A 115343-nucleotide genomic window follows, 5' to 3' on the forward strand; every position below is an offset into this window, starting at 1 on the left:
ACCTTGTCCAATTGATTAAACATCGTTTCGCCGTGACGTACGAGATAGACTTCTGTTGCCAATTTGTATCCTCCTTTCAGCTAATAGCGTCTAATTACTATACCATAAATGAACAGCAAAATAAACAATCAGTTGTAAAGAATCCTTGGGCGACAAGCGTAAACTATGCTAGTTGCAATCATGTTTAAACAAAAAATTCACACTCCTGCCTGAATTTTTATAATCTGCTGACTAGCTTAAGTAGCTCGATGTGACCAGCTATCAACAATCCTGCCACGGTCTAGTCGATAGACCTCATCGGCTAGTTCACCAATGAAGCGCTCATCATAAGCCGTAACCAAGACTGTGTGCCTCTTTATCCGCAGGTCTTGCAACAACAGCTTGAGCTGGTCAAGTGAGGCGGTGTCTAATCCTTTAGTTAGCTCATCAAGCACTACTAATTCTTGTCCTTCCATAAAGGCTTGAACAATTCCCAACTTCAGGATGTTACCAAACAAAACATCCTTAACCTTTTTATCCTGATAGCGCTCAAGATTGAATTTTTTTAGTGCTATAATGAATTTCCTGGTCACCCACTACATTATCAAAGGAGGCCAAGAAGCGCAGATTTTCCAAGACCGTGCAGGCCGGATTGAAGCCCGGTGTCTCAATGGTTGCCCCCACCTTTGTGGTGCGCTGCCGGTTCAGGCCAACCGCTTCGCCCTTGAGCGCAATTGAACCCTGGTCAATCTCAACTAGGCCGGCAATTGCCCGCAAGAGCATGGTCTTGCCAGAACTGTATGGGCCCACAATTCCGATAATCTTTCCCGTGTTAATGGACAAATTAATATCGTTTAGGACAACTTCTCGCTTAATGACCTTGGTAACATTCTTAAGTTCTAAAAATTTTATTTGTACCTTCTCAATCGAGAACATCTTGTCTACTCTTCCTCATTGTTAAAATGGCAATTACCACGCTGAACAATAGAAAACAGGCCAAGAGCACCCAAATAGTGTGTCGCTGGCTGTTACTATCGACTGGCGTTAGCAGATAGGACAGGGAAAGCTCAGCCCGGCCAGAAGCCACGTTGCACAAGACAGGGCAAAAGGAACAACCATTTCGAACCCATTGGGTATGTCATAGTATGAGGCAACCAAGCCAGTTAGGCCGTACACCCCTCCAAAAATGAAGGTAATCAATATTACACAAAGCAAAAATAAGAGCGCGTGGTGGGCAAATAGACCGTCCCCCCATCCAGTGGGCTTAAGCAGTTGCACACCTGCCCCAATAGACCTCTTAGCGAGGCCATATTTAGCAAAAAAGTAAGCAGCTTCCACTAATAACGGTAAGACACCGACCGTGCCTCCCACAACAAAAGAACTGGCAGTAGTTGAAAGAAGGTACTCCCGCTGCGTTTGCTTGGCTAAGATACTATCTAAGAGGTGACTGTGTTGGTCAATTTGAAAGGTACTGCTGGCTGCTAAGCCGCACATGAGAGGCAGTACCGAGTATAATACATGAGAGTGCCCCAACCACTGCTGTTAAAGCCCGTAAGGTGCATAAAGGCGTTGTTACTGCTGCAACCAACTCTCATGGTGCCAGCCTGAATAATCACCAGCACCAAGCCAATCACTAGTGCTAGCCAAGTTTGCCAGCACAGGCTCATTCCCTGAACTTGCTTCTTAAAAAGCATTATTATCTCCTTTATAATCCTAACCTAAAAACAAAAATTAATATATGATCGAAAATTGCAATTTTAAGTTGAACACCTTACTTGATTTGATAGATGCAAGCTAATCTTCTTTCATATAATTCATCGGGTGTGTGGTAGGCTAAGATCTTGCGCGGCAGGTTATTGCACCATTCTTCAATGTCATAGATTTGGACCATATCATAATCCTTGATGTACTTGCCTTTGGGGATAAAACGCCGAATTAACCGGTTATACCGCTCCACCCCGCCTTTCTCACAAGAAGTGTACGGGTGCGCCTAGTAAACCAGTGTCTGCGATACTCCTTCTAACTGGGCCAAATCCGCAAATTCAGAACCATTGTCCGTGGTAATGATCTTGAAGACCTCGTCCCAGTGTTCCTGGTATTGGCTGCGCAAGGCTGTAAAGGCCGCTCACTAATACTGCGCCCCAGTCTGCGTTTATGCTGGCGTATCCGTTTGGCTTTAGTCTTACGGCTTAAGCATTCGGGCAAGTCAGTTGCCTTAATCCGTAATAAACCACGTTCCACATAATGATAGAGCGTCTTGGTGCAGACGGTTTCTGCCCGGATAAAGAAATTTGGCCCCGTTCAAGCTCATATTTCACGGTTGAGGGTGAACAGTTGAGACTAGCGGCAATTGATGCAGGGACTGGCCCTGCTGGCGCAAGACTTGGATAATCACGCGGTCTTGCAAAGCAAGATGCTGGCCCTGGTGGTGACTAGATATGGTAGAATTAAGCGAGTTCATTGGTAACTTCTTTCTAGAATTGATTTGGTAATTACATTCTATCAAAGAAGTCCAATGGACTTTTTTCATTTTCTAATCAGGGCAAGTGTTCATCTTCATTCTACAATTTACCTTCATTTTTAAGCTTCTATATTAAATTAATTAAACATAATTTCATAAACCACAACTTTAAAGTATAATTTTTCTATCAAGGAACATTCTGCATGCGCGTCTCTCGATGAATCTAGCTTATCAAATTTTAATTACTAGTTAATTAAATATTCAATATAGTGAACGATTTTTTATTAAATTGAACTTGCCGCTACTAGAGCCAATGTGGCAACTGGCACCAAAAAAGGAGTTCCTTTCTTAGGAACTCCTTTGTGCTTAAGTAATTATGCTTGAGCCAATTCGGCCTGTTTCAGTGCAACACGTTCTGAAATCTTGATGAATGGGATGTAGAACAAGGTACAAACCACTAAAATAACAATCTGAACAAGTACCACTTTCCAGTCGCCGGCACTGGCCAAGATACCACTCAAAATTGGTGGCGTGGTCCATGGCACTAACACGCTTAAGGGTTTAACAAAGCCAATGGCCGTTGCAAAATAGCCAATTAATGACCCAATAACCGGACTGAGCACGAACGGAATAATCATCGGAATATTAAAGACAATGGGAAAACCAAAAATAATTGGTTCATTAATCTCGAAAATTCCAGGTACGGTCGCTAACTTGACCACATCTTTGTAAGGTTGATAATGCGAAACGATTAAAACCGCAATAATTAGAGCAAGCGTTAAGCCGGTACCACCCATTTGTGAATAGACCGTTACGAAGTCAGTATTAATAATGTGGGTGGGCTGTTTGCCTGCAGCAACCGCCGCCATGTTTTCATTCATATTAACTAAGTTCAGTGGATCAAGTAAAGAACCATTGATTACCGTCTGATGAATACCGAGTGTATAAAGAAAGTTACCGGTCGAATAGATTAACAAGAAACCCGGCAACGAGGTATTAACTGATCGTAGCGGTTCTTGGATGAGCCGCGAGATCAGTGTTACTAAGTCGGTATTGAAGTAGGCAAAGATACCCGCAAAAATACCAAACAAACCCAGGGTAAGTAGTGAAGGCAATAACACCGAAAAACTTTGACCAACGGCTGGTGGCACTTGATCACCCAAATTGATCTTAAGGGCCTTAACCTTTGATAACTTCATGTAAATTTCAGTTGCCAGAAGTCCAATAATGATACCGGAAAACATCCCAGTTGTTCCTACCTGTGAGTAAAGCACCGCACCGGAGACATCAACCGCCTTTTTGGCACCAGTGGGAATGATGCTAACATTAATGGCTAGCATAATGAAGACTGCCGAAATAGCGACTGCAACCGCCGATATTTGATTATCAAAAGACTTGTTTTTAGCCAAGAAATAGGCAATCATCGGAGCAATCAGAATACTGGCAATATTCAAGGTCCCGTTGGTCAGAGCTGTGCCGAAGACCTGGAACTTTGCTAACGTTGCCCCCTTAAAAATCCAGGTAAAAATAACATTATTAAATAAAACGGCCACACCAGCCAAAATAAACATGGGCATCAAGGTTGCAAATGCATCCCGCAATGATCGTAAGTGGACCTGATTTCCTACCTTTACCGACACTTCGGTAAATTTATCCAAAAATCGCTGTAATTTTGGATGACTTTGGATACTTGTTGAATCGTTCAATTAGAACACCTCCATAAACTAACTTAAATCCTTACCGTTGGAATGAATGACCTTTTTGAGCCAGTGATAACTTTTCTTGGGTATCCGTTTCATATCGCGCAGATCATGGTTTGTCCGGTTAACGTAGACCACGCCATACCTCTTCTCCATGTCACCCTGTGAACTCATAATATCAATCAGTCCCCAACCTAGATAACCAATGACGTTGACGCCGTCCTTGTTAATCGCATCCTGCATCGCCTTGATGTGACTTCTGTGGTAGTCAATGCGATAATCATCTTCAATTTCGTGTTGACCGTCCCATTTTTCGCGGACACCGATTCCGTTTTCGATTGGGAAGACTGGGAGATGATATCGTTGATAGATCTTGTTTAGCACATCTCGAAAGCCTAACGGATCAATCTGCCAGCCCCATTCAGTCGACTTCAAAGCCGGATTAGCTGTGGCTCCCCAATCCATGTACAAGTTAGGTGCGGTATCCGCCGGAATCTTACTTGCATCAATCGTATTCGATGAATAATAACTAAAACTCAGAAAATCACTCCGCAGCTCAGCAATTTCTTTCATTTCCGCTTCCGTGTATTCAACCGGCAATTTTTGTGTTTGCACAAACTTTATTACGGCCGTGGAATACTTCCCATAACTGAAAACATCTAGCAAATCATAATTTAAGAATTCATCAATTTGGTGAGCAGCAAAAACATCCTGGGGATTAGCCGTTGCCGGATATACCTGACTGTAAGCCAACATGCCACCAATTTTGGCAGTTGTTTTAGCATGGAGGTAATTGGCAACTGCGGCATGACAATACATCACATTGTGCGCAATCTGGTAGAGCTCGGTTAGTGTTTGATCACCCTTGGTATACCCAGCAATCTTGAACGCTTCAGGAGTATGGTAAAGGTTTTGCTCATTAAAGGTGATCCAATACTTAACTCGATCCGCAAAATGATCAATTACCACCTGGCTGTATCTAATAAAAGCCGCACACACTTTTTTACTAGTAAAACCGTTGTAATCCTCCGCCAAATGCAAAGGCATATCAAAGTGATACAGACAAATCATTGGTTCAATGTTACGCTCGCGCAAGGCCGCAATGAGCTTATCGTAATAGCGTAAGCCCTCCTCATTGATCTCACCATCACCATCTTTAATAACACGCGACCAGGAAATTTGGAACCTATACATGTTCATCCCTAAATCCTGCATGTAATCGAAATCTTCTTCAAAATGATGATAATTGTCATTAGCAAAGTGCCAATCGCTAACTTGGTCTCCTGACTTACGAATATCATAGACGGACAAGGACTTACCACCCTCGTTCCAGCCACCTTCTGTTTGCATACTGGAGGTTGAATTACCCCAGAAAAATTCAGACATTATACTTCCTCTTTCTTTTTATTGTTAAAAGCGCTTTCAGTTATCATGTTATTTCATCTTGCCCTTTTAGTAAATATTTGTCATCATGTAAGTAAAGCATTTCCTATACTTATGCCAAGGAGAACCCACGATGACCACTAAACCAAAATACTTCACTGTTGCTAACCTGATTGAGCAGGATATTCTCATGCACAAATACCAGCAACAATTACCCCATATTGATGAACTGGCGGTGATTTATCATACTAGCAAAGTCACCATTGTGAGTGCGCTACGCCTGTTACAATATAAGAACATTGTTAAACCCGTACGCGGTCATGGCACCCAAATCTTAACGGCGAAAGAAAGTGAGATTTCCAAGAAAGATAATGCTAACGAGCACCTTGGTTTTACCTCACGGATCAAAAACACTAAATTTCTGACCAGCAAGGTTATTTCCTTCGATATTCGCGAACCAACCGACAAGGAACGGATCGTGCTCAAACTTAATAAAACTGACCTAGTCTACGACATCATCCGCCAAAGACTATTGCGCGACTTTCCGGTAAGACTGGAATATACAGTGATGCCGCAGAGAATTATTCCTGGAATTACAGTAAATATTTTGGACCAGTCGATTTACCACTACATTGAAAATCAGCTCCAGCTTAAAATTGGCAGGGCCAACCGCACCTTCCGGGCCGACAAGCCCGATGCTTATGACCAACTTTACCTCAAGTGTGCAAGCACCGATCCGGTACTCGAAATCGAACAAACTTGTTTTCTGCAAGACGGCACCCCCTTTGAATATTCCCAAACCCGCAACCGCTATGACCAAGCTGAATTAACTTTAAACCAGGTATAACACTGACTTTTGGGGGGCTTGACCAGGAATTGATCATCATTTAGCTTAATAAGTCACCAAATGAGCTATTGGTCTTTCTTTGCTTGGCCAATACCGTTATAATGCAGCTAGAAAGATAAGGAAGGTAAAACAATCGTGGCTAAGTTTGAAACGTTAATTTTTATTCCTGAAGGCAGCTTGCTTGACCAAAAATCTGCAGAAGCAAATGCTCTGCGGATAACACTCGAACATTTTGGTACGGGCATGGGACCGACCCAGCGATTGAAATACGCAAGCTTAGGACAACAAACTAAGCTATTAGGCATGGACGAGCGAATTGACCTGTTTCTTAAAACAATAGTCCCGCAAGACCTGACTACTGCTCGGCACTTTTTCGATGAACAGCTCCGCCAGCAAGACCGCCTAAATAAGGAAACTATCCCATTCTTGGACGAGGTTCAAGGCAAGCTTCAGCTTATCTTGCTATCTAAAGAGCCGCGCCAGTTGATAGCTAGCCGCTTACAAGCAACCGAACTGTTTAGCTACTTTTCTGCCTGCTATGGCAAGGATGAACTGCAAGGCAGGCTGCCTGAAAAGCGAGTTTTCGATCAAATTGTTCAAGAACAAAAAATCACCCCCGCCTCTTGCCTGGTTATCGGAACGGATTTAAGTGAAGATATTCAAGGGGCTGAGAATGCCGGCTTGCAGTCACTTTGGCTAGCACCCAAAAAGGTCAAACTGCCAATCAGTCCGCGTCCTACATTGCATTTAAGCAAACTAAGTGACCTATTGTTTTATCTAAATTTAAGTTAAACTAAAGTAAAAAAGATGATGGAGGTAATAATATGAAAACGGTTGCAGTTGTCTTTGCTGACGGATGTGAAGAAGTTGAAGGATTAAGTATTGTTGATGTCTTACGCCGACTCGACGTACAAGTCGATATGGTTGGATTAGCTAGTACCCAAATTACTGGTGCTCACCAAATCAGCCTAACTTGCGCTAAGATAATCGACAACAGCCTACTAGACTATGATTTAGTAGCCTTGCCTGGTGGCAAGTCGGGAGCTGAAAACTTACGGGACAGCCAGCAGCTGCGAGAGCTGATGGTCAAGCGCAATCAAACTGGTCAATGGGTTGCCGCCATGTGTGCTGCGCCAATTGCTTTGGCCCGCTATGGTATTTTAAATGGTGCCGACTACACTTGCTATCCAGGTTTTGAACGCCAAACCAAAAAAGATGCCCCCAGTGGTCACTATCGGGAGAACATTACAGTAACTGACAAAGTTCACCAGGTCATCACTAGTCGTGGGCCTGCAACAGCCTGGGCCTTCGCTTATGCAATCGGGGATGCCCTGGACCTTGACACCCAAGATTTAAAGCATGTAATGCTATATGATTACCTAGAAGACAACATCCAAGATAGCTTGTAAGAGTTTAAGGTAATTCTTTCCACTCCAAATTTTTTATAGGCAACAAAAAAGCTCACATCTCGTTTGAGATGTGAGCTTTTTGTTATTCAGCATCACTGGCGAACATTTCCATTGATCTGAAATAAATCGTTATTATTTCCTATTAGTGATTAATACTTGTCCACATTGTTCTTTGCAACATAGTATCCGTCACCAATTGAAACTAGTTCTTGGCCGTTAACGCTCTTAGCTTCACCGGCGATTACTTTAGAACCAGCTAGAATAACATAGCCGTCTACGCGCTTGCCGTCAGCGTCATAAACATATGAGTTCTGTGAAAGTTCAGCATTTGAGCTTACGCCAGCAGCAATCACGTTATTAGCTTCAATTAAAATTGAACCAAAATTCCTTGCTTTGACGTAACGATTATTAGCAGTGATGTAGTAATACTTACCACGAATCTTCACTGGGTCACCGTAAACGCTAACTCTGGTCTTCTTCTTCAAGAGTTTCTTACCAACACGTTTGCCCTTACTGTTATAGACAAATGCATTCTTCTTTAAAGTACGCTTCCGACTATTAACATTGTGAACAGCGATGTAAAGATTCTCACCAACTTGGTAGAAATCACGGCCATTAATAGACTTGGTACCGTACGTTGTAATCGTCGAACCCTTCTTAGCTACTAATAGGTTGGCACGCTTACCTTCTTTGTTGTAGAAGTAAGCATTGTGCTTAAGCACTTTGGAAGCCGCATTTGTTCTATCAAGCTTACCGTTAGTTCCGTTAGTCCCATTGTTACCATTGGAACCGTTAGTTCCGTTAGAGCCATTAGAACCGTTAGAACCACCGGAGCCATTGGAACCGTTGGTTCCATTATTACCATTGGAACCGTTGGTTCCATTATTACCATTGGAACCGTTAGTTCCGTTAGAGCCATTAGAACCGTTAGTTCCGTTAGAGCCATTAGAACCACCGGAGCCATTAGAGCCATTAGAACCGTTAGAACCGTTAGAACCACCGGAGCCATTAGAACCGTTAGAACCGTTAGAACCGTTAGAACCACCGGAGCCATTAGAACCATTAGAGCCGTTAGAACCACCGGAGCCATTAGAACCACCGGAGCCATTAGAACCGTTAGAACCATTAGAACCGTTAGAACCGTTAGAACCACCGGAGCCATTAGAACCATTAGAACCATTAGAGCCGTTAGAACCACCGGAGCCATTAGAACCGTTAGAGCCGTTAGAACCACCGGAGCCATTAGAGCCGTTAGAGCCGTTAGAGCCGTTAGAACCATTACCATTTACGACGTTATTGATTGCATCAATAGCGTCTTGCTTGGCTTTATCAACCTCATCCTTGCTATTAGAGTTATTTACTTTGTCTTTAGCATCAGAAGCAATTTGGTCAATCTTATCTTTTTCTTTTTGCTTCTCTTCATCGGTCTTATTCTTATCTTTGTCTATCTTATCTTTGGCTGCATTAGCGGCATCATCGATTTCTTTATTGGCATCAGTCTTTTGTTGTTCAAGACCTGGAGTATTGGCAATAGCATTGATTGCATCAATACCATCTTGTTTGGCCTTGTCAACTTCACCCTTGTTCTTGGCATTATTGACTTTATCCTTTGCTGCTGCTGCTGCGGCATCAATGGCTGCTTTATCTCTTTGCTTTTCAGCATCTGTCTTGGTCGGGTCTTTATCAACCTTATCCTTAGCAGCGGCAGCAGCGGCATCGATTTCCTTATTAGCATTAACTTTTTGGTTATCAAGGTTATTATCAACTACAATTTGGTTAATATTTGATGTTCCCTTGTCCTTAGCTTGCTCAATTCCATCAGCAGTTGTACTATGGTTGATTTCATCTTTAGCGTTGGAAGCAGCCTTGTCAATTTCATCTTTTTCCTTCTGCTTCTCTTCATCAGTCTTGTTCTTGTCCTTGTCTACCTTGTCTTTGGCATCTTGGGCAGCCTGATCAATTGCAGCAATGGCATCCGCTTTTTGCTCATCAAGTGATTTGCCAGGAACATATTGTGCATCAATTGCTTTGATTCCTGCATTCAGTTGATCCCTAACTTCTTGAGATAGGATTGCACGATTAATTGCATTTTGGGCTTTTTGAGATTCTACTTCGACATTAGCAATTTGTTGCTTCTTAGCATTTGTAGTTAAAGTTACATCATTATTGATTGCATCCTTAATTGTATTGGCTTCCTGCACAATTGCAGTAATAGCATCAACCTTTTGCTTAGCTAATTCAGCAGCAGAAATGTATTGTGCGTGAATTGCAACTATACCATCGTTGTAGGCCTTTTGGATGCCTTGAGCATCAATTGCCTGACTAATTGTGTCAAGTGCTTTTTGCTTTTCATCGTCTACTGCACGGGTTTGTTGCAACTTAGTGGCATCATCCAGCGTAGCATCCTTACTAATAGCAGTTTTGACAATTGCTGCTTCGTCATTAATTAATTGCTTAGCATTATCTTTCTGCTCTTGTAAAGTTACTGCATTAGATACATATTGAGCATCAATTGCCGTAATACCATTGTAACGAGCAACTTTAACTTCCTGCGCATTACTTGCATCGTCAATTGCTGCCTTGGCTCTAGTTACCTCAGTATCAACATTAGTTCTTTGCTTATTCTTAGCTGTACTATCTAAACTTGGGTCATTATCAATTAAAGTCTTAACTTTAGTTGCTTCTTGATCAATGGCCTTGTAGGCTGCTAACTTTTGATCTGATAGAGAAACATTATTTCCAACATGCTCGCTATCAATCTTGGCAATTCCATCATTTCTAGCATCAATGACAGCTTGAGCATTAACTGCTTGGTCAATTGCATTTTGTGCACCCAATACATCTCTATCGACGGCACCTTTTTGTTTAGATTTAGTTGCATCGTCTAATGAGTCATCGGCATCAATTTCGGCCTTGATTCTAGTTGCTTCAGTATCAATGGCTTTTTGAGCAGCCTTCTTTTGATCTTCTAACGCCTTACCTGGGATATGATCGCTATTAATTCTCGAAATTCCCAATTCTTTTGCATCGGTAATGCCCTTAAGGTCAGTTGCTTGGCTGATGCTTGTTTTGGCCGCTGTGGCATCTCTGTCAACATTAGCCTTTTGGACTGCCTTAGTTGCATTATCCAAAGTCACATCATCATTGATTTGAGCCTTAACTCTTTCAGCTTCATCATCGATAGCTTTTTGTGCATTAGCCTTTTGTTCAGGGAGTGAAACTGTATTTGGAATGTGGTCACCATTGATCTTGATGATCCCCGCTTCCTTGGCATCCTTCACCCCTTGGGCATTAATTGCTTGCTCAATCTTGTTTTTGGCATCTGTAGCGTCTTTATCGACGTTAGCCTTTTGTGCTGCCTTAGAAGTTCCATCAAGGGTATCATCGGCATCGATCTCACCCTTAACCTTGGTAGCTTCCGCATCAATGGCTGCCTGAGCTGCCTTCTTCTGATCTGGTAAGGAGATGCTATTAGGTACGTGATCACTGTCAATCTTGGCAATTCCCGCGTTAGTGGCATCTTTTACGCCTTGCGCATCAGTTGCCTGACTAATATTAAGCTTGGCTGCTGAAGCGTCTTTATCAACATTGTTCTTTTGCGTTGCTTTTTCAGCATTATCAAGGGTAACATCCGCTTCGATTTCTGCCTTAATCTTAGCAGCTTCGGCATCAATAATTGCTTGAGCGTTAGTCTTTTGCGCTAATAGTGAAGTACCATTTGGAATGTGGTCACCATCAATCTTGATGATCCCGGCACTCTTGGCATCCTTCACCCCTTGGGCATTAACTGCTTGCTCAATCTTAATCTTAGCGTCAGCGGCATCCGCATCAACGTTAGTCTTTTGCGTTGCCTTTTCTACATTATCAAGCGTTGGATCGGCATCGATTTCTTTCTTAATCTTAGCTGCTTCCGCATCAATCGCTGCTTTAGCCGCATCCTTTTGATCTGGTAGGGAAATACTGCCTGGAATGTGGTCACCATCGATCTTGATAATGCCGGCATTCTTGGCGTCATTAACACCCTGGGCGTTGGTTGCCTGACTAATATTATTCTTAGCAATTGCGGCATCTTTATCAACATTGCCCTTTTGAACTACTTTTTCTGCGTTATCAAGCGTTGGATCGGCTTCAATTTCGGCCTTGATCTTGGCAGCTTCCGCATCAATGGCTGCTTGGGCATTGGTCTTTTGATCTGGTAGAGAAATGTTGCCTGGGACGTGATCGCTATCAATCTTAGCGATTCCGGCATCTCTGGCATCATTAACTCCTTGAGCATCAGTTGCCTTGTTAATGTTTGCCTTGGCAATCGTTGCGTCGGTATCAACGTCACCCTTCTGCTTATTCTTAGTAGCCGTGTCTAAGGTCGCATCCGCATCAATTTCGGCCTTGATCTTAGTGGCTTCGGCGTCAATGGCTGCTTGCGCATTGGCCTTTTGCACTGGCAAGGAAACACTACCTGGAATGTGATCACCATCGATCTTAATAATCCCGGCATCCTTGGCATCCTTCACCCCTTGGGCATTAGTGGCGTTCATAATGTTAGTTTTAGCAGCGGCCGCATCAATGTCAACGTTAGCCTTCTGCTTGTCTTTAGCCGCCGTGTCTAAGGTCACATCGGCTTCAATCTCACCCTTAACCTTAGTTGCTTCCGCATCAATGGCGGCGATTGCATTAGTCTTTTGATCTGGCAGGGAAATATTGCCTGAAACGTGGTCACCATCAATCTTGATGATGCCGGCTTCCTTAGCGTCTAGGACAGCTTGGGCATCCTTAGCGGTATTAATCGCTGCCTTCGCATCAGCCGCATCCTTGTCCACGTCACCCTTTTGCTTGGCCTTAGTAGCCGTGTCTAACGTTTCATCGGCATCAATTTCGCCTTTGACCTTAGTGGCTTCCGCATCAATCGCTGCCTTAGCGGCATCCTTTTGATCTGGCAGGGAAACACTACCTGGAATGTGGTCACCATCAATCTTGATGATCCCGGCATCCTTGGCATCCTTCACCCCTTGGGCATTAGTGGCGGCATTAATCGCTGTCTTGGCATCAGCTGCGTCCTTGTCCACGTTGGCCTTTTGCGCGGTCTTTTCTTTACTATTAAGCGTGACATCCGCATCAATCTGACCCTTAACCTTAGTGGCTTCATTCTCGATCGCCGCGATCGCATCAGCCTTCTGCACTGGCAGGGAAACATTGCCTGGAATATGGTCCGCATCAATTGCGATAATCCCCGCTTCCTTGGCATCCTTCACCCCTTGGGCATCCTTGGCATTAGTGATGTTGGTTTTGGCAGCGGCCGCATCTTTATCCACATTAGCCTTTTGCTCATTCTTAGTGGCCGTATCTAAAGTGACATCGGCATCGATTTCACCCTTAACCTTAGTAGCCTCGGCATCAATCGCTGCAATCGCGTCAGTCTTCTGTACTGGCAGGGAGATACTACCTGGAATGTGGTCGCCATCAATCTTGATGATCCCCGCTTCCTTGGCATCGTTAACCCCTTGAGCATTAGTGGCGCTGTTAATGTTTGCTTTGGCAATTGCCGCATCAGTATCAACGTTAGCCTTTTGCTCATTCTTAGTCGCCGTGTCTAAGGTCACATCCGCATCAATCTCGGCCTTAACCTTAGTAGCTTCGGCATCAATCGCCGCAATCGCATTCGTCTTCTGCACTGGCAAGGAAATGCTGCCTGGAACGTGGTCACCATCAATCTTGACGATCCCTTCATCCTTGGCATCGATTACTCCTTGAGCCGTAGTTGCACTGTTGATCTTGTCTTTAGCAGCGGCCGCGTCACGATCGACATCAGCCTTTTGCTTGTTCTTAGTGGCCGTGTCTAAAGTGACATCCGCATCAATCTCGCCCTTGACCTTAGTCGCTTCGGCATCAATCGCCGCAATCGCATTTGTCTTGCGGTCAGGCAGCGAAATGTTACCTGGAACGTGGTCACCATCAATCTTGATGATCCCCGCTTCCTTGGCATTCTTGACTTGTTGAGCGTTAAGGGCATTATTAATTGCCGTCTTCGCATCCGCTGCGTCTTTGTCAACGTCACCCTTTTGTTTCTTCTTGGTGGCGTCATCTAAGGTTGAATCGGCATCGATCTCACCCTTGACCTTGGTGGCTTCGGCATCAATCGCCGCAATCGCTGCCTTCTTTTGGTCAGGCAAGGAAACACTACCTGGAATGTGGTCACCATCAATCTTAATAATCCCGGCTGCCGTTGCGTCTTTAATCGCTTGGATATTAGTGGCACTATTGATGGCTGCCTTAGCATCCGCTGCGTCTTTATCAACGTCTCCCTTTTGTTTTACCTTGGTTTCATCATCCAAAGTTTCATCGGCATCGATTTCACCCTTAATCTTAGTGGCTTCATCATCGATTTGCTTGCTGTAATCTTTCTTTTGTTGATCAAGCGCAATCCCAGCTACGTGGGCGGCGTCAATCGCTGCAATCCCAGCTTGCTTGGCCTGATCAACTTGGGCTGGCAATACTGCCTTATTGATATTATCTTTGGCAGTTGTGGCCGCCTTGTCCACATCACCCTTTTGCTTGGCCTTAGCTGCACTATCAAGCGTTGGATCTGCATCTATCTCGCCCTTAACCTTAGTCGCTTCGGCATCAATGGCCGTATTAGCGGCCTGCTTCTCTACGTCTAAGGGGTGGTAAACATAAGTGATTTCATCTGTTCCGTTGCCGAATTCAAACTCTGAGCCAACTTCTTTCCGCTGACCGTTCACAATCACATGGTCTAAGGCCCAGTTATTGGCATCTGGAGCTGCTGGTAGCTTAATTATTTGGCCGGTAATACCGTCAATTTCAAATGGTGAATTAGGAACAATCCGGTTGCCATTGGTATCTTGCAGGGTCGGATTAATCTTTTGATTGTTACCTTCTACATAAATCGTTACGATTGGATTATTTTCTGATACTAAAGTGGTCTTAGGTTGGTTAGCTGCTCCTATCGCATAATGATAACCAGCTGGCACATTGTCTTCAGTATAGTACTTGTTTGTCCAGTCAATCGTGTTGCCATAGTTAGCCGGTGTTACACCACCAACTGCTTCTTTACCGGTTTGACCTGATAGCGGTGAAGTCAGAATCCGATCTTTATGGTTAACATCAACGTATTGGTAAGTAACGTTCTGCTTAGTCCCGTAGACATAGACCTTATAAGTATAAGTAGTACCTTCCATTGGGGTAAGTCCAACCGACGCCTGTCCATATGTGTCACCATTGTCATTGTCGTTAGTCGGGTCACCACCACTTTGAGCATCTGCTTTAGCTCCAGGGAAAATTTGATTTCCGAGCGCCCACATGTAGTTCTTAGGCATATTCTTGACAACAATATCACTGGTAATCAGGGGCAGGTATTGACCAATGTAGGCATCTTTATCGAGCGGAACTTCTACTGGTCCACCAACATTCTTACCATTCTGGTCAACGTATTGCACATTAACCTTACCAACTGGAATCGCAATCGTCTGCAATTCACGTGTAGTTGGCGTAACAATATTGGAAACCGCCGTGGTCCCATTTAAGTCCGTGACCGTGGCCTGACCATTTCTAACCACCATCTGAGCGAACTTAGCTGTATTGTCTCCCGCAGTACTGTTGGTTTGTGAATTATTTCCTAACCACGTCTTAATGTTGGAGTTGTTTAAGGAAACTGTCCCTGCACCAGAAATAATCCCTGCACCAGTTGCGACTGGGTTACCATTACCATCTTGAATGGCCAGGTGCAACTGCTTGGGTGAAATAAAGGTAACACTGGACGAGTCATTAACCCGAATTACCGAATCGTTATATCTTTGGTTAATATCAAAGGTGGTGCCTGCATTGAATACTGCCCGTTGTGTACCCCACAGACGAATTGCATTAGGTTGGGTCGTAACAGGAGCGGACAAGTTGAAGTTTTGTCCAAACTTATACTGCGCAACTGAATTACCACCCTGCGTTCCGTTTAAGAAGTACTGGAAACCAGTCTGCGTCCACTTAACGTTGTCACCAACGGTTACCCCATTAATGTTGTTATACATCGCTGGGTAGTTAGCTGGTGTCCCGTTATAAGTATAGGCGGTGTTAGAAGAGCCATCACCCATGGTTATCTGATTACCGTAACCTACACTGGCTTGCGGTGCCACATATGACATATAAAATTCAGAGAACCGAATATCGTTACTAGTTCTATTCATAGTAACATGCCCATTGTTGGCAAAGTCAATCATCCCAACGCCACGTGTAACCTCGTTTGAGATGTTAAAGACATTGTTGCCTGAGAAGGTAATCTTAGAACCATTAGCCATTAAAACGTGAATTGGGTTATAACCATTAGACGTACTGCTGGACAAAGTTACATTATCAATGTTTACTTTAAGCCCTGCACCATTTGATGAATATACCAGCGAGCTAGAGTCCCCGTCATTACCCGGGAACCCTTGTTGGAATTTTCCGTTAGTAATCGTCACCGTTGTCAGGTTAGAATATGGCACACCAACATAGGAGAAAGTCTGCCTATTCAAATCAATCGTATGGCCGTTACCATTAACAACTACACTGGCCCCAGCAGCACGGTTGCCAATAGTTCCCCCCGTATAACTGATGTCACTAGTAATATTAATGTAGGTTACACTAGCATCAGTCCAGGCCGCTGCTAAACTATTAAAATCCGCTACATTTACTACCTTTTGTTTATACTTATCCGGATTCGTGATTTGATCAGGAGTGGCAATATTCATCGAAGTTGGGGTTGAACCTGCTGGCTTGTCAACATCCTTGTTAAAGTCATCACGCGCGCTGTCTGGGTCAGCGCCAACCGTTACATTCTTAGTAGCATCATAACCAGCAACTCCGATGTCCCTTGGCTTAGCTTCAAGTTCCGAGTTGACTTCATTTGAATTATTAGGCTTAGTGGCCGCATCATCTGATAAACTCGTATCCATTACGTCAGTTGGAATTTCAGCTGCAGGAATGTTAACTGAAGTGCTGGCAGGCTTTGAAGCGCTCTTCAACAAGTCAGCGGATCGACTACTCTGCTTTGTGCTAGTAGAACTCTTAGCACTAGCAGCACTTGAACTAGACTTCAAAAATGAATTGAGGCCAGAAAAAGTTGCTAAACTACCTTGAGCAGCAGCTTTCGACTTCTTAGCCTTAAGCTTCTTGGAGCTCACTTTTAACTTTCTAGGCTTGGCTGCTTTAGTTTTGGCAGATTTGTCCGCTTTTCTGAGCAAACTAGCCCGATCAACACCTGCTTGATAACTGGCTGTAATACCAGCACTAGCCTTGTCCAATACTGTCTTAATACCAGCTAAATCAGTCGCTGCATTAACTTTATCCTTAGCATCACTAAGTAAAGCCTCAACCGCTTTTACCTGCTTAGCCTTAGTAGCAGTGCTTAAGTTCTGATCTCCATTGATCCTCTGCTTAGTACTAGTAGCTGCAGTGCCCAAGGCATTTAAAGCATTTTGTTTAGCTTCATCTACTGCTTGATCGTCAACCTTTTGTTGGGCCGACTTATCAACTCCAGCCTGATTACTTTGGCTTTCAATTTCAGTAGCTTTTACTTCTTGAGCACTTACCGAACTAGTCGATTGAGAGAGCACCGCTCCTCCACCTAGCATAAAAGTCAAGAGGGAGTAGCTGACTAGCCAGCCCTTTTTACTTTTATGCATCTTATAGTTGGTATTTTTGACTTCTTCAATCATTTTAAATCTGTTCAAAATATTTCACCCTCTATATTGTTTGCATTTATCATATTACTCCGACATTAAAATAATATCATAAACATTAAATTCTTTCCATAATTATTCTAATTATAAATAAAAATCGTAAAAAAGCCTTATATCACACACGTGATCTTGGTATGTACATTACGCTTATATATGCTATTAAAGATTTTAAATTGACTAATTAAATTTTTATACTCCTTATTCTATAGTATTCCTTATAATGCTTAATGTAGCTTTTATTTATAATCGAATCTCAAATTATTTAAAATACTATACAATCAGCAACCTACTGACTAACCTATAAATTGCGGTAACATTGTGCTATTTATTTTCTCCCTATATCATTTGAATAAAAATTTGCTTCTGATCACATGAAAAATACCAGCTTAAGACCTGGAGCTTGAATTGACCACGATAATTTTGCGGTGTGCGCTAAATTTCTAAACCCTGCACGCCAAAGTGCTGGTATTGCCCTGCCCAAGTATCAATTGTTTGATGTGAGCCAGCACCAATTATTTGGGCCACATCATGGCTGCCATAGCCTTCTTTAAGCAATTTGAGTGCCTGTAATTTTTGTTCGACGGTAAATTTAACCATAGTAAAACCCTCCAGATGGATTTTGGTCCAATCTAGAGGGTTAACTTCACTAGTTTATTTGAAGCAGAGGCTTCTTTTATCATTTGAGCTAGCTTAAGCAATTACTTGGGTCAAGTAGCCATCTTCTTTATTTGAGAGTTTTACGCGCAAAATTTATTACATTAGCTTTGACAACGTAGTATCCATTACCAATTTCAATAAAGCTTTCCCCGTTAATCGTTTTGGCCTGGCCAGCATTAATTTTAGAACCGGCCTTTAGCGTATACTTATCTATGCGCTTACCGTTTTCATTATAAAGATAGGAATTGTGAGAAAGTTCAGCATTAGAGCTTACGCCAGGTGCTAGTGTTTTTCTAGCTTCACTTTGAATTGAACCAAAATTCTTGGCCTTAACATAATGCTTACTATTAATAATGTAATATGACTTACCGTGAATCCTTACCGGATCGCCATATACATTAACCTTAGTTCTCTTTTTCAAGATTTGCTTACCGACCCGTTTACCATTGTGGTTGTACACAAAGGAATTCTTCTTTAAGCTTCGTTTGCGGCCGACAACATTACCAACAGCAATGTAAAGCTCCTTACCAATATGGTAAAATTCACGTCCATTAATAGTCTTGCTACCATAGGTTGTTATGGTAGAACCCCGCTTAGCAATCAACAGATTGGCCCGCTTGCCCTGCTTGTTGTAGAAATACGCATTATGCTTAAGGACCTTAGATGCTGATTTAGACTGCTTAGGCTTAGTTTCAGAACTGTCAGACCCAGTACTACTTGCATTATTCGAGCTATTTGTCCCATTCGCACCGGTTGAGCTGGTTGAAGCGCTAGAACCATTCGAGCCAGTATTGCCTGCATCACTACTATTATTAGATCCATTAGAACCAGTGCTACCAGAACTTCCGCCTGTATTGCCGGACCCGTTTGAGCCATTGGAACCATTGGAACCATTACCATTGCCATTCACGATATTATTTATTTCATTAATACCATCCTGCTTAGCCTGATCAACTTCACCCTTGTTCTTAGCTTTATCAACTTTGTCCTTGGCAGCTGAAGCGGCACTATCAATTGCAACTTTGTCCTTTTCCTTTTCAGTGTCAGTCTTATTCTTATCTTGATCAATCTTGTCCTTGGCAGCTTGCGCAGCCTGGTCTATTTCCTGCTTGGCCGCTTCTTTTTGATGTTCAAGGCTATTGTTTACTACAAGCTGGTTGATAGCCGCCAGGCCATTTTCTTTGGCCTGGTTGACTGCATCAGCATTCTTACTTTGATTGATTTCGGCCTTAGCTGTTGAAGCGACGGCAGCAATTGCGTCCTTTTCTTTTTGCTTCTCTTGATCAGTCTTGCTGGTATCTTTATCAACCTGGTCTTTAGCAACTTGGGCAGCCTGGTCTATTTCCCGCTTGGCAGCGGCCTTTTGTTCATCAAGCGGCTTGCCCGGAATATATTGAGCATCAATTGCCTTAATACCAGCAGCTTCACAGTCAGTAACTTCTTGAATATTTTTAGCGCGGTCAAGCGCATTTTGCGCTTTTTCTAATTCAAGGTCAACGTTGTGGGACTGTTGCTTTTTGGCATTGGTAGTCAAAGTCGAATCATTATTAATCGCGGCTTTAATCGTGTTTGCTTCTTGGATCAATGCATTCTTAGCAGCTTGCTTTTGAATATTCAAAGCAGTACCCGGTACATGTTGAGCATTGATCGCAGCGATTCCAGCACTATATTCCTTTTGAACGGCTGCTGCATTGGCTGCTTGACTGAGTTGATCTAAAGCTTTTTGTCTCTGTGCTCCGACAGCTTTTACCTGCTTATTCTTAGTAGCTTGATCAAGAGAATTATCGCTATTAATGGCTTCTTTTACTATATTAGCTTCATCATTAATCAACTGCTTGGCACGTTCTTTTTGTTCATCTAAGGACATCGAGTTTGTCACGTATTGGGCAGCAATATTGGTAAGCCCATTGGTCAGTGCAGCACTAATTTCCTGGGCAGTTGCTGCGACTTGAATATTACTCTTTGCGGTCATCACTTCTTGATCAACAGCCGCAATCTGAGCTGCTTTAGTCTTGTCGTCCAGCGTTACATCATTAGTAATCTGATTCTTGACTTTGGTTGCTTCCTGATCAATTAGTGCATTAGCCTTGGCTTTTTGTTTATCTAGGCTGTTACCTGTTACATATTGGGCGTTTATAGCAGCAATGCCATTATGCAGAGCAACCTTGACTTCCTGGGCAGTAATGGCCCGGTCAATCGCTGCCTTCGCATTGCTGGCAGCCATATCAACATCGGCCTTTTGCTTTAACTTTTCTGCATTAGTTAAAGTTATATCTGTCTCAATCGCTGCCTTAACCTTTTTGGCTTCAGCTTCAATCTTGGTTTGCGCAGCGACCTTTTGATCTGACACCGTGCCATTTGGCACATAATCGCTAGCAATCTTAGCAATACCGGCAGTCTTGGTATCTTTCACACCTTGCGCGTCAACTGCCTGCTCAATCTGTTCCTGAGCAGTGGCTGCATCACGGTCTACGTTAGCCTTTTGCTCAGACTTAGCAGCATCGTCTAGACCCTGATCAGCCTCAATCTGCTCCTTGACTTTTACAGCTTCAGCAGCAATCGCCGCTTTAGCCTTGTCCTTTTGTTCCAACAATGAAATTGCATTCTTCACGTGGTCATTATCAATCTTGATAATGCCTAATGCAATAGCATCTTTGACCGCCTGAGCATTGATTGCCTGATTAATCTGCTTTTTGGCGGCGGAAGCATCACGGTCAACATTAGCCTGCTGAATCGCCTTTGTATCATCATCTAAAGTTACATCAGCAGCGATTTCACCCTTGATCTTAATTGCTTCTTGGTCAATTGCATTTTGGGCTGTAGTCTTGAGACTGTCTAAGCTGCCATTTTCGCCAGTAATATGTTGAGCAGTAATTGCTGCTATCCCATTGTTTTTAGCGGTTTTAATAGTTTGAGCTGTGGCAGCATCATCAATTGCAACTTTAGCTTTTGTTACCTCACTATTAACATTCATCTTTTGTCTTGCCTTAGTGGCATCATCTAAAGTTGGATCGGTGTCAATTTCTGCCTTAATTCGAGTTGCCTCAGCATCAATTACCTGCTTGGCCTCTAACCTTTGATCAGACAATGACTTTTGATTGGACACATGGTCACTATTGATCTCGGCAATGCCAACTTCTTTTGCTTCCTGAACACCCTTAGCAGTGGTTGCCTGGTTGATGTCGTTTTTAGCTGCGGCTGAATCCCGATCAACATTAGCTTTTTGTTTATCTTTAGTAGCATCGTCCAAGGACGAATCAGCAGCGATCTCGTCTTTAATCTTAGCTGCTGCTGCGTCAATTTCCTTAATGGCCTCAGCCTTTTGAGTGGGCAGAGAAGCATTATTCGAAATGTGATCACCGGCAATTTGGGCAATGCCAGCCTGTTTAGCATCCTTGACCGCTTGGGCGTTACTTGCATTGTTAATGCCTGCCATAGCTGCTGCAACATCAATATCAACGTTAGTCTTTTGGGTTTCCTTTTCTGCATCGGTCAACGTCTCATCTGCAGCGATTTCACCTTTAACCTTGCTTGCTTGTGCATCAATTTCTTTAATGGCATCAGCTTTTTGATCTGGCAGTGGGGTGCCTAGAACATGGTCGGCTGTAATCTTAGCTATACCAGCAGAAGTTGTGTCTTCTAGGGTCTGAAGATCAGTAGCCTGGGCAATGGCAGCCAGAATTGTTGTAACATCATTATCGACATTAGCCTTCTGCACCGCCTTAGCAGTATCATCTAGAGTTACATCAGCAGCAATTTCGGCCTTAACGCTATTGGCCGCTTCATTTATTTTATTTACAAAAGATGGTTTTTGATTGTCAAGTGACGGTCCTGATTGATGAGCAGCATTAATTGCGGTAATCCCATCAAGCTTGGCTGTGACCACTTCATTGGCATTAGTTGCCTGGTTAATGTTAGTTTTGGCAGTAGCTGCTGCTTGAGTAACCGCATTTTGCTGTGCAGCCTTAGCAGCGTCATTAAGAGTTGCATCAGCTGTAATCTCAGCCTTAACCTTAGCAGCTTCATCATCGATTGCAGCTTGAGCCTTATTTTTTTGTTCATCTAGAGACTCAGAATTTGAAACATGGTCGCCGTTAATCTTGACAATACCGGCTTCCTTGGCATCTTTGACCGCTTGGGCATCACTGGCACTATTAACAGCAGCCTTGGCAGCCGCAGCATCAGTGTCAACGTTACCCTTCTGCGTAGTCTTTTCAACCGCAGTCAAGGTGCTATCGGCATCAATCTCCCCCTTAACTTTAGTTGCTTCAGTCTCAATGGCCTGATTAGCATTAGCTTTCTGAGTTGAAAGGGCAACACCCGGAAGATAGTCAGCGGTGATTTTAGCAATGCCAGCTGCTTGGGCAATAATTACCCCGTCAGCATTAACGGCTTGGTTAATGGCAACTTTAGCAGCCGCAGCATCAGCATTAACGTTAGCTGTTTGAGCAGTCTTCTCGGCTACGGTTAAATTATTATCGGCATTGATGATGTCCTTAACCTTGTTAGCTTCATTATCAATGATTGTACTTGCATTAAGCTTATGGTCTGGCAAAGAGATACCAGCCGGAACGTGGCAGGCATTAATTTTAGCAATGCCATTATTTTGAGCATTCTGCACGCTTTGGGCATCGCTTGCCTGATTGATGTCAGCTTTTGCTGCTACTGCTGCTTGATCAACGTTGACTTTTTGCGTGGCCTTCACAATATCTGTCAAAGCACTATCTGCATCAATCTCATCCTTAACTTTAGCTGCTACTTGATCAATTGCTTGAACTGCATTGATTTTCTGGTCTGGCAAGGAGACAGTGTTAGGCACATGAGCTGCATTAATCTTGATAGTGCCACTATCCTTGGCATCTTTCACCCCTTGGGCATCGCTTGCTTGATTAATAGCAGCTTTAGCCGCATCAGCTGCTGAATCAACGATAGTCTTTTGATTAGTTTTCTCAATGGTAGTCAAAGTGCTATCTGCGTCAATCTCACCCTTAACCTTAGTTGATTCAGTTTCAATAGTCTGATTTGCAGCTGACTTCTGATCCACTATTAACTTACCGGAAACATGACATTTTTCGATTTGGTTAATACCAGAATTCATTGGATAATTTATCCAATTAATACCAGGCGCTTGGTTAATAGCATTAATGGCGTAATTTGCAGCGTCATCCACATTGGCCTTTTGCGTGATCTTCTCTGCATCAGTCAAGGTAATATCGGAAGCAATTTCACTCTTGACCCTGATAGCAGTATCATTAATCCGCTTGAGGGCCTCAGCCTTCCAGGCATCAAGCGAGCCAGGAAGATAGTCCGCCTTCAATTTGGCAAGACCTTCATCATGGGCATCCTTAACGCCTTGCGCATCAACGGCATTAGTGATAGCAGTCTTAGCAGCCGCGGCATCAGCGTCAATATTTGCCTTTTGCGCAGCTTTATCAGCAGCGTTTAAGCCTAAATCACTATCAATTAATTGCTTATAATTATATGCTGCATTGCTAATATCTTTAATTCCGTTGCTCTTTTGCTCCTCTAGAGTAAGGACATAATAGTGAGCAGCTTTAATTTGCGCAATGGCTTTATCCTTTATTTCTTGAACACTTTGCGCATCAGTAGCCTTCTGAATTTCACTGGTAGAGGAAGTGTAAAACAAAACTATTTGGTCAACTTTGTCTTTTTGAGACTGCTTGCCAGAATTATCTAGGTTCACATCGATATCAATCTCACCCTTAACTTTAGTTGCTTCAGTTTCAATAGCTGCAATGGCAGCAGCCTTAATGGCAGCTAAAGTGCTTTGCAGGTGGTCACCATCAATCTTGATGATCCCGGCTTCTTTTGCATCTTTGACCGCTTGAGCATCACTGGCACTATTAATAGCAGCCTTAGCAGCCGCAGCATCAGTGTCAACGTTACCCTTCTGCGTAGCCTTCTCAATGGTAGTCAAAGTGCTATCTGCGTCAATCTCACCCTTAACCATAGTCGCTTCAGTTTCAATAGTCTGATTTGCAGCTGACTTCTGGTCAGCCAATGAAGCACCAGCAATGTGGGTCTGCGCAATAAGGGCTAAGCCTTGATCCCGGCTGTCAATAACCGCCTGCGCGTCAACTGCACTATCGATTGTAGTTTGATAAGTAGTAACAAGTTGGTCAATTTGTTCTTTTTGAGACTGCTTGGTCGCTGCCAAAAGGGTGGTATCAGCATCGATTTCATCCTTAACCTTAGTAGCTTCAGCCTCAAGAGCGGCTTTAGCTGCTTTTTTGGTATCATCTAAAGACACGGTATTTGAAACGTGGTCAGCCTTGATTTTAACAATGCCAGCGTCTCGCGCATCCTTGATAGGCTGCATATAAGGTGCCTGATTAATGGCATCTTTTGCAGCCGCAGCGTCAGTGTCAACGACGGCCTTTTGAGCAGCTTTTTCGGTGGCCGTTAAAGTGATATCGCCATCAATTTCGCCTTTGACTTTAGTTGCCGCATCATCAACCGACTTACTTGCTTTTGCTCTTTGTTCTGTTACCGGAACACTACCTGATCCAGGATGCAAATGAACATATTTTAAACTCTCGATACCTTCATCTAAAGTCTGCTTCAAATACGAGGCCGACAATAACAAATTGATTTTTTCCCTTACCTGATCCGATGAAATAACAAGATTAGATAATTCTTGTTGCTTTTCTTCAGCGGTTAAAGACAAATCATCATCAATATCTGCTTTAACCTTATCTACTGCCTCATTATATTTCATTAAAGCTTGTTTCTTTTGCTCTTCTAAAGATACGGGATTAGGAATATGAGATGCGTTAATCTTGATAATACCGTCATCCCTTGCCGCTATAATAGCTTGCTCATCGGTTGCTTGGGTAACCTTTGCATAAGCATCAGAAAAAACTTGCCCCATTTGTTGCAATTGCTCATTTTGAACATTCATGTCCAATGTCGGATCTTGTGATATATCTTGATAGATCTTGGAATTTTCTGCGGAAAGTGCCGTTAAAGCTTCTTGCCGTAATTGCTCAAGCGAATCATCCCGGCCAGCAATTACTAGCTTATTGTCCACCAGACTAGTATCTGATACATCAGTCGCAATCTTATCAACGGGAATATCAACTGATGTACTGACTTTTGAATCAGTGCTTAATGAGTCAGAGGATTGCGACTTGTATAGAGCCCCCTTCGAAGCAGCTTTTGACCTGGTCTCCAAGTATGAATTAAGGCCCGAATATGTTGATAACTTGAACTTACTCTTTACCAATTTAACCTTAGGTGTAGGAAGATGATAGCAAGCATTAATACTCTCCGTTGTTTTTTCAACCAGTGTTTGTATACTTGCTGGATCTGTAGCGCCACTAATTTTAACTTGGGCGTTATTAAGTAGTTTATCGACCGCCTTAAGTTGCTTAGTTTTTTCAGCAGCAGACAGACTCTGACTAGCCGAAATCTTTTGCTTTGTGGTATTAGCTGCTGCTAATAATACCTGATTACCACTTGCTTGGGCCTGCTTAAGCGAAGTTGTTTCTGCTTTTGGCAATGCTAGTTTAGCTGTTTCTTCAGTCTTACGCTCAAACTCAGCAGCTTTAACAACTGAAGTCTTGTCAGCCAAAATCAAGGAACCCCCGCCTAACATAAATGTCAAAACCGAGTAGCTAACTAGCCACCCTTTTTTACTTTTATGCATTTTGTAGTTGGTATTCTTAATTTCTTCAATCATCTTCTTATTCAATACAATTCACCATTTCTTTTCCATAAATCTACAATAGTCATATTAATTATCTTTAGACATTTTAATATTTTATCATGGTTTTTAGGTACTTTCTATGACTATTACCATTAATCTTTTATCCCTTTTTACTTTTACTGGCAAAATATGTTATCGCATTTTAACTTTAACTAGAGCCTGCCTCAATCTTGACAGGTCTAATTACTTCCTCAAGCGCACTTAAAATAAAATGTGGTTAAATCTGTTTTTTGCCACCAAAAAAGCTGATAAACTATGAAGTTATCAGCTCTTGGTAATTTCACCTTTAAATACCTATCTACCAGCTCTACTTAGGCTATATGCATAAACAATGGGTACAATAATCACGACCAGTAGAATGATGACAAACAGCCAGTTGTTTGGGAGAAATGACGTGCATAGTAAAACCAATCCGCCAACCATAAATAACCAACCAGTTAGGCGATGAGTTTTTTGCCAATTAGTCGAACTGGCTAATGTCCATGGTAATCTAATCCCTACGACGCGGTTAGGCCTTGTTTTAGGTAAATAATTACCAAAAATCAGTAGCAAAAGACCAAATAATAAGTTAGCGATCACCGACATTCTTAAGCGCTGGCCGAGTGCCACCAGATAAAGCGTAAAGCCAAGTACGTTACTCATCACCGGGACCAGCCAAAGTGTAATTTCAACTAGCTTAAAGTTAAAATCCTGACCTTTAGCTTCATGAGTCCAGACAAAGAGTACTATCAGCTGTAACAACAAAAGCAGCAAGGGCATTCCCACTACCACCAAAAACTTATTGCTAAAACCGTTAGGCACATTATTCAATCCGAAATGCGTTGCCATTTTTGCTGGTAGCCTTTGATACAAGAGCAATCCCACTAATAGCGGCAAGACGGTCAATAAACTAGTAACAACAACTGTTTTACGATAATTATTTTTCTTCATCCTGATTACCTTTCAAGTCAACTAACCATGCCATTATTTCTTCTAGAATAGAAGTATTCAAGGAATAATAAATGAAATTTTTTTGGCGTTCTTCACAGATTAAATCAGCCTTTTTCAATACATTAAGGTGGTATGAAACAGTGGCTTGCGTCATCTCAAAATGACTGGCAATTTCACCAGCAGACATTGAACCATGCTTTAGCAGCTGTAAAATCTTCCGTCTGGCTGGGTCGGCCAGCGCCTTAAAACTAACCTCGAACCTCACATTTTCTCCTTTCTATTTAGATGATTATCTAAATAGTATCATAATTTTACTAAAAAGAAAAGAAGCTCCTATCTCATTGAAGATAGGAGCTTCTTTGTTATTTAAGTTTACTTATTCGGTTGCCTAATTAACTAAAAGTTCGTTGCTTTAACAAACTTATTGTGACCTACTGCGTAGTATGCTTCGCCATGAATCTTCACTGGACTGCCGTAAGTTCTGACAGTTTGATTCTTCTTCATCACTTGCTTAGCCACCCGGCGGCCAGACTTATTGTAGACATAAGCCTGGGTCTTGAGCTTACGAGTAGTTCCTACAACATTTTCACTTGCGACGTAACGGCCGTCACCAATAGAAACGAAACTTTGATTGTTAATCTGCTTGGTCTCACCAGTTGTAACCTTCGAACCCGCCAGTAGAACATAACTCTCTACCCGCTTGCCCTCTCCGTTATAGACGTACGAGTTATGGAAAATCTCGGCATTTGAAGTTACGGTAGCAGCAAGAGCACTAGTAGCTTCAATGGTGATTGAACCGAAGTTCTTCGCCTTAACATAGCGCTTATTACTAATGACATAATAAGCTTTTCCATGAATCTTCACTGGATCGCCAAACGTATTAACCTTAGTTCTCTTCTTTAAGAGCTTCTTGCCAACACGCTTACCTTTTCGGTTGTATACGAAGGAATTCTTCTTCAAGCTCCTCTTTTGACCAACCACATTATTTACAGCAATGTAGAGATCATCGTCAATTTGGTAGAATTGACGGCCGTTAATACTCTTGGTCCCGTAGGTAGTTATCGTTGAGTTCTTCTTAGCAATCAACAGGTTGGCCCGCTTGCCATCTTTATTGTAGAAGTAAGCATTATGTTTAAGCACCTTAGAAGCTGCTTTAGACTTATCAACCTTAGTAGCCGAATTGTCGGCAGCATCGGAACCATTGGAGCCGTTTGACCCATTTGAACCATTCGAACCGTTTGCGCCGTTAGAACCATTTGCACCATTGGAACCATCAGTGCCAGGATTGACAGAGCCACCATTCCAAGAACCATTCGAACCACTGCTATTTGCAATAGTATTAATTGAATTAATCCCGGCTTGTTTAGCTTGGTCTACTTCAGCCTTACTCTTAGAGTTATTAACTTTATCTTTGGCTGCGGTTGCGGCTGCATCAATTGCTAACTTATCTCTTTGCTTCTCCGCAGCAGTCTTACTTGTATCCCGATCTACCTTATCCTTAGCAGCCTGGGCAGCCTGATCAATTTCCTTATTGGCATCAGTCTTCTGTTGAGTAAGACCGGTGACAATTTCGCCAATGGTATTGATTCCGTCTTCCTTAGCCTTGTCAATTTCATCCTTGTTCTTAGAATCATTAACTTTATCTTTGGAGGCAGCGGCGGCAGCATCGATTGCGTCTTTGTCTTTTTGCTTTTCGCTATCGGTCTTGCTAGTATCCTTATCAACCTTATCTTTAGCATCTTGGGCGGCTTGATCAATTTCTTTGTTAGCCTCTTCTTTTTGATGCTCAAGGCTATTGTCGATTACAATTTTATCAATGGTTGCTGTCCCATTTTCTTTAGCATGGCTGATTGCATCTGCATCCTGGCCTTTGTTGACTTCATCTTTAGCGGCGGCAGCAGCGGCATCAATTGCCTCTTTTTCTTTTTGCTTTTCAGCATCCGTCTTGGTGGTATCTTTATCAACCTTGTCCTTGGCAATTTGAGCGGCTTGATCAATTTCTTTGATGGCTTCAGCCTTCTGCTGATCAAGTGGTTTGCCTGGGATGTGTTGAGCATCAATGGCAACAATACCAGCATTTTGCTTGGCATTAACATCTTCAACTGTCCTAGCACGATCAACTGCATTTTGAGCTTTTGCTAATTCCAAGTTGACATTGAGAATCTGTTGATTCCTAGCATTAGTGGTCAAAGTTATATCATTATTGATTGCTGCCTTAATCGTTTCAGCTTCTTTAGCTAATTCATCCTTTGCAGTCTGTTTCTGGGTATCTAATGGAATTCCCGCTACATGTTGCGCATTGATGGCAGCAATTCCGTCTGTATAAGCTTTTTGGACAGCAGACGCATTGGCAGCTTGACTAACTAGGTTTAGTGCCTTTTGTAGCTGCATATCAACAGCTTTAAGCTGCGCATTCTTGGTCGCCTGGTCAATAGAATCATCACTATTGATTGCTTCCTTCACCACATTAGCTTCAGCGTTAAGCAACTGGTTAGCATTATCTTTTTGGGCAGCTAGAGACAGGGTATTAGTTACGTATTGTGCATCAATACTGCTAATCCCGCGATCACGCGCATCTTTAATTACTTGTGCATCTGTAGCATTCTGAACATTAGCTTTTGCCGTTGCTACTTCTTGATCAACCGCTGCAATTTGGGCTGTTTTAGCATTATCATCAAGAGTTGAATCATTAGTGATCTTATTCTTAATTCTAGTTGCTTCTTGCTCAATTGCGGCAACCGCCTTAGCTTTTTGGCTTTCTACGCTGTCACCTGCTACTTGCTGTGCATCAACGTCAGCAATTCCATTGGTCAGAGCGATCTTGATTGCTTGGGCAGTAGTTGCAAAGTCAATTGCTGCTCTGGCATTACTTACAGCTCGATCAACATTAGCCGTCTGCTGCGCCTTATCTGCGCTAGTCAAGCTATCGTCAGCATCAATTGCGTCTTTGACCTGCTTAGCTTCAGCATCAAGCTTAGCCTGTGCAGCTGCCCGCTGATCTGAAACTGAGCCCATTGGCACGTAATCACTAGTGATCTTAGCAATACCGGCCGTCTTGGCATCTTTTACGTCTTGAGCATTGAGGGCCTGGTCAATCTGCGCCTTGGCAGCAGTTGCATCCCGATCTACGTTAGCTATTTGTGCAATCTTAGTAGCATCGTCTAAGCCTTGATCAGCCTTGATTTGGGCCTTAACCCGGTCAGCTTCGATCTCGATTGCTGATTGAGCACTCTTCTTTTGTTCTGGCAATGATGTACCGTTCTTCACGTGATCACTGTCAATCTTATTTGTTCCTGTATGCGTAGCATCTTTCACAGCCTGGGCATTAGCTGCCTGGTCAATCTTTTTCTTAGCAGAATTTGCATCTAAGTCAACACGAGCTTTTTGAACGGATTTTGTTTCATTGTCTAAAGTTGCATCAGCATCAATTTCATTCTTGATTTTGCTTGCTTCGGCATCGATTACAGCTTGCGCCGCCGTTTTTTGACTTTCCAGGCTGCCATTTACGTTTTCAACATATTGTGCATTGATCGCAGTTATACCACTGATTTTTGCAGCACTAATCTCTTGCGCGTTAACTGCTTGATCAATCGCTTGTTTAGCCTTGGTTATTTCTTTATTAACATTAGCCTTTTGATTAGCTTTAGTATCATCATCGAGGGTACTATCGGCATCAATTGCGTCTTTGACCTGCTTAGCTTGAGCATCAAGGGCTGCTTTGGCATCCAGTTTTTGATCTGATATCGATTTATTGCTTGATAGGTGATTTTTACCGATTTTTGCAATACCGTTATCTTTAGCATTATTAATATCTTGAACAGCAGTTGCCTGACCAATATTAGTTTTAGCTACATCAGCATCCCGATCAACATTGGCCTTTTGAGCAGCTTTAGTTTGACCATCTAAACTAGTATCAAGGTCAATCTCGGCCTTAACCCTATTAGCTTCATCATCGATTGCTGCCTGGGCCTGCTTCTTTTGGTCTACCAGCGAATCATTACCAGCAACATGATCGCCATCAATCGTAGTGATTCCAGCATTTTTAGCATCAATTACGCCTTGAATATCGACCGCACTATTAATGGCATTCTTAGCAGCGACTACATCAGCATCAACTTTGGCTTTCTGGGTTTTTTGAGCGAGATAGTCAAGCGTGCTGTCCCCATCAATTGCCGCTTTAATCTTAGCTGCTTCATCGTCGATTGCTTTGACAGCATCCGCCTTTTGATTTGCTAATGGTGTCCCTGGAACGTGATTACCCTTGATTTGGTCAATACCAGCAATCTTAGCAGCACTGATCTCCTGGGCATCAACGGCCTGGTTAATCGCATCCTTAGCCACTGCTGCAGTGGTATCAACAGCCGCTTTTTGAGCATTTTTTTCAGTAGCAGTTAAAGTACTATCGGCATCAATGTCACTCTTAACTTTAGTTGCTTCAGCGTCAATTGCTTTGACAGCATCCGCTTTTTGATCTGCTATCGAAACATTATTCGGAACATGAGTATTATTAAGCTTAGTAATGCCATTATCCTTAGCATCTTTCACAGCTTGGGCGTCAATGGCCTGATTAATCGCATCCTTAGCCGCTGCTGCAGCGGTATCAACATTAGCCTTCTGGCTGGCCTTAGTGGCAGCATCAAGGGTGCTATCGGCATCAATGTCGCCCTTAACTTTAGTTGCTTCATCGTCGATTGCTTGGACAGCTGTTGTTTTTTGATCTACTAATGGTATTCCAGAAACGTGATTACCATCAACCGTGACAATACCTGCACTCTTAGCAGAATTGATACCCTGGGCGTCATTGGCTTGGTTAATCGCATCTTTAGCCGCTGCTGCAGCGGTATCAACAGCCGCTTTTTGGCTGGTCTTAGTGGCAGCATCAAGAGTGGTATCGGCATCGATAGCATCCTTTACCTTGCTTGCCTCATCATCGATTGCCTGGACAGCTGCTGTTTTTTGGTCAGGTAAGGAGACAGTATTTGAGACATGGGCTGCATCAATCTTGGCAATTCCCGCAGCTTTAGCGTCTTTGACAACTTGGATATCAGTTGCCTGATTAATCGCATCCTTAGCTGCCGCAACTTCAGTATCAACAACCGCCTTTTGGCTGGTCTTTTCTGAATCAGTTAAAGTACTGTCAGCGTCGATAGCATCCTTAATCTTGCTTGCCTCATCGTCGATTGCCTGGACAGCTGCTGTTTTTTGGTCAGGTAAAGAGACAGTATTTGAGACATGGGCCGCATCAATCTTGGCAATTCCTGCAGCTTTAGCATCTTTTACACCCTTAGAATCAGTGGACTGATTAATTGCATCTCTAGCAGCAGCAAATTCGGTGTCAACAGCCGTTTTTTGGCTGGTCTTTTCTGAATCAGTTAAAGTACTGTCAGCATCGATAGCAGCTTTAATCTTAGTCGCTTCGTCTTCGACAGCGTTAATTGCCTCCATCTTTTGATCTGGCAAAGAAACATCATTAGAAACGTGATCGTCATCAATTTGGTCAATTCCTGCAGTTTCAGCATCCTTGATACTTTGAGCATCACTGGCATTATTAATAGCTTCTTTGACAGCAGCAAGATCGGCATCAACCTTGTTTTTCTGTGCAGCTTTCTCAGTGTCGTCTAAAGTTAAATCGTCGTCAATTTCACCCTTAACGGCTTCAGCTTCATCATTAACGTTACTGATAGACATGGCTTTTTGAGTGGCCAAATCAGCACCGGCTACATGAGCAGCATTAATTGCGCTAACGCCAGAAGTCTTGTTACTTTCAACAGCGGTTTCATCAAGTGCACTATCAATAGCTGCCTGATATTGGCTGACATAATTATCAACGTCTGTCTTTTCCTTATTCTTATCAGCATTAGTCAAGGTTACATCGGTATCGATTTCTCCCTTAACCTTAGTTGCTGCTGTATCAAGTGCGGCTTGGGCGTCCTTCTTTTGATCATCAAGCGAAGAACTCTCATCACGATTAGCTACAGTTGACTTAGTTTCAGACAAAGTAGACTCTGGTACATCAGTATTAATTTCACTCACGGGAATATTAACTGAAGTGCTTGAAGTCTTAACACCAGCGGTCAGAGCACTAAAGCTGGGACTCTTCTCCAAGGTAGCTTTAGCAGCAGCACCGGCTGACTTTGTCTTCAAGTATGCATTAAGCCCTTGGTAGGTTGACAACTTAGCTGTAGATTTTAAAGTTTGAGCATTACTTGTTGCTACTTTACCTTTAATAGCAGCCTGATAACTAGCCTTAATGTTAGCTGTAGCAGTGTTCACAACCGGTTCAATCTCAGCAAGGTCAGTGACTGCTGCCACCTTTAACTTGGCAGCACTGAGTGCAGCATCGACATTTTTAGTTTGTTCAGCTTTTACCTCACTAGTTAGATTTTGATCAGCTGTGATTTTTTGTTTAGTGCTGTTAGCAGCAGTTTCTAAAGTAGTAACTGCTGTTGTTCTAGCCTGCTTAACGACATCGGTCTCGGTTCTTAGTAGCGCGGCCTTATTTACACTAGCTTCACTTGTCTGGCTCCCAATCTCTGCCGCCTTGACGGTTGAGGTGTTATTCGCCAAAACTAGTGCACTACCACCCAGCATGAAGGTCAGAACGGAATAGCTTACTAGCCAGCCCTTCTTACTCTTATGCATCTTATAATTCGTGTTTTTTATTTCTTCAATCATTTCTATTTTTTTCAAAACGCTAGACCTTTCTTATTAAGTTTCAACTAGTAACTTCTTGACTAAAAATTCGCTTTTTTCACAAACTCATTGTGACCAACTGTAAAGTATGACTTGCCGTGAATCTTCACTACACTACCATAGGTTTGAATTGTCTTGTTCTTCCTAAGAACCTTTCTACCTAGACGGTGCCCATACTCACTATAAACGAATGAGGTGGTCTTTAATCTACGAGCAGTTCCAGTAATATTTCCACTTGCAACATAGTGACCGTCGCCAATCGCAATGTAGTTCTTCCCATTAATTGTCTTTGTTTCGCCAGTAGTGGCCCTAGAACCAGCTAAGAGAACATACTCACCAACGCGTTTTCCAGTAGCGTCATAAACATATGAATCATGTAAGATATCAGCATTAGGATTTACATTTTCAGCCAGCACATTACGTGCTTCTTTCAAAACAGAACCAAAGTTCCGAGCCTTAACATAGTGGTTGTCGCTAGTCATGTAGTAAGCCTTACCATGAATCTTAACCGGATCACCGTACGTGCTGACTACTAAATTTTTCTTCAGCGCATTTTTCCCAATCCGTTTTCCTTGACGGTTATAAACAAAGGCATTCTTTTGTAGACTGCGTCTTTGTTCAACCGTATTATTAACGGCAATGTAGAGATCTTCATCTATTCGGTAGAATTGCCGATCATTAATCTTTTCAGTTCCGTAAGTTGTAATTGTTGAGCCTTTTTTAGCAATCAATAAGTTAGCACGCTTACCTTCTTTGTTGTAGAAGTAAGCATTATGTAGCAGCACTTTCGGACTGGCCTTAGACTTGTCAAGCGGCTTGTCAGCAGCATTGGAGCCGTTGGACCCGTTCGTGGTATCTGCAGCATTCGAGCCATTCGAACCGTTAGCGCCGTTGCTACCATTAGTTCCATTACTGCCCGATCCACCATTCCAGCCGCTAGAACCGCCAGAATTATTTGTACCCTTGCCGCTACCATCAGCAACTATTTTATTAATTTGGTTTATGCCGTTATTCTTGGCATCATCAATCTCATCAGCAGTTTGGGCATTATTAATAGCATCTTTAGCTGCATTAGCAGCATTATCAACCGCCTGCTTATCCTTTTGCTTTTCAGCATCAGTTTTACTTTTATCCTGATCAATCTTATCCTTGGCCGCACTTACCGCATCATCGATTGCTTTATTTGCGTCGGCTTTTTGCTCATCGAGTGGCTTACCCGGGACATATTGAGCATTAATTGCTTTAAGTCCAGCTGTTTCTTGATCATTGATTTCTTGAGCTGTTGTTGCTCGGTCAACGGCGTTTTGAGCCTTTTCAAGCTCGTGATCAATGTTAAGAAGCTGTTGCGCCTTGGCCACTTTGTTCAGCCGGACATCTTTATTTATTGCAGCTTTAGTTGTAGTTGCTTCTTGAACAAGTTCATCCTTAGCCGTCTGCTTCTGGGTCGTTAAATCTGTCCCCCCAACATGCTGAGCATGAATTGCACTAATTCCTTCGTTGTACGCAATTTGAACAGCATCTGCATTAGCTGCTTGGTCAATCTTATCAAGCGCTTTTTGCTTTTGATCTTCTACAGTTTGGATTTGCTGAGCTTTAGCTGTTTGATCAAGAACAGGATCATTGTTAATGCTTGTGCTGACAATTTTTGCTTCATCTGTCACTAATTGCTTAGCATGTTCTTTTTGTTGCTCCAAAGTTATTGGGTTAGTCACGTACTGGGCATCAATATTGGTAATGCCACGATCACGTGCATCGAGAACATTTTGAACTTCCGTAGCATTTTGAATATTTGTTTTAGCAATATCTGCTGCTGCATCTACATCAGCATTTTGAGCATTTTTAGCTTTACTATCTAATGAGGTATCATTAGCAATTTGCTTTTTAACTTTTAGTACTTCTTCATCAATATCCGCAACCGCTTTAGCTTTTTGATTAGCTAAATTGCCGTTTGATACATGTTGCGCATCAATTTTGATAATTCCTTCATCTCGAGCATTCTTAACACCTTGAGAATCCGTTGCATTATCAATTGCCGTTTTGGCAATTGTTGCTTCCGTATCGACGTTGGTTTTTTGCTTAGCCTTAGTCGCATCATCTAAGGTTGGATCGGCATCGATTTCACCCTTGACCTTAGTTGCTTCCGCATCAATTGCGGCCTTAGCATTCTTCTTTTGGTCTGGCAATGGAATATTACCTGGAATGTGGTCCGCATCAATCTTCTTTATACCATCATCGGTGGCATCCTTAACCCCTTGTGCATCAGTAGCGTTTTTAATTGCTTCCTTAGCAGCGGCCGCATCTTTGTCAACATTAGCCTTTTGGACCGCTTTTTCTGTACTATCTAAAGTTGGATCGGCATCGATTTCACCTTTAATCTTAGCGGCTTCATCATCAATTGCTTTTTGTGCGTTCTTCTTCTGGTCTGGCAATGAAATATTACCTGGAATGTGATCCGCATCAATTTTCTTTATGCCGTCATCGGTAGCATCCTTAACCCCTTGTGCATCATTGGCATTCTTAATCGCCGTCTTCGCATCAGCCGCATCCTTGTCCACGTTGGCCTTTTGGGCCGCTTTTTCTGTACTATCTAAAGTTGGATCAGCATCAATTTCGCCTTTAATCTTAGCGGCTTCATCATCAATTGCTTTTTGTGCGTTCTTCTTCTGGTCTGGCAATGAAATATTACCTGGAATGTGATCCGCATCAATCGCGATAATACCAGCTTGTTCTGCTTCTTTTACACTTTGAGCATCACTTGCTTGGTTGATATTATTCTTAGCGATGGTCGCATCTTTATCAACCTTAGCTTTTTGAGCTGCTTTTTCAGTACTATCTAAGGTTGGATCGGCATCAATTTCACCTTTGACCTTGGTTGCTTCATTGTTAATTGCCGCAACAGCATTAGCTTTTTGGTCTGGCAGGGAAATATTGCCTGGAATGTGGTCACTATCGATCTGGACTATCCCTGCATCTCTAGCATCGTTAACTCCTTGAGCATTAGTGGCCTTGTTAATGTTTACTTTAGCTGCGGCGGCATCAATGTCAACAGCATTTTTCTGCGCCTTTTTGGCTTGGTCATCTAAAGTTGGATCCGCCTCAATCTCGGCCTTAACCTTAGTGGCTTCGGCTTCAATCGCCGCAATGGCATTCGTCTTCTGATCAGGCAAGGAAATGCTGCCTGGAACGTGATCCGCATCAATCTTAGCGATTCCTTCATTCTTAGCGTCAATTACCCCTTGGGCCGTAGTCGCACTGTTGATCTTGTCCTTAGCAGCCGCCGCATCACGATCGACATCAGCCTTTTGCTTGTTCTTAGTGGCCGTGTCTAAAGTGACATCCGCATCAATCTCGCCCTTGACCTTAGCGGCTTCATCATCAATTGCCTTTTGAGCATTATTCTTTTGATCAGGTAGAGAAATATTACCTGAAACGTGGTCACCATCAATCTTGATGATCCCCTCTTCCTTGGCATTCTTGACTTGTTGAGCGTTAAGGGCATTATTAATTGCCGTCTTCGCATCCGCTGCGTCTTTGTCAACGTCACCCTTTTGTTTCTTCTTGGTGTCATCATCTAAGGTTGAATCGGCATCGATCTCACCCTTGACCTTGGTGGCTTCGGCTTCAATGGCCGCCAGCGCAGCCTTCTTTTGGTCGGGCAAGGAAACACTACCTGGAATGTGGTCACCGTCAATCTTAACGATTCCATCATTCATCGCATTCTCAGCAGTCTGCACATCAGTTGCTTGCTTAATTGCATCCTTGGCAGCAGTTGCGTCTTTATCAACGTCTCCCTTTTGTTTTACCTTGGTTTCATCATCCAAAGTTACGTCAGCATCGATTTCACCCTTAATCTTAGTGGCTTCATCATCGATTTGCTTGCTGTAATCTTTCTTTTGTTGATCAAGCGCAATCCCGGCTACGTGAGCGGCGTCAATCGCTGTAATCCCATCTTGCTTGGCCTTTTCCACTCCACTAGGATATTCAGCCTGATTGATATTAGCTTTGGCATCCGTTGCAGCCTTATCAACAGCAGTCTTTTGTTCTTGCTTAGCATTATTATTTAGAGTTGGATCTGCCTCAATCTCACCCTTAACCTTAGTCGCTTCGGCATCAATTGCTTGGATTGCTGCTTCCTTTTCGATCGCTAGTGAGTGATATCGATATACGATGGTATCTGTTCCATTGCCTATCTCAAACACTGAGCCCAGTGGTACTGATTGACCATTGATCTCAACGTGATCTGGCGCCCAATTTTTAACATCTGGTGCAGTTGGAACCTTAATACTTTGTCCAGTTACACCGTTGATCTCAATCAAATTATCTGGATTAAGGGTATTCCCTTGCATGTCAACGTATGTCGGGCTGATCTTTTGCGGGTTACCTTCTACATAGATAGTAACTACTGGGTTGATTTCGGATACCTTTGTAGTCGTTGGCTGACTAGCTGCTCCCTTTGCATAGTGGTAACCAGCGGGAACGTTGTCTTCAGTATAGTATTTGTCAGTCCAGTCAATCGTGTTACCATAGTTGGCCGGAACAAGGTTACCAATTGCTTCTTTACCTGTCTGGCCTGATAGCGGTGAAGTCAGAATCCGATCTTTATGGTTAACATCAACGTATTGGTAAGTAACGTTCTGCTTAGTCCCGTAGACATAGACCTTATAAGTATAAGTGTCACCCTCCATTGGGGTAAGTCCTACAGCAGCTTGGCCAAATGAATCACCGTTATCGTCTTCTGTGGTCGGGTCTCCACCACTTTGAGCGTCTGCTTTAGCTCCAGGGAAAATTTGATTTCCGAGCGCCCACATATAACCTCTAGGCATATTCTTGACAACAACATCACTGGTAATTAGGGGCAGATATTTACCAATATAAGCATCACTACCTAAATTCAGCTCAACTGGCAAGCCAACATTCTTACCATTCTGGTCAACGTATTGCACATTAACCTTACCAACTGGAATCGCAATCGTCTGCAATTCACGTGTAGTTGGCGTAACAATGTTGGAAACCGCCGTGGTCCCATTTAAGTCCGTGACCGTGGCCTGACCATTTCTAACCACCATCTGAGCGAACTTAGCTGTATTGTCTCCCGCAGTACTGTTGGTTTGTGAATTATTTCCTAACCACGTCTTAATGTTGGAGTTGTTTAAGGAAACTGTCCCTGCACCAGAAATAATCCCTGCACCAGTTGCGACTGGGTTACCATTACCATCTTGAATGGCCAGGTGCAACTGCTTGGGTGAAATAAAGGTAACACTGGACGAGTCATTAACCCGAATTACCGAATCGTTATATCTTTGGTTAATATCAAAGGTAGTGCCTGCATTGAATACTGCCCGTTGTGTACCCCACAGCCGTATCGCATTTGGTTGGGTCGTAACAGGAGCGGACAAGTTGAAGTTTTGTCCAAACTTATACTGCGCAACCGAATTACCACCCTGCGTTCCGTTTAAGAAGTACTGGAAACCAGTCTGCGTCCACTTAACGTTGTCACCAACGGTTACCCCATTAATGTTGTTATACATCGCTGGGTAGTTAGCTGGTGTCCCGTTATAAGTGTAGGCGGTGTTAGACGAGCCATCACCCATGGTGATCTGATTACCGTAACCTACACTGGCTTGCGGTGCCACATATGACATATAAAATTCAGAGAACCGAATATCGTTACTAGTTCTATTCATAGTAACATGCCCATTGTTGGCAAAGTCAATCATCCCAACGCCACGTGTAACCTCGTTTGAGATGTTAAAGACATTGTTGCCCGAAAAGGTAATCTTAGAACCATTAGCCATTAAAACGTGAATTGGGTTATAACCATTAGACGTACTGCTGGACAAAGTTACATTATCAATGTTTACTTTAAGCCCTGCACCATTTGATGAATATACCAGCGAGCTAGAGTCCCCGTCATTACCCGGGAACCCTTGTTGGAATTTTCCGTTAGTAATCGTCACCGTTGTTAGGTTAGAATATGGCACACCGACATAGGAGAAAGTCTGCCTATTCAAATCAATCGTATGGCCGTTACCGTTAACAACTACACTGGCCCCAGCAGCACGGTTGCCAATAGTTCCCCCCGTATAACTGATGTCACTAGTAATATTAATGTAGGTTACACTAGCATCAGTCCAGGCCGCTGCTAGTCCATTGAAATCAGCTACATTTACTACCTTTTGTTTATACTTATCCGGATTCGTGATTTGATCAGGAGTGGCAATATTCATCGAGGTTGGGGTTGAACCTGCTGGCTTATCAACATCTTTATTAAAGTCGTCACGATTGCTATCTGGGTCGGCACCAACCGTTACATTCTTAGTAGCATCATAACCGGCTGCCACGATGGCTCTTGGCGTAACTTCTACTTCTGAGTTAGATTCGTTCGCGCTGTTTTTGCTAATAGAATTATCTGCCAACTTTGCTCCTAAAATATCTGTTGTAATTTCATTAGCAGGTATGTCAACTGAAGTGCTAGAAGGCATCGAGGTATCTATTAAAGAGCCGTAGTCTTTCAATTTATTGACAGTCCGCTTAGAACTTTTAGTAGTTGAACCTGACTTTAAAAAATTATTTAGACCAGAGTAGGTTGACAACCTTTTAGCTGAAAAGGACTTTAAGCTATTGCCCTTTGGCTTATTAACTTTTGGGACATTAGTTTTTCTCGCAGCTGCTTTAAATTCAAGGGGAACTGGCTGATAGCTGGAATTAATACTGCTTACGGTACTATCCAGCAATGTTTTGACGCTAGTTATATCTGTTGCAGCATTAATTCTACTCTTAGCCTCATCAAATAAAGCACTAGCATTTTTAACTTGCTTTGCTTTTTCAAGATGAGTTAGGCTGCGATCAGAATTGATTCTCTGTTCAGCGGAATTAGTAGTTGTTAATAAAGTGTTAATTGCTGCTAGCTTAGCATCATTAACCGCTTGCGTATCACTCCCAGTCGACGCAGCTTCACTTTCACCAGGTTGACTTTCAACTTCAGCAGCTTCTACCGCTGAAGTATTATTAATTAAAGCCACTGCCCCACTTCCCAACATGAAGGTTAAGACAGAATAACTAATCAACCAGCCCTTTTTACTTTTATGCATTTTATAGTTTTTATTTTTTATTTCTTCAATCATTCTTAAATCATCCAAAATGCAATCACCATTCTTTTTCAAAGATTTAACATAGTTATATTAAATTTAATTTCATTACTCTAATATTTTATCATGATTAGAAAGCTCTTTCCATGTCTATCATGATTATATTTTTACCAATTCAGGAATAAAGAAATAGCCGCTACTTGATGTGTTTTGTTTTTTTATTGCTAATATAATATACATTTCACTTATTTATATTAAAAATCAACAAACTTATTAGCTACGATAAGTTATACTAAGATATATTATTACTATGTTTTTTAAAATAAGGACAGTTTATTCTCTGTTGATTTTGCAAATAAAAAAAGCTCCCATCTTTAACGAGATGAGAGCTTCTTTTGTTACTCAAGTTTTATTATTCGAAATTTTGTTTTTGAATAATTAACTTACCTTTATTTTACTGCTGAATGTTTAACAAATTTATTGTAACCAACTGTGTAATACTTTTCACCCTGAATTGTAACAGCACTACCATAAGTTTGGATTGTCTTGTTCTTCTTCAAAGCCTTTCTACCAGCACGGTTACCATATTGATTGTAAACATATGCTTTTGTTCTTAACTGACGACTAGTTCCCGTAATATTTTCACTATCAACGTATTGTCCATCAGAAATCGCAATAAGCTTGCGCCCGTTAACTTCTTTGCTTGCTCCAGTTGTAATCTTAGAGCCGGCTTTAAGAACTACGTTTCCTAATCGTTTCCCTTCAGCGTCATAAACGTATGAATTGTGTAAGATTTCAGCATTTGCAGTCACGCCATCAGCTAACACATTATTAGACTCGATCGAAATTGGTCCGAAGTTCTTAGCTTTGACATAGCGATTGTTACTAATAATGTAGTAAGCCTTACCATGAATCATCACTGGATCACCGTAGGTGTCAACTTCACTGGTCTTTCTCAGTATCTTCTTTCCAACTCGTTTACCATTTTGGTTGTAAACAAACGAATTGTGCATTAAGACACGTCTCTGCTGAATAGTATTATTAACAGCAATGTAGAGTCCATTATCAGTTAAGTAGAATTCACGGCCATTGATCTTTTCAGTTCCATAAGTGGCAACTGAAGAACCCTTTTGGGCGATTAACAGGTTAGCCCGCTTACCATCTTTATTATAGAAGTATGCATTGTGATAAAGCTGTTTCTGAACTGCATTACCTGGCTTAGTGGCATCACCATTTGAGCCGTTGGAGCCATTCGAGCCATTCGAGCCATTCGAGCCATTTGAGCCGTTCGAGCCATTCGATCCATTTGAGCCATTCGAGCCATTATTACCTGAGCCGCCATTGTTTCCTGACCCAGAGTTATTGGAGCCGTTGGAGCCATTCGATCCATTTGAGCCGTTGGAGCCATTCGATCCATTTGAGCCGTTGGAGCCATTCGAGCCATTTGAGCCATTCGAGCCATTTGAGCCATTGGAGCCATTCGAACCGTTGGAGCCATTCGAGCCATTGGAATCATTCGAGCCATTCGAACCGTTAGAACCATTTGATCCATTGGAATCATTCGAGCCATTCGAGCCATTGGAATCATTCGAGCCGTTGGAACCATTCGAGCCATTTGAGCCATTGGAGCCATTCGAACCGTTGGAGCCATTGGAACCTGAACCGTTAGAGCCATTCGAGCCGTTATTAGCAGTAATCTTATCAATTGCTGCTATCCCGTTATCTTTGGCATGGTTGATAGAATCAGCATCGGTACCTTTATTGATTTCGTCTTTGGCAGCGGAAGCAGCTGCGTCAATCGCATCCTTATCCTTTTGCTTTTCAGCATCTGTCTTGCTCTGGTCTTTATCAACTTTGTCTTTGGCAGCTTGGGCAGCTTGATCTATTGCGGCAATTGCATCAGCCTTTTGTTCATCCAGTGGTTTACCTGGAATATACTGAGCATCAATCGCTTTAATACCAGCATCCTCAAGATCATTTATATCTTGAGCAGTCTTAGCACGATCAATTGCATTCTGAGCTTTTTCTAATTCAGTCTGGACATTAGCCGTTTGAGTTGCCTTAGCAGTAGCCGTTAAAGTTACATCACTCGCAATTGCTGCCTTAATGGTATTAGCTTCTTGCAGAAGTGCATCCTTAGCTGCTTGTTTTTGAGCAGTTAAGTCTTTTGTTACATACTGTGCATGAATTGCAAGGATACCATCATTGTATTCTTTTTGAACAGTCTGAGCATCTAATGCTGCATCAATCTTGTCTAAAGCCTTTTGCTTTTGCGCATCTACAGCTTTAAGCTGTTTGTCCTTAGTTGCCTGATCTAATGAAGAGTCAGCATTAATGGCTTCCTTCACAATGTCGGCTTCATCATTGATTAATTGCTTAGCATAATCTTTCTGATTTGCCAGTGACATTGGATTTGTTACATATTGTGCATCAATGTTTGTAATTCCGTTGGTAAGGGCATCACTAACTGCTTGTGCATCCGTAGCATTTTGAATGTTTGCTTTTGCAATCGCAGCTTCATTATCTACAGCAGCAGTTTGAGCAAGTTTAGTCTTATCGTCTATTGAAGTATCATTAGCGATTTGCTTCTTAGTCTTGGCAGCTTCTTGGTCAATTTCTGCTACAGCCATAGCTTTTTGGCTATCTAAGTTACCATTTGGAATATGTTGCGCATCAATATCTGCAATTCCACTATTCAATGCAACCTTAATTGTTTGAGCAGAAGTTGCCTTGTCAATTGCTGTCTTAGCTTTCGTAGCAGCATCATCAACATTAGCCTTTTGCTTATCTTTAGTTGCACGATCAATAGTTGTGTCTGCGTCGATTTCAGCCTTAATCTTCTTAGCTTCAGCTTCAATCTTAGCTTGGGCAGCTAATTTTTGATCTGAAATTGAAGTTCCAGTTGAAACGTAATCGCCATCAATCTTAGCAATTCCAGCATTAAGCGCTTCTTTAACGCCTTGAGCATTGATTGCTTGATCAATTCTAGCCTTAGCAGCAGCAGCATCTTTATCAACGTTAGCCTTTTGCTCAATCTTAGCAGCATCATCTAAGCCTTGATCAGCATCAATCTTAGCCTTAACCTTAGCTGCTTCATCATCAATTGCCAGTTGTGCGTTCTTCTTTTGATCTGATAATGATGTACCGTTTGTCACGTGATCATTATCAATTACAACAAGCGCCGCATTGGCAATATCTTTGACGCTCTGAGCATTAAGTGCTTGGTCAATCTGCTTCTTAGCAGAATCCGCATCTTTGTCAACGTTAGCTTTTTGAGCTGCCTTTGTTTCACTATCTAAAGTTGGATCGGCGTCAATTTCAGCCTTAATCTTGGCTGCTTCTTCATCGACTGCCGCTTGAGCCTTGGCTTTTTGACTTTCTAAGCTACCCATTTCACCTGAAACATGTTGTGCATCGATAGCTGTTACGCCATTGTATACTTCAACCTTGATTTCTTGGGCACTAGTTGCATTGTCAATTGCAGCCTTAGCCTTGGTTGCTTCTTTATTTACATTAGCCTTTTGCTTAGCCCTAGTTGCATCATCCAAAGTTGGATCTGAATCAATTTCAGCCTTAATTCTAGCTGCCTCGGCGTCAATTGTTGCTTTAGCATCAAGCTTTTGATCTGATAATGACTTGCTATTAGTCAAGTGATCACTGTTAATCTTAGCGATTCCTGCAGCCTTAGCATCATTGACACCTTGTGCATTAAGCGCTTGGTCAATCTTGCTCTTGGCAGCAGCAGCATCCTTGTCAACAGTGGCTTTTTGCTCACTCTTAGCTGCATCATTCAAAGTCTTATCAGCATCAATTGCGTCCTTGACTCTAGCTGCTTCATCATCGATTGCCTTTTGAGCATTCTTCTTTTGGTCAGCTAGCGGCAGATTACTTGGAACGTGATCGCTATCAACCTTTGCAATTCCAGCATTCTTGGCTTCCTTGATATCAGTGATATTGGTTGCTTGATCGATCTTGTTCTTCGCATCAGCGGCGTCTTTATCAACCTGAGCTTTTTGCTTAGCCTTAGTTGCATCATCTAAAGTTTCGTCAGCATCAATTTCTGCTTTAATCTTAGTTGCTTCATCATCAATTGCCTTTTGAGCGTTCTTCTTTTGCTCTGGGATTGAAATGTTGCTTGGTACATGGTCGCTGTCAATCTTAGCTACACCTGCACTTGTTGCATCCTTCACGCCTTGAGCATTGATTGCTTGATCAATCTTGTTCTTCGCATCAGCGGCATCTTTGTCAACCTGGGCTTTTTGCGCATCCTTTTCAGAATTCTCCAAAGTTGGATCAGCGTCGATTTCTGCTTTAATCTTAGCTGCTTCGTTCTCGATTACTTTTTGCGCATTAGTCTTTTGATCAGCTAGTGAAACGCTACCTGCAATGTGATCACTATCAATCTTCGCAATACCAGCTGCAGTGGCGTCTTTCACACCTTGGGCATCAGTTGCTTGACTAATATTAACTTTAGCTGCGGCTGCATCTTTATCAACCTGAGCCTTTTGAGTTGCCTTAGTTGCATCATCTAAAGTTTCATCAGCGTCAATTTCGGCCTTAATCTTAGTTGCTTCAGCATCAATTGTAGCTTGAGCATTCTTCTTCTGATCTACTAACGACGTACTATTTGGCACGTGATCGCTATTAATCTTCGCAATTCCAGCATTAGTTGCATCTTTGACACCTTGAGCATTGAGTGCTTGGTCAATATTAGTCTTGGCTGCAGCGGCATCCTTATCAACCTGAGCCTTTTGGGCTTCCTTAGTTATAGTGTCTAAGGTTGGGTCGGCATCAATTTCGGCCTTAACCTTTGAGGCTTCACGATCAATCGTTGCCTTGGCATTAGTCTTCTGATCTGGAAGCGAAGTTGCATTTGGTACATGATCACTATCAATCTTGTTGATACCTGCATTGGTTGCATCCTTAACACCTTGAGCATCAGTTGCTTTATCGATGTTATTCTTTGCAGCAGCTGCATCTTTATCAACGTTAGCTTTTTGAGCTGCCTTAGTTACATCATCCAAAGTCTCATCGGCATCAATTTCAGATTTAATCTTAGTTGCTTCGTCATCAATAGCCTTTTGAGCATTCTTCTTTTGATCAGGTAATGATACGCTGCCTGGGACATGATCGTTATCAATCTTAACAATACCCGCATTGGTTGCGTCCTTGATACCTTGAGCATCAACTGCATTATTAATGTTAACTTTAGCTGCAGCAGCATCAACATCAACATTACCCTTTTGTGCAGTCTTAGTTACATTGTCTAAGGTTGGGTCGGCATCAATGGCCGCCTTAATCTTAGCTGCTTCAGCATCAATAGCTGCCTGGGCATTCTTCTTTTGATCTGACAGGGAAACACTGTTCGGTACGTGGTCGTTATCAATCTTAATAACACCAGCGTCCCTAGCATCATTCACACCTTGGGCATCAGTTGCTTGAGTAATGTTAGCCTTAGCTGCAGTAGCATCTCTATCAACATTAGCCTTCTGAATGGTCTTAGCTGCATTATCTAAAGTTGGATCCGCATCAATTTCGGCCTTAATCTTAGCTGCTTCTTGTTCAATAGCTGCTTGAGCCTTAGCCTTTTGACTGTCCAAACTACCATTTTGACCTGGTACATATTGAGCGTCAATCGCAATTATTCCATTATCAACTGCAACCTTCACTTCTTGTGCATTAGTTGCATTATCAATAGCAGTCTTAGCCTTCTTAGCTTCAGTATCAACGTTGGCCTTTTGCTTATCCTTAGTTGCATTATCTAAGGTTGGATCCGCATCAATTTGACCTTTGACCTTAGTTGCTTCTTGGTCAATCGTGGCCTTAGCATTGGTCTTTTGGTCAGGTAAGGAAATGCTGTTTGGTACATGGTCACCGTCAATTTTGACAATACCAGCATCAGTGGCATCCTTAACACCTTGAGCATCAACTGCTTGATCAATGTTAGCCTTAGCTGCAGCAGCATCCTTATCAACATTGGCCTTTTGCGTTGTTTTTGCTGCACTATCTAGAGTTGGATCGGCATCAATCTCACCCTTAATCTTAGCTGCTTCTTGGTCAATCGTGGCCTTAGCACTCTTCTTTTGATCAGGTAAGGAAACACTGTTTGGTACGTGGTCACTATCAATCTTAGCTACACCAGCATTTGTTGCATCTTTAACTCCTTGAGCATCAGTTGCGTTGTTGATGTTAGTCTTAGCTGCAGCAGCATCTTTATCGACTTGCGCTTTCTGGGCTGCTTTGGCTGTATTATCTAAGGTTGGATCCGCATCAATCTCACCTTTGACCTTGGTAGCTTCAGCATCAATTGTTGCTTGAGCCGCCTTCTTTTGATCAGGTAAGGAAGTGCTGCCTGGCACGTGATCGCCATCAATCTTGATAATACCTGCATTAGTGGCGTCTTTAATGCCTTGAGCATTGGTTGCCTGGCTAATGTTAGCCTTGGCAGCAGCGGCATCAACATCAACGTTAGTCTTCTGGGCATTCTTAGCTGTTGTATCTAAAGTTGGATCAGCGTCAATTTCGGCCTTAATCTTAGCTGCTTCTTGATCGATAATCGCCTGAGCACTCTTCTTCTGATCTGGTAATGAAGTGCTATTTGGTACGTGGTCACCATCAATCTTGACAATCCCGGCGTCCTTCGCATTACTTACGCCTTGTGCATCAGTTGCTTGGCTAATATTGTTCTTAGCGGCTGTGGCATCTTTGTCAACCTGAGCTTTTTGAGTAGTCTTAGCTGCATCATCCAGAGTTGGATCAGTTTCAATCTCACCCTTGATCTTAGCTGCTTCGGCATCAATGGCTGCTTGCGCGTTCTTCTTCTGGTCCGGCAGAGAAACACTTCCTGGAATGTGATCGGCATCAATCTTATTAATACCCGCATCTTTAGCGTCACTTACCCCTTGGGCATCAGTTGCCTGGCTAATGTTGTTCTTAGCGGCTGTGGCATCTTTGTCAACCTGAGCTTTTTGAGCAGTCTTAGCTGCATTATCTAAAGTGACATCAGCATCGATTTCAGCCTTAACCTTATTGGCTTCGGCGTCAATGGCAGCTTGCGCATTCTTCTTCTGTTCTGGCAGAGAAACACTACCTGGAATATGATCGCCATCAATCTTAATAATTCCAGCATCAGTAGCATCCTTGACAGCCTGCGCATCGACAGCTTGATCAATCTTGGTCTTAGCTGCTACTGCATCTTTATCAACGTTATCTTTCTGTACCTTCTTGGTTGCATCATCTAACGTTGAATCTGCGTCAATTTCACCCTTAATCTTAGTGGCTTCGGCATCAATTGTTGCTTTGGCATTCTTTTTCTGATCAGGTAATGAAATGCTATTTGGAATGTGGTCGCCATCAATCTTGATAATCCCGGCATCCTTGGCATCCTTTACGCCTTGCGCATCAGTTGCCTGGCTGATGTTGTTCTTAGCGGCAGTGGCATCTTTGTCAACCTGAGCCTTTTGCGCATTCTTGGCAGTGGTATCAAGCGTTGAATCCGCATCAATCTCAGACTTAATCTTAGCTGCTTCCGCATCAATGGCTGCTTGCGCATTCTTCTTTTGATCTGGTAATGAGATGTTACCTGGAATGTGATCCGCATCAATTTGAGCAATACCTGCTGTAGTTGCGTCCTTGACACCTTGAGCATTGGTTGCCTGACTAATATTAGCCTTGGCAGCGGCAGCATCTTTATCTACGTTACCCTTTTGAATCTTCTTAGTTGCATCATCTAAAGTTGAATCATTATCAATTTCAGCCTTAATCTTTGCGGCTTCCGCATCAATGGCCTTTTGCGCATTGGTCTTTTGATCTGGCAGTGATGTACTGTTTGGAATGTGATCTGCATCAATCTTCGAAATACCTGTATTGGTTGCATCCTTGACACCTTGAGCGTCAGTTGCGTTGTTAATCGCATCCTTAGCTGCGGCAGCATCCTTATCTACCTGACCCTTTTGCGCAGTTTTAGCTGCATCATCTAAGGTTGGATCTGCATCAATCTCACCCTTGATCTTGGCCGCTTCTTGATCAATTGCCTTTTGGGCATTAGTCTTTTGATCTGGCAGTGACACAGTCCCAGGGACGTAATCCGCATCAATCTTAGCAATTCCAGTATCGGTTGCATCCTTGACACCTTGAGCATCAGTAGCATTGTTAATTGCCGTCTTGGCATCCGCTGCATCCTTATCAACATTAGCCTTTTGCTTAGTTTTAGTGGCTGCGTCTAAGGTTGAATCGGCATCAATTTGTCCCTTAACCTTGGTGGCTTCATCATCAATGGCCTTTTGGGCATTCTTCTTTTGATCTGGCAGGGAAATGCTACCTGGAATGTGGTCACCATCAATCTTGATAATCCCAGCATCCTTGGCATCCTTAACACCTTGAGCGTCAGTTGCGTTGTTAATCGCATCCTTAGCTGCTGCGGCATCCTTATCTACCTGACCTTTTTGCGCAGTTTTTGCGGCTGTATCTAACGTTGAATCCGCATCAATTTCGCCCTTGATCTTGGCTGCTTCATCATCAATTGCCTTTTGGGCATTCTTCTTTTGATCCGGCAGGGAAACACTACCTGGAATATGGTCACCATCAATCTTGATGATTCCGGCATCCTTGGCATCCTTCACGCCTTGCGCATTGGTTGCCTGAATAATGTTATTCTTAGCAATCGTGGCATCAGTATCAACTTGACCCTTTTGCTTATTCTTAGCGGCTGTATCTAAAGTTGGATCCGCATCAATTTCATTCTTAACCTTAGCAGCTTCGGCATCAATGGCTGCTTGTGCATTCTTCTTTTGATCTGGCAGTGAAACATTGCCTGGAATGTGATCACCATCGATCTTGGCAATACCAGCAGTAGTGGCGTCTTTCACACCTTGAGCGTTAGTCGCATGACTGATATTAGCTTTAGCAGCGGCGGCATCAACATCAACATTAGTCTTTTGCGCTGTCTTTTCTTTACTATCCAAAGTTGGATCCGCATCAATTTCAGCCTTGATCTTAGCAGCTTCGGCATCAATGGCTGCCTGGGCATTGGTCTTTTGATCTGGCAAAGAAACACTACCTGGAATGTGATCGCCATCAATCTTGATGATCCCATCACTCTTGGCATCCTTCACGCCTTGGGCATCAGTTGCATTGTTAATTGCAGCTTTAGCAGCAGTGGCATCTTTATCGACATTACCCTTTTGGGTGGTTTTGGCTGCATCATCCAGAGTTGGATCTGCATCAATCTCATTCTTAACCTTGGTGGCTTCTGCATCAATGGCAGCTATCGCATTCTTCTTCTGATCTGGTAAGGAAATATTACCCGGAATGTGATCACCATCGATCTTGACAATACCATCATCTCTAGCATCTTTAACTGCTTGAGAAGTAGTTGCCTGGTTAATCTTATTCTTGGCAGCAGCCGCATCCGTGTCAACATTGTCTTTTTGAATTTTCTTGGTTGCAGCATCCAGCGTTGGGTCGGCATCAATTTCATTCTTGATCTTGGTGGCTTCCGCATCAATGGCTGCTACAGCATCTCTCTTTTGATCTGGCAGAGATACACTATTTGGAATGTGGTCACCATCAATCTTGATGATCCCGGCTTCCTTGGCATCCTTCACCCCTTGGGCATTAGTGGCGGCATTAATTGCTGTCTTGGCATCAGCCGCGTCCTTGTCCACGTTAGCCTTTTGAGCTGTCTTTTCTTTACTATCTAAAGTTGGATCCGCATCAATCTCACCTTTGATCTTGGTTGCTTCTTGATCGATTGCCTTAATAGCATCCTTCTTTTGATCTGGTAGAGAAACATTACCTGGAATGTGGTCACCATCAATAGCTATAATACCAGCATCTTTAGCATCCTTGACCCCTTGAGCATTAGTAGCACTGTTAATATTATTTTTAGCCGCTGTGGCATCCTTATCAACATTAGCCTTTTGCTTGGTCTTAGTTGCGTCGTCAAGCGTTGGATCGGCATCGATCTCACCCTTAATCTTGGTGGCTTCATTATCAATTGCTTTAATTGCATCCGCTTTTTGCTCAGGTAATGTCATGTTGCCTGGGATGTGGTCGCTATCAATCTTAGCGATCCCGGCATCTCTAGCATCATTAACTCCTTGAGCATCAGTTGCTTGACTAATATTAGCTTTGGCAGTAGTTGCGTCAGTATCAACGTCACCCTTCTGCTTCTTCTTAGTAGCCGTGTCTAAGGTCGGATCCGCATCAATTTCGGCCTTGATCTTAGTAGCTTCGGCGTCAATGGCTGCTTGAGCATTGGCCTTTTGATCCGGCAAGGAAACACTGCCTGGAATGTGATCACCATCTATCTTAATAATACCAGCTTCTTTCGCATCTTTTACCCCTTGGGCATTAGTGGCGCTGTTAATGTTTGCTTTAGCTGCAGCGGCGTCATTATCAACATTGTCCTTCTGCTTAGCCTTAGTAGCTGCATCCAGAGTCACATCGGCATCAATCTCAGCTTTAACCTTAGTTGCTTCCGCATCAATAGCTTTAATAGCATCTTTCTTTTGATCTGGCAGGGAAATATTGCCCGGAACGTGGTCACCATCAATCTTGATGATGCCGGCTTCCTTAGCATCCTTGACCCCTTGGGCATCCTTGGCGGTATTAATCGCTGCCTTCGCATCAGCCGCATCCTTGTCCACGTCACCCTTTTGCTTAGCCTTAGTGGCCGTGTCTAAGGTTTCATCGGCATCAATCTCATTCTTGATCTTGGTAGCTTCCGCATCAATCGCTGCCTTCGCGGCATCCTTTTGATCTGGCAGGGAAACACTACCTGGAATGTGGTCACCATCAATCTTGATGATCCCAGCATCCTTGGCGTCCTTCACCCCTTGAGCATTAGTGGCGGCATTAATCGCTGTCTTGGCATCAGCTGCGTCCTTGTCCACGTTGGCCTTTTGCGCTGCCTTTTCTTTACTATTAAGCGTGACATCCGCATCGATATCAGCCTTAATCTTAGTGGCTTCATTCTCGATCGCCGCGATCGCATCAGCCTTCTGCACTGGCAGGGAAACATTGCCTGGAATATGGTCCGCATCAATTGCGATAATCCCCGCTTCCTTGGCATCCTTCACCCCTTGGGCATCCTTGGCATTAGTGATGTTGTTCTTAGCGATGGTTGCATCCTTATCCACATTAGCCTTTTGCTCATTCTTAGTGGCCGTATCTAAAGTGACATCGGCATCGATTTCACCCTTAACCTTAGCGGCCTCGGCATCAATCGCTGCAATCGCGTCAGTCTTCTGTACTGGCAGGGAGATACTACCTGGAATGTGGTCGCCATCAATCTTGATGATCCCCGCTTCCTTGGCATCGTTAACCCCTTGAGCATTAGTGGCGCTGTTAATGTTTGCTTTGGCAATTGCCGCATCAGTATCAACGTTAGCCTTTTGCTCATTCTTAGTCGCCGTGTCTAAGGTCACATCCGCATCAATCTCGGCCTTAACCTTAGTGGCTTCGGCATCAATCGCCGCAATCGCATTCGTCTTCTGCACTGGCAGGGAGATACTGCCTGGAACGTGGTCACCATCAATCTTGACGATCCCTTCATCCTTGGCATCGATTACTCCTTGAGCCGTAGTTGCACTGTTGATCTTGTCCTTAGCAGCTGCCGCATCACGATCAACATCGCCCTTTTGCTTGTTCTTAGTGGCCGTGTCTAAAGTGACATCCGCATCAATTTCGCCCTTAACCTTAGTAGCTTCGGCATCAATCGCCGCAATCGCACTCGTCTTGCGGTCGGGCAGCGAAATGTTACCTGGAACGTGGTCACCATCAATCTTGATGATCCCCGCTTCCTTGGCATTCTTGACTTGTTGAGCGTTAGTTGCGTTATTAATCGCCGTCTTCGCATCCGCTGCGTCTTTGTCAACGTCTCCCTTTTGTTTTGCCTTAGCCGCTGCGTCTAGGGTTGTATCGGCATCGATCTCACCCTTAACCTTGGTGGCTTCCGCATCAATCGCCGCAATCGCTGCCTTCTTTTGATCTGGCAAGGAAACACTACCTGGAATGTGGTCACCGTCAATCTTAATAATCCCGGCTGCCGTTGCGTCTTTAACTGCTTGGATATTAGTGGCACTATTGATGGCTGCCTTGGCATCCGCTGCGTCTTTATCAACGTCTCCCTTTTGTTTTACCTTGGTTTCATCATCCAAAGTTTCATCGGCATCGATTTCACCCTTAATCTTAGTGGCTTCATCATCGATTTGCTTGCTGTAATCTTTCTTTTGTTGATCAAGCGCAATCCCGGCTACGTGGGCGGCGTCAATCGCTGCAATCCCATCTGCCTTAGCCTGATCAACCTGGGCTGGCAATACTGCCTTGTTGATATTATCTTTGGCAGTTGTGGCCGCCTTGTCCACATCACCCTTTTGTTTTGCCTTAGTTGCACTATCAAGCGTTGGATCCGCATCTATCTCGCCCTTAACCTTAGTCGCTTCGGCATCAATGGCCGTATTAGCGGCCTGCTTCTCTACGTCTAAGGGGTGGTATACATAGGTGATTTCATCTGTTCCGTTGGCAAATTCAAAGGCTGAACCTACTGCCACCGTCTGTCCATTCACTATCACATGGTCTAAGGCCCAGTTATTGGCATCTGGCGCTGTTGGCAACTTAATTGTTTGCCCCGTTGCTCCTTGAATTACAAATGGTGAATTAGGAACAACCTGCTTGCCATTAGTATCTACAAAAGTTGGATTAATCGTTTGCGGATTACCCTCAACATAAATCGTTACGGTTGGGTTATTATCGGATACGACCGTCGTCTTTGCCTGATTAGGGGCACTAGCTGCGTAGTGATAACCAGCTGGCACATTGTCTTCAGTATAGTACTTGTTTGTCCAGTCAATCGTGTTGCCATAGTTGGCCGGTGTCACACCACCAGCTGCTTCTGTACCGGTTTGACCTGATAGCGGTGAAGTCAGAATCCGATCTTTATGGTTAACATCAACGTATTGGTAGGTAACGTTCTGCTTAATCCCGTAGACATAAATCTTATAGGTATAAGTTGTACCTTCCATTGGGGTAAGTCCAACCGACGCCTGTCCATATGTGTCACCATTATCGTTATCGTTAGTCGGGTCTCCACCACTTTGAGCATCAGACTTGGCACCAGCATATACTTGCTTACCAATAGCCCACATGTAGCCCTTAGGCATATTCTTGACAACATTATCTTCTGTAATCAGGGGCAGGTATTGACCAATGTAGGCATCTTTATCGAGCGGAACTTCTACTAGTCCACCAACATTCTTACCATTCTGGTCAACGTATTGCACATTAACCTTACCAACTGGAATCGCAATCGTCTGCAATTCACGTGTAGTTGGCGTAACAATGTTGGAAACCGCCGTGGTCCCATTTAAGTCCGTGACCGTGGCTTGGCCATTTCTAACCACCATCCTAGCGAACTTAGCTGTATTGTCTCCCGCAGTACTGTTGGTTTGTGAATTATTTCCTAACCACGTCTTAATGTTGGAGTTGTTTAAGGAAACTGTCCCTGCACCAGAAATAATCCCTGCACCAGTTGCGACTGGGTTACCATTACCATCTTGAATGGCCAGGTGCAACTGCTTGGGTGAAATAAAGGTAACACTGGACGAGTCATTAACCCGAATTACCGAATCGTTATATCTTTGGTTAATATCAAAGGTGGTGCCTGCATTGAATACTGCCTGCTGCGTTCCATAGAGCCGAATTGCATTAGGTTGGGTCGTAACAGGGGCCGACAAGTTGAAGTTTTGTCCAAACTTATACTGCGCAACCGAATTACCACCCTGCGTTCCGTTTAAGAAGTACTGGAAACCAGTCTGCGTCCACTTAACGTTGTCACCAACGGTTACCCCATTAATGTTGTTGTACATCGCTGGGTAGTTAGCTGGTGTCCCGTTATAAGTATAGGCGGTGTTAGAAGAGCCATCACCCATGGTGATCTGATTACCGTAACCAACACTGTCCTGCGGTGCCACATATGACATATAAAATTCAGAATAACGAATATCGTTACTAGTTCTATTCATAGTAACATGCCCATTGTTGGCAAAGTCAATCATCCCAACGCCACGTGTAACCTCGTTTGAGATGTTAAAGACATTGTTGCCTGAGAAGGTAATCTTAGAACCATTAGCCATTAAAACGTGAATTGGGTTATAACCATTAGACGTACTGCTGGACAAAGTTACATTATCAATGTTTACTTTAAGCCCTGCACCATTTGATGAATATACCAGCGAGCTAGAGTTCCCATTATTACCCGGGAACCCTTGTTGGAATTTTCCGTTAGTAATCGTCACCGTTGTCAGGTTAGAATATGGCACACCGACATAGGAGAAAGTCTGCCTATCCAAATCAATCGTATGGCCGTTACCGTTAACAACTACACTGGCCCCAGCAGCACGGTTGCCAATAGTTCCCCCCGTATAACTGATGTCACTAGTAATATTAATGTAGGTTACACTAGCATCAGTCCAGGCCGCTGCTAAACTATTAAAATCACTTACGTTTGCTACTTTTTTCTTATACATATCTGGATTCACTATCTGATCAGGAGTGGCAATATTCATTGAAGTAGGAGTTTTTCCTGCTGGTTTGTCAACATCCTTGTTAAAGTCATCACGTTCGCTGTCTGGGTCAGCGCCAACCGTTACACTCTTTGAGCTATCATAACCAGCAACTCCAATAGATCTTGGGTTAGCCGCAAGCTCTGAATTAGCATCATTTGAATTATTAGGCTTAGCGGCCGAGTCATCAGCCAATTTACTCCCCGAAACATCTGTTGGAATTTCAGCTGTGGGAATGTTAACGGAAGTGTTGGAAGGCTTGGAAGCATCAATCAATGAGCCATAATCTTTAGCCTTAGTAGAAGATTTCTTTGAAGCAGTGTCATCTGAACCAGATTTCAAAAATGAATTGAGGCCAGAATAAGTTGCTAAACTGCCTTGAGCAGCAGCTTTCGACTTCTTAGCCTTAAGCTTCTTGGTCTTGGAGCCTGTCTTTTTAGAACGGGCTTTGGCTTTCTTAGCTTTAACTGCCTTAGTTTTGGCAGGTTTGTCTGCTTTTCTTAGCAAACTAGCTCGATCAACACCTGCTTGATAAGTAGCTGTAATATCAGCACTAGCCTTGTCCAATACTGTCTTAATACCAGCTAAATCAGTCACCGCATTAACTTTAGCTTTAGAGTCATTAAGTAGAGCATCAACCGCTTTTATCTGTTTAGCCTTAGTAGCACTGGTTAAGTTCCGATCTCCATTGATCTTCTGCTTAGTACTAGTAGCCAACGTTTCCAAAGTGTTTAACCCAGTTTGTTTAGCTTCGCTTACTGCTTGGTCGTCAACCTTTTGTTGGGCTGACTTATCAACTCCAACTTGATTGTTCTGATTATCAGTATCAGACGTTTTTACTTCTTGGGCACTTACTGAACTAGCCGATTGAGAGAGGGCTGCTCCTCCCCCTAGCATAAAAGTCAAAAGAGAGTAGCTAACTAGCCAACCCTTTTTACTTTTGTGCATCTTATAGTTAGTATTTTTGATTTCTTCAATCATTTTAAATCTATTCAAAAGTTTCTTACTCCCATCTTTATATTATTATAATTAATATATTCCATTTGGTTATAAATAGTATCACAGTTATTAAAAAATAAATACATTTATCGAAATATATTTAATTAAGATGCACAAAAAGTATATTTTGTTCTTCGTTTCATTAAAAGTACTGATTTAATAGGCTTTTAAATATTTTTTATTCTAATGTATATACCCTAATCACATATATCTTATAACAAGATAGATTTTTTTGTTAATATAAAAATAATACTTATGCGATTATACTTATATTTTTATAGTTAATATATTTATGTAATAAAACATATAAAATAAGCTGCATAATTATAACATTTAATTTATCACTTATGTTCATCATTAAGTGCACTGCTGTATACTAGCCATGTAACTTTCTCAGCTAGAATTTTTATGAAAAATACAATTTTGATGTGAACCCAAAAATTAGGACAATTTAATAAATTTTAGCTGAAGACTAACTCCTGATACTCAATAGTGGGATTAGTCCTTTTTCTACGCAAAATCAAGTACTATCAATGATTAATTTACTTTTATTCTCAAAGCAGTGGCGGATTATCCCGAGCTTTGGCTATTTTAGCTTAGCTGCCCTTTTTAATGCCGTACAAAAAGAGTTTAATCTCTTGGTTTAATTTTACAGTTAAACTGTTATAACGAGATTGATCAAATTATTACGACTAAAGCCCATTTGTTAACTTACTACGTTGTAATAATCATAAGTTTGATCAAACTTGATTAAGTGGTAGATAGTACGAAGCAATTTATGGACTGTTGCGATCTTCTTAAAGCTGCGTGCGGCTATCTGTTTCAATCTGGCCTATGCGTGATACAACAGCTTGAGGACGACTGCGGCACCTCGTTTACCAATATGATCAGACATTACCAGTTTGCCGAATTCATAGTGACGTAAGTCAACGCCCACAAAGTCATTAGCATTGCGGAAGCGTCTGGTGTCGTCCAGTTCACCTAAAAGACTTAGTGCCGTTACCAGCGAAATGCCAGGAATGCTATCTAGAATAAGGTCGTTGTGGTGCGGCAATTGGTTTGCCAGGAAGCCATCTTAACAATTACTTGCTTGCGCTGGACATCAAGTCTAAGCAGGAGGTCGGCATAGTAAGCTGCCTCTTCAATTTCATAGGCCGTATTGGCAACAGTGAGGGCTGAGAGTACTGCTAAACTATGCAAGCGTTTTAGCGGTCTTGGTTGGTGTCCTACACATACCACCGCTGCTATTGCTTGCTGTCCGGTCTGCTGGACCAGGCTAGGGTGCGATACAGCGACGATCCGTGCTGACTGCTGTTAAATTGGCGAGGTGGCGCGAACCGGTAAGCATCGTGTTGGTCAATCTTACCTAAATAATTTGGTCATCAAAGCCCAAAGTTGTCTTAACTTCGAGGTTCACATCATTTCAGTAAACTAATTAAATTGCATGTTCAGTTAAATACATCTAAAAGGGGCAGCACTGCGCTATTAGTGTTTCTTGTGAAATGTTATCTGATGAATTTTCCCATTTTTGGGCAGCAAAAATCCCACCCTCAGGAAAACGTAAATTTTATTCATTTGCGTTGTTCATTTAAGTGGGATTTTTTAAAGTGATTTCTTACCTAAACCATCTTATAATTTTAATAATGGTTTTACTTTTACCCAATCAAGGTTATTGGTAAACCATTAGATACATATTTTAGGACAATTTAGTAATATTTTCACTATCAACGTAATTTCCATCAGAAATTGCAATCATTTGACGACCATTTACTGTTTTACTTTCACCAGCAGTAACCTTAGAGCCTGCCTTTAAGACACTATCTCCGATGCGCTTCCCCTCACTATCATATACGTATGAGTCTTGTGTAATCTCCGCATTGGAAGTCACACCCTTAGCAAGTTCATTATTGGCTTCAATTGAGACTTTGCCAAAGTTCTTGGCTTTAACATAGCGATTACTACTAATAATGTAATATGACTTACCTTTAATTTTGACTGGATCACCGTATGTACCAACTTCTGACATCTTCTTAAGTATCTTCTTACCAACGCGTTTACCCTTATTATTGTAGACAAATGCATTGTGTAACAGGAGACGTCTTTGTTGCGTAGTGTTATTAACAGCGATGTATAAATCATTATCAGTTAGGTAGAACTGGCGTCCATTAATGCTTTCAATTCCGTAAGTTGTAATTGCAGAACCTCTTTTAGCAACTAACAAGTTTGCCCGTTTACCTTCTTTGTTATAGAAGTAGGCGTTGTGGTAAAGCTTCTTTTGAACAGCTTTTCCTTTCTTGGTTTGTACTCCATCAGAACCGTTAGAGCCAGTTGGGCCAGTTGAGCCAGTTGAGCCAGTTGGGCCAGTTGAACCATTGGAGCCAGTTGAGCCAGTTGAGCCAGTTGAGCCAGTTGAGCCAGTTGAGCCAGTTGAGCCAGTTGAGCCAGTTGAACCATTGGAGCCAGTTGAACCATTGGAGCCAGTTGAACCATTGGAGCCAGTTGAACCATTGGAGCCAGTTGAACCATTGGAGCCATTGGAACCGTTAGAACCATTGGAACCGTTAGAACCATTGGAACCGTTGGAACCGTTAGAACTGTTAGAGCCATTGGAACCGTTAGAACTGTTAGAGCCATTGGAACCGTTAGAACCGTTGGAGCCATTGGAACCGTTAGAACTGTTGGAGCCATTGGAACCGTTAGAACTGTTAGAGCCATTAGAGCCATTAGAGCCATTAGAACCGTTGGAGCCATTGGAACCATTGGAACCATTGGAACCATTGGAACCATTATTTGCAGCGACCTTATCAATTGCAGACGTTCCGTTTTCTTTAGCCTGGTTAATTGAATCTATATCCGTGGCCTTATTGACTTCATCTTTAGCTGCTGCAGCCGCTGCGTCAATCGCATCTTTATCTTTTTGCTTTTCAGCATCAGTCTTGCTCTGGTCTTTATCAACCTTGTCTTTAGCTGCTTGAGCCGCTTGATCTATCGCCGCATTCGCACTAGCTTTTTGTTCTTCAAGCGACTTGCCTGGAACATACTGGGCAGTAATTGCCTTAATCCCGGCATCCTCTAAGTCGCTGACAGCCTGAGCATTCTTTGCACGATCAATTGCATTTTGAGTCTTTCCTAATTCAAGATCGACTTTACTAATCTGCGCTACTTTTTCATTAGCTGATAATGTTACATCATTATTAATGGCAGCCTTAATTGTGTTTGCTTCTTTTACCAATTCATCTTTAGCTGCTTGTTTTTGCGCAGTTAAATCGTTTGGAACATGTTGTGAATGAATTGCAAGTATGCCGTCGCTATATTCCTTCTGTACGGCTTCAACGTTTGCCGCTTGAGCAATTTTATCTACAGCTTTTTGTTTCTGTACATCTACCGCTTGAAGCTGCTTAGTCTTAGTTGCTTGATCTAAGGAATCATCATTGTTAATAGCTTCCTTCACAATATCTGCTTCATCGCTAACTAATTGCTTAGCTCGCTCTTTTTGCGCATCTAACGTTATTGAGTTGGTAACATATTGTGCATCAATATTCGTAATACCCTTAGCAAGTGAGTCACTAATTGCCTGAGCGTTTGTAGCATTTTGGATGTTAGTCTTAGCAGTTGCTACTGCGCTATCCACAGCTGCACTTTGAGCTGCTTTTACAATATCATCCAGTGATGCGTCATTATTTATATTGTTTTTAACTTTAGTAGCTTCTTCATCAATTGCTGCATTTGCTTTCGTCTTTTGACTATCCAAACTGCTGCCTGGTACATGTTGAGCATCAATATCAGCAATTCCACTAGTTAACGCAAGCTTAATTGCCTGAGCAGAAGTTGCTTGTTCGATTGCTACCTTGCCTTTCAGTGCAGCAGTATCAACATTGGCCTTTTGAGCTGCCTTAGTTGTATCATCCAAGGTCTCATCGCTATCAATGTCAGCCTTAATCTTTTTGATTTCAGCTTCAATCTTAGCTTGAGCATCCGCCTGCTGATCACTTATCGAACTACTTGGAACATAATCACCAGCAAGCTTCGCAATTCCAGCAGCTTGAGCATCCTTAATAGCTTGAGCGTTAACTGCTTGGGCTATCTGGGTCTTAGCTGTAGCAACATCTTGATCAACGTTAGCTTTTTGAGCTGCCTTCGCCTCATCGTCTAAGCCCTTGTCTGCATCAATCTTTGCTTTGACTTTTGCTGCTTCGGCATCAATTTCTTTTTGTGCAGCTGTTTTTTGATCAGACATCGAAGTGCTACTTGCTACATAATCGCTATCAATCTTGCTTATACCAGCAGTCATTGCCGTTTTGATATCTTGTGCATTAAGTGATTGTGTAATTCTATCCTTAGCTGCAATAGCATCTCTATCAACATTAGCTTTCTGCTCAATCTTAGTCACATCATCTAAATTCTGGTCGGCATCAATTTGTGCCTTGACTTTAGTAGCTTCTTCGTCAATTGCTGTTTGAGCATTCTTCTTTTGCTCTGACAATGATAATCCATTCGTTACATAATCACCAACAATTGTATTGATACTTGTATCAGTAATATCCTTAACACTTTGAGCATTAGTTGCTTGAGCTATCTGCGTCTTAGCTGTAGTAGCATCCAAATCGACTTTTGCTTTTTGTTTAGTCTTCGCTTCATTGTCTAGAGTTGGATCAGCATCGATTTGGGCCTTAACTTTAGCCGCTTTGTCTGCGACTGTTGTTTGAGCCTTAATTTTTTGACTCTCCAAGCTACCAATTGCATCGGAAACATGTTGAGCATCAATGGCAGTTATTCCATCGTAACGCTTAACTTTAACAGCTTGAGCATCAGTTGCATTGTCAATGGCTGCCTTGCCCTTAACTACTTCATTGTCAACATTAGCCTTTTGCTTCGTCTTAGTTGCATCATCTAGACTATCATCAGCATCAATTTCAGCTTTAATTCTAGTAGCTTCATTATCAAGGGCTGCTTTTGCTGCATCCTTTTGATTTGCCAATGTCACAATTGCATGATCAGCATTGATCTTAGCAATTCCAGCATCTTTAGCTTCTTTAACTCCTTGAGCATTTACAGCCCGGTCAATTGAAGCCTTAGCAGCTACTGCATCCCGGTCGACAGCACCTTTTTGCTTATATTTAGTGGCATCATCTAACGCGTCGTCAGCATCAATTTCGGCTTTTACTCTGGCTGCTTCATCATCGATTTCCAGTTTCGCATTTTTCTTTTGATCAGCTAGTGGAACATTATTTGGAACATGATCGGCATCAATCTTAGCAATACCAGCATTCTTAGCATCTTTAATATCTGTGACGTTGGTAGCCTGATCAATCTTGTTCTTAGCATCAGTGGCATCTTTGTCGACATTGGCTTTTTGCTTAGCCTTAGCAACGTCATCTAAGCTGTCGTCAGCATCGATTTCACCCTTAATCTTAGTAGCTTCATCGTCAATCGCCTTTTGAGCATTCTTCTTCTGGTCTGGCAGCGAGATACTACTTGGGATGTGATCACTATCAATCTTGGCAATTCCTGCTGCTGTAGCGTCTTTTACACCTTGAGCATTAAGCGCCTGGTCAATCTTGTTCTTAGCATCAGCGGCATCACGATCCACATTAGCTTTTTGAGCTGCTTTTTCAGCGCTCTCTAAAGTAGGATCGGCATCAATTTCACCCTTGATCTTAGCTGCTTCGGCATCAATTGAAGCTTGCGCGTTCTTCTTCTGTTCTGGCAGAGAAACACTTCCTGGAATGTGATCGGCATCAATCTTGGCAATTCCTGCTGCTGTAGCGTCCTTGACACCTTGAGCATCAGTTGCCTGGCTAATATTAACTTTTGCAGCAGCCGCGTCAGTATCTACCTGACCCTTTTGTGCTGCCTTAGCAATATCATCTAAGGTTACATCAGCATCGATTTCAGCCTTAACTTTATTGGCTTCAGCGTCAATTGTTGCCTGGGCATTCTTCTTTTGATCTGCTAATGAGGTGCTATTTGGTACATGGTCACTATCAATCTTGGCAATTCCTGCCGCTGTAGCATCCTTGACACCTTGGGCATTAACTGCTTGATCAATCCTGCCTTTGGCAATAACAGCATCGGCATCAACATTTCCTTTTTGAACTGCCTTGGTTGCGGTATCGAGCGTTGGATCCGCATCGATTTCGCCCTTGATCTTAGCGGCTTCGGCATCAATTGAAGCTTTCGCACTAGTCTTCTGGTCTGGCAGTGAAGTGCTATTTGGAATGTGGTCACCATCAATCTTGATAATCCCGGCTTCCTTAGCATCCTTTACGCCTTGCGCATTGGTTGCTTGATCAATATTGTTCTTGGCAACTGCTGCATCCTTATCAACTTGTCCCTTTTGAGCAGTTTTGGCAGTGTCGTCGAGCGTTGGATCCGCATCAATTTCAGCCTTAATCTTAGTAGCTTCATCATCAATTGCCTTTTGGGCATTTTTCTTTTGATCAGGTAATGACATACTGCCCGGCACATGATCGCTATCAATCTTAACGATACCAGCGTTTGTAGCATCTTTAATACTCTGCGCATCATTTGCTTGACTAATATTAGCCTTGGCAGCGGCAGCATCGACATCAACATTATTCTTTTGAATAGTCTTAGCTGCATTATCTAAAGTTGAATCATTATCAATTTCAGCCTTAATCTTTGCAGCTTCTGCATCAATGGCTGCTTGGGCATTGGTCTTTTGATCTGGCAAGGAAATACTGTTTGGAATGTGATCGCCATCAATCTTAATAATGCCCGCATCTCTTGCGTCATTTATGCCTTGTGCATCAGTTGCTTGACTAATGTTTGTCTTAGCTGCGGCAGCATCCTTATCTACCTGAGCCTTTTGAGCTGACTTAGCTGCATTATCAAGAGTTGGATCAACATCAATTTCATTCTTAATTTTAGCAGCTTCTTGGTCAATAATCGCCTGCGCTTTGGCCTTTTGACTTGCCAAACTACCATTTTGACCTGGTACATATTGAGCATCAATAGCTATTATCCCGTTATCGACTGCTACCTTAATCTCTTGTGCACTCGTTGCGTTATCAATATTTGTCTTAGCTTTCTTAGCTTCAGCATCAACATTAGCCTTCTGCTTAGCCTTCGTTTCATTGTCTAAGGTTTTATCGGCATCAATTTGTCCCTTAACCTTGGTTGCTTCATCATCAATTGCGGCTTTCGCATTAGTCTTTTGATCCGGCAGAGAAATGCTATTTGGAATGTGATCGCCATCAATCTTGATGATTCCGGCATCCTTGGCATCCTTCACACTCTGTGCATCTACAGCTTGATCGATATTAGTCTTAGCAGTTGCGGCGTCTTTATCAACATTACCCTTTTGTACAGTCTTAGCTGCTGTATCTAAAGTTGGATCCGCATCAATCTCGCCCTTGATCTTGGCTGCTTCCTGGTCAATGGCTGCTTTAGCAGAATTCTTTTGATCAGGTAAGGACACACTGTTTGGAATGTGGTCACCATCAATCTTGATGATTCCGGCATCCTTGGCATCCTTCACGCCTTGTGCATCAGTTGCTTGACTAATATTATTCTTAGCAATCGTGGCATCAGTATCAACTTGACCCTTTTGCTTATTCTTAGCGGCTGTATCTAAAGTCTCATCGGCATCAATCTCACCCTTGATCTTAGCTGCTTCGGCATCAATCGCTGCTTGCGCATTCTTCTTTTGATCTGGCAGGGAAACACTGCCTGGAATGTGGTCGCCATCAATCTTGACAATACCGGCATCTCTTGCATTATTTACGCCTTGTGCATCACTAGCTTTATTGATGTTTGCTTTAGCAATCGTGGCATCAGTATCAACTTGACCCTTTTGCTTATTCTTAGCGGCTGTATCTAAAGTTGGATCCGCGTCAATCTCACCCTTGATCTTAGCAGCTTCGGCATCAATGGCTGCTTGCGCATTGGCCTTTTGATCTGGCAAAGAAACACTACCTGGAATGTGGTCGCCATCAATCTTGATGATCCCCGCTTCCTTGGCATCCTTCACACCTTGGGCATTAGTTGCTTGAGTAATGTTTGCTTTAGCAGCGGCTGCATCCGTATCAACATTAGCTTTTTGCTTAGTCTTAGTTGCATTGTCTAGAGTTGGATCGGCATCAATCTCATTCTTGATCTTGGTAGCTTCCGCATCAATGGCTGCTATCGCATTCTTCTTCTGATCTGGTAAGGAAATATTACCCGGAATGTGATCACCGTCAATCTTGATGATCCCAGCTTCTTTGGCTTCCTTCACACCTTGGGCATTAGTTGCCTGACTAATATTAGCCTTAGCAGCAGCAGCATCCGTATCAACATTAGCTTTTTGGGTCTTCTTAGCTGCGTCATCCAGCGTTGGGTCGGCCTCAATCTCATTCTTGATCTTGGTAGCTTCCGCATCAATGGCCGCTTTAGCCGCATCCTTCTGATCTGGCAGGGAAACATTACTAGGAATATGGTCACCATCAATCTTGATGATTCCGGCTTCCTTGGCATCCTTCACGCCTTGGGCATTAGTAGCATTATTTATTGCTGTCTTGGCAGCGGCCGCATCGACATCAACGTTAGTCTTTTGTTTTGCCTTAGTAGAATCATCTAGAGTTGGATCCGCATCGATCTCACCCTTAACCTTGGTGGCTTCCGCATCAATGGCTGCTTTAGCCGCATCCTTTTGATCTGGTAGAGAAACACTACCTGGGATGTGGTCACCATCAATCTTGATAATGCCGGCATTCTTGGCATCATTAACACCTTGGGCGTTGGTTGCCTGACTAATATTATTCTTAGCAATTGCGGCATCTTTATCAACATTGCCCTTTTGAACTACTTTTTCTGCGTTATCAAGCGTTGGATCGGCTTCAATTTCGGCTTTGATTTTGGCAGCTTCCGCATCAATGGCTGCTTGGGCATTGGTCTTCTGATCTGGTAGAGAAATGTTGCCTGGGACGTGATCGCTATCAATCTTAGCGATTCCGGCATCTCTGGCATCATTAACTCCTTGAGCATCAGTTGCCTTGTTAATGTTTGCCTTGGCAATCGTTGCGTCGGTATCAACGTCACCCTTCTGCTTATTCTTAGTAGCCGTGTCTAAGGTCGCATCCGCATCAATTTCGGCCTTGATCTTAGTGGCTTCGGCGTCAATGGCTGCTTGAGCATTGGCCTTTTGCACTGGCAAGGAAACACTACCTGGAATGTGATCACCATCGATCTTAATAATCCCGGCATCCTTGGCATCATTTACCCCTTGAGCATTAGTGGCATTATTAATGTTTACTTTAGCTGCAGCGGCGTCATTATCAACATTAGCCTTTTGCTTGTTTTTAGCAGCTGTGTCTAAGGTCACATCGGCATCGATTTCATTCTTAACCTTAGTGGCTTCCGCATCAATTGCTGCATTTGCCGCCTTCTTTTGGTCTGGCAACGTCATGTTGCCCGAAACGTGGTCACCATCAATCTTGATGATGCCGGCTTCCTTAGCGTCTAGGACAGCTTGGGCATCCTTAGCGGTATTAATCGCTGCCTTCGCATCAGCCGCATCCTTGTCCACGTCACCCTTTTGCTTGGCCTTAGTAGCCGTGTCTAGCGTGACATCCGCATCAATTTCGCCTTTGACCTTAGTGGCTTCCGCATCAATCGCTGCCTTAGCGGCATCCTTTTGATCTGGCAGGGAAACACTACCTGGAATGTGGTCACCATCAATCTTGATGATCCCGGCATCCTTGGCATCCTTCACCCCTTGGGCATTAGTGGCGGCATTAATCGCTGTCTTGGCATCAGCTGCGTCCTTGTCCACGTTGGCCTTTTGCGCTGCCTTTTCTTTACTATTAAGCGTGACATCCGCATCGATATCAGCCTTAATCTTAGTGGCTTCATTCTCGATCGCCGCGATCGCATCAGCCTTCTGCACTGGCAGGGAAACATTGCCTGGAATATGGTCCGCATCAATTGCGATAATCCCCGCTTCCTTGGCATCCTTCACCCCTTGGGCATCCTTGGCATTAGTGATGTTGGTTTTGGCAGCGGCCGCATCTTTATCCACATTAGCCTTTTGTTGGTTCTTAGTGGCCGTGTCTAGCGTTGGATCGGCATCGATTTCACCCTTAACCTTAGTAGCCTCGGCATCAATCGCTGCAATCGCGTCAGTCTTCTGTACTGGCAGGGAGATACTACCTGGAATGTGGTCGCCATCAATCTTGATGATTCCCGCTTCCTTGGCATCGTTAACCCCTTGAGCATTAGTGGCGCTGTTAATGTTTGCTTTGGCAATTGCCGCATCAGTATCAACGTTAGCCTTTTGCTCATTCTTAGTCGCCGTGTCTAAGGTCACATCCGCATCAATCTCGGCCTTAACCTTAGTAGCTTCGGCATCAATCGCCGCAATCGCATTCGTCTTCTGCACTGGCAAGGAAATGCTGCCTGGAACGTGGTCACCATCAATCTTGACGATCCCTTCATCCTTGGCATCGATTACTCCTTGAGCCGTAGTTGCACTGTTGATCTTGTCTTTAGCAGCGGCCGCGTCACGATCGACATCAGCCTTTTGCTTGTTCTTAGTGGCCGTGTCTAAAGTGACATCCGCATCAATCTCGCCCTTGACCTTAGTCGCTTCGGCATCAATCGCCGCAATCGCATTTGTCTTGCGGTCAGGCAGCGAAATGTTACCTGGAACGTGGTCACCATCAATCTTGATGATCCCCGCTTCCTTGGCATTCTTGACTTGTTGAGCGTTAAGGGCATTATTAATTGCCGTCTTCGCATCCGCTGCGTCTTTGTCAACGTCACCCTTTTGTTTCTTCTTGGTGGCGTCATCTAAGGTTGAATCGGCATCGATCTCACCCTTGACCTTGGTGGCTTCGGCATCAATCGCCGCAATCGCTGCCTTCTTTTGGTCAGGCAAGGAAACACTACCTGGAATGTGGTCACCATCAATCTTAATAATCCCGGCTGCCGTTGCGTCTTTAACTGCTTGGATATTAGTGGCACTATTGATGGCTGCCTTGGCATCCGCTGCGTCTTTATCAACGTCTCCCTTTTGTTTTACCTTGGTTTCATCATCCAAAGTTTCATCGGCATCGATTTCACCCTTAATCTTAGTGGCTTCATCATCGATTTGCTTGCTGTAATCTTTCTTTTGTTGATCAAGCGCAATCCCGGCTACGTGGGCGGCGTCAATCGCTGCAATCCCATCTGCCTTAGCCTGATCAACCTGGGCTGGCAATACTGCCTTGTTGATATTATCTTTGGCAGTTGTGGCCGCCTTGTCCACATCACCCTTTTGTTTTGCCTTAGTTGCACTATCAAGCGTTGGATCCGCATCTATCTCGCCCTTAACCTTAGTCGCTTCGGCATCAATGGCCGTATTAGCGGCCTGCTTCTCTACGTCTAAGGGGTGGTATACATAGGTGATTTCATCTGTTCCGTTGGCAAATTCAAAGGCTGAACCTACTGCCACCGTCTGTCCATTCACTATCACATGGTCTAAGGCCCAGTTATTGGCATCTGGCGCTGTTGGCAACTTAATTGTTTGCCCCGTTGCTCCTTGAATTACAAATGGTGAATTAGGAACAACCTGCTTGCCATTAGTATCTACAAAAGTTGGATTAATCGTTTGCGGATTACCCTCAACATAAATCGTTACGGTTGGGTTATTATCGGATACGACCGTCGTCTTTGCCTGATTAGGGGCACTAGCTGCGTAGTGATAACCAGCTGGCACATTGTCTTCAGTATAGTACTTGTTTGTCCAGTCAATCGTGTTGCCATAGTTGGCCGGTGTCACACCACCAGCTGCTTCTGTACCGGTTTGACCTGATAGCGGTGAAGTCAGAATCCGATCTTTATGGTTAACATCAACGTATTGGTAGGTAACGTTCTGCTTAATCCCGTAGACATAAATCTTATAGGTATAAGTTGTACCTTCCATTGGGGTAAGTCCAACCGACGCCTGTCCATATGTGTCACCATTATCGTTATCGTTAGTCGGGTCTCCACCACTTTGAGCATCAGACTTAGCTCCAGAGAAGATTTGATTTCCGAGCGCCCACATGTAGTTCTTAGGCATATTCTTGACAACAATATCACTGGTAATCAGGGGCAGGTATTGACCAATGTAGGCATCTTTATCGAGCGGAACTTCTACTAGTCCACCAACATTCTTACCATTCTGGTCAACGTATTGCACATTAACCTTACCAACTGGAATCGCAATCGTCTGCAATTCACGTGTAGTTGGCGTAACAATGTTGGAAACCGCCGTGGTCCCATTTAAGTCCGTGACCGTGGCTTGGCCATTTCTAACCACCATCCTAGCGAACTTAGCTGTATTGTCTCCCGCAGTACTGTTGGTTTGTGAATTATTTCCTAACCACGTCTTAATGTTGGAGTTGTTTAAGGAAACTGTCCCTGAACCAGAAATAATCCCTGCACCAGTTGCGACTGGGTTACCATTACCATCTTGAATGGCCAGGTGCAACTGCTTGGGTGAAATAAAGGTAACACTGGACGAGTCATTAACCCGAATTACCGAATCGTTATATCTTTGGTTAATATCGAAGGTGGTGCCTGCATTGAATACTGCCTGCTGCGTTCCATAGAGCCGAATTGCATTAGGTTGGGTCGTAACAGGAGCGGACAAGTTGAAGTTTTGTCCAAACTTATACTGCGCAACCGAATTACCACCCTGCGTTCCGTTTAAGAAGTACTGGAAACCAGTCTGCGTCCACTTAACGTTGTCACCAACGGTTACCCCATTAATGTTGTTATACATCGCTGGGTAGTTAGCTGGCGTCCCGTTATAAGTATAGGCGGTGTTAGAAGAGCCATCACCCATGGTGATCTGGTTACCGTAACCAACACTGGCTTGCGGTGCCACATATGACATATAAAATTCAGAGAACCGAATATCGTTACTGGTTCTATTCATAGTCACATGCCCATTGTTGGCAAAGTCAATCATCCCAACGCCACGTGTAACCTCGTTTGAGATGTTAAAGACATTGTTGCCCGAAAAGGTAATCTTAGAACCATTAGCCATTAAAACGTGAATTGGGTTATAACCATTAGACGTACTGCTGGACAAAGTTACATTATCAATGTTTACTTTAAGCCCTGCACCATTTGATGAATATACCAGCGAGCTAGAGTCCCCGTCATTACCCGGGAACCCTTGTTGGAATTTTCCGTTAGTAATCGTCACCGTTGTCAGGTTAGAATATGGCACACCAACATAGGAGAAAGTCTGCCTATTCAAATCAATCGTATGGCCGTTACCATTAACAACTACACTGGCCCCAGCAGCACGGTTGCCAATAGTTCCCCCCGTATAACTGATGTCACTAGTAATATTAATGTAGGTTACACTAGCATCAGTCCAGGCCGCTGCTAAACTATTAAAATCCGCTACATTTACTACCTTTTGTTTATACTTATCCGGATTCGTGATTTGATCAGGGGTGGCAATATTCATCGAAGTTGGGGTTGAACCTGCTGGCTTGTCAACATCCTTGTTAAAGTCATCACGCGCGCTGTCTGGGTCAGCGCCAACCGTTACACCCTTTGAGCTATCATAACCAGCAACTCCGATGTCCCTTGGCTTAGCTTCAAGTTCCGAGTTGGCTTCATTTGAATTATTAGGCTTAGTGGCCGCATCATCTGATAAACTCGTATCCATTACGTCAGTTGGAATTTCAGCTGTGGGAATGTTAACGGAAGTGCTGGCAGGCTTTGAAGCGCTCTTCAACAAGTCAGCGGATCGACTACTCTGCTTTGTGCTAGTAGAACTCTTAGCACTAGCAGCACTTGAACTAGACTTCAAAAATGAATTGAGGCCAGAAAAAGTTGCTAAACTACCTTGAGCAGCAGCTTTCGACTTCTTAGCCTTAAGCTTCTTGGTCTTGGAGCCTGTCTTTTTAGAACGGGCTTTGGCTTTCTTAGCTTTAACTGCCTTAGTTTTGGCAGGCTTGTCTGTTTTTCTGAGCAAACTAGCTCGATCAACACCTGCTTGATAAGTAGCTGTAATATCAGCACTAGCCTTGTCCAATACTGTCTTAATACCAGCTAAATCAGTCGCCGCATTAACTTTAGCTTTAGAGTCATTAAGTAGAGCATCAACCGCTTTTATCTGTTTAGCCTTAGTAGCACTGGTTAAGTTCCGATCTCCATTGATCTTCTGCTTAGTACTAGTAGCCAACGTCTCCAAAGTGTTTAACCCAGTTTGTTTAGCTTCGCTTACTGCTTGGTCGTCAACCTTTTGTTGGACCGACTTATCAACTCCAACTTGATTGTTCTGATTATCAGTATCAGACGTTTTTACTTCTTGGGCACTTACTGAACTAGCCGATTGAGAGAGGGCTGCTCCTCCCCCTAGCATAAAAGTCAAAAGAGAATAGCTAACTAGCCAACCCTTTTTACTTTTGTGCATCTTATAGTTAGTATTTTTTATTTCTTCAATCATTTTAAATCTGTTCAAAACTTTTTCACCCTCTATATTACTTGTATTTAATATACTACTCTGATATTAAAATAATATCATAAACATTACATTCTTTCCATAAAATCTTTACATAATTAATTAGATATAAAACAATAAAATAAATATTATGTTTTTGCAATATAAAACAAACCCTAGTATAGATACAGGATCCATACGCTTTTTTACATCACGTTGCTTTTAATCAGCTAATATAAATAATATTAGTTTTTTAAACTTGGACCAAGAATATTAATTATCTTTGTATTATCCTATCCCCCTTAACGTCTTACATAGTTTTTATGACTGATAAATATCAAATTACCTGTAGTAAATAGCTGATTATTAAAACGCCAAGTGCCAAAACATGTTCTTACAAAAACTTCTCACAGATAACCTTCAAAAAACTTTTTAGAGTCATACTAATCAACTCGCTATTTAACTAAAAATGACAATTAGTCCTACTCAGGTTTCTTTTAGCACTTTTAAGCATACAAAAAACACCAGCTTATTGCTGATGCTTTTGTATTACCTTGCACATAAGTGTAAGACCTTTGGGACATAATCCCAATATAATTAACGCTTACTAAATTGTGAAGCTTTACGAGCCTTCTTCAAACCAGGCTTCTTACGCTCAACCATTCTTGGGTCACGAGTTAAGAATCCAGCCTTCTTCAGTGGACCACGAAAATCTGGATCAATTTCCAACAGGGCACGTGCAATGCCAAGACGAATCGCTCCAGCCTGACCTGCAAAGCCACCACCATTAACATTAACTTTAACATCATACTGATTTTCAGTTTCAGTCAAAGTCAATGGTTGTTTCAAATCCTTAACTAAGTTAGGGAATGGAATGTATTGATCTACATCCTTGCTGTTAACCGTAATTTTTCCACTGCCTGGTACTAAACGGACACGCGCAACCGAATTTTTACGCCGACCAGTACCTGCATATGCAACTTGTTGTGCCATTATTTAACCTCCTAGATCAACTTGTTAATGTCTAAATTTTCGGGTTTTTGTGCTTCATGCTTATGATCAGCATCTGCATAAACATGCATCTTCAAAAATTCTTGGTGACCAAGAGTATTCTTTGGAAGCATTCCCTTAACTGACAATTCAACCAATCTAACTGGGTTGTTAGCAAGTAATTTACCAGCTGGCGTAGCCTTGATTCCGCCAAGAGTACCAGAGTGGTGGTAGTAAATCTTGTCGGTAGCCTTTTTACCAGTTAACTTAACTTTACCAGCGTTAATAACAATCACATTATCACCGGTGTCAACATTTGGGGTGTATTGAGGCTTGTTTTTGCCCCTTAAAATAGTTGCTACTGCGGTAGACAGACGACCCAAAGGCACATCTGTTGCGTCAATAACATACCATTTACGGTTAATTTCATTAGGTTTTGCTAACTGTGTAGTACGCAATTTAATTTCCTCCGTTTATACGTTGCTTGTAACAATAAGATTCCGGGGCTTATCGTGGACAAACATACTTATCTAGGATACGTCGTTTTTGATTGATTGTCAACATTATTCAAGATCTTGACGATATTTTTGGGGGATTTCACCATAAAAAACATGGTATAGAAATAAGCCGCTAGCTTGCGCCGTCTCCCTTACCTGCTCGCGGTCACACGCGGCAATTACCCGGGGAATATCATCTCGCGGGCGCTTCCCATTACCAATTTCAAGCAACATTGCAACCAGAATACGGACCATGTTATACAAAAAGCCTGAGCAAATAAAATCAAAAATCAACTCATTAGCTGTATCGTCTTTTTTTACGTTGACGTAGTACATTGTCCGCACTTTGTTTTTGATCTGACCGCCACTAGCGGTGAAACTGGTAAAGTCATGTGTGCCCACCAGGTCGCGCGCCGCAATCTGCATCTTAACTAGGTCTACTGGGTAAGGATAATGCCCGCTATAAAAACGTTTAAACGGATCAACAAAGTGATCAAGACTTACGCGGTAGCGATACCACTTTCCCTTAGCGTTATAACGCACATGGAAGGATTCATCTACAATCTCACTTTGCCTAAAAGCAATATCTAGTGGCATGATCGAATTAAGCGCAAAAAGCATTCGTTCTGGAGGGATTTTTGCGCCCGGATAATCAAAGTGAATAACCTGCCCCAAAGCATGTACACCAGCATCGGTACGCCCAGATCCTTCGACCAGAACAACTTTCCCCTTAGTCATCTTAGTCAGTGCTGCCTCAATTGTTCCCTGAACCGTTCGTTGTCCTGGCTGGGACTGAAAGCCATGAAAAAGATGACCGTCATACGCAAGGGTCATTTTATATCTTGTCGTCATTAGTGTGTCCTAAAAATAAGTAATAAAGCGATTAAAGCCAAAAAGTAACCCAAGTTGCACAAATCGTAAACAGACCAGTGCAATACACGAAACTTTGTCCTACCCTGGCCACCCTTGTAACCACGTGATTCCATTGCTGTAGAAAGGTCAACTGCAGTTTGTAGTGAGTTGATAAACAGGGGAACCAGAAGCGGTGTGATTGCTTTGGCACGCTTAATTAAACCACCACTATTGAAGTCTGCACCACGTGATCGTTGCGCATTCATGATTTTAAAGGTCTGGTCAAACAAAGTCGGAACAAAGCGCAGAGCGATCGACATCACCAAGGCAATTTGATCAACCGGAACTCTAACCAGCCTTAGCGGTGCCAATAACCACTCAATAGCGTCGGCAATTTCTAACGGCATCGTGGTAACCGTCATAACGGTTGAAATCAAAATAATAACGGTAAAACGAATAAAGATAAAAATTGCATTGGTGATCCCATAACTTGAAATGGCAAAAATCGTCCACTGCCAGTATACTTTTCCGCCGACAGTAAAGAACAGCTGCAAAAAAGAGGTGAAGAGAATTAACCAAATTAAGGGCTTAATCCCATTCCAAAAAACCTTAGGCTTTAACTTAGTAGCGGCCACAGCAAGCAGGCTGAATAGTGTAATAATCACATAGGTCAACGGATTATTAGCCAAAAAAATCAGCAAAATAAAAAAAATCGTTGCCAGTAACTTGCCCCGCGGATCCATCTTGTAGACTAAGGAATTCCCAGCAACATAGCGACCAATTAAAATTTTACTCACAAGTTATCACCCCTTTAGATTTTGTTCAATTCCTTGAACCAATTCTTTAACCGTTAATGGCGGATTAGCAAAGGTAAAACCCGGTAGTTGTCCAGCTAGTAAAGAAGCTTGTGGCTGATTCAAATGATGATTGTGTAACCAAGACTGATCACGGAAAATTTCAACTGGAGTGGCATGCTTAATTAGTTTACCTTGCTCCATCACCAAAACATCTTCTGCATAGTTCGCCACATCGTCCATATTATGGGTAACTAAAATAACCGTATGTCCTTCTTTTTGATAGTCAGCAAACAAGTGCATCATTTGTTTGCGTGCCGCTGGATCCAGTCCGGCAGTTGGTTCATCTAAACAAAGAATACTAGGTTCATAGGCCAAAACTCCAGCAATTGCCACTCGGCGCATCTGCCCGCCAGACAATTCAAACGGTGACCGAGTTGCGATAGCAGCAGGTAACCCAACTCGCTTAAGCCAAATCTGAGCACGCTTTTTGGCCTCTTCGTCATCAAAACCAAAATTTTTAGGACCGAAAGCTATATCATCTAGCACCGTATTTTCAAATAATTGTGCTTCTGGAAATTGAAAGACTAAACTTACCTGCTTGCGTAGCTCCTTTAAGCCTTTATTGGTTGTTTCAGGCGTAATTTTAGTCCCCGCAATTTCAATTTGACCTGTACTCGGTTTAAGCAAGGCATTAAAGTGCTGCATTAGCGTCGACTTACCACTGCCCGTATGGCCAATAATAGCTGTAAAGGAACCATCTTGCAGTTCAAAACTGACATTATCTAGACCCTTTTTCTCAAGTGGAGAATCAGCGGCATAAAGATAACTTACCTGTTCGAATTTAATTGACATAAAAACTTGATCAACTCTTTTTCTGAATTAACAATCGGCGGAATGGGGACGCCAGCAGTTACCAGGGCAGCTTTAACTTGGGTAAAAAACGGAACGTCCAAGCCTAACTCCTTAAGTAATTTGGTTTGAGTAAAGATTTCTGTTGTCCTGCCTTGGGTGATTAGTTGTCCATCATTCATTACTAGTACTTGATCAGCTAAATTAGCTTCGTCAATATCATGCGTAATCGAAATGACGGTAAGGTCATACTCTTCCTTCATCTCTCGAACTATGCCCAAAATCTGATCCCGACCCTCTGGGTCGAGCATTGCAGTAGCCTCATCCAAAACAATTATTTGCGGCCTGATGGCCAGTATTCCCGCAATAGCGACCCGTTGCTTCTGTCCGCCCGAAAGGCTAGCTGGCTCAGCATTGGTATAATCAGTCATGCCCACTGCTGCTATTGCCGCTGGCACCAGCTTAACCATTTCAGACCGTGGTACCCCGCGGTTTTCCAACCCAAAGGCGACGTCATCAGCAACCGTAGCACCAACAAACTGGTTATCGGGATTTTGAAAAACCACGCCAATCTTATCACGGATATTCCAGACAGTATCATCGTTCAGCACAGTGCCATCGATTTCGATCTTTGCTTTGCTTGTCTCATCTGGAACCAGTAAGCCATTAAGTAGCCTAATAATCGTCGACTTGCCACTTCCATTATGTCCGATAATAGAGGTCCAAGAGCCATGTTCAATATCAAAACTAAGATTGTCAATCGCTGGCGTCTTTGCTTCTGGATAGGTAAAACTCACGTTGCGAATTTTTATAATCTGATCTGCCATACTATCACCATCCTAAACAGTCTGACTCAATTGTACCAAAAAAAGGCAAAAAAAATCACCCATGAAGAGGGATAATGAATAATTATCTAAGCTAGACTAAACTTTCGTCATCATCTTAGCGCTTATTCTCACTTTCATGGATAATTCTTAATAGCTATTAAGTTGGGTTATTCGATATTAAACTAATTCAAGAATAACCATTGGAGCTGCATCACCTTTACGGGCATTTGCCAGCTTCATAATTCTAGTGTAACCACCATTACGGTCTTTGTAACGCGGTGCAACATCAATAAAAAGTTTTTGCAATGCAGACTTAACTACAACTGCGTCATCTTCTTCGTGAATATCAGCGATTTCATTGCGTACATAAGCAGCGGCTTTTCTTCTAGCAGCTAAATCTCCACGCTTACCTAAAGTAATCATTCTTTCGGCAGTTTTGCGTACTTCTTTAGCGCGTGTTTCAGTAGTAACAATGCGTTCCTTCATGATCAATTGAGTGGTCATTTCTCTCAGCATTGCTTTTCTGTGCGCACTATCGCGACCTAATTTACGGTATGCCATCAGTTTACCTCCTTTTATTTTTGTTAATCTTCTTGACGAAGTGAAAGTCCCAAGTCAGCTAATTTGTTCTTAACTTCTTCTAATGATTTTCGGCCCAAGTTACGTACCCGCATCATATCAGCTTCAGTCTTATCAGTTAACTCCTGCAAAGTATTAATGCCAGCCCGTTTGAGGCAGTTGTATGAACGAACAGACAAATCAAGCTCTTCAATCGTCATTTCGAGCTTCTTCTCGGCTGTATCGTCTTCTTTTTCAACCATCACATCACTGAACTTGGCATTTGCATCAGCAGTTTCAAACACTTTGAAGTGCTCTACCAAAATTTTAGCAGCAAAACTAAGGGCGTCATTAGGTTTGATTGAACCATCTGTCCAAATCTCTAAAGTGAGTTTGTCAAAGTCGTCTCTTTTACCAACACGAGTTGACTCAACTTGATAATTCACCTTTTTGATCGGTGAAAAAAGTGAATCGACCGGAATAACACCAATCGGCATATCCTCACTCTTGTTGTCACCCGCAGCAACATAACCACGGCCGTTCTTAACCGCAATCTGCATGTGCAAGTGGCCGCCGTCAGCAATAGTACATATATATTGGTCGGGGTTCAAAACCTGAATATCGGCATCTGCTTTAAGGTCATCGGCTGTAACAGTCGCCGGGCCTTCCACATCAACTTCAATCGTCTTTTGTTCATCTGAAAAAGACTTTAATTCAAGCTTTTTCAAGTTTAAGATCATCTTGGCGACGTCTTCTCTCACGCCTGGAACGGTTGAAAATTCGTGCAAAACATCATCAATCTGAACATAGACGAGTCCTGTGCCTGGGATAGATGTAAGTAAAACTCTACGTAATGAATTACCTAAAGTAGTACCAAAGCCTCGTTCAAGTGGTTCAATAACAAATTTACCATAAGACTTTTCTTGGTCTACTACGGTAATATTTGGTTTTTCAAATTCAATCATTACTTGGCCCCTTTCAAAACGTAACGTCCTTCTTTGAGAACAAAATTAAACACGACGACGTTTTGGTGGCCTAGAACCGTTGTGAGGAACTGGAGTAACATCACGAATTGCAGTGATTTCAAGTCCTGTAGCTTGAAGTGCTCTGATTGCAGATTCACGACCAGAACCAGGGCCTTTAACAGAAACTTCAACATGTTTCATGCCTTGATCCATGGCGCTCTTAGCTGCTGCTTCGGCTGCCATTTGGGCTGCAAATGGGGTAGACTTACGACTACCTTTAAAGCCTAATGCACCGGCTGAAGACCAAGCAATTGCATTGCCTTGAACGTCAGTAATCATGATTAAAGTATTATTAAACGTAGAGTGGATGTGCGCAACGCCTTTTTCAACGTGCTTCTTCACACGACGCTTGCGTGCTGTTTTCGGCATCAATAAACCTCCTTATAATTTTTATTTATTTTTTCTTACTACCCTTACGAGTGCGGGCATTATTTTTGGTATTTTGTCCGCGAACTGGGAGTCCACGGCGGTGACGCATACCACGGTATGAGCCAATGTCAATCAACCGTTTAATGTTCATGCTAACTTGACGACGCAAGTCACCTTCAACACGGTATTTATCAACTTCTGTACGCAGCTTCTCTTGATCATCTGGAGTCAAATCTTTTGACCGGATGTCTTCAGAAACACCAGCATCCGCACAAATCTTCTGTGCTGTTGGTTCACCAATACCATAAATATATGTTAATGCAACAACTATTCTTTTATCTCTTGGTAAGTCAACACCAGCAATACGTGCCATAAATTGCACCTCCTATTTATTTTAACCTTGACGCTGCTTGTGCTTTGGATTTGCAGGGCAAATAACCATTACACGACCATGTCTTTTAATAATCTTACAATGTTCACACATTGGTTTAACAGATGGTCTAACCTTCATGTTTCCCTCCGTTATTACTTTATATACCGATAAGTAATTCTACCTTTTGTTAAATCATAAGGAGAAAGTTCAACAGTAACCCGGTCTCCAGGTAAAATACGAATATAGTGCATTCTAATCTTACCGGAAACGTGTGCTAAAATCTCCGCTCCATTTTCCAATTCAACTTTAAACATAGCATTAGGTAAGGTATCAATAACCTTACCCTTTACCTCAATGACATCATCTTTTGCCAAAGTCGTTCCTCCGCCTTTAAACAGTCATACTTTGAAATTATAACACGGATAAGTAAATATACCAATATTACTTATTGCTTAACACCGCATCAACACTCTCAAAGACCTCTTCGGGATTTCGTTCACCATTAACAACAGTCAACAAACCATGTGCCTGGTAATAATCTTTCAAAGGTGTATTCATCTTTTCGTTGACTTCTAAACGATTCTTGACAACTTCTGGCTTGTCATCTTCACGTTGGTAAAAATCATGGCTGCCACAACGATCGCAAGTGCCCTCAACCTTGGGCATCTTAGTCAACTTGTTGTAGGTGGCACCACAGTTTTTACACATAAAGCGGGCTGATAAGCGCTTGACTAAGGTTTCTTCCTTAACTTCAAGCGAGATTACGCTAGTCAAAGGCTTGTTTAACTTTTTGGTGATATCTTCCAAAAGTTCAGCTTGAACAATCGTCCGCGGAAAGCCATCTAAAATATAGCCTTTCTCAATATCAGGTTGCCCTAAACGCTCTTCAACCAACCTAGCAGTAACCTCGTCTGGTACCAAATCACCCTTGTCAATATAACTTTTGGCTTCAAGTCCAACCTTGGTCTTATTCGCCATTGCTTCTCTAAACATATCCCCAGTTGAGATATGAGTTAGCTGATATTTATCAACAATTTGCTCTGATACTGTACCCTTACCAGCTCCTGGCAATCCTAAAAGAAATAAGTTAATCATTAATCCGTCCCTATCTGATGAATCCTACATACTCTCGCTTCATTAATAATCCATTAATTTGACGAGATAACTCCAAGACAACTCCAATTACAATCAATAGACTAGTTCCTCCTAGTCCGATTGAACTAGGTAAATCCCAGAAATTAGTTGCAAGCTGGGGCAACAGTGCCACCAAGCCTAAGAAGACTGAACCAACAGTTGACAATCTAATTAACAACTTTGAAACATAATTTTGTGTATCTTTTCCTGGCCAAACGCTTGGAATATAAGCTCCTTGCTTTTGTAAGTTCTTAGCTAGCTTTTCAGGATTAACCTGAACAAAAGCATAGAAGAACGTAAAGAGCACGATCAGAATTGTATAAATAATCACCCCAGGGGTAGTTTGCATACTGAAGATATTGGTCATCACCTTGTACCATTCCTGATCGCCTTGCGTTCTTTGGAAGGCCATTAGAATAGTTGCTGGCGTGATAATAAACGAACTAGCAAAAATAACTGGAATAACACCAGAAACATTAACCTTTAGCGGCAAAAAGCTTTCTGATCCACTAATAGTTGCCCGTCTGGTATATTGGATTGGAATGCGGCGATCTGCCTGTTCAACCCAAGTAACGATCTGCGTTACGATTAGGATTGCAATGATAATCGCGATGAAGAACAAAATACCTTGCCAGCGATCACTCGCACTGTTGTTGATAATTTCATCTTTGTATAGCTGCCATAGTCCGCGAGGGAGTCTGGCAATAATTCCGGCAAAAATGATTACCGAAACTCCATTACCAAGACCCTTATCGGTGATTTCATCACCGAGCCAGGTCAATACCATTGTTCCTGCTGTCATAATGATAGCAATTTCTGCGTAGGTCTGCGGCGTTTGCGTTTTTACTAATCCCATCTGGGTTAACGCATTGAAACCTAGCGTAATACCAATACTTTGAAAGAAAGCCACTGCTAACGAGAGCCATCTAGTTACTTGATTGGTCTTACGGCGACCAACTTCACCTTGCTTGCCCCACTCTACTAAGGTTGGAACAATATCCATTTGCAACAATTGAATAACAATTTGCGCCGTAATATAGGGGGAAACACCTAGTGAAAAGATTGAATAATTATCTAGTCCACCACCGGAAACAGTATCCAACATTGGAACTAAGCCCGTTTGTGCAACTTGAGTAATCGCCTTTGCATTTACACCCGGAACAGTAATATTAGCTCCAATGCGGTAAATTAATAGAATAAGGAGGGTAAAATAAATTTTATTCCTAATCTCTTTATCCTTAAAGGCGTTCTTCAAGGTCGAAAACATTAGATCACCTCAATAGATCCGCCTGCAGCTTCAACTGCTTTTTGTGCAGCGGCGGAAACTTTGTTAACCTTTACGTTTAACTTAACTTTTAAATCACCCTTAGCGAGTAACTTAACGCCTGCTAATTCCTTCTTAACCAAGCCTTTTTCTTTCAGACTAGTAACAGTTACTTCGCTGCCATCTGCAAACTTGTTTAAGTCGTCTAAATTAATAATTGCGTATTCTTTACGGTTAATGTTATTGAAACCTCGCTTAGGCATAGTTCTGAACAGTGGCATCTGTCCACCTTCAAAACCTAAACGAGTATGTCCGCCTTGACGGGATAATTGTCCCTTTTGTCCACGACCGGAAGTCTTTCCGTGACCACTTGAAGTACCGCGACCAACGCGTTTTCTAGTACCACGTGAACCTTCAGCAGCATGTAATTCATTCAGCTTCATTAATTCAGCACCTCCTCTTTTATTTGTTAATCTCTTCAACCGAGATTAAGTGAGCAACTTTTAACAATGCACCACGAATGGAGGCATTGTCTGGTAGAGTAGCTGTACTGTTAATTCTACCAAGGCCAAGAGCCTTAACAATTTTCTTTTGGTCAGGTAGACGGTGCGCAGCACTTCTAATTAAAGTAACTTTTAATTCAGTCATTTATCTAGTCTCCCTAATCTAAACTTGCGTGACGAAGCTTTTCAACATCTTCACTAGTTCTAAGCTTCTTTAAACCATCAATTGTTGCACGAACAACATTAATTGGTGTATTTGATCCAAGTGACTTAGAAGTAACATCAGCGATACCGGCCATATCCATAACGATACGAACGGCACCACCGGCAGCAACTCCAGAACCAGCTGGAGCTGGCTTAATCAAAATGCTACCTGAACCGTAGTGGCCAATCACTTCGTGCGGAATGGTTGTACCAACCTTAGGAACAGTGATCATGTTCTTCTTACCAGCTTCGACGGCCTTACGGATTGCTTCTGGAACTTCTTGAGCTTTACCAGTACCAAAGCCTACACGACCTTTTTTGTCGCCCACGATTACTAGGGCAGCAAATCTCATTCGTTGACCACCCTTGACAACCTTGGTGACACGATTAATTGCTACTAACTGATCTTCGATGTCGTCTTTGTTTCTGCGATTATTACGAGAATCGTTGCGGTTTGCCATGTATTTTCTCCTTTCCTAGAAATCTAACCCGTTTTCACGCGCGGCGTCTGCCAAAGCTGAAATACGGCCGTGGTATAGATAACCACTTCTGTCGAAAACGACATTTGATATTTTCTTTGCCTTTGCTGCAGCGGCAATTGCCTTACCAACAGCTTGAGCTTGTTCGACCTTAGTTGATCCCTTAACAGAGTCATCCAAAGTTGAGGCACTTGCTAGCGTTACACCCGCTACGTCATCAATTAATTGAGCGTAGATGTTTTTGTTTGAACGAAAAACGCTTAAGCGTGGGCGCTCAGCAGTACCAGAAATTTTGCTACGAATACGTTTATGACGCTTTAAGCGTAATTTATTCTTATCTGGTTTTGAAATCACAATTTCACCTCAAAATTTATTTATTACTTACCTGTCTTACCTTCCTTACGACGTACGTATTCATCAGTATAGCGAATACCTTTACCCTTATATGGTTCAGGTGGACGTACATCGCGGATTTCAGCAGCAAATTGTCCAACATTTTGCTTAGAAATCCCTTCTACTTCAATTTCAGTAGCTGAAGTAGCTTTAACAGAAACACCTTCTGGTGCAGTCAATTCGACTGGGTGTGAGTAGCCAACGTTCAGAGTTAACTTGCTACCTTGTGCTGCTGCACGGTAACCAACCCCAATTAACTTCAAAGTCTTCTTGTAGCCATTAACTACACCTTCAACCATTGACGCTAAGTTTGCACGTTCCGTACCGTGAAGTGCTTTATCACTTTCACTCGAACGAGCAAAGTTAATCTTACCATCTTCTTGCTTAAAGGTAATTTTTGGATCAAAGTATCTAGTTAATTCACCCTTTGGTCCCTTGACAGTAATGTCGTTACCCTTTTTGGTAACAGTGACATTATCTGGGACTTCAATTGTTTTTAAACCTATCCGGCTCATTGATTATGCTCCTTTCTGTCAGAATTACCAAACGTAAGCAACAACTTCGCCGCCAACGTCTTTTTGTCTAGCTTCCTTGTCGGTAATCACACCAGCAGAAGTAGAAACGATGGCAATACCCAAGCCGTTAAGAACTTTAGGTAAATTTTCAGCGCCCACGTAATTTCTCAGACCTGGCTTTGAAATACGCTTCAAGCCTGAAATGACCCGTTCTCCGTCTGGACCATATTTCAAGAAAATCTTGATAATGCCCTGTTTGTTGTCATCAGTAACTTCGTAATCACGGATGAAGCCTTCGCGTTTCAAAATTTCCGAAATAGATTTTTTTATATTTGATGCAGGAATTTCAACAGAACTATGCTTTGCCATATTGGCATTTCTAATTCTAGTCAAGTAATCTGCGATCGGATCTGTCATGACCATTTATGCTATCCTCCTAACCGTATTACCAACTGGCCTTTTTAAGACCTGGGATTTGACCCTTGTGAGCTAAATCTTTCAGACAAATACGGCATAAGCCAAATTTACGGTAAACGGAGTGTGGACGACCACATCTCTCGCAACGAGTATATTCACGTGAAGAAAATTTAGCAGGACGATGATTTCTAATTTTTTGTGATGTTTTAGCCATTAATGTCCTCCATTATTTTGCAAACGGCATACCAAATTGACTTAAAAGCGCTTGTGCTTCTTCATCAGTATTGGCAGTAGTAACGATAACAACGTCTAAACCTCTTGTCCGATTGACTTTATCAAAGTCAATTTCCGGAAAAATCAATTGTTCCTTAATGCCTAAAGTATAGTTACCACGACCGTCAAACGAACGGCTTGAAACACCGCGGAAGTCACGAACACGAGGAAGTGAAACATTGACTAACTTGTACAAGAAATCATACATTCTATCTCCTCTAAGGGTTACCTTAGCACCGATAGACATACCCTCACGCAAGCGGAAGTTAGCGATTGACTTCTTAGCCTTCGTAACCAGTGGTTTTTGACCGGAAATTAGGGTTAATTCTGCCACTGCTTCGTCCAAATTCTTGGCATTAGCAACAGCGTCACCGACACCCATGTTCAAAACAATTTTTTCAATTTTAGGTACTTGCATTACAGACTTGTATTCAAACTTATCTTGCAGTGCAGGAACAATTTTTTCTTTATATTCTTGAGCTAAATAATTTGCCATTTGTGTCCTCCCTTCTATTTCTTATTCTTTGTTTCTTCTTTTTTGCTTTCAGACTTGGCAATAACCTTTACATTTGAAGCGTGAATTGAACCATTTGATTCAACAACACCACCATTTGCATTAGTTTGTGAAGGTTTTTCATGTTTCTTAATTGTATTAACACCCTTAACAACCACCCGGTTCTTCTTGGTGTTAACTGAAACAACAATCCCTTCTTTGCCTTTGTCTTTTCCAGCAATAACCTTTACTTTGTCACCAGTTTTAACAAACATCAGTGCACCTCACTTATAAGACTTCAGGAGCAAGAGAGACGATCTTCATAAAGTCGTGCTCACGCAACTCACGTGCAACAGGCCCAAAGATACGAGTACCACGAGGGCTTTTATCTTCATTAACAACTACGCCGGCGTTCTCATCAAATTTGATGTATGAACCATCTTCGCGGCGTGCGCCTGATTTTGTTCTAACAATGACAGCTTTGACAACGTCACCTTTTTTGACAACGCCACCTGGTGTTGCTTGTTTGACAGTTGCTACTACGATGTCACCAATGTTACCGGTCTTACGCTTTGATCCACCTAAGACCCTAATAACTAAAAGTTCTCTGGCACCTGAGTTATCAGCAACCTTCAAACGGGATTCATTTTGAATCACTGTATAATCCTCCCCTCACTAAATCCGCAAGTTAAACAGATTTCTTGACAATTTCAACTAAACGAAAGCGCTTTGTACGAGATAATGGACGAGTTTCCATGATACGAACAGTATCGCCAACTTTAGCTTCATTATTTTCGTCTTGTGCGTAGTATTTTTTCGAATATTTGATACGCTTCTTGTATACAGGGTGATTCTTGTAAGTATCAACAACAACTGTAATTGTCTTGTCGTTCTTATCAGAAATTACGCGACCTTGATATACGTGACGATGATTTCTTTCGATTGATTCGCTCAAGTTAATAACTCCCTTCCACTAATCGTTTTTCAATGCTTGTTCGCTAAGAATTGTCTTAATTCTAGCAATATTTTTGCGGACTTTGCTTAGGCGAGCGGTATTTTCTAATTGACCCGTTGCTTGTTGGAAACGCAAGTTAAAGAGTTCTTCTTTGTATTGCTTTTCCTTGTCTAACATTTGATCAGTGGTTAATGCTCTGATTTCCTTAGCCTTCATTAGAATCGCCACCTACTTCCGAACTTTTAATCACAAACTTACATTTGATTGGTAACTTAGTTGAAGCAAGACGAAGTGCTTCACGCGCAACTTCTTCGCTGACGCCACCAATTTCAAACATAACTTTTTCTCTTTTTACTACGGCTACCCAACCTGCTGGTGCACCCTTACCAGAACCCATACGCACACCGACACCTTTGGCAGTGTATGATTTTTGTGGGAAAATTCTGATCCAAACTTTACCGCCACGCTTCATGTAACGTGTCATCGCAACACGGGCAGCTTCGATTTGTTGAGAAGTGATCCAGTGAGATTCGAGGGCTTGTAAGCCAAATTCACCAAAGACAACGGTTTTACCGCCTTTGGCAGCACCACGCATCTTTCCACGAAATTCGCGACGGTGTTTTACTCGCTTTGGTACTAGAGGCATTATTTGTTTCCTCCCTTCACTTGTTCAGGCTTCTTACTCTTGGAAGGTAAGACTTCACCCCGGTTGATCCATACTTGAACACCAATTTCACCGTAAGTGGTGTAGGCATTTACCCAAGCATAATCAATATCCGCTCTTAAAGTTTGTAGTGGTACTCGTCCTTCGGTGTGCCACTCTCTTCTTGCCATGTCGGCACCGTTCAAACGACCAGAGGTTTGTACTCTGATTCCCTTGGCACCAGCACGCATTGATCTCTGTGTAACTTGTCTAATTGCCCGTCTAAAAGCAATACGAGCTTCAAGTTGACTGGCAATGCTTTCAGCTACTAGCTTAGCATCGAGATCCGGTTTCTTGATTTCAACAATATTAACGTGAACCTGCTTGTTAGTCAAAGCATTCAATTTGCTTCTTAAAGTTTCAACTTCAGAACCGCCTTTACCAATTACCATACCTGGTTTTGAGGTATTGATTGATACGTTAATTCTGTTTGCTGCACGCTCAATTTCAACAGTAGAAACAGAGGCATCCTTTAACGTTTTGGAAATGAAATTTCTGATTTTCAAATCTTCGTTTAAGGTTTCTTTATATCCTCTGTCAGCATACCATTTGGATTCCCAATCACGAATCACGCCGAGACGAAAACCGTTTGGGTTAATCTTTTGACCCATCAATATACCTCCCTTAATCGTTCTTTTCTGAAACAACTACAACTACATGACTAGTTCTCTTGTTAATCGGAGAAGCCATTCCTTTGGCACGTGGCCGAAATCTCTTTAGTGTGGCACCTTCATTAACGTATGCTTCTGATACGTACAGGTTTGCACTTTCAAGATCGTAGTTGTGTTCTGCGTTAGCAATAGCTGAACGCAGAACCTTTTCAACGATTGGGGAAGCAGCTCTAGGCGTAAATTGCAAGATTGCCAATGCTTCAGCAACGTCTTTGCCACGAATCAAGTCGACGACTAGGCGCGCTTTTCTTGCAGCAATCCGAACAGTTCTTGCTTCAGCCCTAGCTGAACTAATTTGTTCTGCCATTTAAGTGTTTCTCCTTCCTCTATTTTGCAGTAGCCTTATCAGCTGATGTCTTGTGTCCACGGAATGTTCTCGTTGGAACAAATTCACCTAACTTATGGCCAACCATGTCTTCAGTCACATAAACCGGGACATGTTTTCTACCATCGTAAACAGCTATAGTCAATCCAACGAAGGAAGGGAAAATAGTTGAACGACGAGACCAAGTCTTAATAACTTGCTTTTTCTCTGTGTCAGCTTGTGCATCAACTTTCTTTAACAATGATGCATCTGCAAAAGGCCCTTTTTTAATACTACGGCTCATTAATTAACCCTCCTTCTATTACTTGCTGCCCTTACGGTGACGAATAATTAACTTCTCACTAGCTTGCTTCTTGTTTCTGGTCTTAACACCACGAGCCTTCTTGCCCCATGGCGTCATTGGTTGCGGACGACCAACTGGGGCCTTACCTTCACCACCACCATGTGGGTGATCGTTAGGGTTCATAACCGAACCACGAGATTGTGGACGTCTGCCTAACCAACGGCTACGACCAGCCTTACCTAACTGAATCAGTGAGTGCTGCTCGTTGCCAACGACTCCAATAGTTGCCCGGCAAACTGACAAGATCTTACGAACTTCGCCACTTTGCAGTCTAACCAAGGTGTATTTACCATCATTACCCAAGAGCTGGGCACTAGTACCGGCACTTCTAACGAGTTGACCACCCTTACCTGGTCTCATTTCAATGTTGTGAATTGAGGTACCAGTAGGAATATCCTTTAATGGTAGCGCGTTACCTGGCTTGATATCAGCATCTGAACCAGATTCAACAATGTCGCCTACCTTTAGTCCCTTAGGAGCTAAGATGTAAGCCTTAATACCATCGGTGTAGTGCAGTAATGCAATGTTAGCTGTTCTGTTAGGATCATATTCGATTGCCTTAACAACTGCTTTAACCTCGTCCTTATTACGTTTAAAATCGATGATACGGTATTTCTGCTTGTGACCACCGCCACGGTGTCTACTAGTAATATGACCATATGAATTACGACCTGCAGTATGTGATTGTGATTCAAGCAAGGTACGTTCTGGCTTGCTCTTAGTAATCTCAGCAAAGTCGGAAGAAGTCATATTACGGCGACCGTTGGTGGTTGGCTTATAAACTTTAATAGCCAATTGACTGACCTCCTATTACTTACTTTCTTCGTTGTTTTCATCTTTAAAAATCTTGATGTCGTTTGAATCGTTAGTCAAAGTAACAATTGCCTTACGGCTACGAGCAGTCTTACCAAAGTAACGACCAACCCGCTTGTCTTTACCGCGAACATTCATAATGTTAACTTTCTTAACTTTAACATCAAAAATTTCTTCAACAGCATCGCGAACTTGCGTCTTGGTTGCGGTTAAAAGCACGTTGAAAGTGTACTTCTTATCATCCATTAAGTTCGTTGACTTTTCAGTAATGACAGGTCTTAAAATGATATCATGTGCACTCATTTCTCCGCAGCCCCCTCAACATTCTTTTCAATCACTTCAATAGCATCCTTAGTTAAGATCAACTTGTCGAAATTGACAACATCTTCAACATTCAAACCATTGATCGTAATTACCTTCACGTTTGGCAGGTTCTTAGCTGACAGTTGAACATTTTTGTCCTCTGAAACAACCAATACTTTGCCTTCAACTTTTAAGCCGTCTAAGATTGACTTGAATTCTTTAGTTTTAGGAGCTGACATAGTCAACTGGTCTAAAACAATTAAGTTTTCATCAATCAGCTTTTGGGAAAGAACTGACTTGATAGCCAAGCGACGTTGCTTTCTTGGCATTGAGTACGCGTAAGAACGTGGAGTTGGTCCAAAGACTACACCACCGCCGCGCCATTGTGGCGATCTGATGGAGCCTTGACGAGCACGACCGGTACCCTTTTGCTTCCATGGTTTCTTACCACCACCACGAACAGCAGATCTATTTTTAACCTTTGAGGTACCTTGACGCCTGCCAGCTCTTTGTCTGATGATTGCATCGAAGACGACGCTTTCGTTTGGTTCAATCCCAAATACTTCATCCTTCAAAGTAACCTTACCAGCATCTTTACCTTGTTGATCGATAACTTTTAAATTAGCCATTCTAGTCCTCCTTCCTATTTATTACTCTTAACAGCAGTTTTAACAGTAATTAATGAGTTCTTCGCACCTGGAACATTGCCCTTAATTAGCAATACGTTCTTATCAGCGACAACTTTCTCAATTACTAGATTTTCAATGGTAACTTTCTTCGTCCCCATGTGCCCTGGCAAACGCTTGCCCTTTGGTACACGGTTGATAATAGAACCCATTGAACCAGGAATTCTGTGGTATCTAGAACCGTGAGTTTCTGGTCCACGTGATTGGCCCCAACGCTTAATGTTACCTTGGTATCCATGACCTCTTGTAATTCCAGTAACGTCAACTACGTCACCTTCCTTAAATGTGTCCACAGTAATTTCTGAGCCGACTTCGTAGTCCTTAAGCTCAACTCCGCGGATTTCACGTATGAAGCGCTTAGGCGACGTCTTTGCTTTTTCAGCATGACCTTTTTCTGGTTTGTTGCTCAAAACTTCACGCTTGTCTTGGTATCCTACCTGAATTGCTTCGTAGCCGTCTGATTCAACAGTCTTAACTTGCATAACAACGTTAGGCGCTGCTTCAACAACAGTTACGGGCACAAGGATACCATCTTTGGTGAAGACTTGAGTCATACCGACTTTTCTTCCTAAGATTCCTTTGGTCATGATCACACCTCTTTCTTTTTTAAAAATTATAACTTGATTTCGATGTCAACGCCGCTTGGTAGATCAAGCTTCATTAAAGAATCAACAGTCTTAGGTGTTGGGTTCAAAATATCGATTAACCGCTTGTGGGTCCGCATTTCGAACTGTTCACGTGAGTCCTTGTTCTTGTGTGGTGAACGCAGAACAGTAAACAATACCCTTTCTGTTGGCAGCGGAACTGGACCTGAAATTTCAGCACCAGTTCTCTGCGCAGTAGCTACAATTTTAGCAGCTGATTCATCGAGAATACCATGTTCGTAAGACTTAAGTCTAATACGAATTGATTGACTTGCCATTAAGTAACCTCCTTAACGTCCTCTTTAAAAGATGACTAGCTTCCGCAAAAATTCCCAGCACTACCTCTGTGGCAATGCAGCCAGGTGTGCCGCAACCTTTTGCATCAACGCTTTACAACAATAACGTGCATTAGGGCAGACTACGCCCTAAAAGCACAAAGACTAGTATACCGATCATAAGCTGAAATGGCAAGGGTTTTGGGAGATTTTCTTAATCTTTTTGTTAAAAGTTAGTCGGCCCATTTTTCCAAAAACAAAAAGATACATTTTTCAACTGTATCTTTGGCATTTTAGGTTTTTACTTATTATGCAGACGGGCCAGGCCCTCAGCTGCCTTAGGCCATAATAGGTTGAGTACTAGTAAGGCCGCAATGGCAATTAGCAGAACCCGGCAGCCAGTAGCAAAATTTAGCTGGAAGTTGAGCTTTTCAAAATGATTATTTAGATTGCCCGTGACTACCTTGCTACTTGTACACAAAAAGAGACATTGGCTCTACCAATGTCTCGGCTTGTAATCTTATATTCAATTTTTACTTCCACCAAGATTAGTCAGCGTGACCGCCGCGCGTCTTGATGATCTCTTCCTGGATTGACTTAGGCGTAACCGCATAGTGATCAAAGACCATTGTGAAGGTACCACGACCCTGAGTGGATGACCGCAAAGTAGTTGCGTAACCAAACATCTCAGCCAGTGGCACCATTGAGTTTAAGACTTTGGCCCCAGCACGATCTTCCATGTTGTCCATCGTACCACGACGAGCGGTAATGGAACCCATAACGTCACCTAAGTAATCCTCTGGCGTAATTACTTGCACCTTCATAATTGGTTCAAGAATAACAGCACCAGCTTGCGGTGCAGCATTTCTCAACGCCAATGACGCAGCAACCTTGAAGGCAGCTTCTGAAGAGTCGACTTCGTGGTAACTACCATCATAAAGCTTGGCCTTAACATCAATGAGCGGGTAGCCAGCAAGGATACCGTTCTTCATTGATTCTTGCAGTCCAGCGTCGACAGATGGAATAAATTCACGCGGAACAACCCCACCGACAATCGCATCTTCGAACTCATAGCCCTTACCACGGTCATTTGGTGTGAATTCAATCCAAACGTCACCGTATTGACCTTTACCACCAGATTGACGAACGAACTTACCTTGTGCCTTGGTCGGCTTAGTGAAAGTTTCACGGTAAGCAACTTGTGGCTCACCGATCTTAGCTTCAACGTGGAATTCACGCTTCATCCGTTCAACCATGATTTGCAGGTGCAATTCACCCATTCCCGAAATCAGGGTTTGACCGGTTTCTGCGTTAGTTTCAGCTCTAAAAGTTGGGTCTTCTTCAGTTAACTTTTGCAGGGCAACGTCAAGCTTGTCACGATCAGCCTTTGATTCTGGCTCAATTGAAACCTGGATAACTGGATCTGGGACTTCCAAACTTTCCAAAATCAAGGGGTGGTCAGGATCAGTGAGCGAATCACCCGTTGTAGTATTCTTCAGACCAATAGCACCAGCGATATCCCCGGAAAACACTTCAGAAATTTCACTTCTAGAGTTGGCATGCATCTGAAGTAGACGGCCAACCCGTTCACGGCTATTTTTAGAAGCATTCAAAACGTAAGAACCTGATTCAAGTGATCCCGTGTAGATCCGAATATAAGTCAAACGTCCAACAAATGGGTCCGTAGCAATCTTGAAGGCCAAAGCTGAGAACGGCTTGTTATCGCCAGCAACCAGCTCAACTTCTTCGTCGGTCTTAGGATCATGTGCAATGTACGGCTTAACGTCCAATGGAGATGGCAAGTAGTCCACCACACCGTCAAGCATCATCTGAACACCCTTGTTCTTAAAGGCTGAACCAGCAAATACAGGGAAAATATCTAAGTTTAAAGTAGCCTTACGAATGGCCTTTTTTAGCTCTTCGTTAGAAATCTCTTCGCCGCCCAGGTACTTCTCCATGATCGCGTCATCAACATCAGCAACTTGTTCAACTAAGTCGTTACGACGCTTTTCAGCTTCTTCCTTATATTCGTCAGGAACTGGAATACTTTCCCAGCTGGAACCAAGCTTGTCTTCATCATAAACGTCAGCAACCATTTCAATTAAGTCGATTACGCCTTCAAAAGTTTCGGCTGAACCAATTGGCATTTGCACAGCTAAAGCGTTGGCATTTAAACGTTCATGCAAAGAAGTCACAGACTTATCAAAGTCTGCACCAATTTTGTCCATCTTGTTGATAAAAACAATTCGAGGAACACCGTAAGTTTCAGCTTGGCGCCAAACGTTTTCAGTTTGTGGTTCAACCCCAGCTTGAGCATCGAGAACGGTTACCGCACCATCGAGCACACGTAGTGACCGTTCAACTTCGATCGTGAAGTCAACGTGTCCTGGAGTATCGATAATGTTAATTCGGTAGTCTTTCCATTGTGCAGTCGTGGCGGCTGACGTAATGGTAATCCCACGTTCTTTTTCTTCTTCCATCCAGTCCATCTGGGAGTCACCTTCGTGAGTCTCACCAATCTTGTGGATCTTACCAGTATAGTAAAGAATACGCTCAGTAGTGGTAGTCTTACCCGCGTCGATGTGGGCCATGATACCAATATTACGTGTTTTTTCTAATGGAAATTCACGCTTATTAGCCATAAAATTTTCTCTCCTTAAAAATTAGAAACGATAGTGAGCAAATGCACGGTTGGCTTCAGCCATTCTGTGTACGTCTTCACGTTTCTTAACTGCTGAACCAGTGTTGTTGGAAGCATCAATGATCTCATTGGCTAAACGCTCGTCCATTGTGTGTTCATTACGCAGACGAGCGTATGAAACAAGCCATCTTAAGCCCAGTGTCGTTCTTCTTTCCGGACGAACTTCAACTGGAATTTGGTAGTTGGAACCACCGATCCGGCGAGCCCGAACTTCCAATACTGGCATAATGTTGTTCATTGCTTCTTCAAAAACGTCAAGTGGTTCCTTGCCGGTCTTGTCTTTCACGATGTTGAAAGCATCATAAAGGATTGAAGATGCCTTAGCTCTCTTACCATCAAGCATCAAGTGATTGATCAACTTAGTAACGAGCTTTGAGTTGTAAACTGGATCTGCTAAAATATCTCTTTTAGTTACGTGTCCTTTTCTAGGCATTATTTAACTCCCCCTTAATCTTTCTTAGCACCGTACTTCGAACGGCCTTGTTTTCTGCCATCAACGCCGGCAGTATCAAGCGCACCACGAACAATGTGGTACCGAACACCAGGAAGGTCCTTAACACGACCACCACGGATTAAAACAACCGAGTGCTCTTGCAAGTTGTGGCCTTCACCTGGAATATAAGCGGTAACTTCGATTAAGTTAGAAAGACGTACACGAGCATACTTACGTAGTGCCGAGTTTGGCTTCTTTGGCGTCATTGTACCAACACGAGTTGCAACACCACGCATTTGTGGTGCTGGGTTGGCAACTAGTTCCTTCTTCATACTGTTGTAGCCAAAGCCTAGAGCAGGTGATTTTGACTTAGTCGTCTTGGTGTGACGACCTTTTCTTACCAATTGGTTAATGGTTGGCATTAAATTTTTCCTCCTAAAATCGATTATTCTGTTCACACACCCAGGAGTTTCTTTTTTATTCCTGAGTTATTCTTCAAAATATACAAAGACTATTGTACGCCCTTCAGTAAAAAAAGCAATCCTTATTCTTAAAAAGATTGCCTGCTTTTTTACGTATTTAATTTGGAGGAGGACCAATAATGAAAGGAATATTTTATCTGACAAACTTCGTCCTGGGAACATGTCTCGCCTCTCACGCAGCCGTTATCTGTGACCGTTTTTTAACCGCTGACTTTATGCTGGGGCGATCACGCTGTTCTGCTTGCCACAGCACACTCAATCTGCTGGACGAACTGCCAATTATTTCTTACTTCTGGCTGCGTGGCAAGTGCCGTTATTGTCAGGCCTCAATTCCCGTCAAACTACCAATCATTGAAATTATCGGTGGCTTCGCCTATACCAGCCTTGACTTCAGCACTAGTACAGGGTGGTTGACAGCTCTCTTACTCTTCAGTCTGCTGTTGGCTGCCATTTGCGACTACACACAGCAAGAATTTTACTTAGTCATGCTGCTACCTGCAATTATCCTGGCCCTTAGTCAAGTTGGTAACCTCCGCTACTATCAACTGCTTGAATACATTGAATTACTTCCTATTCTTATTACTTTAATTTGCTATACTTGTGCTGGGAAATTTGGCAGCGGCGATTTAATCATTTACCTCATTTTAGTGCTTTATTTTGGTCCAACCTTTACTAACCACGTTTTACTTTCCGCTGCTCTTTTCTTTGTGGCACAGTTCTTATTTGAAATAAAGTCAGCTTCAGCCCAAAAAGCAACTGCCTTCGTCCCCTACATCTTTTTGGGACTAGTCGTGCAATTACTGGCTGAATTATAAAAAAGCGTTTCTACATTGATGTGAACCCCAAAATTAGGACAGTTTAATAAATTTTAGCTGAGGACTAACTCCCGATATTCAAGCGGGGTTAGTCCTTTTAGTTTGGTCTTGATTCTTTTGGTATTCTTTTGGTATTGTAGAGTAATATACCTTCTGATTGCTTCTTCTAGTACAGTTATATTCTTGAAACTTTATTCAAAGCCATAGAACATTTCCCTTTTAATGATGGGTGACAGGTAAGTCTTCTGACCCTTTAATTTAAATTCAGTCACGTCTGAATACCACTTGTGCTCAGGGTAAATCGCCCCCAAATTGCGTTTAACCAAGTCGGGCTTGATTGGTCCTTGGATACCGCGGTAGCTCGAATACTTGTGCCAGCGTTTACTGACTAAGCCAAAGAGTTTTAGCTTGCTCATCAGTCGTTGCACTTTCTTGTGATTGATTATTAGGCCACGCCGCCTGAGTTCCAGGGTAATGCGGCGGTAACCATAACGATGTTTATGTTCTTCATAGATGCCCTTGATTTCTACCATTACGGCTTTGTTGTCTTGATCCTGATGGCTCTTCTTAAGCGTGTAGTAGTAATTACTGCGCGACAAGTGTGGTAGGTCAGGATTGGCATTAATGGTATCAAGAATAAAGGTCACACTAACTTTGAGTTCGTGTTTTAGTTCGGTAACTGCCTGAGCTATTTCCGCGGCTTGCGGTTCTTGGCCCGCTGGTCGACTAAGGCTTGCAATTTTTTTACGAATTCGTTCTCGATGGTCAGCTTTAAGTTCTGCTGGCGTAAGCGCTCGTTCTCTTGCTTTAAGCGGTGGTTCTCCTGCTTGATCTGTTGCTCTTTTTTGGTGGTCATGGCGTCGTCGTCCTTTCTGGTGGTTAACGACATTATACCCATTTTCACGGTATTGGCGCAGCCAATTAGCCAACATGCCGGAACTTTTTAGTTCCAGATCAAGTGATACTTGATACGTGGACTCGTGTTTGACTAGCACCCGCCTAATCGCCTGCTCTTTAAACGCAATTGAATAGCTTGTATATGGCTGATCCAAACTAACTAAGCCATGACGCTTAATGAGGGCTAAGAGATAATTAATAGTCGATGGATTAACCCGGTAGCGGCGACTCAATTCCTTAGACCCAACCTGATAGTTTTGCCAAAGATTAAAGATATCAATTTTGTCTTGTTTAGATAATTTAGTCATCATAAAAACCCCGAAGTTGTCTTAACTTCGGGGTTCACATCATAATGTAGAAACGCTTTTTTAAAGTTTAGGCCTGTGGTTCCTCTGCTTCGTCAGTCTCCTTCATCTCTTTTTCGATGTCAGCGATTGAATAAACAGATTCCGGCTTTTTCGTGTCAGATTCAGGTTCCATGTCCCGATAAACTGGCAAACCAGTACCAGCTGGAATAATCTTACCAATAATTACATTTTCTTTCAGCCCAAGCAGGGGGTCATTCTTACCCCTGATTGAAGCATCCGTTAGAACACGAGTCGTTTCCTGGAAGGAAGCAGCCGACAAGAAACTATTCGTCTCAAGCGCTGCCTTAGTAATTCCCAGAATGACGCTTTGGGCTGTTGCTGGAATACCTCCAGAAATGATTACAGCTGTGTTGCGTTCTTTGAACTGCCCAACATCCATAATTTCACCTGGAAGCAGGGTGGTCTCCCCTGGATCAAGTACACGGACCTTCTGCAGCATCTGTCTGGTCAAAACCTCGACGTGCTTGTCAGAAATGTCCACACCTTGCATCCGGTATGCCTTCTGCACTTCAACCAGGATATACTCTTCGGTTGTTAGTGTATCAGTAACCTGGATTAATTCTTTAGGATCAATTGAACCAAGCGTCAGCTTGTCACCGCGCTGCACCTCATCACCTTCAGCAACCGCCACTGAAGCAGTATAAGGAATACTGTAGCTTCTAGTGTCGATCCTACCCTTAACGGTAATTTCACGTGTATGCTCAGCCGGATTTTCTTGAATTGCATCAATTGTCCCATCAACCTCGGAAATAATTGCGCGACCCTTTGGATTACGGGCTTCAAACAGCTCTTGCACACGCGGAAGACCTTGAGTAATATCTTCGGCACCGGCAACACCACCGTTGTGGAAAGTACGCAGAGTAAGTTGGGTTCCTGGTTCACCAATTGATTGGGCAGCTACAGTACCAACTGCTTCCCCAACTTCTACCTCTTCACCAGTGGCTAAATTCATGCCGTAACACTTGCGACAAACACCATGAGAGGTGTCACAAGTCAAAATTGACCTGATTTTGACATTAGTTACACCAGCATCACAAATTTGATGCGACAAGTTTTCATCCATCATGACATTCGGCTTAACAATTGCTTCACCAGTCTGCGGATCCTTAACGGTCTCAGCCGTGAAACGACCAAGTAAACGGTCATAGAGGGGCTCAATTAACTCGTCGCCTTCCATAATTGCATGAACGTCAATGCCACGGTCTGTCCCACAATCATCTTCGCGAATAATTACGTCCTGGGCAACATCAACTAATCGCCGCGTCAAGTAACCTGACTGGGCCGTCTTTAGCGCCGTATCGGTCATCCCCTTACGGGCGCCGTGGGTGGACATGAACAGTTCTAGAACGGAAAGTCCTTCTTTGAAGTTTGAAGTAACCGGGATTTCAAACAGTCCACCGTTCGGAGTAGCCATCAAGCCACGCATTCCGGCTAATTGCGTAAAGTTAGAAATGTTACCACGAGCACCAGAGTCGGCCATGATAGTGATTGGGTTACGTGGATCGTAGATCTGCGCAATCTCATCTTGAACCTCATCCTTACACTCATTCCAGATACTAATTACCCGATCGTGACGCTCTTCTTCAGTAATTAATCCGCGTCTAAACTGCTTAGAAACAACATCAACCTGCTTGTGGGCCTTGTCTACCTTTTCGTCCTTGTCATCAATTTCAGGAACATCAGTCATTCCGATAGTAATACCTGAAGTAGTTGAACTGATGTAGCCTAAAGTCTTCAAATCGTCCAAGTATTCCGAAGTTCTTTGGACCCGGTAATATTTGTAAATAGTGGCTATAGAATCCGATAAGAATGACTTCTTGAACGGAGTTGAAACCAATTCGTTCGCGACGTCATCGATCTTTTGACGGATATCTTCACCCGGTTCCAAAAAGTATTTAGCAGCAAGCGGATTATTCAGATTTTCTTCAGTTGGCTCATTAACGTAGAAGTAGTCTTCTGGGAAAATTTGATTGAAGATTATGCGGCCATAAGTAGTGATAAAGATGCCGTGTTCATAACCCTTAGGCCATGCTTTTTGCGGCATTGAATCAGCAGCCATACCAATAATTGAGTGATAGTGAATATCACCATTATTGTAGGCAACAGTCGCTTCATCGGGAGAATTGAACATCATGCCCTCGCCTTCACGACCCTTTTCGGCTTGGGTTAACCAGTAGTTACCCAACACAATATCCTGAGATGGTGTGACGATTGGCTTACCGTCCTTAGGTGCCAAAATATGGTGAGCGGCTAGCATCAAGAGCCGTGATTCGGCAACAGCTTCATCAGATAAAGGAACATGAATCGCCATCTGGTCACCATCGAAGTCAGCATTGTAAGCTTCACAAGTCAGGGGATGGAGGCGGATCGACTTACCAGGAACTAAAACTGGCTCAAAGGCTTGGATACTTAACCGGTGCAAGGTAGGTGCACGGTTGAGCAAGACGGTTCTCTCCTTAATGACACTTTCCAGTACATCCCAGACATCGTCATCTTCTCGATCAATTTTGCGCTTGGCACTCTTAATGTTCGAAGCTAGCTTGCGCTTAACTAATTCGTGCATCACAAATGGCTTGAACAATTCAAGTGCCATCGGACGCGGAACACCACATTGGTAGAACTTTAATTTGGGTGAAACATCAATAACTGAACGACCAGAGTAGTCAACCCGCTTACCAAGTAAGTTTTGGCGGAAGCGCCCTTGCTTACCCTTCAGCATATGTGAAAGGGACTTCAACGGACGATTACCAGGCCCCACCACCGAACGACCGCGCCGCCCGTTGTCGATTAAAGCGTCAACTGCTTCCTGCAACATCCGCTTCTCATTTTGGACAATAATGTTCGGTGCATTCAAGTCAAGCAAACGCTTCAGTCGGTTGTTACGATTGATCACGCGCCGGTATAAGTCGTTTAAGTCAGAAGTAGCAAAACGACCACCTTCTAACTGAACCATCGGCCGCAAGTCGGGCGGGATTACAGGAACGGCGTCGATGACCATCCACTCGGGCTTATTTCCGGAATTATTAAAGGCATCCAAAATATCGAGCCGTCTAATTGCGCGTGTTCGCTTTTGACCAGTAGCAGTTTCAAGTTCTTTTCTTAAGTCCTTGACTTCCTTGCCCAAGTCAACCTTGCGCAGCAGGTCGCGAATTGCTTCTGCACCCATCTTGGCGTCAAATCGATTGCCGTACTTTTCCTTTTGTTCACGGTACTCGACTTCAGTCAATAATTGCTTAAATTCAAGCTCAGTATCACCGGGATCAATCACAATGTAGGCAGCAAAGTAAATTACTTCTTCAAGTAATCTTGGTGACATATCTAGAATTAGGCCCATCCGTGACGGAATACCTTTAAAGTACCAGATATGGGTAACGGGCGCCGCCAACTCAATATGGCCCATCCGTTCTCTTCTAACTTTAGAGGAGGTAACTTCGACTCCACAACGATCACAAACGATCCCGCGGTATCTTACACCCTTATACTTACCACATGCACAAGCCCAGTCTTTAGTTGGCCCAAAGATTCTTTCATCGAATAAGCCGTCTTTTTCAGGCTTTAGGGTCCGATAATTAATCGTCTCTGGCTTTTTGACTTCACCATACGACCAACTCCGAATCTTATTCGGGGAAGCAAGACCAATTTGCATGCTTTCAAATTTGTTTACGTCAATCAAAAGTCTAACCTCCTAGTTATTTAGAAATCTTGTTATCATCATCGGACTTATCGACAGGAGTTTCAGACTCGGTGGATTCTACCGGCTCACCGGCTTCACCGTCATCAGAAGCGTCAGCTGTTGCGGCTAACTTCTTCTTTTGCTGCTCTTCAGCCATCTTGGACAGGGTATCGATGTTCAAGTGCTCGTTTGAATCATCATCCATGTCACGCAATTCAATTTCCTTGTGATCCATGTCAAGAACACGAATATTCAATCCTAACGATTGTAATTCCTTAACTAACACGCGGAAAGATTCAGGAACGCCTGGCTTTGGAATTCTTTCGCCTTTGACCACAGCTTCATAGGCCTTGACCCGGCCAACAACGTCATCTGACTTGTAAGTCAAGATCTCTTGCAGAGTGTACGCGGCACCATAAGCTTCAAGGGCCCAAACTTCCATTTCACCAAAACGCTGTCCACCAAACTGGGCTTTACCCCCAAGCGGTTGTTGAGTAACCAGCGAGTATGGCCCAATTGAACGGGCGTGAATCTTATCATCAACCATGTGGGTTAGCTTCAAGTAGTGCATAATTCCCACCGAAACACGGTTATGGAAGGGTTCTCCTGTGCGGCCATCGTAAAGCACGGTCTTACCGTCGCGGTCAACACCGGCCTTGTGAACCGTATCCCAAACATCATCTTCACTAGCACCATCAAATACCGGCGTAGCAACATGAATGCCGAGTCGGTTAGCAGCCCAACCCAAGTGTAATTCAAGCAGCTGTCCAATGTTCATACGTGAAGGGACACCCATTGGGTTCAAACAAATATCAACCGGTGTACCATCTGGTAAGTAGGGCATATCCTCTTCCGGGACAACGGCCGCAACCGTACCCTTGTTACCATGCCGCCCAGACATCTTGTCACCAACTTGAATTTTCCGTTTTTGCGCAATGTAAACACGAACTAAGGTATTAACGCCAGGTGCTAATTCGTCACCGTTCTCACGGGTATAGACTTTGACATCGCGGACAATTCCGCCACCACCATGCGGTACTCGAAGAGAAGTATCACGCACTTCGCGGGCTTTTTCACCAAAAATTGCGTGCAAGAGGCGCTCTTCGGCTGAAAGTTCAGTCACACCCTTAGGTGTAACCTTACCAACTAAAATATCGCCGTCATGAACTTCTGCTCCGATGCGGACAATACCTTGACTGTCAAGGTCTTTTAGTGCATCCTCACCCACATTAGGTAATTCACGCGTAATTTCTTCAGGACCAAGCTTGGTATCACGTGCTTCTGACTCATAATCTTCAATACTGATTGAAGTGTACACATCATCCTTGACCAGGTGTTCTGAAAGCATAATGGCATCTTCATAGTTGTACATATTCCAAGTCATAAAGGCGATTACCGGGTTTTGACCCAAAGCCAGTTCGCCATGATCCATCGTTGGACCGTTAACAATCACTTCGCTCTCTTCAACCTTATCACCCAACTTAACGTTCGGTGTCTGGTTGTATGACTTAGAGTTATTTGACCGGCGGTACTTTTCAAGCGTGTACTTGTCTAAAGTTCCGTCTGCACGTCTAATTCTGATGGTATTGGCATCAACGTACTCAACTGTCCCAGCTGCTTCAGCCAAAACCGCAGCACCAGAATCGTGGGCGGCCCGATATTCCATACCAGTACCAACTAAAGAGCTGTGCGGGTTGATAAGTGGAGCTGCCTGACGCTGTTGGTTGGCCCCCATCAATGCCCGGTTAGAGTCATCATTTTCTAGGAAAGGAATACAGGCGGAAGCAACCGACACAACCTGCTTAGGAATAACATCCATATAGTCGATCTTGTCTGGGCTAACTTCAATGTTGTCTTCCTTATGTCGCGCTAAAATCAAGTCGTCCTCAAAGGAACCATCCGGATTCAACTTAGCGTTGGCACCCGCAATGATGTAATTATCCTCAACGTCGGCAGTTAAGTAATCAATCCGGTCTGTAACCTTGTGGGTCGTCCAGTCGACCCGCCGATACGGCGTTTCAATAAAGCCGTACTTGTTAATCACCGCATAAGTAGCCAGCGAGTTAATTAGCCCGATGTTAGGACCTTCTGGTGTTTCGATTGGGCACAGACGGCCATATTGCGTATAGTGCACATCCCGAACTTCATATCCGGCACGATCCCGCGTCAAACCACCAGGTCCTAAGGCAGACATCCGGCGTTTGTGCGTTAACTCACCTAAGGGGTTGTGCTGATCCATAAACTGGGATAACTGCGATGAGCCAAAGAATTCCTTGATGCTGGCGACAATCGGACGGATATTAATTAATTGTTGCGGGGTGACCGTTGATGGGTCTTGAATGGACATTCTTTCCCTTACAACCCGTTCCATTCGTGCTAAACCAATTCTAAATTGGTTTTCCATTAATTCACCAACCCGACGAATACGGCGATTACCTAAGTGATCAATGTCATCAGTATTACCAATACCATCTTGTAGCAGGAGGAAGTAATTGATTGAGGCCAAAACATCGGCTGGGGTCAGATACTTCACGTTCTCATCAATGTGACCATTAGAAATAAGTTTAACCACACGCTCGGGATTTACCTTGGAGTAGACCTTAATCTCCTGAACGCTAATTGGGTCTTGCAAAACCCCTTCTTTAGAAGGTTCATAAGTAACCATCTTGAAGTCATCACGATCAAGGTACTGCTCAAGCGTTTCCATTAGCTCATGAGTAACTACAGTATCCTTCTTGGCAATGATTTCACCAGTATCTGGGTCTGCTAAAGTTTCAGCCAGTGTTTCACCATAAAGACGGTTCTTGAGCGACAACTTCTTGTTAACCTTGTACCGACCAACTGGTGCCAAGTCATAACGACGTGGATCAAAGAAGCGCGCATAGAGCAGTGAACGGGACGAATCGGTGGTCTTCGGTTCACCTGGACGCAAGCGCTCATAAACATCTTTCAGCGCTTCGGCAACCCGTGAATCGGCTGGGTTCTTATGTACATCCTTGTCTAAAGTGAATTGCAGCGTATCACTTTGACCAAAAATATCTAGAATTTCATCGTCTGAACCAATACCAAGAGCTCTAATCAGAACGGTCAAAGGCAACTTACGAGTACGGTCCACACGCACGTATGAGACATTTTTGGCATCAGTTTCATATTCCAGCCAGGCACCGCGGTTAGGAATAACCGTCGTGCCAAAGATTTCACGGCCATTCTTGTCATAGTCACCTGAATAATACACACTCGGGGACCTAACTAATTGAGAAACGATGACTCTTTCTGCACCATTAATGATAAAAGAACCTGATTCCGTCATCAGCGGTAAATCGCCAAAAAAGACATCTTGGGTCTTGATTTCACCGGTTTTTTGGTTGGTCAACTTCAGCGTGACGTTCATTGGTGCAGAATAAGTTGCATCATGATCCCGGGCTTCATCGACAGTATACTTTGGCTTCTGCAGTTTGTAGCCAATATATTCCAGCGATAGCTTACCTGAAAAGTCACTAATTGGCATAATGTCGTCAAAGACGTCCTTTATACCTTCATCCAAAAACCATTGATATGATTCGTTTTGGACATCTGTCAAGTTGGGTAATTTCAGCACTTCTTTAATGCGGGAAAAACTACGCCTTGTACGATGTTTGCCAAAATTTACTACGTGTCCGTTTAACAAGGAGAAAACATCCTTTCTATTCAGAGAAAGCTAATATTACATTTTGGTTACAATTTCAAAAAGCTGGAATTTTAAGCATAAAAAAGACAAAAACAACTCCTGTCGTTTTTGTCCTTTATTATTCTGCTGGACAATAGATCAGCAAAATCCTGAAAATCAGCTTTTTTAATCACCGCTAAATATAGCAAATAAATAGCTAACTGTCAACCTCTTCACCTTGAAGCAACCAGCTTGTTTTTGCTAATCGGTTCAATGTCAAATTTGAGCTTATCATGGTTGCAGCCAATCTTGAGGAGGTCACCAGACTTAAGCTCGCCCTTAATTAATAAGGAAGCAATCTTGTCCTCCATGTCAGACTCAATTGCCCGACGTAGCGGCCTGGCCCCCATCTCTGGGTTGTAACCATCCTTAGCAATCTTATCAAGCGCAGCTCGAGATATCTTTAGTTGAATGCCAAGCTTGTGCAGGCGGTCAATTAACTTCCGGGTCAACAAAGTCACAATCTGACGCAATTGCTTGTGGTCCAATTCATCAAAAATAATGGATTCATCCACCCGATTCAAGAATTCAGGCCGGAAGAACTGTTTCAATGCTTGTTGCACCCGCTCTTGGCGCAATTTGGTCTGACTGGTGTGATCAGCCGCAAAGCCAACCGCCTTAGTTTCAAAGAGTGACCGCGAACCCAGGTTAGAGGTCATAATGACAATCGTATTCTTAAAGTCCACTTTACGGCCTTTGGAATCAGTCAAAAAGCCATCATCAAGCACCTGCAACAACAAGTTAAAGACATCTGGGTGAGCTTTTTCCACCTCATCGAGCAGAACTACTGAATAAGGATGACGCCGAACTTGTTCGGACAGTTGACCGCCTTCGTCGTAACCAACATAACCAGGAGCTGAACCAATTAACTTGCTACTAGCAACCTGGTCCATGTATTCAGACATGTCAATTCTGATTAGATTGTTTTCGGAACCAAAAATGGCCGCGGCAATTGCCTTGGCGAGTTCTGTCTTACCGACACCGGTCGGACCCAAGAAGAGGAAGGAGCCAATCGGCCGATTCTCATCCTTGATGCCACTACGGCTACGGCGAACAGCTCGACTAACAGCGGATACGGCCTTATCTTGACCAATGATCCGCCGGTGCAAGTCTCCTTCTAAGTTAGCCAACTGCTTGGTCTCGTTCCGGTTCATTTGCGTTACCGGTACTCCAGTCCAGTTAGAGACAACTTTAGCAATATCTTCAGGTTGCACCGCTGACTTGCCAATCGCCGAATTCTCTAAGCGGTCTGCCAACTTATCTTGACGTAATTGCAAGCTATTCTGCTTATCCTGCAGCTCGGCCGCCTTCACGAAGTTTTGATTGACGGCCGCCTGATTCTTCTGTTCAATCACCTTTTTAAGTTGCTCATTTAGCTGAACCAATTGATTGTTTGAACCACGGCCAGACTTAATCTTCACAGCCGCACTGGCCTCATCAATCAAGTCAATAGCCTTATCGGGCAAGTAACGGTTAGTAATATAGCGGCTTGACAGGTCAATGGCATTCTTCAAGGCCGCTTCCGAAATATTGACGTGGTGGAAGTGCTCGTACTTGGACTTTAAACCGGTTAAAATTGCCAGGGATTCTGCCCGTGACGGCTCATTCAGCCGGACAATCTGAAAGCGGCGCGCCAGCGCCTGATCCTTTTCCACGTATTTTTGGTACTCATCAAAGGTAGTAGCGCCAATCATTTGGATGTCGCCCCGGGCTAGCGACGGCTTCAAAATATTTGCTGCATCAATTGAACCCTCAGCACCACCAGCTCCGATTAAGGTGTGCATCTCATCCACAAAGAGAATGATACTACCGTCTTCAGTGATTTCTTTGATAATTTTCTTTAAGCGATCTTCAAACTCGCCGCGATATTTAGTCCCTGCAACTAGTCCGCCCAAGTCCAATGAAACCACCTGCTTGTCCAACAAGTCGTAGGGAACTTGTTTATTAACGATTGCAGTTGCAATAGCTTCGGCTACAGCTGTCTTACCAACACCAGGCTCACCAATCAAGACAGGATTATTCTTATTACGCCGCGACAGAATTTCAATTACCCGCGCTACTTCACGATCGCGCCCGATCACAGGATCGATTCGGCCATTTTCTGCACGTTCATTCAGGTTGACTGAAACCTGGTCAAGCGTCGGCGTAGCACTTTGAGCAGCTACACCACCATCGTCAGGTCCGCCATAATTCGACCAGCCATCTTCACTTTGATTGCTGCTCCCCATTGCCTCATCTTCACCCAAGCTATGAAAGATATCGTTACGTAAGCCATCCAAATCAATATTTAAGTTGCGTAAAATAACGGTCGCCAAAACCTGTTCATTGAGCAGCAGACCCAGCAAAATGTGACAGGTCCTAATTTTAGCTGATCCTTCACGTTCAGCCAGAGTACCCGCATAAGCCAAAACCATGCTAAGACGCGGTGACATCTCCATGTAGCTGGTCTTGCCTGCCGAACCGTAGCCGGTATAACGCTCAATTTCTTCACGAATTGTCTTTGGTGTTGCGCCCCAAGCTCGCAAATCTTTGCCCGCTTCGCCATCAGACTCAATAACCATTGCTAGTAGCACGTGTTCAGTACCAATCAAGCGATGGTGAAACGCTTGCGCTTGCTCACGAGCAATCTCTAAAACTTGATTTGCGCTCGTAGTATAAGATTTTTTCATCATAGCACCACCTTTAAAAATAATGTGTTTCCACTATAAACTTTTTGGCTAAATTGTAAAATATTCCGGCTCCACTAGCCGGGACTTTTTGGCCCAAAACATTGCCACCATTATAGCAAAGACTACCTCCTGACGCTAATTTTCCTCCTTTTAGCATGTTTAATAAAGTAAAAAGCTGGTAGCTGACCTGTCGTCGACGTCAAGTTAGCTGGTTACTTATAAAGTAATTAATCATGCAAGGCCAATCTAGGTAACTTTTAAGAGAAACAGAAACCAATTTTTTAAATCTTTTTCATCGGGGTATAAATTTAAATTATTTATCAAAAAAGCCACCCAAAGGTGACTTTCTAATTTATATTGTCTGAATAAAACTAAACAACTACTTCTGCTTAAGATATTGTTCGTAGAGATAATTATCTTGTGCAACAAATTCCAGTGTTAATATGTCATTGATATTGGTTGGTTCTTTACTGATTTCGTCAGTTGTGTCAAATTCATAATCTTTGCAATACGATTCTTCGTCAATCATTACTTTTTGTTCATCAACTGAAACAACTCTTCCAGTTTTATAAAGGTCACTTTTTTCATCCGTAATCGATACATAAAAGCCATTGTCATAGCAATATTTCAATATTGCATTAATACTTTGTTTAGGCATTTCTTGATATATTTTTTCTAGATTTAGCGGGTCAAAATTATTATGCTTTTTTTGATACGCTATATAAAAATCAAACATTTTAGTGTAATTATCTTCACATTCTAGTCTTTCGATATTTGTTTTCTTACACAAAGTGTAAACCAGTAAAGTGCCATTATCATCAATAATTTGAAAAATATAGTATTGTCCTAAATCAGCAACCATGTAGCCTAATGTAAAGGTGCCATTTGATTGGGATTTGCCAAACTTTTCTATTAAAATATCCTTATTAAGATAATTGTTCCAATCTTTTCTCTTAATTATCATAAATAAACTCCTCTATTTGTTTTGCTTCCAGCTTTTTTCAATTTTTTCTTTTCTAGTTTATGTTTTTGTCTTTGACCTCTTTGATGTTTGGTTTTTTACTATTTCTCGCATTAGTCCTATGTTCCTTCTTACTTAATATTTTTTAAGTTTCTATAACTAGGTATTAATTATCTGCTTTTTTTACAGTTCGACGATTTAAAAAAACAAGAATAAATAATATGGTTATTATCGCTAAAATTATTATTACAACTTCAACTTGCCCATCCCAAGCACCATACAAAATAAGATTATACAGACAGTTCAAAACAGAACAACTAAAAAAGCCCACCGCAAAAAGCTCTACATTTAATTTACTAAAAATAGCAATTGCTTGGAAAATACAAGCAATAATTAATAATAGACCACCAATGACGTATATTAGACTAAATGTTCTAAATTCAAAGATTACATTACCGATTTCTCCGACTTCATTAAATAAAAGCCAAAATCCCAATAAGACTCCTAAACTATCTAAAATAGCTGATACAATTTTTATCATTTTCATAATTAATACCTCGTTACTTTACAAATATATTTAGGTACAAAAGAACCAACGAAATTTTCGATTAATCCATGAGGCGTAACAATATGTGGTATACCACGGTAATTGGTCAATGCTGACTTTGTTGCTCCCCACCAATAAGCTAAATATACATATTTAGAACAATACGAGGGACTCTTATGATACAAGTTTATCATATATGATGGATTAGTTTTCCGATACTTGTAATTGTAGGCATAGGTAGCAGCTTTATTTGCATAAGCTGTATGAAATTTTATTCGATAAACAACCACATTTTTTTGACCTCCAGAATTTCTTCTAAAAAAAGTCGCTTTGCTGGTATGAGTTGAAATCTTTTTCCCTGGCATTTCCAAAGCATATTTTGATGAAGTGGCAATTGCTGCGTGACCCATCATAGAATTAGTGATATTCCTACCAAAATATCTCCCACTTTCATCTATAGCCTGAATGAGCAGCAACACTGCCACCTGTACCCTCTTTGATAAGCAATACGAAATTGATTTGATGAACTCCTCCTACTGGCTTTAGCCGCATTTACACTTTTTTGGAGCACTAAAGTTAAGAAACAGTGTAATCCAATTATTAGACTCAAAAATTTCAACATTTATATAATAATCTAGCAAAAACCTTTTTTTATTTATTATTGTGGGCGGCAAGTTTATTGGTGTTTATTCAGGTAACGCAATAAATAATTATCAGTTAGTATTTTTTTGATTTCTCGTATGTTAAAGTTATTTAGTTAAAAAATATATTATCGATTTGATAAGCACTTATTCAGAAAGTGAGAAATTACATGTTTTATGGTTTAGAAGACCCAATAGATTGGATTGTTGTTTTAATTATTAACGCAGGATTATGGACAGCTGCAACATATGTTTTATGGAACAAAGTTACACTATGGATTGCAAAAGACATGTTCAATAAAGAATTGCCTGAAGGGACATGGAAACATGCATTTGTTGCAGGATTAGTGTTAATGTTCTTCATGATTGTTTTAAGGTATTACTAGATAGCAAGTCCGACGATCGGGCTTTTTTACATAATACACACCATCTAATATGGCTTATTTCAGCCCTCTAAACGTCTTCAATCAGCTAAACATAATCTACCAACAGCGATAATAAAAAGGCATATTACCCGCCCTGCTCTTCTTTAGTCCCGTTCTTAGACAGAACATTTTTAATATAGAAGTTTACAAACCGTTTGACACTCCTTGAAGTTGCCTTTAAATCAGCGTTTCTACTATCTTTCATAACTCCCCCACATTAAATATCTAAGGTTAGCCCACTTGCACGTATACTTAAAAACATGAAGTTTTTTAACCGATTGGGGCCAATTTCAGAAAAGTGGAAAAAACAAAAATGCCTTCATACCAACGCTTTAAGCCGTTAGTACAAAGGCAAAATTCTCAAAATCGGGAAAACAGGATTCGAACCTGCGACCTCTACGTCCCGAACGTAGCGCTCTACCAAGCTGAGCTATTTCCCGTTCAATAAAAAACCCACCGCTTACGGTGGGTTTTTAGATAGAGCGGAAGACGGGATTCGAACCCGCGACCCCCACCATGGCAAGGTGATGTTCTACCACTGAACTACTTCCGCAAGACAGGTATTATTATAGCAAACCAAGTTGAATTTGCAACTACTTTTGTCAAATAATTCAAAAAATATCGGTATGGGCAATAAGACAAGGCTTATCAATGTTAGGCAGTGCAAGCTGAATGACTTTGTCAGACTTGACGCTTTCTGCCAAGAAAAGCTATTATTTACCTACACGATACCGATTTTATCAAGGAGCAGAACATGCAGACAGCTATCGAACAACTCGCCCAATCGTCCGACCAAGACTTGCGCTTCACTGACGCACAAGTCAACTTTATGCTCAAGAATGTAGGTAATCTTGATCCGCACCTACGCGATAAACTGGTCTATACCCTGTTTGCTCGCGGCTTTAATCTTGATGCCTTTACTTCCCAGCAAGTGGAAACAATTATTGCAACCTTTATCAAGGAACAAAACTTATTTAAGGGGATAGGCCAACCCCAAAACGACTTGGTTTTCTTGCGCACTTTTAGTGCGCTACTGGGTGGATTAATTATAGACAAGGACAGCAAGCAGGCAATCCTAGCGGATAAACAGCGGCAACTCCTATTTGATTGGAGTATTGCTTATTTAAACCAAGAAAAAGACTACCGCGGCTTCGTCCCTGGCAAGGGCTGGGCTCACGCCGTAGCCCACGGCAGTGACTTTCTAAGTGCCACACTCAGTCATCAAAAGTTCACCTGTACTAATGAAGACGAGCTTTTTACTCTAATCAAAACGATTTGGCACAACATGCAAGCGCCCTTCATTGATGATGAAGAGCAGCGCATCGCCTCTGCCTTTTATCTGGGCGTTCATGCTGGAAATGTCACTTCTGCTGGATTCACACGTTTTGTCTGCCAGTTCGATACAAGCCTGAACCAGGAGATTGACTGGGCTAAGCAGGTCGACTGGTACCGCCTCTCCAGTTGGCAACGACTTTTACAGAATTGGTACTTTTTCTTTTCGCAAGATGAAGAAATCCGTACTGTCTTAAACGCGAAAATCATGACCTACTATACCCAAATGGGTTATCAAGTTGACTAGTGACTTTTGTTAGCTGCTAAAATCAGCTTAAGCACATAAAGTCCCAAAGTCGTTTGGCTTTGGAACTTTATTCAAGCATTATTTTTTACATCATCTGCCGTATTTATTGGCTGCAGTTGGTTGCCATAGCTGTATTTTACAGTTGAGTTGCGATTTCTTTTGCACCTTTCTCGGCAACAGGAACTGTCTGCGTGATTTTACTAGGATCAGGTCTATTCCAGTTTACCAATACTTCTTGAAGTTCGACAGTTCTGTAGCGTAGCTGCTCAGCTCAAATTGGGCGTAATTTCAATATTTTCATCCGCCAGCTTAATAACGTAATCGCATTGCTGCCAGACTGCCGGGTCGTGCGTGGCAATCACAATCGTGGCCGCTGGATCAAAGCTTGTTAGAAGGGACTTGATTACCATTTGTCCGTTCTCTGCATCAAGCGAGCCCGTTGGTTCATCAGCGAAAATTACCTTGGGGTTCTTTAACATTATGCGCGCTAGCGCCACCCGTTGCTGCTCGCCGCCACTTAAGGTGTAGACCTTTTGTTGCAGGGACAAGTAATCAAGTCCTACTTGTCTCAGGGCTGCCTGCAGCTTGCTATCTCTTGCCGCTTTAGCTAGCTTCTGATTAGCTAAGCCCAGGCGCAGGTTCTGCTTAACTGTCTCCGTGTCAATTAAGGCGAAGTTTTGAAACAGAAAACCACAATATTCGCGGTAGAGCTTCCACTGGTTTTTGGGTTTAACGCTTAAGTCATCAATCCATACTGTACCGGTGGTCGCCTCTTCTAAGCCGCTTAAGACGTTGAGCAAGGTTGTTTTACCTGTACCACTCTTGCCCACAATGGCATAGCTCTTGCCAGTCTCCAGCCTGCAATTAATCTCTGCCAAAATCGTTTTTTCTTTGAATTTTTTGGTCAGGTGTTCTACTTTAATCATTTTGATAGCTCCTAATTTCCGTGGTTGAGGGTAGTTAATAAATTATGCTCTGCTCGCCGCCAGGTCAGTAAGATCACTAGCGCCTCGATTAGCAGGTAAATTAGCGCCCCTGGCAATAAAGACAGGGCCTGCAGCTTGGCTAAGACCAGGGCCATGATCACCAAGTCTAGCCCTAGATTCGCAAGTAAGAATAGCCCCACCAATCTGGCATTAGACTTGCCAAAGACCCGGTAGATTGCCATTCGGCGCCGCTGACTCTGCAAGAAGGTTGAACTAACGAAGACGATAATGAACAAGAGCTGCAAGAATGACAATACCGCCGTGAGGGTCAACATGAGCAGCTGCTTTCTAGCCCTAGTCTGGTATTTTGCTAGCAGTGCTTTTTGACTAGTAATACCCGTAACATAAGGAGACAAGCCTAGCTGCTTAACTAATCGCTTAAGCAGTTTAATATTTGGAAATCGAACCATTTTTTGACTAATCGTTGCCAAATAAAAGTTATCTGATAACAACTTATCATTCACAAGGACAATCAAGGGATCAGTCGAGATTGCCGCTAAAATATCATTATAGCTAATTGTATAATTAAAAATCCTTTGACCACTAGCAATGGGAACAATCTCAATTGGCGGCAGCTTTTTTCTTTCTTTATGGTAGTAATTGGGTAAGGTATTTTGAAAATTAATTAACCTTTTTAGTTGCTTTTTAGCCTGTTTTACTTGGCCTAGGCGGTCTTGCGGGACATAGACGACCATCTTATTGTTGGCATTTTTAATCTGCTTAGACTTGAGCTCACTCTTCTTGATAAAGTCATTATTGGCAATAATTACATTGCCATTTTCAGGATCCGTATCTCGCACAGGTGGATAATATAGTTGAGAATTACGTGTAACTATCACCCCTGGTGTTTGCACTACTAACTGGTGGGCCATTTTACCTACTTGCTTCTCTTCGCGCCCATCTTGAGTTTGCCAATTAATCTCGAGTTGATAACCGCCTTTTTGTGATTGCACCTCTTTAATTATATTGGTGTCCCTAGTATAAATCCTACTGTGGTTAGTTAAAGAAATGCCATTAGCCATAATCAAGGCTAGCAAAAGTACTTTCAAGGTATAGCCAATCAGTAAAAAGGGGCGCGTATTTTCTGCGCCCTTGATTGCCGCATAAGGATCAATTAAGACTAAAACAAGATAAGATAAAGCATTAAGGCAGAAAAAACCCAACAATACTATTAACAACAGGGCTAAAGCATAGGGCAAAAAGAAGAACCAACCGCTAGACGTGAAGGTAACTAATCCCCAAACAACCATTACTATCGTAATTATGCCTAGAGCTAAACTTAATAATGGCAATTCGTCTTTTAAATCCGACTTGATTATCTGCCGGTTGCTTAAACCATTAATCTTCATGACGGCGTAGGCCTTGAAACGGTAGACCTTCTCTAGGACCATTACAATAAATAAGATGCCGATAATACCAAGAAAGACAATTAGATTGTCTTGAGAAAGATTAGACAAAAGCAGCTGCAGGAAAGTTTGCGGTGATAGGGAGATATCCGCAGCTCGGACCTTTAATCCGTGTGCACGAAGTTCCGCAAGCAACTGTCCTAGAGTATCATTATTTGCATTGGTACAATAAATTCCTTTAGTATCTTCTAACTGTAACTCTTTATCCGTGAGTTGTTTAATGGTCTCGCCTTGATAAAGTGAGTAGTTGCTAGTCTTGCCCCCAAAGTCATAAACTATTTTGCTTTGGTGACCGTTAAACTTATTGATACGTAATTTAACCAAAGAAATATTTTCGTCCCCAGCGAATTTTTTTAATTCATTAAAAAAAGGCTTTTTACTAATTTTTTGGGTGACCTCTTTACTAGTAAGTTCTTTCCTCCATTTGTTAAGCAGCTTGGTGTTCCACCCAGCAACTTCCACAATAGTACTGTTATGCGGAATCGAGTTATTATCATATTCACGAACCAGTCCAGCAAATAATGCGATTGCAGCAAGAGTAATTAGTGAGTAAAGGATGATTTTTAGTTTACGCAACATCTGTAAAACCTCATCTTATAACAAAAACTCACGATTAAATTTGTATCGTGAGCTTAAGTAATATTAATTAATCCACATTATAAAACATAGCGTTTCCCAACTTAGCTTTGGGAGCGGACGCTCTTGATTGTGTACCTTTTTGCCGCCAGCCACTACTGATAGTATCAGCAAAATATCCTGGTCTTACAGATGATTTATGCAACCTACGTTTATGTTGGTAATATGACCAAACATACGTACTGCCGACACCGTAATTCCACATGCCACCCTCTCTTTTTTTAGATGCCCGCAAATTTAAGCTGTCATTATCCACAGTTCCTGAATGCACCTCTTTGGGAGTTGACCCAAGCGTAGGAACGATTGCTATGCCAAAAAGAACAACTAAAGTTACACCAGCAACAATTTTATTTAATTTATTCATAACATTTCTCTTCCCAACTACAAAATAATCTTTATATTAAGGATGATAACCCAACTTTTTTGAAGAAATCCCAAACTAGCATATTTACTACTTTTAGCGTAAATATGCTAGTTTTAACCAATGAATAGGTCAATATCTTATTTATTTTCTGCTAGAAAGTCCTCAAGTCCTCTGCTGTATTTACTCATACCTGACTGGTCAACATTGCGAATAACGTCGCGGCATTGGTCCAAATATTTTTTTCTGATTTTTCACGGTAATTCAACAAACTAGTAAAAAACAATAGCAAATTCTTGTAAAAGTATATTTCCGGCGTGGTTGCAAATGCTTGGGCCCTGTTAGCAAAGAATTTCGCTTCTTGATAACGCTTCTCCTTAATACAAAAAATCAACATGTTAATTACTATTCCCAAAACATATTTTTGGCTAGATATTGAATCATTGTCTTTAACTTGTTCAAGCACACGTTTGGCAATGACTAAATTATCGTCCAAGCTATAAAAAACTATACATTTGCAGTAGAGGTTAAGAGTTTCTGTATCAAAATTATCAACAACAAAGATTCGTTCTTTTAGTTTTTCTAGAGTAGCGGTATTAATGCTAGTATAATCATCATCAATGATGGCCAAGTAGATATCAATCAGCATTAGGTGATCTTCATTATTCAACAAATCGCTGTGGACAATTTTATCGTAGAGCTTGAGCAAGTCAGCTTTTGCCCCGCTATAATACGCCTTGTTAATAGCAAGATATAGTGCCTGTTCTTCTTTGCTTATGCGGTAATCATGTGGATCAAGCTGTTCAAAAAACTTTATTACCGAAATTTTATTTGCATGCAATAGCCTAATCAGATCTTCTGCCGAAATTCTGTTTAGTCCTCTTTCTACACGTGCATAAAAAGACGGACTGAGTGCAGTTCCCGCCCATTCTTTTTTAGTTTTTGCTTGCGTTAAACGATACTTTCTTAGTAATTCACCGATGGTCATTTTCCTACACCTCATGACGTTATTTGCTAACCCCAGTTTAACTGATTGCTAATAATAATGACAGCTAAACTTAATGTGCTTAAAGATAAGCAACATTAATAGCGCTTGCTTTTAATAAAAAATTATACAAAAAAAGAGACCTCAGTCTCTTTTTTGTTAGCTAGCCAATCAGCTAGTATTACTTGTTTTTGTGTTCCAGATCTGCTTGCACTTCGCGTTCGATATCTTCAATCTTCTCAGGACGCATCGTCGGAAAGAGCAAGACGTCACGGATTGCTGGCGCATCAGTCAAGAGCATGACCAGACGGTCGATCCCAATTCCAAGGCCGCCAGTTGGTGGCATACCATATTCCATAGCCCGCAGATAGTCCTCATCAATCATATCTGCTTCATCATTTCCAGCTTCACGCTCAACCATCTGTGCCTCGAAACGCTCACGTTGATCGTCTGGATCATTGAGCTCAGAGAAGGCATTGCCATACTCTTCACCCATGATGTAGATCTCAAAGCGGTCAGTGAAGCGAGGATCATCAGCGTTCTTTTTCGCTAACGGAGAAATCTCTACTGGGTGACCGTAGACAAAGGTCGGGTCAACGATTGTTTCTTCACAATACTTCTCAAAGAAGGCATCAATGATGTGGCCTACGTTCCAAAAACTTTCAACCTGAATCTTATGATCGCGGGCTACTTGTGTTGCCTCTTCCAGACTCATCTGCTGCCAAAAATCAACACCCGTCTTTTCCTTAATGAGGTCGACCATATGCACGCGCCTAAACGGCTTACCCAGGTCAATCTCAGTTCCCTGGTAAGTAACCTTACCATCGTCAGTAACAACGCTGGCGGCAGCGCGGATGATTCCCTCGGCCTCATCCATCACGTCGTGGAAATCCCAGTATGCAGCATAAGTTTCCAACTCGGTGAATTCTGGATTATGGTGGGTATCTAGTCCTTCATTTCTGAAGACCCGGCCAATCTCGTAAACCCGTTCCATGTCACCTACAATTAGCCGCTTAAGTGGCAGCTCAAGGGCAATTCTCATGTAAAGGTCAATGTCGAGAGCATTGTGGTGGGAAATAAAGGGACGAGCTTCAGCCCCGCCTGGAATATTGTGCAAAACAGGGGTTTCGACTTCCAAGAAATCTTTGTCATTCAGGAAGTCCCTGATTGCCTGAATAATCTTGGTCCGATGAACAAAACGCTCGTAACTAGCCCGGTTAGAAATCAGATCAAGGTAACGTTGGCGGTAGATCTGCTCGACATCTTTCAGGCCATGATACTTATCTGGCAGGGGCCGCAAGGCCTTCGACAAGAAGGTAATGTGTTGGGCACGAAGCGTCAATTCACCCGTGTCTGTCTTCATGACTTCGCCTTCAATGCCCAAGAAGTCACCGATATCAGCTTTTTTGAAAATCTGATAGTTTTCTTCGCCAACCATATCCTTACGCACATAAATCTGCACTTTGCCTGTACGGTCATAAAGATCAGCAAAACCGACCTTACCCTTGCCCCTTTTTGCCAGCATTCTGCCGGCAATCTTGGTTTTAGGCAATTCCGCGTTCAACTCATCCTTGTCTTCACCAAGATATTTTTCATTCAAGGTACGAGCTAGGTCTTGCCGGTCAAACTTCCTCATGCCAAAAGGTTCAATGCCCTTTTCCCGCAGCTCTTCCATTTTTTGGCGGCGAACAATCAATTGGTCGTTCATTTCATTTTTAGCCACTTATTTTTCCTCCATTATACTTTTGCTTCTGTTCTAGCAGCGCGCTGAGCCTGCCTTTTTTCATGATCTTCAACAAAGTTATCCAGCAAATCATATACTTCTTGTGCAGTCCAAACTTCGTTTATTTTAGCACGGGTCCGCGCCGAGCGGGGAATTCCCTTTAAGTAATAGGCCGCTTGTTGCCGAAATTCTGGCACGGCGATTTTTTCGCCCTTCAGTTCAACCAG

77 protein-coding genes, 2 tRNA genes and 1 pseudogene (2 of these 80 running past the window's edge) are annotated in these 115343 nt (G+C 42.6%); 6 read left to right on the top strand and 74 right to left on the bottom strand.

Going from position 1 to position 115343, the window contains the following annotated elements; translation table 11 throughout:
- From R8389_RS05845 to R8389_RS05885, 8 genes and pseudogenes are all read right to left on the bottom strand, one after another.
- On the bottom strand, positions 1 to 62 hold the beginning of the coding sequence (locus R8389_RS05845; protein ID WP_317637096.1) for a histidine phosphatase family protein. It extends 619 nt beyond the left edge of the window; 62 of the gene's 681 nt are visible here — the first part of the coding sequence; the start codon lies at positions 60 to 62; its stop codon lies beyond the left edge, outside the window.
- Between the two features lie 174 nt (positions 63 to 236).
- A complete protein-coding gene (locus R8389_RS05850; protein ID WP_317637097.1) occupies positions 237 to 497 on the bottom strand; it encodes a P-loop NTPase family protein in 261 nt (86 codons plus the stop codon).
- A gap of 31 nt (positions 498 to 528) precedes the next feature.
- Complete coding sequence (locus R8389_RS05855; protein ID WP_317637098.1) at positions 529 to 915, bottom strand: ABC transporter ATP-binding protein; 387 nt, start codon at positions 913 to 915, stop codon at positions 529 to 531.
- Positions 916 to 1023: 108 nt separating this feature from the next.
- Positions 1024 to 1473 (bottom strand): hypothetical protein, encoded by a 450-nt coding sequence (locus tag R8389_RS05860; protein ID WP_317637099.1) that lies wholly within the window; start codon positions 1471 to 1473, stop codon positions 1024 to 1026.
- Entirely contained in the window at positions 1461 to 1673 is a 213-nt protein-coding gene (locus R8389_RS05865) for a hypothetical protein (RefSeq protein ID WP_317637100.1), read from the bottom strand. The genes R8389_RS05860 and R8389_RS05865 overlap by 13 nt, the downstream gene beginning before the upstream one ends.
- A gap of 77 nt (positions 1674 to 1750) precedes the next feature.
- Positions 1751 to 2440 (bottom strand): annotated as a pseudogene (locus R8389_RS05870) (IS30 family transposase).
- 374 nt (positions 2441 to 2814) lie between these two features.
- A complete protein-coding gene (locus tag R8389_RS05880; RefSeq protein WP_317637102.1) occupies positions 2815 to 4146 on the bottom strand; it encodes a PTS sugar transporter subunit IIC in 1332 nt (443 codons plus the stop codon).
- A gap of 18 nt (positions 4147 to 4164) precedes the next feature.
- The gene (locus tag R8389_RS05885; RefSeq protein WP_317637103.1) at positions 4165 to 5526 is read right to left on the bottom strand and encodes a glycoside hydrolase family 1 protein; all 1362 of its coding nucleotides are present in this window, start codon (positions 5524 to 5526) and stop codon (positions 4165 to 4167) included.
- Positions 5527 to 5656: 130 nt separating this feature from the next.
- Here R8389_RS05885 and R8389_RS05890 point away from each other — a divergent pair, with 130 nt between their 5' ends.
- The 3 genes from R8389_RS05890 (at position 5657) to R8389_RS05900 (ending at position 7779) form a co-directional block, all read left to right on the top strand.
- Entirely contained in the window at positions 5657 to 6370 is a 714-nt protein-coding gene (locus R8389_RS05890; protein WP_317637104.1) for a GntR family transcriptional regulator, read from the top strand.
- A 135-nt stretch (positions 6371 to 6505) separates the two neighbouring features.
- Positions 6506 to 7162 (top strand): HAD family hydrolase, encoded by a 657-nt coding sequence (locus R8389_RS05895; protein ID WP_317637105.1) that lies wholly within the window; start codon positions 6506 to 6508, stop codon positions 7160 to 7162.
- Positions 7163 to 7194: 32 nt separating this feature from the next.
- Positions 7195 to 7779, top strand: coding sequence for a DJ-1 family glyoxalase III (locus tag R8389_RS05900; RefSeq protein ID WP_317637106.1), 585 nt, complete (start codon positions 7195 to 7197; stop codon positions 7777 to 7779).
- A gap of 149 nt (positions 7780 to 7928) precedes the next feature.
- Here the strand turns inward: R8389_RS05900 and R8389_RS05905 are convergent, their stop codons facing one another.
- The 50 genes from R8389_RS05905 to rpsL form a co-directional block, all read right to left on the bottom strand.
- Complete coding sequence (locus R8389_RS05905) at positions 7929 to 17495, bottom strand: DUF1542 domain-containing protein (RefSeq protein WP_317637107.1); 9567 nt, start codon at positions 17493 to 17495, stop codon at positions 7929 to 7931.
- 441 nt (positions 17496 to 17936) lie between these two features.
- Positions 17937 to 18101, bottom strand: a complete 165-nt coding sequence (locus tag R8389_RS05910) for a terminase gpP N-terminus-related DNA-binding protein (protein WP_317637108.1) — start codon at positions 18099 to 18101, stop codon at positions 17937 to 17939.
- A 127-nt stretch (positions 18102 to 18228) separates the two neighbouring features.
- A complete protein-coding gene (locus tag R8389_RS05915) occupies positions 18229 to 25875 on the bottom strand; it encodes a DUF1542 domain-containing protein (protein ID WP_317637109.1) in 7647 nt (2548 codons plus the stop codon).
- Between the two features lie 309 nt (positions 25876 to 26184).
- The gene (locus tag R8389_RS05920; RefSeq protein ID WP_317637110.1) at positions 26185 to 26820 is read right to left on the bottom strand and encodes an SdpI family protein; all 636 of its coding nucleotides are present in this window, start codon (positions 26818 to 26820) and stop codon (positions 26185 to 26187) included.
- Positions 26807 to 27085 (bottom strand): autorepressor SdpR family transcription factor, encoded by a 279-nt coding sequence (locus R8389_RS05925; RefSeq protein WP_317637111.1) that lies wholly within the window; start codon positions 27083 to 27085, stop codon positions 26807 to 26809. Before R8389_RS05925 ends, R8389_RS05920 begins: the two co-directional genes overlap by 14 nt.
- A gap of 131 nt (positions 27086 to 27216) precedes the next feature.
- Positions 27217 to 33510: a DUF1542 domain-containing protein gene (locus R8389_RS05930; RefSeq protein WP_317637112.1), complete on the bottom strand. Its 6294-nt coding sequence runs from the start codon at positions 33508 to 33510 to the stop codon at positions 27217 to 27219.
- Positions 33511 to 33554: 44 nt separating this feature from the next.
- Positions 33555 to 40637: a DUF1542 domain-containing protein gene (locus tag R8389_RS05935; RefSeq protein WP_317637113.1), complete on the bottom strand. Its 7083-nt coding sequence runs from the start codon at positions 40635 to 40637 to the stop codon at positions 33555 to 33557.
- Between the two features lie 413 nt (positions 40638 to 41050).
- Positions 41051 to 56161, bottom strand: coding sequence for a DUF1542 domain-containing protein (locus tag R8389_RS05940; RefSeq protein ID WP_317637114.1), 15111 nt, complete (start codon positions 56159 to 56161; stop codon positions 41051 to 41053).
- Positions 56162 to 56996: 835 nt separating this feature from the next.
- The gene (locus R8389_RS05945) at positions 56997 to 57218 is read right to left on the bottom strand and encodes an IS110 family transposase (protein ID WP_317637115.1); all 222 of its coding nucleotides are present in this window, start codon (positions 57216 to 57218) and stop codon (positions 56997 to 56999) included.
- On the bottom strand, positions 57191 to 57364 hold the full coding sequence (locus tag R8389_RS05950) for a hypothetical protein (protein ID WP_317637116.1): 174 nt from the start codon (positions 57362 to 57364) through the stop codon (positions 57191 to 57193). The genes R8389_RS05945 and R8389_RS05950 overlap by 28 nt, the downstream gene beginning before the upstream one ends.
- 496 nt (positions 57365 to 57860) lie before the next feature.
- Complete coding sequence (locus R8389_RS05955; protein ID WP_317637117.1) at positions 57861 to 70613, bottom strand: DUF1542 domain-containing protein; 12753 nt, start codon at positions 70611 to 70613, stop codon at positions 57861 to 57863.
- Between the two features lie 576 nt (positions 70614 to 71189).
- Positions 71190 to 71585 carry a 30S ribosomal protein S9 gene (gene rpsI / locus R8389_RS05960; protein WP_317637118.1) on the bottom strand — a complete coding sequence of 132 codons (396 nt, stop codon included), beginning with the start codon at positions 71583 to 71585 and terminating at the stop codon, positions 71190 to 71192.
- A gap of 11 nt (positions 71586 to 71596) precedes the next feature.
- Positions 71597 to 72040 (bottom strand): 50S ribosomal protein L13, encoded by a 444-nt coding sequence (gene rplM, locus R8389_RS05965; RefSeq protein ID WP_317637119.1) that lies wholly within the window; start codon positions 72038 to 72040, stop codon positions 71597 to 71599.
- A 105-nt stretch (positions 72041 to 72145) separates the two neighbouring features.
- A complete protein-coding gene (gene truA / locus R8389_RS05970; protein WP_317637120.1) occupies positions 72146 to 72931 on the bottom strand; it encodes a tRNA pseudouridine(38-40) synthase TruA in 786 nt (261 codons plus the stop codon).
- Positions 72931 to 73728 (bottom strand): energy-coupling factor transporter transmembrane component T family protein, encoded by a 798-nt coding sequence (locus R8389_RS05975; protein WP_317637121.1) that lies wholly within the window; start codon positions 73726 to 73728, stop codon positions 72931 to 72933. The genes truA and R8389_RS05975 overlap by 1 nt, the downstream gene beginning before the upstream one ends.
- Before the next feature lie 6 nt (positions 73729 to 73734).
- A complete protein-coding gene (locus tag R8389_RS05980) occupies positions 73735 to 74580 on the bottom strand; it encodes an energy-coupling factor transporter ATPase (RefSeq protein ID WP_317637122.1) in 846 nt (281 codons plus the stop codon).
- On the bottom strand, positions 74556 to 75404 hold the full coding sequence (locus R8389_RS05985; RefSeq protein WP_317637123.1) for an energy-coupling factor transporter ATPase: 849 nt from the start codon (positions 75402 to 75404) through the stop codon (positions 74556 to 74558). Before R8389_RS05985 ends, R8389_RS05980 begins: the two co-directional genes overlap by 25 nt.
- Positions 75405 to 75581: 177 nt before the next feature.
- Positions 75582 to 75965 (bottom strand): 50S ribosomal protein L17, encoded by a 384-nt coding sequence (gene rplQ, locus R8389_RS05990; protein ID WP_317637124.1) that lies wholly within the window; start codon positions 75963 to 75965, stop codon positions 75582 to 75584.
- A gap of 23 nt (positions 75966 to 75988) precedes the next feature.
- Entirely contained in the window at positions 75989 to 76927 is a 939-nt protein-coding gene (locus R8389_RS05995; RefSeq protein WP_317637125.1) for a DNA-directed RNA polymerase subunit alpha, read from the bottom strand.
- 45 nt (positions 76928 to 76972) lie between these two features.
- A complete protein-coding gene (rpsK, locus tag R8389_RS06000; RefSeq protein ID WP_317637126.1) occupies positions 76973 to 77356 on the bottom strand; it encodes a 30S ribosomal protein S11 in 384 nt (127 codons plus the stop codon).
- A gap of 25 nt (positions 77357 to 77381) precedes the next feature.
- Positions 77382 to 77729 carry a 30S ribosomal protein S13 gene (gene rpsM, locus R8389_RS06005; protein WP_317637127.1) on the bottom strand — a complete coding sequence of 116 codons (348 nt, stop codon included), beginning with the start codon at positions 77727 to 77729 and terminating at the stop codon, positions 77382 to 77384.
- A 21-nt stretch (positions 77730 to 77750) separates the two neighbouring features.
- On the bottom strand, positions 77751 to 77867 hold the full coding sequence (gene rpmJ / locus R8389_RS06010) for a 50S ribosomal protein L36 (RefSeq protein WP_046307548.1): 117 nt from the start codon (positions 77865 to 77867) through the stop codon (positions 77751 to 77753).
- A 14-nt stretch (positions 77868 to 77881) separates the two neighbouring features.
- Positions 77882 to 78103 carry a translation initiation factor IF-1 gene (gene infA, locus R8389_RS06015; RefSeq protein WP_046307550.1) on the bottom strand — a complete coding sequence of 74 codons (222 nt, stop codon included), beginning with the start codon at positions 78101 to 78103 and terminating at the stop codon, positions 77882 to 77884.
- A 67-nt stretch (positions 78104 to 78170) separates the two neighbouring features.
- Entirely contained in the window at positions 78171 to 78824 is a 654-nt protein-coding gene (locus R8389_RS06020; RefSeq protein WP_317637128.1) for an adenylate kinase, read from the bottom strand.
- Between the two features lie 10 nt (positions 78825 to 78834).
- On the bottom strand, positions 78835 to 80130 hold the full coding sequence (secY, locus tag R8389_RS06025) for a preprotein translocase subunit SecY (protein ID WP_317637129.1): 1296 nt from the start codon (positions 80128 to 80130) through the stop codon (positions 78835 to 78837).
- Positions 80130 to 80570: a 50S ribosomal protein L15 gene (gene rplO, locus R8389_RS06030; protein WP_317637130.1), complete on the bottom strand. Its 441-nt coding sequence runs from the start codon at positions 80568 to 80570 to the stop codon at positions 80130 to 80132. The genes secY and rplO overlap by 1 nt, the downstream gene beginning before the upstream one ends.
- 19 nt (positions 80571 to 80589) lie before the next feature.
- Positions 80590 to 80775 (bottom strand): 50S ribosomal protein L30, encoded by a 186-nt coding sequence (gene rpmD, locus R8389_RS06035; RefSeq protein ID WP_317637131.1) that lies wholly within the window; start codon positions 80773 to 80775, stop codon positions 80590 to 80592.
- A 13-nt stretch (positions 80776 to 80788) separates the two neighbouring features.
- Entirely contained in the window at positions 80789 to 81295 is a 507-nt protein-coding gene (gene rpsE / locus R8389_RS06040) for a 30S ribosomal protein S5 (RefSeq protein WP_317637132.1), read from the bottom strand.
- Between the two features lie 15 nt (positions 81296 to 81310).
- A complete protein-coding gene (gene rplR, locus R8389_RS06045; protein WP_317637133.1) occupies positions 81311 to 81667 on the bottom strand; it encodes a 50S ribosomal protein L18 in 357 nt (118 codons plus the stop codon).
- A gap of 23 nt (positions 81668 to 81690) precedes the next feature.
- Positions 81691 to 82221, bottom strand: a complete 531-nt coding sequence (rplF, locus tag R8389_RS06050) for a 50S ribosomal protein L6 (RefSeq protein ID WP_317637134.1) — start codon at positions 82219 to 82221, stop codon at positions 81691 to 81693.
- Positions 82222 to 82245: 24 nt separating this feature from the next.
- A complete protein-coding gene (gene rpsH, locus R8389_RS06055; RefSeq protein ID WP_317637135.1) occupies positions 82246 to 82644 on the bottom strand; it encodes a 30S ribosomal protein S8 in 399 nt (132 codons plus the stop codon).
- A gap of 22 nt (positions 82645 to 82666) precedes the next feature.
- Positions 82667 to 82852 carry a type Z 30S ribosomal protein S14 gene (locus R8389_RS06060; protein ID WP_046307561.1) on the bottom strand — a complete coding sequence of 62 codons (186 nt, stop codon included), beginning with the start codon at positions 82850 to 82852 and terminating at the stop codon, positions 82667 to 82669.
- Positions 82853 to 82864: 12 nt separating this feature from the next.
- Positions 82865 to 83407: a 50S ribosomal protein L5 gene (rplE, locus tag R8389_RS06065; protein ID WP_317637136.1), complete on the bottom strand. Its 543-nt coding sequence runs from the start codon at positions 83405 to 83407 to the stop codon at positions 82865 to 82867.
- Positions 83408 to 83421: 14 nt separating this feature from the next.
- A complete protein-coding gene (gene rplX, locus R8389_RS06070; RefSeq protein WP_317637137.1) occupies positions 83422 to 83679 on the bottom strand; it encodes a 50S ribosomal protein L24 in 258 nt (85 codons plus the stop codon).
- A 13-nt stretch (positions 83680 to 83692) separates the two neighbouring features.
- On the bottom strand, positions 83693 to 84061 hold the full coding sequence (rplN, locus tag R8389_RS06075; protein WP_317637138.1) for a 50S ribosomal protein L14: 369 nt from the start codon (positions 84059 to 84061) through the stop codon (positions 83693 to 83695).
- A gap of 31 nt (positions 84062 to 84092) precedes the next feature.
- Entirely contained in the window at positions 84093 to 84359 is a 267-nt protein-coding gene (gene rpsQ, locus R8389_RS06080) for a 30S ribosomal protein S17 (protein WP_317637139.1), read from the bottom strand.
- 18 nt (positions 84360 to 84377) lie between these two features.
- Entirely contained in the window at positions 84378 to 84575 is a 198-nt protein-coding gene (gene rpmC, locus R8389_RS06085; RefSeq protein WP_317637140.1) for a 50S ribosomal protein L29, read from the bottom strand.
- Positions 84565 to 85005, bottom strand: coding sequence for a 50S ribosomal protein L16 (gene rplP / locus R8389_RS06090; protein WP_317637141.1), 441 nt, complete (start codon positions 85003 to 85005; stop codon positions 84565 to 84567). The genes rpmC and rplP overlap by 11 nt, the downstream gene beginning before the upstream one ends.
- Positions 85005 to 85673: a 30S ribosomal protein S3 gene (rpsC, locus tag R8389_RS06095; RefSeq protein WP_317637142.1), complete on the bottom strand. Its 669-nt coding sequence runs from the start codon at positions 85671 to 85673 to the stop codon at positions 85005 to 85007. Before rpsC ends, rplP begins: the two co-directional genes overlap by 1 nt.
- 13 nt (positions 85674 to 85686) lie before the next feature.
- Complete coding sequence (gene rplV / locus R8389_RS06100) at positions 85687 to 86040, bottom strand: 50S ribosomal protein L22 (protein ID WP_122018831.1); 354 nt, start codon at positions 86038 to 86040, stop codon at positions 85687 to 85689.
- Between the two features lie 19 nt (positions 86041 to 86059).
- Entirely contained in the window at positions 86060 to 86341 is a 282-nt protein-coding gene (rpsS, locus tag R8389_RS06105) for a 30S ribosomal protein S19 (protein ID WP_317637143.1), read from the bottom strand.
- 18 nt (positions 86342 to 86359) lie between these two features.
- Complete coding sequence (gene rplB / locus R8389_RS06110) at positions 86360 to 87196, bottom strand: 50S ribosomal protein L2 (protein ID WP_317637144.1); 837 nt, start codon at positions 87194 to 87196, stop codon at positions 86360 to 86362.
- 15 nt (positions 87197 to 87211) lie between these two features.
- Positions 87212 to 87517 (bottom strand): 50S ribosomal protein L23, encoded by a 306-nt coding sequence (gene rplW, locus R8389_RS06115; RefSeq protein WP_317637145.1) that lies wholly within the window; start codon positions 87515 to 87517, stop codon positions 87212 to 87214.
- Complete coding sequence (gene rplD, locus R8389_RS06120) at positions 87514 to 88146, bottom strand: 50S ribosomal protein L4 (protein WP_317637146.1); 633 nt, start codon at positions 88144 to 88146, stop codon at positions 87514 to 87516. The genes rplW and rplD overlap by 4 nt, the downstream gene beginning before the upstream one ends.
- Before the next feature lie 14 nt (positions 88147 to 88160).
- Positions 88161 to 88790 carry a 50S ribosomal protein L3 gene (gene rplC, locus R8389_RS06125; protein WP_317637147.1) on the bottom strand — a complete coding sequence of 210 codons (630 nt, stop codon included), beginning with the start codon at positions 88788 to 88790 and terminating at the stop codon, positions 88161 to 88163.
- 26 nt (positions 88791 to 88816) lie between these two features.
- Positions 88817 to 89125 (bottom strand): 30S ribosomal protein S10, encoded by a 309-nt coding sequence (gene rpsJ / locus R8389_RS06130; protein WP_317637148.1) that lies wholly within the window; start codon positions 89123 to 89125, stop codon positions 88817 to 88819.
- A gap of 298 nt (positions 89126 to 89423) precedes the next feature.
- Positions 89424 to 89603: a hypothetical protein gene (locus R8389_RS06135; RefSeq protein WP_317637149.1), complete on the bottom strand. Its 180-nt coding sequence runs from the start codon at positions 89601 to 89603 to the stop codon at positions 89424 to 89426.
- A gap of 67 nt (positions 89604 to 89670) precedes the next feature.
- Positions 89671 to 91764, bottom strand: a complete 2094-nt coding sequence (gene fusA, locus R8389_RS06140; RefSeq protein ID WP_317637150.1) for an elongation factor G — start codon at positions 91762 to 91764, stop codon at positions 89671 to 89673.
- Positions 91765 to 91785: 21 nt separating this feature from the next.
- Positions 91786 to 92256, bottom strand: a complete 471-nt coding sequence (gene rpsG, locus R8389_RS06145) for a 30S ribosomal protein S7 (protein WP_317637151.1) — start codon at positions 92254 to 92256, stop codon at positions 91786 to 91788.
- A 14-nt stretch (positions 92257 to 92270) separates the two neighbouring features.
- Entirely contained in the window at positions 92271 to 92678 is a 408-nt protein-coding gene (gene rpsL / locus R8389_RS06150; RefSeq protein WP_317637152.1) for a 30S ribosomal protein S12, read from the bottom strand.
- A gap of 179 nt (positions 92679 to 92857) precedes the next feature.
- Between rpsL and R8389_RS06155 the strand changes: the two genes are divergently transcribed.
- Positions 92858 to 93553, top strand: coding sequence for a prepilin peptidase (locus tag R8389_RS06155; RefSeq protein WP_317637154.1), 696 nt, complete (start codon positions 92858 to 92860; stop codon positions 93551 to 93553).
- 53 nt (positions 93554 to 93606) lie between these two features.
- On the opposite strand, the gene R8389_RS07880 is transcribed toward R8389_RS06155, so the two are convergent.
- The 8 genes from R8389_RS07880 to R8389_RS06190 form a co-directional block, all read right to left on the bottom strand.
- Entirely contained in the window at positions 93607 to 93732 is a 126-nt protein-coding gene (locus tag R8389_RS07880; RefSeq protein WP_425604671.1) for an IS3 family transposase, read from the bottom strand.
- A gap of 12 nt (positions 93733 to 93744) precedes the next feature.
- Positions 93745 to 94761, bottom strand: coding sequence for an IS3 family transposase (locus R8389_RS06160; RefSeq protein ID WP_425604625.1), 1017 nt, complete (start codon positions 94759 to 94761; stop codon positions 93745 to 93747).
- Between the two features lie 64 nt (positions 94762 to 94825).
- A complete protein-coding gene (gene rpoC / locus R8389_RS06165) occupies positions 94826 to 98491 on the bottom strand; it encodes a DNA-directed RNA polymerase subunit beta' (protein WP_317637155.1) in 3666 nt (1221 codons plus the stop codon).
- Positions 98492 to 98507: 16 nt separating this feature from the next.
- Positions 98508 to 102158, bottom strand: coding sequence for a DNA-directed RNA polymerase subunit beta (rpoB, locus tag R8389_RS06170; protein ID WP_317637156.1), 3651 nt, complete (start codon positions 102156 to 102158; stop codon positions 98508 to 98510).
- Positions 102159 to 102370: 212 nt separating this feature from the next.
- A complete protein-coding gene (locus tag R8389_RS06175; protein WP_317638258.1) occupies positions 102371 to 104866 on the bottom strand; it encodes an ATP-dependent Clp protease ATP-binding subunit in 2496 nt (831 codons plus the stop codon).
- A gap of 379 nt (positions 104867 to 105245) precedes the next feature.
- Complete coding sequence (locus R8389_RS06180) at positions 105246 to 105830, bottom strand: hypothetical protein (protein WP_317637157.1); 585 nt, start codon at positions 105828 to 105830, stop codon at positions 105246 to 105248.
- Between the two features lie 163 nt (positions 105831 to 105993).
- Positions 105994 to 106374, bottom strand: a complete 381-nt coding sequence (locus tag R8389_RS06185; protein WP_317637158.1) for a hypothetical protein — start codon at positions 106372 to 106374, stop codon at positions 105994 to 105996.
- A gap of 2 nt (positions 106375 to 106376) precedes the next feature.
- Positions 106377 to 106859, bottom strand: coding sequence for a hypothetical protein (locus tag R8389_RS06190; protein ID WP_317637159.1), 483 nt, complete (start codon positions 106857 to 106859; stop codon positions 106377 to 106379).
- Positions 106860 to 107185: 326 nt separating this feature from the next.
- On the opposite strand from R8389_RS06190, the gene R8389_RS06195 reads away from it, so the two are divergent.
- Positions 107186 to 107401 (top strand): hypothetical protein, encoded by a 216-nt coding sequence (locus R8389_RS06195; protein WP_317637160.1) that lies wholly within the window; start codon positions 107186 to 107188, stop codon positions 107399 to 107401.
- A 405-nt stretch (positions 107402 to 107806) separates the two neighbouring features.
- On the opposite strand, the gene R8389_RS06200 is transcribed toward R8389_RS06195, so the two are convergent.
- Together R8389_RS06200 and R8389_RS06205 are read right to left on the bottom strand one after the other, a co-directional pair.
- A tRNA-Pro gene (locus R8389_RS06200) sits at positions 107807 to 107880 on the bottom strand.
- A 41-nt stretch (positions 107881 to 107921) separates the two neighbouring features.
- Positions 107922 to 107993, bottom strand: a tRNA-Gly gene (locus R8389_RS06205).
- 201 nt (positions 107994 to 108194) lie between these two features.
- Between R8389_RS06205 and R8389_RS06210 the strand changes: the two genes are divergently transcribed.
- Complete coding sequence (locus tag R8389_RS06210; RefSeq protein WP_317637161.1) at positions 108195 to 109019, top strand: DUF2785 domain-containing protein; 825 nt, start codon at positions 108195 to 108197, stop codon at positions 109017 to 109019.
- A gap of 266 nt (positions 109020 to 109285) precedes the next feature.
- Here R8389_RS06210 and R8389_RS06215 read toward each other — a convergent pair whose 3' ends face one another.
- From R8389_RS06215 to dusB, 6 genes are all read right to left on the bottom strand, one after another.
- Positions 109286 to 109945 (bottom strand): ATP-binding cassette domain-containing protein, encoded by a 660-nt coding sequence (locus R8389_RS06215; RefSeq protein ID WP_317637162.1) that lies wholly within the window; start codon positions 109943 to 109945, stop codon positions 109286 to 109288.
- An 11-nt stretch (positions 109946 to 109956) separates the two neighbouring features.
- Positions 109957 to 111990: a hypothetical protein gene (locus tag R8389_RS06220; RefSeq protein WP_317637163.1), complete on the bottom strand. Its 2034-nt coding sequence runs from the start codon at positions 111988 to 111990 to the stop codon at positions 109957 to 109959.
- A 67-nt stretch (positions 111991 to 112057) separates the two neighbouring features.
- Positions 112058 to 112411 (bottom strand): lactococcin 972 family bacteriocin, encoded by a 354-nt coding sequence (locus R8389_RS06225; RefSeq protein WP_317637164.1) that lies wholly within the window; start codon positions 112409 to 112411, stop codon positions 112058 to 112060.
- A gap of 184 nt (positions 112412 to 112595) precedes the next feature.
- Positions 112596 to 113396, bottom strand: coding sequence for a helix-turn-helix domain-containing protein (locus R8389_RS06230; protein WP_317637165.1), 801 nt, complete (start codon positions 113394 to 113396; stop codon positions 112596 to 112598).
- Positions 113397 to 113574: 178 nt separating this feature from the next.
- The gene (lysS, locus tag R8389_RS06235; RefSeq protein WP_317637166.1) at positions 113575 to 115116 is read right to left on the bottom strand and encodes a lysine--tRNA ligase; all 1542 of its coding nucleotides are present in this window, start codon (positions 115114 to 115116) and stop codon (positions 113575 to 113577) included.
- Between the two features lie 14 nt (positions 115117 to 115130).
- Positions 115131 to 115343, bottom strand: partial view of a tRNA dihydrouridine synthase DusB gene (dusB, locus tag R8389_RS06240; protein ID WP_317637167.1) — the end only. It continues 810 nt past the right edge of the window; only the last 213 of its 1023 coding nucleotides appear in the window; the start codon falls outside the window, past its right edge; it ends in the stop codon at positions 115131 to 115133.

Origin of the sequence: Lactobacillus xylocopicola, from assembly GCF_033096005.1 — a bacterium.
Classification (GTDB): domain Bacteria; phylum Bacillota; class Bacilli; order Lactobacillales; family Lactobacillaceae; genus Lactobacillus; species Lactobacillus xylocopicola.

Bases quoted from the DNA above. Each gene is read 5' to 3' on its own strand.
- rplE (WP_317637136.1), bottom strand. From the start codon at position 83,407: ATGGCAAATTATTTAGCTCAAGAATATAAAGAAAAAATTGTTCCTGCA.
- R8389_RS05855 (WP_317637098.1), bottom strand. From the start codon at position 915: ATGTTCTCGATTGAGAAGGTACAAATAAAATTTTTAGAACTTAAGAAT.
- rplD (WP_317637146.1), bottom strand. From the start codon at position 88,146: ATGGCTAATTTAAAAGTTATCGATCAACAAGGTAAAGATGCTGGTAAG.
- rpsL (WP_317637152.1), bottom strand. From the start codon at position 92,678: ATGCCAACCATTAACCAATTGGTAAGAAAAGGTCGTCACACCAAGACG.
- R8389_RS06175 (WP_317638258.1), bottom strand. From the start codon at position 104,866: ATGAAAAAATCTTATACTACGAGCGCAAATCAAGTTTTAGAGATTGCT.
- rplQ (WP_317637124.1), bottom strand. From the start codon at position 75,965: ATGGCATACCGTAAATTAGGTCGCGATAGTGCGCACAGAAAAGCAATG.
- R8389_RS06180 (WP_317637157.1), bottom strand. From the start codon at position 105,830: ATGATAATTAAGAGAAAAGATTGGAACAATTATCTTAATAAGGATATT.
- R8389_RS06185 (WP_317637158.1), bottom strand. From the start codon at position 106,374: ATGAAAATGATAAAAATTGTATCAGCTATTTTAGATAGTTTAGGAGTC.
- R8389_RS06160 (WP_425604625.1), bottom strand. From the start codon at position 94,761: ATGATGACTAAATTATCTAAACAAGACAAAATTGATATCTTTAATCTT.
- R8389_RS05980 (WP_317637122.1), bottom strand. From the start codon at position 74,580: ATGTCAATTAAATTCGAACAGGTAAGTTATCTTTATGCCGCTGATTCT.
- R8389_RS05910 (WP_317637108.1), bottom strand. From the start codon at position 18,101: ATGGTTAAATTTACCGTCGAACAAAAATTACAGGCACTCAAATTGCTT.
- rpmJ (WP_046307548.1), bottom strand. From the start codon at position 77,867: ATGAAGGTTAGACCATCTGTTAAACCAATGTGTGAACATTGTAAGATT.
- R8389_RS05865 (WP_317637100.1), bottom strand. From the start codon at position 1,673: ATGCTTTTTAAGAAGCAAGTTCAGGGAATGAGCCTGTGCTGGCAAACT.
- rpsI (WP_317637118.1), bottom strand. From the start codon at position 71,585: ATGGCACAACAAGTTGCATATGCAGGTACTGGTCGGCGTAAAAATTCG.
- R8389_RS06210 (WP_317637161.1), top strand. From the start codon at position 108,195: ATGCAGACAGCTATCGAACAACTCGCCCAATCGTCCGACCAAGACTTG.
- rpsH (WP_317637135.1), bottom strand. From the start codon at position 82,644: ATGGTCATGACAGATCCGATCGCAGATTACTTGACTAGAATTAGAAAT.
- R8389_RS05995 (WP_317637125.1), bottom strand. From the start codon at position 76,927: ATGATTGAATTTGAAAAACCAAATATTACCGTAGTAGACCAAGAAAAG.
- rpsG (WP_317637151.1), bottom strand. From the start codon at position 92,256: ATGCCTAGAAAAGGACACGTAACTAAAAGAGATATTTTAGCAGATCCA.
- rpsM (WP_317637127.1), bottom strand. From the start codon at position 77,729: ATGGCACGTATTGCTGGTGTTGACTTACCAAGAGATAAAAGAATAGTT.
- rplP (WP_317637141.1), bottom strand. From the start codon at position 85,005: ATGCCTCTAGTACCAAAGCGAGTAAAACACCGTCGCGAATTTCGTGGA.
- R8389_RS05900 (WP_317637106.1), top strand. From the start codon at position 7,195: ATGAAAACGGTTGCAGTTGTCTTTGCTGACGGATGTGAAGAAGTTGAA.
- rpmC (WP_317637140.1), bottom strand. From the start codon at position 84,575: ATGAAGGCTAAGGAAATCAGAGCATTAACCACTGATCAAATGTTAGAC.
- R8389_RS05920 (WP_317637110.1), bottom strand. From the start codon at position 26,820: ATGAAGAAAAATAATTATCGTAAAACAGTTGTTGTTACTAGTTTATTG.
- rplW (WP_317637145.1), bottom strand. From the start codon at position 87,517: ATGAGTGCACATGATATCATTTTAAGACCTGTCATTACTGAAAAGTCA.
- truA (WP_317637120.1), bottom strand. From the start codon at position 72,931: ATGACGACAAGATATAAAATGACCCTTGCGTATGACGGTCATCTTTTT.
- R8389_RS05860 (WP_317637099.1), bottom strand. From the start codon at position 1,473: ATGTGCGGCTTAGCAGCCAGCAGTACCTTTCAAATTGACCAACACAGT.
- rpsK (WP_317637126.1), bottom strand. From the start codon at position 77,356: ATGCCGAAAACAGCACGCAAGCGTCGTGTGAAGAAGCACGTTGAAAAA.
- rpsC (WP_317637142.1), bottom strand. From the start codon at position 85,673: ATGGGTCAAAAGATTAACCCAAACGGTTTTCGTCTCGGCGTGATTCGT.
- R8389_RS06195 (WP_317637160.1), top strand. From the start codon at position 107,186: ATGTTTTATGGTTTAGAAGACCCAATAGATTGGATTGTTGTTTTAATT.
- R8389_RS06215 (WP_317637162.1), bottom strand. From the start codon at position 109,945: ATGATTAAAGTAGAACACCTGACCAAAAAATTCAAAGAAAAAACGATT.
- secY (WP_317637129.1), bottom strand. From the start codon at position 80,130: ATGTTTTCGACCTTGAAGAACGCCTTTAAGGATAAAGAGATTAGGAAT.
- R8389_RS05885 (WP_317637103.1), bottom strand. From the start codon at position 5,526: ATGTCTGAATTTTTCTGGGGTAATTCAACCTCCAGTATGCAAACAGAA.
- fusA (WP_317637150.1), bottom strand. From the start codon at position 91,764: ATGGCTAATAAGCGTGAATTTCCATTAGAAAAAACACGTAATATTGGT.
- rplX (WP_317637137.1), bottom strand. From the start codon at position 83,679: ATGTTTGTTAAAACTGGTGACAAAGTAAAGGTTATTGCTGGAAAAGAC.
- rplV (WP_122018831.1), bottom strand. From the start codon at position 86,040: ATGGCAGAACAAATTAGTTCAGCTAGGGCTGAAGCAAGAACTGTTCGG.
- rplO (WP_317637130.1), bottom strand. From the start codon at position 80,570: ATGAAGCTGAATGAATTACATGCTGCTGAAGGTTCACGTGGTACTAGA.
- rplC (WP_317637147.1), bottom strand. From the start codon at position 88,790: ATGACCAAAGGAATCTTAGGAAGAAAAGTCGGTATGACTCAAGTCTTC.
- rplF (WP_317637134.1), bottom strand. From the start codon at position 82,221: ATGAGCCGGATAGGTTTAAAAACAATTGAAGTCCCAGATAATGTCACT.
- R8389_RS06060 (WP_046307561.1), bottom strand. From the start codon at position 82,852: ATGGCTAAAACATCACAAAAAATTAGAAATCATCGTCCTGCTAAATTT.
- rpsS (WP_317637143.1), bottom strand. From the start codon at position 86,341: ATGAGCCGTAGTATTAAAAAAGGGCCTTTTGCAGATGCATCATTGTTA.
- R8389_RS06225 (WP_317637164.1), bottom strand. From the start codon at position 112,411: ATGAATAAATTAAATAAAATTGTTGCTGGTGTAACTTTAGTTGTTCTT.
- rpsJ (WP_317637148.1), bottom strand. From the start codon at position 89,125: ATGGCAAGTCAATCAATTCGTATTAGACTTAAGTCTTACGAACATGGT.
- R8389_RS06230 (WP_317637165.1), bottom strand. From the start codon at position 113,396: ATGACCATCGGTGAATTACTAAGAAAGTATCGTTTAACGCAAGCAAAA.
- rpmD (WP_317637131.1), bottom strand. From the start codon at position 80,775: ATGACTGAATTAAAAGTTACTTTAATTAGAAGTGCTGCGCACCGTCTA.
- R8389_RS06020 (WP_317637128.1), bottom strand. From the start codon at position 78,824: ATGATTAACTTATTTCTTTTAGGATTGCCAGGAGCTGGTAAGGGTACA.
- rpsE (WP_317637132.1), bottom strand. From the start codon at position 81,295: ATGGCAAACCGCAACGATTCTCGTAATAATCGCAGAAACAAAGACGAC.
- R8389_RS05935 (WP_317637113.1), bottom strand. From the start codon at position 40,637: ATGATTGAAGAAATAAAAAATAAAAACTATAAAATGCATAAAAGTAAA.
- R8389_RS06220 (WP_317637163.1), bottom strand. From the start codon at position 111,990: ATGTTGCGTAAACTAAAAATCATCCTTTACTCACTAATTACTCTTGCT.
- R8389_RS05985 (WP_317637123.1), bottom strand. From the start codon at position 75,404: ATGGCAGATCAGATTATAAAAATTCGCAACGTGAGTTTTACCTATCCA.
- R8389_RS06155 (WP_317637154.1), top strand. From the start codon at position 92,858: ATGAAAGGAATATTTTATCTGACAAACTTCGTCCTGGGAACATGTCTC.
- R8389_RS05890 (WP_317637104.1), top strand. From the start codon at position 5,657: ATGACCACTAAACCAAAATACTTCACTGTTGCTAACCTGATTGAGCAG.